The sequence below is a fragment of the Parabacteroides sp. 20_3 genome (assembly GCF_964238835.1).
In the GTDB taxonomy this organism is placed as follows: Bacteria; Bacteroidota; Bacteroidia; order Bacteroidales; family Tannerellaceae; genus Parabacteroides; species Parabacteroides distasonis.
In genome coordinates, this window is the sequence record NZ_CAXSNO010000006.1 from 86,032 (window position 1) to 201,374 (window position 115,343).

At 47.0% G+C, this 115,343-nt stretch carries 103 protein-coding genes, 1 tRNA gene and 1 pseudogene (1 of these 105 running past the window's edge); 53 read left to right on the forward strand and 52 right to left on the reverse strand.

What is annotated here, in order from left to right:
* Nucleotides 1-233: 233 nt before the first annotated feature.
* On the forward strand, nucleotides 234-674 hold the full coding sequence (locus tag ACESPU_RS13385; protein ID WP_373133423.1) for a hypothetical protein: 441 nt from the start codon (nucleotides 234-236) through the stop codon (nucleotides 672-674).
* On the forward strand, nucleotides 671-1,045 hold the full coding sequence (locus tag ACESPU_RS13390; protein WP_373133424.1) for a hypothetical protein: 375 nt from the start codon (nucleotides 671-673) through the stop codon (nucleotides 1,043-1,045). Before ACESPU_RS13385 ends, ACESPU_RS13390 begins: the two co-directional genes overlap by 4 nt.
* A gap of 30 nt (nucleotides 1,046-1,075) precedes the next feature.
* Here the strand turns inward: ACESPU_RS13390 and ACESPU_RS13395 are convergent, their stop codons facing one another.
* From ACESPU_RS13395 to ACESPU_RS13415, 5 genes are all read right to left on the reverse strand, one after another.
* Nucleotides 1,076-2,221: a tyrosine-type recombinase/integrase gene (locus ACESPU_RS13395; RefSeq protein WP_373133425.1), complete on the reverse strand. Its 1,146-nt coding sequence runs from the start codon at nucleotides 2,219-2,221 to the stop codon at nucleotides 1,076-1,078.
* A 228-nt stretch (nucleotides 2,222-2,449) separates the two neighbouring features.
* Nucleotides 2,450-2,524, reverse strand: a tRNA-Pro gene (locus ACESPU_RS13400).
* 59 nt (nucleotides 2,525-2,583) lie between these two features.
* The gene (locus ACESPU_RS13405; protein ID WP_005866080.1) at nucleotides 2,584-3,324 is read right to left on the reverse strand and encodes a murein L,D-transpeptidase catalytic domain family protein; all 741 of its coding nucleotides are present in this window, start codon (nucleotides 3,322-3,324) and stop codon (nucleotides 2,584-2,586) included.
* Nucleotides 3,325-3,358: 34 nt separating this feature from the next.
* The gene (locus ACESPU_RS13410) at nucleotides 3,359-4,378 is read right to left on the reverse strand and encodes a L,D-transpeptidase (RefSeq protein WP_005866078.1); all 1,020 of its coding nucleotides are present in this window, start codon (nucleotides 4,376-4,378) and stop codon (nucleotides 3,359-3,361) included.
* 113 nt (nucleotides 4,379-4,491) lie between these two features.
* A complete protein-coding gene (locus ACESPU_RS13415; protein WP_005861985.1) occupies nucleotides 4,492-5,580 on the reverse strand; it encodes an acyltransferase in 1,089 nt (362 codons plus the stop codon).
* A gap of 184 nt (nucleotides 5,581-5,764) precedes the next feature.
* Between ACESPU_RS13415 and ACESPU_RS13420 the strand changes: the two genes are divergently transcribed.
* Complete coding sequence (locus ACESPU_RS13420) at nucleotides 5,765-6,301, forward strand: HdeD family acid-resistance protein (RefSeq protein WP_005866076.1); 537 nt, start codon at nucleotides 5,765-5,767, stop codon at nucleotides 6,299-6,301.
* On the opposite strand, the gene ACESPU_RS13425 is transcribed toward ACESPU_RS13420, so the two are convergent.
* Nucleotides 6,296-7,201, reverse strand: coding sequence for an AraC family transcriptional regulator (locus ACESPU_RS13425; protein ID WP_036612287.1), 906 nt, complete (start codon nucleotides 7,199-7,201; stop codon nucleotides 6,296-6,298). The two genes, ACESPU_RS13420 and ACESPU_RS13425, sit on opposite strands and share 6 nt — an antisense overlap.
* Nucleotides 7,202-7,512: 311 nt before the next feature.
* Between ACESPU_RS13425 and ACESPU_RS13430 the strand changes: the two genes are divergently transcribed.
* The 10 genes from ACESPU_RS13430 to ACESPU_RS13475 all read left to right on the forward strand — a co-directional run bounded on the left by ACESPU_RS13430 (nucleotide 7,513) and on the right by ACESPU_RS13475 (nucleotide 18,082).
* Nucleotides 7,513-8,115, forward strand: coding sequence for a TetR/AcrR family transcriptional regulator (locus ACESPU_RS13430; protein WP_005866074.1), 603 nt, complete (start codon nucleotides 7,513-7,515; stop codon nucleotides 8,113-8,115).
* 42 nt (nucleotides 8,116-8,157) lie between these two features.
* Nucleotides 8,158-9,549 (forward strand): TolC family protein, encoded by a 1,392-nt coding sequence (locus tag ACESPU_RS13435; RefSeq protein WP_008778062.1) that lies wholly within the window; start codon nucleotides 8,158-8,160, stop codon nucleotides 9,547-9,549.
* A 46-nt stretch (nucleotides 9,550-9,595) separates the two neighbouring features.
* On the forward strand, nucleotides 9,596-10,621 hold the full coding sequence (locus tag ACESPU_RS13440) for an efflux RND transporter periplasmic adaptor subunit (RefSeq protein WP_008774010.1): 1,026 nt from the start codon (nucleotides 9,596-9,598) through the stop codon (nucleotides 10,619-10,621).
* 6 nt (nucleotides 10,622-10,627) lie between these two features.
* Nucleotides 10,628-13,747, forward strand: a complete 3,120-nt coding sequence (locus ACESPU_RS13445) for an efflux RND transporter permease subunit (protein WP_158532937.1) — start codon at nucleotides 10,628-10,630, stop codon at nucleotides 13,745-13,747.
* 170 nt (nucleotides 13,748-13,917) lie between these two features.
* Nucleotides 13,918-14,211 (forward strand): PG0541 family transporter-associated protein, encoded by a 294-nt coding sequence (locus ACESPU_RS13450; RefSeq protein ID WP_005866064.1) that lies wholly within the window; start codon nucleotides 13,918-13,920, stop codon nucleotides 14,209-14,211.
* Nucleotides 14,212-14,247: 36 nt separating this feature from the next.
* Nucleotides 14,248-15,471, forward strand: a complete 1,224-nt coding sequence (locus ACESPU_RS13455) for an NADH:flavin oxidoreductase (RefSeq protein WP_044545947.1) — start codon at nucleotides 14,248-14,250, stop codon at nucleotides 15,469-15,471.
* Nucleotides 15,471-16,262 (forward strand): SDR family oxidoreductase, encoded by a 792-nt coding sequence (locus tag ACESPU_RS13460; RefSeq protein WP_005861964.1) that lies wholly within the window; start codon nucleotides 15,471-15,473, stop codon nucleotides 16,260-16,262. The genes ACESPU_RS13455 and ACESPU_RS13460 overlap by 1 nt, the downstream gene beginning before the upstream one ends.
* 136 nt (nucleotides 16,263-16,398) lie before the next feature.
* A complete protein-coding gene (locus ACESPU_RS13465) occupies nucleotides 16,399-16,983 on the forward strand; it encodes a 50S ribosomal protein L25/general stress protein Ctc (RefSeq protein ID WP_005861962.1) in 585 nt (194 codons plus the stop codon).
* Nucleotides 16,984-17,068: 85 nt separating this feature from the next.
* A complete protein-coding gene (gene pth, locus ACESPU_RS13470; RefSeq protein WP_005861960.1) occupies nucleotides 17,069-17,632 on the forward strand; it encodes an aminoacyl-tRNA hydrolase in 564 nt (187 codons plus the stop codon).
* A 21-nt stretch (nucleotides 17,633-17,653) separates the two neighbouring features.
* Nucleotides 17,654-18,082 (forward strand): RNA-binding S4 domain-containing protein, encoded by a 429-nt coding sequence (locus ACESPU_RS13475; RefSeq protein ID WP_005866061.1) that lies wholly within the window; start codon nucleotides 17,654-17,656, stop codon nucleotides 18,080-18,082.
* Between the two features lie 178 nt (nucleotides 18,083-18,260).
* On the opposite strand, the gene ACESPU_RS13480 is transcribed toward ACESPU_RS13475, so the two are convergent.
* The 3 genes from ACESPU_RS13480 to ACESPU_RS13490 form a co-directional block, all read right to left on the reverse strand.
* Nucleotides 18,261-18,731 (reverse strand): toxin-antitoxin system YwqK family antitoxin, encoded by a 471-nt coding sequence (locus tag ACESPU_RS13480; protein WP_158532938.1) that lies wholly within the window; start codon nucleotides 18,729-18,731, stop codon nucleotides 18,261-18,263.
* Between the two features lie 102 nt (nucleotides 18,732-18,833).
* Complete coding sequence (locus ACESPU_RS13485; protein WP_005866058.1) at nucleotides 18,834-20,195, reverse strand: hypothetical protein; 1,362 nt, start codon at nucleotides 20,193-20,195, stop codon at nucleotides 18,834-18,836.
* Nucleotides 20,196-20,231: 36 nt separating this feature from the next.
* Nucleotides 20,232-23,027 carry a TonB-dependent receptor domain-containing protein gene (locus ACESPU_RS13490; protein WP_373133426.1) on the reverse strand — a complete coding sequence of 932 codons (2,796 nt, stop codon included), beginning with the start codon at nucleotides 23,025-23,027 and terminating at the stop codon, nucleotides 20,232-20,234.
* A gap of 196 nt (nucleotides 23,028-23,223) precedes the next feature.
* Between ACESPU_RS13490 and ACESPU_RS13495 the strand changes: the two genes are divergently transcribed.
* From ACESPU_RS13495 to ACESPU_RS13545, 11 genes are all read left to right on the forward strand, one after another.
* The gene (locus tag ACESPU_RS13495) at nucleotides 23,224-24,495 is read left to right on the forward strand and encodes a DUF3843 family protein (protein WP_122132259.1); all 1,272 of its coding nucleotides are present in this window, start codon (nucleotides 23,224-23,226) and stop codon (nucleotides 24,493-24,495) included.
* 303 nt (nucleotides 24,496-24,798) lie between these two features.
* Nucleotides 24,799-29,316, forward strand: coding sequence for a glutamate synthase large subunit (gltB, locus tag ACESPU_RS13500; protein WP_122144317.1), 4,518 nt, complete (start codon nucleotides 24,799-24,801; stop codon nucleotides 29,314-29,316).
* Nucleotides 29,317-29,341: 25 nt separating this feature from the next.
* Nucleotides 29,342-30,760 (forward strand): glutamate synthase subunit beta, encoded by a 1,419-nt coding sequence (locus tag ACESPU_RS13505; RefSeq protein ID WP_122144316.1) that lies wholly within the window; start codon nucleotides 29,342-29,344, stop codon nucleotides 30,758-30,760.
* Nucleotides 30,761-30,786: 26 nt separating this feature from the next.
* On the forward strand, nucleotides 30,787-32,451 hold the full coding sequence (gene asnB, locus ACESPU_RS13510) for an asparagine synthase B (protein ID WP_122144315.1): 1,665 nt from the start codon (nucleotides 30,787-30,789) through the stop codon (nucleotides 32,449-32,451).
* A 122-nt stretch (nucleotides 32,452-32,573) separates the two neighbouring features.
* The gene (locus ACESPU_RS13515; RefSeq protein WP_373133427.1) at nucleotides 32,574-34,259 is read left to right on the forward strand and encodes a DUF6383 domain-containing protein; all 1,686 of its coding nucleotides are present in this window, start codon (nucleotides 32,574-32,576) and stop codon (nucleotides 34,257-34,259) included.
* Nucleotides 34,260-35,013: 754 nt separating this feature from the next.
* The gene (gene dapF, locus ACESPU_RS13520; protein ID WP_217772495.1) at nucleotides 35,014-35,823 is read left to right on the forward strand and encodes a diaminopimelate epimerase; all 810 of its coding nucleotides are present in this window, start codon (nucleotides 35,014-35,016) and stop codon (nucleotides 35,821-35,823) included.
* 56 nt (nucleotides 35,824-35,879) lie between these two features.
* Entirely contained in the window at nucleotides 35,880-37,109 is a 1,230-nt protein-coding gene (locus ACESPU_RS13525; RefSeq protein ID WP_005861937.1) for an LL-diaminopimelate aminotransferase, read from the forward strand.
* 36 nt (nucleotides 37,110-37,145) lie between these two features.
* The gene (locus tag ACESPU_RS13530) at nucleotides 37,146-39,332 is read left to right on the forward strand and encodes a glutamine synthetase III (RefSeq protein ID WP_122144313.1); all 2,187 of its coding nucleotides are present in this window, start codon (nucleotides 37,146-37,148) and stop codon (nucleotides 39,330-39,332) included.
* A 206-nt stretch (nucleotides 39,333-39,538) separates the two neighbouring features.
* On the forward strand, nucleotides 39,539-39,736 hold the full coding sequence (locus ACESPU_RS13535; RefSeq protein WP_227154411.1) for a hypothetical protein: 198 nt from the start codon (nucleotides 39,539-39,541) through the stop codon (nucleotides 39,734-39,736).
* On the forward strand, nucleotides 39,715-40,038 hold the full coding sequence (locus ACESPU_RS13540; protein WP_122144312.1) for a type II toxin-antitoxin system RelE/ParE family toxin: 324 nt from the start codon (nucleotides 39,715-39,717) through the stop codon (nucleotides 40,036-40,038). Before ACESPU_RS13535 ends, ACESPU_RS13540 begins: the two co-directional genes overlap by 22 nt.
* 12 nt (nucleotides 40,039-40,050) lie before the next feature.
* Complete coding sequence (locus ACESPU_RS13545; protein ID WP_121961669.1) at nucleotides 40,051-41,973, forward strand: NAD(+) synthase; 1,923 nt, start codon at nucleotides 40,051-40,053, stop codon at nucleotides 41,971-41,973.
* Nucleotides 41,974-42,118: 145 nt separating this feature from the next.
* Here ACESPU_RS13545 and ACESPU_RS13550 read toward each other — a convergent pair whose 3' ends face one another.
* The 4 genes from ACESPU_RS13550 to ACESPU_RS13565 all read right to left on the reverse strand — a co-directional run bounded on the left by ACESPU_RS13550 (nucleotide 42,119) and on the right by ACESPU_RS13565 (nucleotide 48,742).
* Complete coding sequence (locus tag ACESPU_RS13550) at nucleotides 42,119-45,748, reverse strand: ATP-binding protein (RefSeq protein WP_121961668.1); 3,630 nt, start codon at nucleotides 45,746-45,748, stop codon at nucleotides 42,119-42,121.
* Nucleotides 45,732-46,301, reverse strand: a complete 570-nt coding sequence (locus ACESPU_RS13555) for a hypothetical protein (RefSeq protein WP_005866029.1) — start codon at nucleotides 46,299-46,301, stop codon at nucleotides 45,732-45,734. The genes ACESPU_RS13550 and ACESPU_RS13555 overlap by 17 nt, the downstream gene beginning before the upstream one ends.
* 85 nt (nucleotides 46,302-46,386) lie before the next feature.
* Nucleotides 46,387-47,574: a hypothetical protein gene (locus tag ACESPU_RS13560; protein WP_008780837.1), complete on the reverse strand. Its 1,188-nt coding sequence runs from the start codon at nucleotides 47,572-47,574 to the stop codon at nucleotides 46,387-46,389.
* A 154-nt stretch (nucleotides 47,575-47,728) separates the two neighbouring features.
* Entirely contained in the window at nucleotides 47,729-48,742 is a 1,014-nt protein-coding gene (locus tag ACESPU_RS13565) for a Gfo/Idh/MocA family protein (protein WP_005861919.1), read from the reverse strand.
* 166 nt (nucleotides 48,743-48,908) lie between these two features.
* Here ACESPU_RS13565 and ACESPU_RS13570 point away from each other — a divergent pair, with 166 nt between their 5' ends.
* A complete protein-coding gene (locus tag ACESPU_RS13570) occupies nucleotides 48,909-49,496 on the forward strand; it encodes a DUF4251 domain-containing protein (RefSeq protein ID WP_005861917.1) in 588 nt (195 codons plus the stop codon).
* Nucleotides 49,497-49,579: 83 nt separating this feature from the next.
* On the opposite strand, the gene gcvT is transcribed toward ACESPU_RS13570, so the two are convergent.
* From gcvT to ACESPU_RS13655, 17 genes and pseudogenes are all read right to left on the reverse strand, one after another.
* Complete coding sequence (gene gcvT / locus ACESPU_RS13575) at nucleotides 49,580-50,665, reverse strand: glycine cleavage system aminomethyltransferase GcvT (RefSeq protein WP_087345684.1); 1,086 nt, start codon at nucleotides 50,663-50,665, stop codon at nucleotides 49,580-49,582.
* 13 nt (nucleotides 50,666-50,678) lie between these two features.
* Nucleotides 50,679-51,899 (reverse strand): peptidase T, encoded by a 1,221-nt coding sequence (gene pepT, locus ACESPU_RS13580; protein ID WP_158532951.1) that lies wholly within the window; start codon nucleotides 51,897-51,899, stop codon nucleotides 50,679-50,681.
* Between the two features lie 56 nt (nucleotides 51,900-51,955).
* Nucleotides 51,956-53,362 carry an amidophosphoribosyltransferase gene (locus ACESPU_RS13585; RefSeq protein ID WP_158532952.1) on the reverse strand — a complete coding sequence of 469 codons (1,407 nt, stop codon included), beginning with the start codon at nucleotides 53,360-53,362 and terminating at the stop codon, nucleotides 51,956-51,958.
* 156 nt (nucleotides 53,363-53,518) lie between these two features.
* Nucleotides 53,519-53,785 (reverse strand): 50S ribosomal protein L27, encoded by a 267-nt coding sequence (gene rpmA / locus ACESPU_RS13590; RefSeq protein ID WP_005861909.1) that lies wholly within the window; start codon nucleotides 53,783-53,785, stop codon nucleotides 53,519-53,521.
* A gap of 22 nt (nucleotides 53,786-53,807) precedes the next feature.
* Nucleotides 53,808-54,125 (reverse strand): 50S ribosomal protein L21, encoded by a 318-nt coding sequence (rplU, locus tag ACESPU_RS13595; protein WP_005861907.1) that lies wholly within the window; start codon nucleotides 54,123-54,125, stop codon nucleotides 53,808-53,810.
* Nucleotides 54,126-54,266: 141 nt separating this feature from the next.
* On the reverse strand, nucleotides 54,267-54,740 hold the full coding sequence (locus ACESPU_RS13600) for a TM1812 family CRISPR-associated protein (RefSeq protein WP_122144307.1): 474 nt from the start codon (nucleotides 54,738-54,740) through the stop codon (nucleotides 54,267-54,269).
* Nucleotides 54,737-55,026, reverse strand: a pseudogene (locus ACESPU_RS13605) (nucleotidyltransferase domain-containing protein). The gene ACESPU_RS13600 and the pseudogene ACESPU_RS13605 overlap by 4 nt, the downstream one beginning before the upstream one ends.
* A gap of 90 nt (nucleotides 55,027-55,116) precedes the next feature.
* Nucleotides 55,117-56,427 carry a UDP-glucose/GDP-mannose dehydrogenase family protein gene (locus ACESPU_RS13610; RefSeq protein ID WP_158532953.1) on the reverse strand — a complete coding sequence of 437 codons (1,311 nt, stop codon included), beginning with the start codon at nucleotides 56,425-56,427 and terminating at the stop codon, nucleotides 55,117-55,119.
* Between the two features lie 16 nt (nucleotides 56,428-56,443).
* Nucleotides 56,444-57,496, reverse strand: a complete 1,053-nt coding sequence (locus ACESPU_RS13615; RefSeq protein ID WP_122144305.1) for an NAD-dependent epimerase — start codon at nucleotides 57,494-57,496, stop codon at nucleotides 56,444-56,446.
* Nucleotides 57,497-57,555: 59 nt separating this feature from the next.
* Entirely contained in the window at nucleotides 57,556-58,674 is a 1,119-nt protein-coding gene (locus ACESPU_RS13620; protein ID WP_122144304.1) for a glycosyltransferase family 4 protein, read from the reverse strand.
* The gene (locus ACESPU_RS13625; protein ID WP_227154413.1) at nucleotides 58,646-59,488 is read right to left on the reverse strand and encodes an ATP-grasp fold amidoligase family protein; all 843 of its coding nucleotides are present in this window, start codon (nucleotides 59,486-59,488) and stop codon (nucleotides 58,646-58,648) included. Before ACESPU_RS13625 ends, ACESPU_RS13620 begins: the two co-directional genes overlap by 29 nt.
* Nucleotides 59,489-59,601: 113 nt before the next feature.
* On the reverse strand, nucleotides 59,602-61,047 hold the full coding sequence (locus tag ACESPU_RS13630; RefSeq protein WP_373133429.1) for a DUF362 domain-containing protein: 1,446 nt from the start codon (nucleotides 61,045-61,047) through the stop codon (nucleotides 59,602-59,604).
* 26 nt (nucleotides 61,048-61,073) lie between these two features.
* On the reverse strand, nucleotides 61,074-62,264 hold the full coding sequence (locus tag ACESPU_RS13635; protein ID WP_122144302.1) for a glycosyltransferase: 1,191 nt from the start codon (nucleotides 62,262-62,264) through the stop codon (nucleotides 61,074-61,076).
* A gap of 78 nt (nucleotides 62,265-62,342) precedes the next feature.
* Entirely contained in the window at nucleotides 62,343-63,665 is a 1,323-nt protein-coding gene (locus tag ACESPU_RS13640; RefSeq protein ID WP_122144301.1) for an O-antigen polymerase, read from the reverse strand.
* Between the two features lie 37 nt (nucleotides 63,666-63,702).
* Complete coding sequence (locus ACESPU_RS13645; protein ID WP_122144300.1) at nucleotides 63,703-64,803, reverse strand: glycosyltransferase family 4 protein; 1,101 nt, start codon at nucleotides 64,801-64,803, stop codon at nucleotides 63,703-63,705.
* Nucleotides 64,804-64,812: 9 nt separating this feature from the next.
* Complete coding sequence (locus ACESPU_RS13650) at nucleotides 64,813-65,850, reverse strand: glycosyltransferase family 1 protein (protein WP_122144299.1); 1,038 nt, start codon at nucleotides 65,848-65,850, stop codon at nucleotides 64,813-64,815.
* Nucleotides 65,834-67,759: a hypothetical protein gene (locus ACESPU_RS13655; RefSeq protein ID WP_147342802.1), complete on the reverse strand. Its 1,926-nt coding sequence runs from the start codon at nucleotides 67,757-67,759 to the stop codon at nucleotides 65,834-65,836. The genes ACESPU_RS13650 and ACESPU_RS13655 overlap by 17 nt, the downstream gene beginning before the upstream one ends.
* Before the next feature lie 484 nt (nucleotides 67,760-68,243).
* Here ACESPU_RS13655 and ACESPU_RS13660 point away from each other — a divergent pair, with 484 nt between their 5' ends.
* The 3 genes from ACESPU_RS13660 to mobV all read left to right on the forward strand — a co-directional run bounded on the left by ACESPU_RS13660 (nucleotide 68,244) and on the right by mobV (nucleotide 71,829).
* Nucleotides 68,244-69,476, forward strand: coding sequence for a site-specific integrase (locus tag ACESPU_RS13660; protein WP_170272876.1), 1,233 nt, complete (start codon nucleotides 68,244-68,246; stop codon nucleotides 69,474-69,476).
* Between the two features lie 21 nt (nucleotides 69,477-69,497).
* On the forward strand, nucleotides 69,498-69,890 hold the full coding sequence (locus ACESPU_RS13665; protein ID WP_170272875.1) for a hypothetical protein: 393 nt from the start codon (nucleotides 69,498-69,500) through the stop codon (nucleotides 69,888-69,890).
* A gap of 571 nt (nucleotides 69,891-70,461) precedes the next feature.
* Nucleotides 70,462-71,829: a MobV family relaxase gene (gene mobV / locus ACESPU_RS13670; RefSeq protein WP_170272874.1), complete on the forward strand. Its 1,368-nt coding sequence runs from the start codon at nucleotides 70,462-70,464 to the stop codon at nucleotides 71,827-71,829.
* Nucleotides 71,830-71,872: 43 nt separating this feature from the next.
* Here the strand turns inward: mobV and ACESPU_RS13675 are convergent, their stop codons facing one another.
* From ACESPU_RS13675 to ACESPU_RS13725, 11 genes are all read right to left on the reverse strand, one after another.
* Entirely contained in the window at nucleotides 71,873-72,334 is a 462-nt protein-coding gene (locus tag ACESPU_RS13675) for a GNAT family N-acetyltransferase (RefSeq protein WP_149923297.1), read from the reverse strand.
* 216 nt (nucleotides 72,335-72,550) lie between these two features.
* On the reverse strand, nucleotides 72,551-73,753 hold the full coding sequence (locus tag ACESPU_RS13680; protein ID WP_373133430.1) for a lipopolysaccharide biosynthesis protein: 1,203 nt from the start codon (nucleotides 73,751-73,753) through the stop codon (nucleotides 72,551-72,553).
* 664 nt (nucleotides 73,754-74,417) lie between these two features.
* Nucleotides 74,418-74,588, reverse strand: a complete 171-nt coding sequence (locus ACESPU_RS13685) for a hypothetical protein (protein ID WP_158532955.1) — start codon at nucleotides 74,586-74,588, stop codon at nucleotides 74,418-74,420.
* Between the two features lie 430 nt (nucleotides 74,589-75,018).
* Nucleotides 75,019-75,225 carry a DUF3791 domain-containing protein gene (locus ACESPU_RS13690; protein WP_122144295.1) on the reverse strand — a complete coding sequence of 69 codons (207 nt, stop codon included), beginning with the start codon at nucleotides 75,223-75,225 and terminating at the stop codon, nucleotides 75,019-75,021.
* A 155-nt stretch (nucleotides 75,226-75,380) separates the two neighbouring features.
* Complete coding sequence (locus tag ACESPU_RS13695) at nucleotides 75,381-75,641, reverse strand: DUF3791 domain-containing protein (protein ID WP_158533048.1); 261 nt, start codon at nucleotides 75,639-75,641, stop codon at nucleotides 75,381-75,383.
* Nucleotides 75,642-75,724: 83 nt separating this feature from the next.
* Nucleotides 75,725-76,849, reverse strand: a complete 1,125-nt coding sequence (locus ACESPU_RS13700; protein WP_373133431.1) for an MraY family glycosyltransferase — start codon at nucleotides 76,847-76,849, stop codon at nucleotides 75,725-75,727.
* A gap of 17 nt (nucleotides 76,850-76,866) precedes the next feature.
* Nucleotides 76,867-77,010: a hypothetical protein gene (locus ACESPU_RS13705; protein WP_373133432.1), complete on the reverse strand. Its 144-nt coding sequence runs from the start codon at nucleotides 77,008-77,010 to the stop codon at nucleotides 76,867-76,869.
* Between the two features lie 2 nt (nucleotides 77,011-77,012).
* A complete protein-coding gene (locus tag ACESPU_RS13710) occupies nucleotides 77,013-77,150 on the reverse strand; it encodes a hypothetical protein (protein ID WP_005861865.1) in 138 nt (45 codons plus the stop codon).
* A gap of 14 nt (nucleotides 77,151-77,164) precedes the next feature.
* Entirely contained in the window at nucleotides 77,165-77,566 is a 402-nt protein-coding gene (locus ACESPU_RS13715; protein WP_036632613.1) for a hypothetical protein, read from the reverse strand.
* A gap of 53 nt (nucleotides 77,567-77,619) precedes the next feature.
* Nucleotides 77,620-78,741, reverse strand: coding sequence for a transcriptional regulator (locus ACESPU_RS13720; protein WP_008780829.1), 1,122 nt, complete (start codon nucleotides 78,739-78,741; stop codon nucleotides 77,620-77,622).
* 513 nt (nucleotides 78,742-79,254) lie between these two features.
* Nucleotides 79,255-80,187, reverse strand: coding sequence for a site-specific integrase (locus ACESPU_RS13725; protein WP_048928047.1), 933 nt, complete (start codon nucleotides 80,185-80,187; stop codon nucleotides 79,255-79,257).
* A 143-nt stretch (nucleotides 80,188-80,330) separates the two neighbouring features.
* On the opposite strand from ACESPU_RS13725, the gene ACESPU_RS13730 reads away from it, so the two are divergent.
* Both ACESPU_RS13730 and ACESPU_RS13735 read left to right on the forward strand, forming a co-directional pair.
* Nucleotides 80,331-80,963, forward strand: a complete 633-nt coding sequence (locus ACESPU_RS13730) for a BT4734/BF3469 family protein (protein WP_011965952.1) — start codon at nucleotides 80,331-80,333, stop codon at nucleotides 80,961-80,963.
* 27 nt (nucleotides 80,964-80,990) lie between these two features.
* Nucleotides 80,991-82,796 (forward strand): DUF3987 domain-containing protein, encoded by a 1,806-nt coding sequence (locus ACESPU_RS13735; RefSeq protein WP_373133433.1) that lies wholly within the window; start codon nucleotides 80,991-80,993, stop codon nucleotides 82,794-82,796.
* A gap of 224 nt (nucleotides 82,797-83,020) precedes the next feature.
* On the opposite strand, the gene ACESPU_RS13740 is transcribed toward ACESPU_RS13735, so the two are convergent.
* On the reverse strand, nucleotides 83,021-83,260 hold the full coding sequence (locus ACESPU_RS13740; RefSeq protein ID WP_122144291.1) for a DUF4248 domain-containing protein: 240 nt from the start codon (nucleotides 83,258-83,260) through the stop codon (nucleotides 83,021-83,023).
* A 228-nt stretch (nucleotides 83,261-83,488) separates the two neighbouring features.
* Between ACESPU_RS13740 and ACESPU_RS13745 the strand changes: the two genes are divergently transcribed.
* From ACESPU_RS13745 to kdsA, 11 genes are all read left to right on the forward strand, one after another.
* A complete protein-coding gene (locus ACESPU_RS13745) occupies nucleotides 83,489-83,986 on the forward strand; it encodes an HU family DNA-binding protein (RefSeq protein ID WP_122144290.1) in 498 nt (165 codons plus the stop codon).
* 10 nt (nucleotides 83,987-83,996) lie between these two features.
* Nucleotides 83,997-84,188 (forward strand): hypothetical protein, encoded by a 192-nt coding sequence (locus ACESPU_RS13750; RefSeq protein WP_373133434.1) that lies wholly within the window; start codon nucleotides 83,997-83,999, stop codon nucleotides 84,186-84,188.
* Nucleotides 84,189-84,253: 65 nt separating this feature from the next.
* Entirely contained in the window at nucleotides 84,254-84,352 is a 99-nt protein-coding gene (locus ACESPU_RS13755; RefSeq protein ID WP_005861849.1) for a smalltalk protein, read from the forward strand.
* Between the two features lie 318 nt (nucleotides 84,353-84,670).
* Nucleotides 84,671-85,117 carry an N-acetylmuramoyl-L-alanine amidase gene (locus ACESPU_RS13760; RefSeq protein WP_022192914.1) on the forward strand — a complete coding sequence of 149 codons (447 nt, stop codon included), beginning with the start codon at nucleotides 84,671-84,673 and terminating at the stop codon, nucleotides 85,115-85,117.
* 78 nt (nucleotides 85,118-85,195) lie between these two features.
* Entirely contained in the window at nucleotides 85,196-86,047 is an 852-nt protein-coding gene (prmA, locus tag ACESPU_RS13765; protein WP_373133435.1) for a 50S ribosomal protein L11 methyltransferase, read from the forward strand.
* Between the two features lie 89 nt (nucleotides 86,048-86,136).
* A complete protein-coding gene (locus ACESPU_RS13770; protein ID WP_005861840.1) occupies nucleotides 86,137-86,358 on the forward strand; it encodes a YtxH domain-containing protein in 222 nt (73 codons plus the stop codon).
* A gap of 7 nt (nucleotides 86,359-86,365) precedes the next feature.
* Nucleotides 86,366-86,773, forward strand: a complete 408-nt coding sequence (locus ACESPU_RS13775; protein ID WP_005861838.1) for a phage holin family protein — start codon at nucleotides 86,366-86,368, stop codon at nucleotides 86,771-86,773.
* Entirely contained in the window at nucleotides 86,733-87,107 is a 375-nt protein-coding gene (locus ACESPU_RS13780; RefSeq protein ID WP_005865964.1) for a hypothetical protein, read from the forward strand. The genes ACESPU_RS13775 and ACESPU_RS13780 overlap by 41 nt, the downstream gene beginning before the upstream one ends.
* Before the next feature lie 185 nt (nucleotides 87,108-87,292).
* The gene (gap, locus tag ACESPU_RS13785; protein ID WP_005861834.1) at nucleotides 87,293-88,294 is read left to right on the forward strand and encodes a type I glyceraldehyde-3-phosphate dehydrogenase; all 1,002 of its coding nucleotides are present in this window, start codon (nucleotides 87,293-87,295) and stop codon (nucleotides 88,292-88,294) included.
* A 69-nt stretch (nucleotides 88,295-88,363) separates the two neighbouring features.
* Entirely contained in the window at nucleotides 88,364-89,287 is a 924-nt protein-coding gene (gene miaA / locus ACESPU_RS13790) for a tRNA (adenosine(37)-N6)-dimethylallyltransferase MiaA (protein ID WP_005861832.1), read from the forward strand.
* Nucleotides 89,284-90,087 (forward strand): 3-deoxy-8-phosphooctulonate synthase, encoded by an 804-nt coding sequence (gene kdsA, locus ACESPU_RS13795; protein ID WP_373133437.1) that lies wholly within the window; start codon nucleotides 89,284-89,286, stop codon nucleotides 90,085-90,087. The genes miaA and kdsA overlap by 4 nt, the downstream gene beginning before the upstream one ends.
* A 62-nt stretch (nucleotides 90,088-90,149) precedes the next feature.
* Here kdsA and ACESPU_RS13800 read toward each other — a convergent pair whose 3' ends face one another.
* Nucleotides 90,150-90,800, reverse strand: a complete 651-nt coding sequence (locus ACESPU_RS13800; RefSeq protein ID WP_369799702.1) for a Crp/Fnr family transcriptional regulator — start codon at nucleotides 90,798-90,800, stop codon at nucleotides 90,150-90,152.
* A 213-nt stretch (nucleotides 90,801-91,013) separates the two neighbouring features.
* Between ACESPU_RS13800 and ACESPU_RS13805 the strand changes: the two genes are divergently transcribed.
* Entirely contained in the window at nucleotides 91,014-93,218 is a 2,205-nt protein-coding gene (locus ACESPU_RS13805; RefSeq protein WP_373133439.1) for a DUF5686 family protein, read from the forward strand.
* Here the strand turns inward: ACESPU_RS13805 and ACESPU_RS13810 are convergent.
* The 9 genes from ACESPU_RS13810 to ACESPU_RS13850 form a co-directional block, all read right to left on the reverse strand.
* Complete coding sequence (locus ACESPU_RS13810; RefSeq protein WP_373133441.1) at nucleotides 93,212-94,084, reverse strand: N-acetylmuramoyl-L-alanine amidase-like domain-containing protein; 873 nt, start codon at nucleotides 94,082-94,084, stop codon at nucleotides 93,212-93,214. The genes ACESPU_RS13805 and ACESPU_RS13810 overlap by 7 nt on opposite strands.
* 3 nt (nucleotides 94,085-94,087) lie before the next feature.
* Complete coding sequence (gene uvrB, locus ACESPU_RS13815) at nucleotides 94,088-96,109, reverse strand: excinuclease ABC subunit UvrB (RefSeq protein ID WP_008774064.1); 2,022 nt, start codon at nucleotides 96,107-96,109, stop codon at nucleotides 94,088-94,090.
* A gap of 3 nt (nucleotides 96,110-96,112) precedes the next feature.
* Entirely contained in the window at nucleotides 96,113-96,307 is a 195-nt protein-coding gene (locus ACESPU_RS13820; RefSeq protein WP_008774065.1) for a PspC domain-containing protein, read from the reverse strand.
* A 50-nt stretch (nucleotides 96,308-96,357) separates the two neighbouring features.
* A complete protein-coding gene (locus ACESPU_RS13825) occupies nucleotides 96,358-99,003 on the reverse strand; it encodes a DUF5916 domain-containing protein (RefSeq protein ID WP_373133443.1) in 2,646 nt (881 codons plus the stop codon).
* Between the two features lie 232 nt (nucleotides 99,004-99,235).
* Nucleotides 99,236-100,678, reverse strand: a complete 1,443-nt coding sequence (locus ACESPU_RS13830; RefSeq protein ID WP_373133445.1) for an efflux transporter outer membrane subunit — start codon at nucleotides 100,676-100,678, stop codon at nucleotides 99,236-99,238.
* On the reverse strand, nucleotides 100,668-103,826 hold the full coding sequence (locus ACESPU_RS13835; RefSeq protein WP_044544720.1) for an efflux RND transporter permease subunit: 3,159 nt from the start codon (nucleotides 103,824-103,826) through the stop codon (nucleotides 100,668-100,670). The genes ACESPU_RS13830 and ACESPU_RS13835 overlap by 11 nt, the downstream gene beginning before the upstream one ends.
* 5 nt (nucleotides 103,827-103,831) lie before the next feature.
* Nucleotides 103,832-104,995, reverse strand: coding sequence for an efflux RND transporter periplasmic adaptor subunit (locus ACESPU_RS13840; RefSeq protein ID WP_009018558.1), 1,164 nt, complete (start codon nucleotides 104,993-104,995; stop codon nucleotides 103,832-103,834).
* A 90-nt stretch (nucleotides 104,996-105,085) separates the two neighbouring features.
* Complete coding sequence (locus ACESPU_RS13845) at nucleotides 105,086-105,466, reverse strand: hypothetical protein (RefSeq protein WP_008774070.1); 381 nt, start codon at nucleotides 105,464-105,466, stop codon at nucleotides 105,086-105,088.
* Between the two features lie 167 nt (nucleotides 105,467-105,633).
* A complete protein-coding gene (locus tag ACESPU_RS13850; protein WP_005861801.1) occupies nucleotides 105,634-106,365 on the reverse strand; it encodes a copper homeostasis protein CutC in 732 nt (243 codons plus the stop codon).
* Between the two features lie 377 nt (nucleotides 106,366-106,742).
* On the opposite strand from ACESPU_RS13850, the gene atpD reads away from it, so the two are divergent.
* The 11 genes from atpD to thrA form a co-directional block, all read left to right on the forward strand.
* Nucleotides 106,743-108,260, forward strand: a complete 1,518-nt coding sequence (gene atpD, locus ACESPU_RS13855; protein WP_008774072.1) for a F0F1 ATP synthase subunit beta — start codon at nucleotides 106,743-106,745, stop codon at nucleotides 108,258-108,260.
* A gap of 5 nt (nucleotides 108,261-108,265) precedes the next feature.
* Nucleotides 108,266-108,499 carry an ATP synthase F1 subunit epsilon gene (gene atpC / locus ACESPU_RS13860; RefSeq protein WP_005861798.1) on the forward strand — a complete coding sequence of 78 codons (234 nt, stop codon included), beginning with the start codon at nucleotides 108,266-108,268 and terminating at the stop codon, nucleotides 108,497-108,499.
* 12 nt (nucleotides 108,500-108,511) lie between these two features.
* A complete protein-coding gene (locus tag ACESPU_RS13865) occupies nucleotides 108,512-108,943 on the forward strand; it encodes a hypothetical protein (RefSeq protein ID WP_008774073.1) in 432 nt (143 codons plus the stop codon).
* Entirely contained in the window at nucleotides 108,921-109,970 is a 1,050-nt protein-coding gene (gene atpB, locus ACESPU_RS13870) for a F0F1 ATP synthase subunit A (RefSeq protein WP_158533042.1), read from the forward strand. The genes ACESPU_RS13865 and atpB overlap by 23 nt, the downstream gene beginning before the upstream one ends.
* Nucleotides 109,971-110,032: 62 nt before the next feature.
* Nucleotides 110,033-110,287, forward strand: a complete 255-nt coding sequence (atpE, locus tag ACESPU_RS13875) for an ATP synthase F0 subunit C (protein WP_005861792.1) — start codon at nucleotides 110,033-110,035, stop codon at nucleotides 110,285-110,287.
* 14 nt (nucleotides 110,288-110,301) lie between these two features.
* The gene (gene atpF, locus ACESPU_RS13880; RefSeq protein WP_005861790.1) at nucleotides 110,302-110,802 is read left to right on the forward strand and encodes a F0F1 ATP synthase subunit B; all 501 of its coding nucleotides are present in this window, start codon (nucleotides 110,302-110,304) and stop codon (nucleotides 110,800-110,802) included.
* Between the two features lie 3 nt (nucleotides 110,803-110,805).
* Complete coding sequence (locus ACESPU_RS13885) at nucleotides 110,806-111,348, forward strand: F0F1 ATP synthase subunit delta (protein ID WP_005865923.1); 543 nt, start codon at nucleotides 110,806-110,808, stop codon at nucleotides 111,346-111,348.
* Between the two features lie 12 nt (nucleotides 111,349-111,360).
* Nucleotides 111,361-112,938, forward strand: coding sequence for a F0F1 ATP synthase subunit alpha (gene atpA, locus ACESPU_RS13890; RefSeq protein ID WP_005861786.1), 1,578 nt, complete (start codon nucleotides 111,361-111,363; stop codon nucleotides 112,936-112,938).
* Entirely contained in the window at nucleotides 112,926-113,789 is an 864-nt protein-coding gene (locus tag ACESPU_RS13895) for a F0F1 ATP synthase subunit gamma (RefSeq protein WP_005865919.1), read from the forward strand. The genes atpA and ACESPU_RS13895 overlap by 13 nt, the downstream gene beginning before the upstream one ends.
* A 155-nt stretch (nucleotides 113,790-113,944) precedes the next feature.
* Entirely contained in the window at nucleotides 113,945-114,910 is a 966-nt protein-coding gene (locus tag ACESPU_RS13900; protein WP_005861782.1) for a DMT family transporter, read from the forward strand.
* A 282-nt stretch (nucleotides 114,911-115,192) separates the two neighbouring features.
* On the forward strand, nucleotides 115,193-115,343 hold the 5' end (the start) of the coding sequence (gene thrA / locus ACESPU_RS13905) for a bifunctional aspartate kinase/homoserine dehydrogenase I (RefSeq protein WP_005861780.1). Its footprint extends 2,291 nt past the window's final position; the window shows 151 of its 2,442 coding nt (coding positions 1-151); the start codon lies at nucleotides 115,193-115,195; the stop codon falls past the right edge of the window.

Here is a 115,343-nt window from a genome sequence, read left to right on the forward strand (position 1 = left end):
GCACCAATATCACCTCGGTTGATCTGACTCCGCTGGCATCGTGGGTTAATGTCACGAATGCCTCAGAGTTGTTGAATGGCTGCTCTAAACTCGTCTCGGTTGATCTGACTCCGCTGGCATCGTGGGTGAACGTTACGAATGCCTCAAGGTTGCTGTTTGCTTGCTTCAAACTCACCTCAGTTGATCTGAGCCCGCTGGCATCGTGGGTTAATGTGTTTAACGCAAATTATTTTATGCATGGCTGTGTCAGCTTGGCCTCGGTTGATCTGACCCCGCTGGCATCATGGATGAAAGTTGATAACGTCAGAAATATGCTGTCTGGCTGCACCAATATCACCTCGGTTGATCTGACTCCGCTGGCATCGTGGGTTAATGTCACGAATGCCTCAGAGTTGTTGAATGACTGCTCTAAACTCGTCTCGGTTGATCTGACTCCGCTGGCATCGTGGGCGAAGGTAATCTACAATTCATCATTGATAGTTGGTTGCTCCAAGCTGATTTTTATCAGCGTTCTATCCACTACTCCCTTCACCCTCTCCTACGGAGCCTTGACGAACGGTAACTCCTGTCCGATCTACGTGCCGGACGAGGCGGTAGATACCTATAAGATGGCCACGAACTGGTCCGCTTACGCAAGTCGTATCAAACCCATATCAGAAAAAACGGAGTCATGAGAACAGACGAATCGAACAACAAGCATCTGATAGCGGAGGACGGCAAGGTCTTCCGCCGTATCAGTGACGGATGGATAGCCGGACCGGAAATCTATCTGGGCAAGACCTATCACCTAGGCGGCGACAGGCTGGATACCCCCTTGGAAGAACTCCCCGGGCACTATGAGGAGATCGACGATCCGGTAGCCGCCGAGACCGTATTGCTTGACGAGGATACCGACATGGAGGAAGCGGTGAGGCCAATGATAGCCGCCGATGCCTCCCCCGAACCTCCCGACGATCTTCCCCCGGAACCCCCAAGGGTGACACTGGCCGATTATCGTGCCTTGGAGAGGAAAGTGGAGATGATGATGAGATTATTAGGAATGTAATCTATTAACAACGACCAGATCATATTTTCATTAAAATCCCGTATCAAAATCCGTCAACAAAGGATTCGCCTCCTTCAAATCATGTGGCGTATATATATCCGTTATTGATATTGAGGAATGCCTAGCTTGATCACGTACAGACAGAGCATCCACATTTTGGCGAAGCATCATTGTAACTCCGGAATCTTTTAGGGAATAGAACTTATAATCCTTCGGGAACTTTAAATCTCTCATAACATGAGATAACCAATAATCCCTAAACTGTTTCTCGGTTCTTCCACTCTCTCCTGGTTTGAAAGAATCTGAGAAAAGATAATAATTCATCGGATATTGGTAGATTTTCAAATCTATCATCAATTGAATAACCTTTTTATTCAATGTAACCACCGCATCTTTTCGGTTCTTCGATATATCACCACTAACTAAAATCGTTTGATTCTTAAACGATATATCCCTTATTTTCAGCATTGACATCTCTTTAGGGCGAATAAGGCAATAATATTCAATGTAACAGGCTAGCAAGAAATGTTTATTATTCCCCATCAAGTAGTTCCGTAAGCGCTCAAGATCTTTTATAGACAAGACTGTCCTGTTTTTTTGATAATGCCGCTTTCCTAAAATTTGCAAACCTTCGGCCATATTCGTTTTGTGATATCCAGAGCGTACTAGGAATTTACAAAATACACTCAAAACCCTTATGTAGTTATCATGAGTTTTGGCCGTATTGCCGCGATCAATGTATATATGATCCAAAAACTCTTGCAAAAAGCGCTGATCAATTTGGTAAATATACGTAGCCGACTGTTTCAACGACTCATTGTATTTCTTGAGATTCCTAATCTTTGATTGATATTCCACATAAGTAGCTTCTCGGATAATGTCATCATCCAAATATTTTTTCTGTATCCGAAAGAAATGTTCTATGGCATCATCAATAAATACATAAGATAATGCTGATTCCCGCTCAATCCATGGGTTCCAACCTCTTCGAAGTTGTTCCGAAAGACGATTGATCAAATCTTTTGCATAGCTCCTCCTCTCTCCTATTTTCGAAATATGATTAAGCTTGATTTTTTTTCGGCGCATCTTTCCCTTTGCTGGATCGAAGGCCATAAATCCGATATACCATTCCACACCGACATATAATTGAGGCGGAGTATAAGCTACGATGCTCAAAACACTCGAACTTTGTTTCCTTTTAGGCATTTTTTTTTAACGTCAATTTTAAATTAAAATCAACGCTAAGACATTTACACTAAAAATATTACAGACATTTCCTGTCTCAAAATCGTCCCGTTATGTTAAAACGAGGCACTTTGATAACTTATGTCCCATTCCTGTCCCGGGGGTATTAAAACAGTTAAAGGGAAACAGCTGAATATCAACCATTTCCCTTTTTCTAAGTCGGGGTACCAAGATTCGAACTTGGGACCCCCTGCTCCCAAAGCAGGTGCGCTAACCGGACTGCGCTACACCCCGTTTTGCAATTCATAGTGTTTATCTCTGATTGCGGTGCAAAGGTACGCCTTTATTTTAAACTACAAAACTTTTTGGTAACTTTTTTCATGAAAAATATCATTTTCTTGTTGAGTGGATAGAATGGAACTTTGCGTCAGATAGTTCTTATCGTTGGCGTAAATAAATAAAAGGGTTCCATTCTTTATCGTATTAATAATTGGCTTACTGACAGATACAGGCAACGCAGGGCAACCAAAGCTACGTCCTAACCGACCCGAGGAAGCTGCCACAGAAGGATCGGAATAAGAGGCGCCATGAATTACAATCGCCCTTTGCTTAGCCAAATCATTTATTCCTTTTTCCAATCCATTTAGGATAAGCGAATAGCCATTCCGGCCTTGGTACGTATTTTCCGTCAGATAAAATCCTAAAGAGCTTTTATGGGAACCGTTCTCGTTCGAGAAAGAGGTCGCATAATTCCCTCCGCTATTCTTACCGTGAGAAACCAAAGAGGTGTAAAGTATTCTCTTTTGCCGTATATCCAATACAACCATACGCTCCGCCGTAGAAGGTTTAGAGAAATCGATCAATGTAAGGATATCCTTATTTTTCCGATCAATCTTCTCGGAACCTCTAAGCCCCTGCATAAACGCATCGAAACAAACCCATTGATCCAATCGCATCTCCTCATATAATTGGCGCCCCATAACCGCCACAGACGTTGATCCCGTTTCCGGAGATAGGGCACGCAAAACGCCACCGGTTGAAATTGAACCTACAGACAAGACAATAAAAAACAAATACAAGAAAATCCTTCGCATACTAAAAAACAATAACGCCGCAAAGTTATGATTTTTATTCTAATACAAAAACAATCGTCTTATTAACAGGCGCCCAATCGTAAACAAATTGCGCATGCGAAGTCGCGTTTCTCACACACATATGAGACCGTGGTGTCGTTCCCAACGAAGGACTATATTCGATCAACGATTTACGAGGAGCGTTGACCGGTACGCCATGGATATACGCCCCATTCGTAAAACGGTTGGCATAAGGAGCGAATCCGCCAGTCTCCTTGGAACCGTCTACCAAATAGATCATGCGAGACTTTTTTTCTTGGAGAACATACATTCCCAACGGGGTTTCCTGCGCATAAGGAGGACGATGCTGTCCGGTAGTCGCAGGGTTCATGCTACGAACCAACCATTTTGAGCCGACGTGCTCCAAGGTCGCGATATTCTGGTTATGACGATCCACGAAGATCGCCTTATCGAAGACTACCGTATCCCCTATTTGCTTGATATATTTCTTCGGAGCATACCACTCCTCCTCCCCATCATACACGGTTTGTATACGAGCGAATTTAGAATCCTCATCCATCGCCTTGATACGAACCAAGCTACCGTCACGTCCATAGATCTCGGGAATCACGGTATCAGTCAGCAAATAAAGCGGGACGGATTGATAGCGTTCTACACCAAGCGTATCGGAAACCCTCTTATAGGCATCTCTCTTGAAGACTTTTACAAGAGGAGCCTCTCCATTCCTGTTTTTATAGTTCTGCAAGATCGCCCATTGAGACGGCTCCTTTTGGATCGACTCCAATAAGGATAATCTTTCTTTCATTTTCTCCCACTGGAACTCCCGTGTCGTATCTTTATAGGGGTAAGTATCTTCTAAAGTATGCTTATCGTAAAGCAGCTCTTTCTCTATTTCGATATGGGGAGGCAAAGTCTCCATGATCACAGCGGAATCCTTCGATATAGAATCCACAGGAGTTAAGACCTCGGTTTGAGCAGGCTCGGTCCTCGGCGTACAATAACTTAGCGTACAAAGGCTCGATATCAAAAGTATAAAAACTGTTCTCGTCATCATTATTACCCGGGATTTATTTGAATATCGTAAATATACGATTTTTTCCAAATAACAGGTAATCTTATCATCTTGTTTACAAAGTAACCGCGCCAAATGACAGAGCTATCCTATATTCATCCTATAATCCATTTACTGCCCGGTATTAATGAGATAATCTTTGTCGTCACATAACAGCAGATAAATGTACTTACCGCAATACATGGTATGGCGGCGACAGTAGGCAAGGCTAAGTCGTGCTTAAACACCGTTACCCACAATCCGAGCCAAAATATATGCATAAGGTACATACCGTAGCTGAGTTTAGACATCTCTGTTATGAGTCGTGGAGATTTCGAATTGCCTATGCAAGTAAAAGCGAGGAACGTACCCGCCGTAAGAAGCACACAGTTGATCGTACAGAAAGCCCATCCGATCTCTATCTCAGGTGTGACAAGAGTTACTCCGGGTATCGCTTGGACATAGAAGGAATAAATCGTCAGCAAGGCACCGACGACCATCGAGGCGATTCCGATAACCAGACGTTTAGAACGGTTCCATGTAAGATGGACATGTATATAATGTGCCAGTACGAGGTATCCTAAATAACCGGAGAAGTACCACAGTATATGGTATTCGTTCCAAAAACATTGTCCCCACACCTCGCCGAAGCAACGATTGAGATAGGGCATACAGGTCGACAACAGAAACAAGCCGATGAAAAAACGCTCTTCTTTCGCCGTGGCTTTATTCAACCATGGCGATATTACGGGTATAAATAAATAGAGGCTGATCAAAGGGTACATGAACCACAAATGTCCAGCCTGTGAAGGAAAGTTCAAGAATATTCTCGATATATCTTTCAATGATGTCTCGGCATCTATCTGCCCCCACAGCAAGGGTAAAGTGCTGTATAATATCATAAATATGAAAAACGGCGGTAAGATGCGGATACAACGCTGACGGTAGAATTGCCAAGAGGTCAGCCCTGCCTTCATCGGCGCAAGAAGAAAGGCAGAGACAATTATAAACAATGGCACCGCCATGCGTGAGAAACCATCGTATACGGCTACCCACAACCGATCAGCCTCATTGGCCAGATAAGATTGCGGTCCCACCATATCCGTGGAGCCCTCAGCTCCATAAAAGTTTTCACTGGCGTGGACAACCATGACAAGGAAGCACGCAAACACACGCACGTAATCCAAAAAAACTATACGCTTCATTTTTTGTTTTAGTATTATTATTCGTTAGATGATTTCAAGTTTGTCTTTTTACGCGAAGCATGCATTCAAGAGGGATATATTTCGATGTTTTTCCTGATACTGCTTTATGGCGCACAAAGGTAAAAAAAGTCGGAAAGAATATATACCTTTGTCATATTATAAATGAAATCTAAAATAAAAACATATGAGATCTATTAATGGCGCAGTTTTACGTAGCGCATTTGCGATGGTATTAGGGTTTGTTTTGGTATTATGGCCGGAAGCAGCCATAACCTATCTGGTTATCACGATCGGTATACTATTCATTTTACCGGGATTATTCGCTATCCTCAGCTATTTCACCCGACCGAAAAACGAGAACGGGGAAAAACCGATGTTTCCTATCGAGGCAGCGGGAAGCGTACTGTTCGGAGCGTGGTTGGTGATCATGCCCGAGTTCTTCGTGAATATATTAATGTACGTACTCGGAGCCTTATTGGTAATTGCCGGTGTACAGCAATTGGTTTCATTGATATCCGCAAGGAAATGGAGCAATGTACCGTTGGGCTTCTACCTGATGCCGGCTTTGATCTTGATAACCGGAGTAATGATTCTTGCCTACCCGTTCGGGGCGGCGGCAAATACATTCGTAATCTTCGGTGTAGCCAGCATTTTCTACGGGGCTTGTGAGTTGATCAACTGGTATAAGTTCCGCAAGCGTATAGAAAATACCGGATTATGATTTCCGGTATTCCATGGGTGATATACCCATATGCTTCTTGAAAAACTTACCGAAAGTGGATTGATCGGAGAAGTGGAGTATATCCGCTACTTGCTGAACCGTGGCTTGCGGGGCCTTCAACAGCATCTTAGCCTCGACGATCAAGGCGTCGTCAATCCATTTATTCGCTGATTTCCCCGTTAGCTCCTTCAAGATAAGCGAAAGATACTGTGGGGTAATAAATAATTTCTCGGCATAGAAAGTAACGACGTGCTGCTCCTTGCAATGCTCGAAAAGCAATTGCAGGAACTGCTCGAAAAGCTCCTCCTTCCGGGAGAGTGTAGGTGCCGTCATCAGCTCCTTCTTACCCATAAAGATATTAGCCAACTCGATAAAGAAACCGATTAAGGCGTTCTGGAGAGCCTCCTTCTGGAAAAAATGGGTACGCAACTTCATCTTTTCCCGTAAGATGGAGAATTGGCCGGATATATGCTCAGTCTCCTCGGCGCTAATCGTAGCACATGGATTCTTACGGATCTGCATATAATGCACCATGGAGTTCTTTTTCCCTGCCGGGGCAGTATATCCATCCAGAAAAGATCTGGACACGATCAACAAACGCCCTCTTAGGTCTTTGCTCACCTTCGATACCTGTATGATATGAGTCGGCATCAAGGTTATAAACGTATTCTTCTCTATCTTATATGGAATATAGTCTACCGAGATATCGGCGGTACCTTCCTGTACCAAGATCATCAACAAGGCATTTAAACGCATCGGGGTGGAATGCTCCAGCCTTTTTTCCTCGTAATTAATCAAATCTCCATTCAGATCCGCTATCGATAAATCATCTTGAAAGTTGTCGCTGGACTCAATTCCCTTGATTAACTCAGTGACTTCAATTAAAGGTAAATTTTTCATATCTATCTGTAGATTTTTATTATCACCTCGGACAAAGATAGAAATAAAAAGCCAAAGACCACCCACTATTTCGTTTTTAACCAATTTTCATCCAAAATTGAACGAATAACAAGAATTTTTGACAATATCCTGTTTCATTCCATACCAATACCGTAACAGTATAAACCTTTCTGGTTTTCTAAATATATCAGACCTTTGCGAATAGATTCGACGGGAATATCCGGTCATTGGTCGATTCCAACGGACGAGTCAGCGCTTTTTACTTGTATACGGAGATTGCCCCGGCTACTTTTGACGTAACAAAAACGAATATGATAAAAGAACAGATTATTAATACGGCGTTCGATCTTTTTTCTCAATATGGCATCAAGAGTGTGAGTATGGATGATGTAGCGAAAGCGGCTGGTATCTCCAAGCGCACACTTTACGAGTCGTTCGAGGACAAGGAAACCTTGCTGATCGAGGGGATCGATCACAATTCCGAATCGCTCGGACAATATCTGACGGGACTGGAAAAAGAACCTTTCAATGCCTTGGAAGTAATCCTGCTTTTCTATGAGGAGATGATGAAAAACCCGAGATGGTTCAACGAGAAGTTTTACGAGGACTTGAAGAAATATCCGAAAGCCCAACAAAAAATAGAGATGAATAAAGCGAGAATGGGTAAGAGGTGTATGGACTTGTTCACACGGGGCGTTAAAGAGGGCGTGTTCCAAGAGGGGATCAACTTCGAGATCATGGCCTTATTGGTGAAAGAGCAGACGAAGATGTTGCGGCCTTCCAATGTCTTCTGCAAGCATTCCATCACCGAGGTATACAACACGATCCTCCTCACATTCCTGAAAGGGATCAGTACCGAGAAGGGAAGAGCGATCCTAGACCGATTCGATCTCAAACAATCCTATGATTTATAGCGAACACTTAATGAGTTTAATCACAGACAAAATCTATCCTAAATGAAACGATTATTGATGAGTAGAAAAATGATGTTGGTCACATTTATGGTATTGCCTTTTCTGGCGGCGAGACCGGTTCTGGCTCAAGACACCCTGAAACTGGATCTTGGGAAAGCGCTAGAGATCGCCCTTAGCGAGAACCCGACCGTAAAAGTTGCCGATAAAGAAATACAGAAGAAAAAGTACGCACGTAAAGGCTCGTACGCTTCTCTATTTCCGCAGATCAGTTTTGCGGGGGACTACAACCGTACCTTGAAGAAACAGGTGATGTATATGGATTTCGACATGGGTGACATGGGAGGCGGCAGCTTGCCCGAAGGCACGGACATGTCGAGTATGGACGAGGGTTTCGAGGTAGGACGTAGCAACAACTGGAGCTTGGGCTTCAACGCTTCCATGCCACTGGTGAACGCCTCCTTATGGAAAAGCTTGAGTATCTCGGCCTTAGACGTGGAATTGGCGGTGGAGCAAGCTCGCTCTTCTAAGATAGCGATGGTGAACCAAGTGAAAAAGAGCTTTTACGCCGTCCTTCTGGCAAGCGACTCTTACCGGGTATTCAAGCAAAGTTACGACAATGCCATGGAGAATTATCTGGATATCAAACGGAAGTATGAACAGGGAACCGTAGCTGAATACGACTTGATACGTGCCGATGTGACGGTAAAGAATACAGAGCCTAATCTGTTGCAGGCAGAGAACTCCCTTACCTTGGCTAAATGGCAGTTAAAAGCGTTATTGGGTATGGATCTGGATTTAAATATCGATTGCGACGGGCAACTGACGGATTTCAAGTCCAGCCTCTTCGCCGACTATCTATCCACGGATACAACCTTATCCGAGAATACCGACTTGAAACAATTAGACCTTCAGGCGGAACAGCTAAAAAAGACGCTGGTCATGCAGAAATTCGATTATCTGCCGACCTTGTCGCTGACCGGTCTATATCAATGGAGTGCCATGAACAATGACTTCAAGTTCAAGAATTACAGATGGAACCCCTATTCGATGATCGGTATCACGTTATCGGTTCCTATCTTCTCCGGAGGTAGTAAATTTTATAAGGTAAAGCAGACGAAAGTCTCCATCGACCAATTAAACCTGCAACGGGACGATACCAAGCGTAATTTGCAGTTGGCCGTTAAACAGTACATAGATAATATGAATACCTGTATCAAGAAGTTCGACGCCGCCCAAAAGGGAGTCGAGCAAGCGGAACGGGGATATATGATCTCGCAAAAACGGTACGACACCGGAGCCGGTACATGGCTGGAGATGAACGATGCCGAACTTGCCTTGACGCAGGCCCGGTTGAACTTCAACCAATCTATCTACGACTATATGGTAGCGAAGGCGGATCTGGAGAAAGTATTAGGTAACGGACAGATGAATTGAAAATTAAAAATTGAAAGTTTAATAGATAATAATTAGGAACAATTATATGAAGACAAGTCAAATGCTGAAAGTAATACCGATAGCTACGTTGGCCCTGCTGATGTCTTGCTCGGGTAATAAGAGTGAGGAAGCCACGGAAACACAGAATGAGAAAGTAAAGGTGAAAGTGGAGACGGTCTCTGTTCAAGACGTGGAGCAACTCAGTGAATTTACCGCTACGGTGGAAGCGAATATCAAAAATAATATCGCTCCCCAAACCCCATTCCGTATCGAGAAAATCTTCGCCGAGGTAGGCGACCATGTAAAAGCCGGGCAGTTATTGGCCAAGATGGACGCTACAAGCCTAAAGCAAGCGAAGATACAATTGGATAACCAAGAGATCGAGTTCAAACGTATCGACGAGTTGTATAAGGTAGGCGGTGCTTCCAAATCCGCTTGGGATGCCCAAAAGACTTCCTTGGAAGTGGCTCGCGAGACGTATAAAAACTTGGTGGAGAACACCCAATTGCTAAGCCCGATCAGCGGAGTCGTAACCGCCCGCAACTACGATAGCGGCGATATGTACAGCGGCGGAAACCCCATCTATACGGTAGAGGAAATCCGTCCGGTCAAATTAATGGTGAATGTCTCCGAGAGTCTTTTTACGAAAGTGAAGAAAGGCCATGAGGTAGACATCCGGCTGGATGTGTACGGAGACGAGGTTTTCAAGGGTAAAGTCAACTTAGTTTACCCGACGATCGATCCCGCTACCCGCACGTTCCCCGTGGAGATCAAGATCGCCAACTCGGATGAGCGAGTGCGACCGGGTATGTTCGCCCGGGTGACAATGAGTTTCGGCCATATGGATCACGTGGTGGCTCCGGATCGCTCTATCGTAAAACAATCAGGCGCCGGCGACCGGTATATCTATGTATGCAAAGACGGCAAGGTATCCTACCAGAAGGTGGAGCTAGGACGCCGTATGGGTGATAAATATGAGATCATATCCGGAGTGGAGGATGGCGACCAAGTGGTTATCACCGGGCAAAGCCGCCTGACGAACGGTATGGAAGTTGAAATCGAAAACGAATAACAGACTATGAGTTTATATGGAACAGCGGTAAGAAAGCCCGTATCGACCGCCCTTGTATTTGTGGCGATCGTGATCTTCGGACTTTTTTCCTTAAGCAGGTTATCAGTGGACTTGCTTCCGGAGATAGAGACGAACACCATCATGGTGATGACGGCCTATCCCGGCGCCAGCGCTTCGGATATCGAGATGAATGTTTCGAAGCCCTTGGAAAACGTGTTGAATAGCGTAAGCGACTTGAAGCATATCACGTCGCAATCCCGTGAGAATATATCGATCGTAACGTTGGAATTTAATTATGGCATCGATATCGATGTCGCCACGAACGATGTCCGCGACAAACTGGACATGGTGGAGTCTTCCCTACCCGATGACGTAGAGAATCCGATCATTTTCAAGTTCGGTACGGACGATATTCCCATCTTGATCCTCTCCGTAACCGCGGAGGAGAGCACGAACGCTCTTTACAAGATCTTGGACGATAAGGTATCCAACCCATTGGCCCGTATCAGTGGCGTGGGTGCCGTGTCTATCTCCGGTACGCCGATCCGAGAGTTGCAAGTGTATTGCGACCCGTACAAGTTGGAGGCTTACGGCCAGACCATCGAAGGTATCTCTACCATCATCGCGCAAGAGAACCGGAATACACCGGGAGGTAGCGTAGATATCGGCTCTAATACCTACTCCTTGCGTGTTCAAGGAGAATTCACGGACGCTAAGCAGATGCTAGACCTAGTGATCGGTAGCCAGAACGGAAAGAACGTATATCTGCGTGACGTGGCCCGTGTAGAGGACAGTATCGAGGAACGTGCGCAAGAAACGTTTAACAACGGCACGAAAGGTGGTATGATCGTCATACAGAAACAGTCCGGAGCGAACTCGGTGAACATCGCCAAGAAGGTACACCAGAAACTTCCGGAGATACAGGCTAGTTTACCCTCAGACGTGAAGCTGGACGTAATCATGGATACTTCCACGAATATCTTGAATACGATCGATAGCTTGAAAGAGACGATCATGATTACCTTTATCATCGTTATGTTGGTGGTATTCGTGTTCTTGGGACGTTGGAGGGCCACGTTTATCATTATCTTAACCATCCCGATCTCCTTGATCGCTTCTTTCGCTTATTTGCTGGCCTCGGGTAATACGTTAAACATTATCTCGTTGAGCTCACTTTCTATCTCTATCGGCATGGTGGTGGACGACGCTATCGTGGTATTGGAGAACGTAACGACCCATATCGAGCGGGGTAGCCAGCCGAAACAGGCCGCCGTACACGCCACGAACGAGGTGGCTATCTCGGTTATCGCCTCCACCCTTACGATGTTGGCGGTGTTCTTGCCGTTGACGATGGTTACGGGTATGGCGGGTATCTTATTTAAGCAGTTGGGATGGATCGTTAGTATCATCATGATCGTTTCTACGGTAGGCGCCTTGACATTGACCCCGATGCTTTGCTCACAGTTATTACGCCAGCAACCGGAGAAGGGTAAATTGTACCGGATGTTCTTCACGCCTATCGAAAAGGGATTGAACGCCTTGGATCGCGGTTACGGACGCTTCTTGAACTGGGCCGTACGCCACCGGAAAACGGTGATCGTAGGCGCTACGCTGATCTTCATCGGCAGTATGATGCTGATACCGGTCATCAAGACGGAATTTTTCCCGACGCAAGATAACGCACGCATCGGTATAACGATTGAGTTGCCGATCGGTACACGGCAGGATATTACCCGTGAGTTAGCTCTCGACATCGACAAGAAGTTCCGTGAGAAATATCCGGAGATACTGATCAGTAACTTCACGGAAGGTACGGCGGATACGGATAATACCTTCGCACAGCTAAGCAATAACGGTACGCATATTATCGAGTTCAATATAAACCTGACTAGCGTGGGCGACCGTGAGAGAGGTCTTACCGAGATTTGCGAGTTGATGCGGCAGGACTTAGCCCAATACAGCGAGATCAAGAAATTCGAGGTACTCGCCGGAGGGCAGGAAGGTTCTATGGGTGGAGAGACCTCGGTTAACATCGATATCTATGGTTTTGATTTCGCCCAGACGGATGCCGTGGCGAATGAGATCGCCCGTCGTATGAGAAATGTAAAAGGATGCTCGCAAGTAAATATCAGCCGTGAGGATTATATCCCGGAATACCAGATCGACTTCGACCGAGAGAAACTGGCCATCAACGGGCTGAACGTAACAACCGCCTCCATGTATCTCCGAAACCGTGTAAATGGTTCCACCACTTCAAAATATCGTGAGGATGGAGATGAGTATGATATCAAGGTACGTTACGCCCCAGAGTTCCGTGAGTCCGTAGAGGATCTTGAGAATATTTTGATCTATAACAATGAAGGCAAAGGCATCCGCATCCGTGATTTAGGCAAGGTAGTGGAACGTATGACTCCCCCGACCATCGAGCGTAAAGACCGTGAGCGTGTGATCACCGTATCTGCCGTAGCGGGTAAGGGAGCGGCATTGAGCGACTTGGTTGCCGCCGCCCGGAACGAGTTGAAACAAATGGATATCCCATCCGACGTAAGTTGGCAGTTGGGTGGAACATTCGAAGATCAGCAGGATACATTTACCGATTTGGGTATCTTGATGGTATTGATCATCATCTTGGTATTCATCGTGATGGCTGCCCAGTTCGAGTCGTTGGTAGACCCGTTCGTGATCATGTTCTCTATCCCGTTCGCCTTTACAGGTATCGTATTGGGATTGGCGGTCACGCAGACACCATTGGGCGTTATGGCTTTGATCGGCGTGATCATGTTGATGGGTATCGTGGTTAAGAACGGTATCGTGCTGATCGACTATACGATCTTATGCCGGGAGCGTGGCATGGGTATTATCACGTCGGTAGTGACTGCCGGTAAATCCCGTCTCCGTCCGGTATTGATGACAACGTTGACGACCGTTTTGGGTATGATCCCGATGGCGGTGGGAACCGGCGAGGGTTCCGAGATGTGGCGCTCGATGGGTATGACTGTGGCTTGGGGTCTTTCCGTATCCACCTTGATTACCTTGATTATTGTTCCGACGGTCTATGCCGTATTCGCTGCCAACGGCGTAAAACGAAGACGCCGCAAAATAAGGAAGGCATTACGAAATAATTAATTATCTTTGCGTACCATAGGGAAGCCGAGGCCAAGCAAACCTCGATGGGCATTGTTAGGTCATAACAATGCCCATTGTAAGGTGCTTACGATGCCCATTATAAGCAGGCTTGAATGCCCATCGTAAGAAAAGCTTCCCTACGGATATGCGATCTCATAAAAAACAACTATATGAAAGCGATATTTATATCTTTCAATCAAGCGTATTACGAAGCTATCGTCAGTATCATGGACCGTAATAACCTTAAAGGTTTTACCTATTGGGATGTCGTGCAAGGACGGGGAAGTAAAACAGGCGAGCCACATTACGGCAATCACGCTTGGCCTACCTTGAATTCAGCTATCCTTACGATGGTAGAAGACGAGAAGGTCGATCATTTTCTGGAAATCCTACACAACTTAGACAAGGAAACGGAAGCGCAAGGGCTTCGGGCCTTCGTCTGGAATATAGAGAAAACCATCTAACTTAATTTTTCGAAACAACTACATTAATCTATTGATATGGACAAATCAATCCTGTTTACACCCGGTAAGATCGGTCCGCTAACACTTAGGAACCGCACGATCCGGGCCGCCGCATTCGAGAGTATGTGCCCGGGAAACGCTCCCTCGGAGCAGTTATTCAACTATCACACATCCGTAGCCGCCGGAGGGATCGGCATGACGAACATAGCTTATGCCGCCGTGACGCAAAGCGGCTTGTCGTTCGAGCGTCAGCTGTGGATGCGTCCGGATATTATTCCCGGCCTCCGCAAGCTCACCGACGCTATCCATAAAGAGGGAGCCGCCGCTTCCATCCAGTTAGGCCATTGTGGTAATATGTCGCATAAGCGGATTTGCGGATGCACGCCTATTTCAGCGTCCAGCGGTTTCAACCTCTACTCTCCCACGATCGTACGAGGTATGAAACAATCCGAGATCGCTTCCATGGCTCGTGCCTACGGTGAGGCCGTACGATTGGCACGTGAGGCAGGTATGGACGCTGTCGAGATCCATGCCGGGCATGGTTATCTGATCAGCCAATTCCTTTCCCCGTATACCAACCACCGGAAAGACGAATATGGAGGAAGCCTTGAGAACCGTATGCGCTTCATGAGAATGTGTATGGAAGAGGTGATGAAAGCAGCAGGTTCCGACATGGCCGTAACCGTAAAGACCAATATGCGGGACGGGTTCAAGGGAGGACTTGAAATAGACGAATGCCTAGAAGTAGCCCGTACACTCCAAGACCAATGCGGAGCGCATGCCTTAGTACTAAGCGGCGGATTCGTGAGCCGTGCCCCCATGTATGTAATGCGGGGAGAAATGCCGATCCGTACGATGGCGTATTATATGCCTCGCGGCTATCTACCGATTGGAATCCGCATGGTAGGTAAATATATGATTCCCTCGGAACCGTTTAAGGAGGCTTACTTCCTTGAAGATGCGTTGAAATTCCGCAAAGCCTTACATTTACCTCTTATTTACGTAGGAGGATTGGTCTCCAGAGACAAGATCGAGGAGGTACTGAACGACGGGTTCGAGTTTGTGGCCATGGCACGTGCCTTGGTGAACGAGCCGGGCTTCGTCAACCGTATGAAAGAAGACGAGCACGCTCGTTGCGATTGTGGGCATAGCAACTATTGTATCGCCCGTATGTATAGTGAGGATATGGTCTGTCATAAGAACGTGAAAGGTCTTCCGGAATGTATCGTACGTGAAATCAAAAGGCTTGAATATAAATAATGGAAAAGAAATGGGCTTTAGTCACGGGGGCCAGCTCCGGAATAGGTCTCGCCTATGCCGAGGAACTAGCCTCACGAGGCTATCAGTTAGTGATCGTCAGCAATGAGGAGCAGGCGATCCGGGAGAAAGGTGAGTTTCTCTCCGAGAAATATGGTATAGAAGTTTTGCCGCTTTATCGTGATTTGGCGATCCCCGGGGCGGCCAAGGAGCTATATGATACTTGCCAAGAGAAAAACATCCCAATAGAGGTATTGGTCAATAACGCCGGTATGTTTTTTTTCTGCGAGACCTTACAAGCTAAGGCCAACATCGTCGAGAAAATGCTCTACCTCCACGTGACCACTCCTACCCAGCTTTGTTATTATTTCGGGCAAGAGATGAAGAAACGGCGTCATGGATATATCCTCAATATGTCATCCCTATCTTGTTGGCTACCTTATCCGGGAATTACGCTGTACGCTTCCACCAAGCGATACTTGAAAAGCTTCTCCCGAGGCTTGCGTTCAGAGTTACTGGATTATGGAGTAAGCGTAACCGTACTTTGTCCCGGCGCCGTCGCCACGAATTTATATAACCTAAGCGACAACTTAAAGACCTTAGCGATCCGCCTAGGTATCATGATGCGTCCGGAAAAACTGGCTAAAAAAGGGATTAATGCCTTGTTTCACCACCGGGCTTCCCTATTACCGGGCCTCTTCAACAAAATATGCACACCCCTCGTAATGCTCCTCCCCCACGGCCTTGTCCGTTGGATCATGCGAACCACGAAATTAGTGAAGCTAGATCGATAATCCGACAAATAACATGCGAAATATTTGTCACATCAAACAAAAATCGTATCTTTGCACCGCTTTTTAGCCCCGTACCGTGTGATGGGAAATTAGGAAGCAAAATAACTAATTTTGAGTAACACAAAAATTAAAGAAAATGAAGACATTTGAGTTAGAAGGAAAAGGAAGAGAGATCGTCGCTCGTTCCGCTGATCAGAAAAGAGCCTTGAAGGCAATGCGTAAGAACAATGAAATTCCCGCTGTATTATACGGTGGCGAAAAAGTAACTCACTTCACGGTTACAAAAGAAGCCGTTCGTAAGTTGGTTTACACTCCGGAGATTTTCGTTGTTGAGTTAAGCATTGACGGTAACAAGACGATGGCAATCGTTAAGGACATGCAGTTTCAACCTGTAACTGACGAAATCCTTCACATGGACTTCTTGGAAGTATCTAAGGACAAAGCCGTAGTAATGGAAGTTCCGGTTGTTTTGGAAGGTCACGCAGAAGGTGTTAAAGCCGGTGGTAAGTTGTCTCTTCAAATGAGAAAACTGAAAGTGAAAGCTATATACGATCAAATCCCTGAAAAGTTGACGATTAATGTGGATCACCTTGGCTTAGGTAAGACTATGCAGGTAGGTGCTTTGCACTTCGAAGGTCTTGAATTGATGAACGCTAAAAACGCTGTTGTTTGCGCCGTTCAATTGACTCGTGCCGCTCGTGGTGCTCAGGCTAAAGGATAATCTGAGGTAAAAACATTATTACAATACATGAAGGGGAGGATATTCATAGAATGTTCTTCCCCTTTCTTTTATAGATTCGAGGATAATGAAATATTTGATAACAGGACTTGGTAATATCGGTTCCGAATATTGGGGAACCCGCCATAATATAGGTTTCCGGGTTGTCAACCATCTGGTAGAGAGCGTAGGAGGCAATTTCACTGAGGAGCGATACGGGGCAATCGCACGCATACGGGTGAAAAACTGTGACTTGATCGTGCTAAAGCCGAATACCTTTATGAACCTCAGCGGCAACGCCGTTCGGTACTGGTTGCAAAAAGAGAACATTCCCGTGGAAAATCTATTGATCGTCGTAGATGATCTGGCATTGCCATTCGGAACCTTACGTCTGAAACCAAAGGGTAGCGACGCCGGGCATAACGGGTTGAAGAATATCGCCCAGTTATTGAATACGCAGGAATATTCCCGCCTTCGTTTCGGCATAGGCAGCGATTTCCCACGGGGCGGACAGATCGATTACGTGCTAGGGAAATTTCCCCCGGAGGAATTGCAATTGATGCCAGAGATATTGGATCGTGCGACAGAGATCATCAAGAGCTTCTGCCTCGCCGGCATCCAGATTACGATGAATCAATTTAATAATAAATAAAAAGAGACTGAGAATACAGATATGAACGAGGTACGTATCGATAAATGGATGTGGGCGACCCGTATCTTTAAGACCCGCACGATAGCCGCGGAAGCTTGCAAGAAAGGGCGTATCATGATAGGTGGAGTAACGATCAAACCTTCCCGCATGATCAAGGTTGGCGATGTGATCCAAGTGCGTAAACCGCCGATCACCTTCTCTTTTAAGGTAATCGGATTGATCGAGAATCGTGTGGGCGCGAAGCTCGTCCCGAATTACTTGGAGAACGTGACAACCCCGGATCAGTATGAGATTCTGGAGATGAACCGTATCTCCGGTTTCGTGAACCGTGCGAAAGGTCTCGGACGTCCTACCAAGAAAGACCGTCGTGAACTGGAGCAATTCACTGAGCCGGAATTCATGGATGACGGATTCGATTTCGAGTTCGACTTTGGAGAAGAGGAAGAGTAGTAAGCATGCTGATTTCCATTTAATTACATTTACCAATATTTTCATCAAGAAGTAAAAGTATTTTCACCTAGAGGTAAAACTGTTTACATACTGATGTAACGACATTTACCTCTAGAGGAAAAAACATTTACCATTAGAGGTAAATGGCGTTACAACGGTATGTAAACGGCAATTATCCCTATTGATTCTCCTCGGAAAGCAGATTCCCCTCCTCATCCCAGCTACGCCAGACACCAGATTTCTTCCCTGCCGTATAGAACATCTCATACAACAAATTTCCCTTATCACTCCAGATACGCCAAGGGCCGTCCTTTTGCCCTTCCTTATAAGAAGCCAGGCCGATCAGCTGGCCGTTCTCATTATATGTACGCCATTCTCCGTGAAAGATCCCATGATAATAGGAACGCACCTCGGCGATCTTGCCACTCGGATAATAAATCACGTAAGTTCCCTCCGGACGGCCATCTTTCAAATATAACTCCATCTTAAGCATACCATCGTCATAAAATTCCGTATAACGACCCGTATATGGAGTGGTTTGCGTGGCATCGGAATAATACTGTCCTTCGCTTAAAACCAAGTCTTGCGCTTGTACGGTCCATGAGGCCCCCGCCATAAAAGCAGAAAATAACAATAGCTTTTTATTCATGATACATTCTTATCTAAATTATATGCGAAAAGACACCGAGGGATCTTTCCGGATACCTCAGTGCCCCAAACAAATTCACAGTCTATTCAAAGTCAAGCTAAATTAATATTCAGTGTTATTCGGATCGAAGTTGGTCCAGTTAGCGGCCCAGTCATTCTTGCCATCAAAAGCTCCCTTATAAGATACCTTCTCGAAGAAAGCGTCGTTCAAAGCCGTATCAGAGAAATCCGCTCCGTCAATCTTATCCGCTACGATCGATGTATAGTCACCATCTTTAGCGATGATATCATTGCTGGAAGCGTAAGTAAGGTTGCTCAAGTCTGCTGTCTGAAAGTAATTTTGGCTAGTTTCATCCTTGAAATTCTCCCACATACCGGCGAAGATCACATTCTTAACAACCGCACCCACATTTGCGTTTTGCAGATACAAACCGTATGGCCAACCCACGAAAATCGAGTTATACACATTCAAGGAAGAGTTACGGCGGATGTGCATAGCGGCTTGGAATGATCCACCCTTAGCGCCATTAGCCGCGTCTTCCGTAACATAAAAGATATCATTTTCCGTTTTACCAGCTGATTCACCATAGAACGGACCGATCAAGGTCACGTTAGAAAAGACCGGAGTGGTAAGTGGAGTATTATTGGAACCATCAGCGTCGTTATCAGACTCGAAGCCATTGGACTTGGACGTATCAGCGTGCTTCGGGTCGCGAACGCCTAACAAGAACTGCAATTTACCTTGGAATCCATAGTCCGTATCAAACTCATCATCCCAACCTTTGTAAGCAATCAGGTGTTTTGCGTTTACCGTACCGCCAAACCACTCGAATGAGTCGTCGCCACAGAAAGAGACCTGCACGTATTCGATCGTAGTGCCACGGCCAACACCACCGCAAGTCAAACCATTGATCTCCTTATTTGGCTCCAATGGATAACCGGCGAACTCGATACGGACATATTTCACGATACCGGAGTTATCTTCCGGATCCTTTCCACCGTAGTAAGAACGAGGACCGCCCTCTATCTGAGCCTCGCCAGCCGTATTATTCACGATAGACTTGCCACAAAGAATCAAGCCACCCCAATCACCATAGGTACGAGAAGCTTTCGGTTGGTCGGAAGTGAACACGATCGGTTTCTCCGCCGTACCCTCGGCGATGAGCTTTCCGCCACGCTCGACGATCAAGGAGCCTTTAGACGATTTCTCCCCCTTGATTACCGTTCCCGGCTCGATCGTCAAGGTCACGCCATCCGTCACATATACGAAACCTCTCAACAGGTTGTTATCAGCAGCCTTCAAGGTCATATCCGAGGTAATCTCACCTTCCAATATAACATCTTGAGTTTCCTCTACAGGCGGCTCTACATTTACGAGATCATCATCGTCGCCACAAGCGGTTGTTCCAAACATCGTGGCCATACAGAAAGCGGCGGCCACACCTTTTAATAATAACTTGTTCATAAGTAAACGAATTTAGTTTATATGAGTGAATTCAAATTAAAACTTCACGGCTACACCTAGATTCACGGTCACACCCGGACGATAGCTACGGATTAATTGCTCAACCTCCCGTTTCTCTCCGGAAGCCTCTGTTAACTCTAGGAATTGTTTATATTCTACTTTTGAGTTCAATAGATCTTTTACGCCTCCCTTGACCTCCACGTATTTACCGATCTTCTTCGAGAAACTCAAGTCCAAGGAGTTACGGGGTATCTCATAGATATCGGGAATATCATCGTTCGGGTTCTGCTTCGGTACGCCTACCGTCTCAATACGCTTGCCAATCCGGTTATACAAGGCGGAGGCTGAGATTCCTGCGTTGTCATTCTGATAGAATAAGCCCGTATTGATCAAGTAAGGGGATTGCCCCTGCATCGCACGATCCCGCTCGAAAGAGCCCTCGGCGAAATACACCCTACTATGGATATAAGCCCCGTTGAATACGAAGCTCAAGCCTTTCAGACCGATAAAGTCCAGATTCTTCTTGATATCCAGCTCCACGCCGAAAGCATTCGCATGATCGGCGTTGTGGTATGTGTACTGCAATCCGGAACCCGCTTCCATATAGGTTTGCTCGATCGGATTATCGAACCGTTTGTAGAAACCGCCGATCGTCACCGTCTCACCCGGAGCCGGGTAAAATTCATAACGCAGATCCATATTATTCGCATAAGCGTTCTTCAAGTTTACGTTACCCGTGATATTCGCATCTAAGGCGAAATCATAATATACGTAAGGTACGATCTCCCGGAACTCCGCCCTATTCACGGAACGTCCATAAGCCAAGCGTACTTGGTGCTTCTCATTCAAATTATAAGCGATGTTGACGGAAGGAAAGAAATCCGTAGCGTTCTGATCCAGATGCACCGGTTTTATACCGTCCGACTCATAACCATCTAATTTCAATTGATAGTACTCCATACGTACACCTACGTTCGCATTCAGCCTCTCTCCCCAGTTCAGTTTAGCGGCTACGTAAGCGGCACCCAGCAGATTATCGGAAGTATAAGAGTCGCTCTTGTTCGTACTCTCTTTCATATAGATACGATCGGTCGATATATTTGCGTCCGAGAAGACCGAGCTGTAGTCCCATTCGGCAAAACGGTCATAACCACTTCCCAGCATATTATAGACAAAACGACGGGCATCAAAGTTACGTTTCTTAAACTCTCCATATACCCCCGTGTTCAAGACAGGGGTAAACATCTCCGAGACGGCGAACTTATGCTCGTAATTCAAGGCGGCGGAAGCGCTGTTATCTTTCAAGTCTTGATAATAACGAGTCGGGTCGGACACGTAATAACGAGAGTCACCATCCGTCGTACTCTCCAAAGATTTTACCACCTTGCGATCCGGTTCCTTGTAAGCGGCGAAAGCATAACCTAACGTCCAATCCAGTTTATTCATATCTTCTCTCAATTTATGCTCCCCGCTTAGCTGGCCGGAATAGGTAGTGCGTCCGGTATAAAGGGATTCCCATTTCCGGATATTTTGGTCGGAGTAGAAATCCGTTCCCTCTCGTTGCGATAAGGAAGAGGTTCCACGCTGGTTGAAGAAATTCCTGAACTCATATTTGCTCGTTCCCTTCATCAACGACCAGTTGAACAAGGCTCCTAATTTTGTCGTATTCTTATATTGTACATCATCGTAGCGGTAACGGTATGAGGATTGATCCTTGGCCATGTCGTACGAGAGGTAGTTGTTGTTTTTCATCTCGTAATAATCATAGCCTGTGCTATAGTTCACACTGGTGATATTACCGATCTTCATGTCACCGATATCAAAGGTACGATTCATCGTGAACGTCAGTTTCTGTTCCGGCATCGCCGTGAAATGACACACGTTCCATCCCGTATTCACCCGCTTCGTAAACGCCGCCGCATCCGCTGCCGATATGTCGTTCAAATGAGATGGGGCGTTCGAGGGTAACATTCGGGAGCCAGCGCCAAAGCCCAGATAATCCAAGGCGGAACCTTTCGTCAGTTGGAAATCTCGGAAAGCGGAGTTTGTATTAAACCCGACTTGATAGGAGACGTTGAGCGTATTACCCTCGGGAATATTCTTGGTCAGCACCCGCACGAAACCTCCGGAGAAATCCGCCGGCAATTCCGCCGAGGGGCTTTTATAGATCATCATATTATCGATCAAGGAAGAGGGCAGCACATCGAACGAGAAGGCACGGCTGTCCGTCTCGCAGGAAGGGGTCGTGGCATTGTTCAGCCATACATTATTATAACGTTGCGCAAGCCCTCGAACTACGATAAAACGATCGTCCACGATGGTGATTCCCGGGATACGGCGTAGTACCTCGGCGGCATCGCTATCCTGTGTTTTACTGATTTGTTGGGCGGAAATGCCGTTCACGACCGGAAGGCTCTTGCGTACGGTATTTAATACGGCCATCTCGGTTCCCAATTTCCGTTGGGCCACTACGACCACATTCTGTAATTGGAGGTTAGCGTCGGAAAGCTCGATATTCAACACCGCCTCTTGGCGTGCGACTACCGGAACATCCTTTACCGTTTGCGTTTGGTACGACACGTAAGAGGCGGCTACCGTATAAGTACCTGGTCTCACGTTCTCGATACGGAAATTACCGTCTATATCCGTGATAGCGCCAACCGTAGTCCCCTCGATCACGACCGAGGCGCCGATCAACGGTTCTTTCATCTTAGCGTCCGTAACCGTCCCGCAGATAACCCCTGTTTGTGCCCATAGAGAGAATGACAGGAAAACTCCCATCCAGAAAAGCCCTAACCTTTTCAATCTTTTGCCCCTTAAACTCTTTCCCATTATCTTACTACTTATTATTTCATCTTTGATTTCGACGCGAAAGTACGGGGGCGATATTTCAAAGATGTTTAGATCCGATAACAATAAAGACTACAAATGTTACATTTTTAAGACCGCAACTTTTCCTTATCGTTTGACATAGCTAACGTATTTTTACTACATTTGCACTCCTGAATGCATAAAGACATTTAATAACATGAAGAACATTAAAATTTTCCCGAAAGACTGGTTGCAGTTGCATCCCTATAAACAAAGCACTCCCGTGGATTCCTATTATACCGGAATAGCGAACCGTATCTACGATATCATGGAGAAGACCGAGTTGGTAAACTCCTTCGAGGGCGAGGAAACAAAGCAGATCTGTATCCGCATGGCCGCCTACTTCGAGGACGTGATCTCCGGCACGGGGATTTGGCGTGCCTTCATCCTTACCCATAAGGAGCTATACGGCAAATACCTCCCCTTCTACACTCCGGACGATCATTATTACGACGATGAGGTGAACCTTGAGGACGTGCGCTTCCTCCTTTGGCATTATACCCAGCAGTATCACGGCTATCGTAAAGGCACTTTCGTCAGTCCGGACAACCCTGCCAACGAATCCACCGGCATGCTTATCTACGACCTGTTCTGCAAAGAGTGGACCACGGCGCCGGAGAATACCCGCATGGCCAAGCTTTTCGCCCTTGATACCCGCTACGAGCGGCAAGAGGATTACGACCGTCTATTGCAATGGTTCCATTACGAATCCTATATCCTGCCTGAGTCGGCCCGGGAACTGAGCGACTTCGCCCACGACCGCTGGAAGGAGCAGCCCGACCTCAACCAAGAGCAGCTTAACAACCTGCTCGTCAACAGCCACGGCATGATGGCCTACACCAGCAAGACCTCCTTGCTAGGTCTGACCTCCCCGCAATGGCTGGCAAAGATATTGCCCGCCGAGCATCCCGACCATGCGGTATTTCAGAACACCGCCGACGAGTCTGTTGCCACCCTGCCCGACGATATGCTGGAGGAAAACCGCCAACAATACGAGACTTTCCGCAAAGCCGCAGGTGACAAACTGCTTCTCTATTTCGACAAGACCGAAGACGCACAAACATTTATCACGGAGACTTCCGGCCTTATCCCCGCCGAGAACTTCCATCTTCCCGAGGACTGGCAAGGCAAGAAACTGGCGATCTACGCCACGCCCGAGGAAGGCGCCCAAGTCATCACCCGTGACGTGGAGCTGATCAAGGATGAGAACAATCCCTTCTACGACGCCAACCGTGCCGCCAAGCAAGCGCTCTCTTTCTTCATCGTGAAACATTGCAGCGTTTACTTCCTGAAAGAGCTGGTAGACCGAGGTATGTTGGCCGACGCACAAACAAAAAGCCTTACCAGCCCGGAACGTGGCAAGGCGATCATACAAGATAATTGGAAATTCCTATCCCGCTATTTCATCCGAGAATATCCCGATAGATAAAACAGATAGGAAGCGACATCACAATCCGTGACAGCGCTTCCGGAGAAAAAGAAGCACTGTCGCAAAACGTGACGGTGCTTCTTTTTTTAGTTCATCTTTCATTTAGCAAACTAACCAACCAAATATCTTTCAAATAAAAAGAATAAACCCAGTGAATACTTACAAATAGAAACATTAGATAAGATATTCTTATCTTTTCTCCGTTCTTTCGCTCCTACAAGCAATTACATTATGCCATTAATACCTATATTTGCGAAATAAATTGACGCAATAATCATTTATACGCAAACATAAGGTCAACAAATGAAAACAAACAGAAATCATTTTAATAGCAGACAAGGATTATACGACCCGTCTTATGAACATGACGCTTGTGGAGTAGGAATGTTAGTAAATATCCACGGCGAGAAATCGCACGACATCATCGAATCAGCCCTTAAGGTACTAGAGAACATGAGGCACCGAGGCGCCGAGGGAGCCGATAACAAAACGGGTGACGGAGCGGGAATCTTATTACAGATCCCGCATGAGTTCATCCTCCTGCAAGGAATTCCGGTTCCCGAAAAAGGCAAATATGGCACCGGACTAATCTTCCTCCCCAAAGACGAGGAACAGCAAGCAAGCATCCTCAGTATCCTCATCGAGGAGATCGAGAAAGAGGGATTAACCTTGATGCACTTACGCAAAGTTCCCGTTCATACGGAAATCTTGGGAAAGGACGCACAAGCGACCGAACCAGATATCAAGCAGATATTCATCATCGGCTGCAACGATCAGCAAGAGCTGGAACTAAAGCTATACCTCATACGTAAGCGGGTCGAGAAAAAGGTATCGGCTACCGACCTTCCGGCCAAGGATGATTTCTATATAGCGTCTCTTTCCACCAAAAACATCGTTTACAAAGGCATGCTGGAATCCATGCAGCTACGCCATTACTTTCCGGACCTGACGCAACCTTATTTCACTAGCGGACTGGCCTTGGTACACTCACGTTTCAGCACCAACACCTTCCCCACTTGGAGTCTGGCGCAACCTTTCCGCCTACTGGCACATAACGGGGAAATCAACACGATACGAGGCAACCGGGGATGGATGGAGGCCCGGGAGAGCGTACTCTCCTCCCCCAGAATCCCGGATATCAACGATATACGCCCGATCATCCAGCCGGGCATGAGTGACAGTGCCTCACTGGATAACGTATTGGAATTCTTCGTGGCCTCCGGGATGAGCCTGCCGCATGCCATGGCGATGCTGGTACCGGAGAGTTTCAACGAGAAGAACCCGATCTCCGAAGATCTAAAGGCTTTCTACGAATATCACTCCATCTTGATGGAACCGTGGGACGGGCCTGCCGCCCTGCTCTTTAGCGACGGACGCTACGCCGGAGGCATGCTAGACCGTAACGGTCTCCGCCCCGCCCGTTACCTGATCACGAAACATGACATGATGGTCGTGGCCTCCGAAGTCGGCGTCATGGATTTCGAGCCTAACGAGATCAAGGAAAAAGGCCGTCTGCAACCCGGAAAGATCTTACTCATCGATACCGAGAAAGGCGAGATTTATTACGATAGCGAGCTGAAGGAACAACTGGCGAACGCCCAGCCCTACCGTACTTGGCTGGAGAAAAACCGGGTGGAATTAGACGAATTGAAATCCGGCCGTAAGATTCCTCATAAGGTAGAGAAATACGACAAGCTACTGCGTACGTTCGGATACAGCCGTGAGGATATCGAACGTATCATCATACCGATGTGCACGGGAGGGGCGGAACCGGTCGGCTCCATGGGCAACGATACGCCACTGGCCGTATTATCCGCCCGTCCGCAAATCCTCTATAATTATTTCCGCCAACAATTCGCCCAAGTAACCAACCCGCCGATCGACCCGATCCGCGAGGAACTCGTCATGAGCCTGACCGAGTATATCGGGGCCGTGGGAAGCAATATCTTAGTTCCAACCGAGAGCCACTGTAAAATGGTTCGGCTGAACCATCCGATCTTGACCAATACACAACTGGATCTCCTGTGTAACATCCGGTATAAGGGCTTTAAAAGTGTTAAGCTCCCCACTTTGTTTGACGCAGAGAAAGGATGCGCAGGACTGAAAGCTGCCTTGGACGAATTATGTAAGCAAGCGGAGCAATCCGTCACCGATGGCGTTAACTACATCATTTTAAGCGACAGAAACGTAGATGAGAAAAAAGCGGTGATCCCCTCCCTGTTAGCGGTAAGCGCCGTGCATCACCATCTGATCTCCGTGCAGAAAAGGGTGCAAACAGCGCTGGTAGTGGAAACCGGCGAGATGCGTGAGGTAATGCACGCCGCCCTCTTACTAGGCTACGGAGCCAGTGCCATCAACCCCTATATGGCTTTCGCTATCTTGGATGATCTAGTAGACATGCAAGAGATACAATTGAATTACGAGACTGCCGAGAAGAATTACGTAAAAGCCATTTGCAAGGGTTTATTCAAGGTTATGAGCAAGATGGGGATCAGCACGATCCGCAGTTACCGGGGAGCGAAGCTTTTCGAGGCGATCGGCCTAAGCCGGGATCTGGCAGATACTTACTTCGGGGGAACCACCAGCAACATCGGTGGTATCCGCTTGGAAGAGATAGCGGCAGACGCGATCGCCATGCACAATGACGCATTCTCCCACCCCACGGATTCTTTATTGGAACATAAAGGCATTTATTCCTTCCGCAAGGATGGCGAGAAACACGCTTGGAACCCGGATACCATTTCCATGCTTCAACTGGCTACCCGCTTGGGGAGCTACAAGAAATTCAAGGAATATTCCCATGTGGTTGATGAGAAGGAAAGCCCCATATTCTTGCGTGACTTCCTGACCTTCAAACAACGCACCCCGATCCCCTTGGAGCAGGTAGAGCCGGAAGAAGCGATCATGCGTCGCTTTGTCACGGGAGCGATGAGCTTCGGTTCTATCAGCCGGGAAGCGCACGAGACGATAGCTATAGCCATGAACAAGATACACGGACGCAGTAACACGGGCGAGGGTGGTGAGGACTCGGCCCGTTTCATCTCCCGTAAGGACGGGTTATCGCTCCGCTCCGCCATCAAGCAAGTAGCCTCCGGACGCTTCGGCGTGACCACGGAATATCTGGTAAACGCCGACGAGATCCAGATCAAGGTCGCCCAAGGAGCGAAACCGGGCGAAGGAGGACAGCTTCCCGGCTATAAGGTGAACGATATCATAGCGAGAACCCGTCACTCGATCCCGGGTATCTCTCTGATCTCTCCCCCACCTCACCACGATATTTACTCGATCGAGGACTTGGCGCAATTGATCTTCGATCTGAAGAACGTAAACCCTCAAGCCGAGATCAGTGTGAAACTCGTATCCGAGAGTGGCGTGGGAACCATCGCCGCCGGCGTAGCCAAGGCAAAAGCGGACCGGATCGTGATCTCTGGGGCAGAAGGAGGAACGGGAGCTTCCCCGATAAGCTCTATCAGTTACGCCGGAATCCCACCCGAGCTAGGACTATCCGAGACTCAACAGACGCTCGTGATGAACGGCCTCCGGGGACAAGTCCGCTTGCAAACAGACGGACAATTGAAAACCGGACGGGATATCGTATTGATGGCGATGCTGGGTGCCGAGGAGTTTGGATTCGCCACCTCCGCCTTGATCGTCTTAGGCTGTGTGATGATGCGTAAATGCCATATGAACACGTGTCCGGTAGGTGTCGCTACCCAAGATGAGGAATTACGTAAACGCTTTCATGGCCGACACGAATATTTGGTGAATTTCTTCACCTTCCTCGCCCGTGAAGTTCGGGAATATCTGGCAGAGCTAGGCTATACGAAACTAGACGATATCATTGGCCGTACGGACTTACTCATGCGTAAACCTTCCGATCATATCGAGAAACATGATCTATTGGATCTCAGCCGCTTGATCCATCTACCGGAACAAGCCGCCACGCAGGCCATCCATCATGTCACCCGTCAACTCCACGCGATCGACAACGTGAAAGATGTGGATATAATCCGTCACGCGAAGGCCGCCATCGAATCCGGACAGGAAGTATCGTTGGATTATGCGATAGCCAACACCGATCGTTCCGTAGGAGCCATGCTTTCCGGCGAGATCGCCAAGCGGTACGGGAACATCGGGTTACCGGAGAACACCCTGCATATCAAGTTCAAGGGGGCGGCAGGCCAGAGCTTCGGAGCCTTTCTGGCTCACGGCGTACATTTCCGGTTGGAAGGCGAGGCGAACGACTATCTCGGAAAAGGATTGAGTGGCGGACACATCAGTTTAATGCCTCCGGTACGCTCCACCTTTATAGCGGAAGACAATACGATAGCCGGTAATACCTTATTATATGGAGCTACCAGCGGTGAGGTTTATATCAACGGCCGGGTCGGAGAGCGTTTCTGCGTGCGAAACTCCGGGGCGATCGCTGTCGTGGAAGGTGTAGGCGACCATTGTTGCGAGTACATGACCGGAGGCCGGGTTGTCGTCTTAGGCAATACAGGCCGGAACTTCGCCGCCGGAATGAGTGGTGGTGTCGCTTACGTGTGGAACAAGAATGGTGATTTCGATTACTATTGTAACATGGAAATGGTAGAGCTTTCCTTGATCGAGGATAGCACCTCACGGAAGGAACTTCATGAATTGATCCGCAAGCATTATCATCATACCGGCAGCCATCTGGCCGGATTGATGCTCGATAACTGGAACAAGTACGTGGATGAGTTCATCCAGATCGTCCCGATCGAATACAAGAAAGTACTCCAAGAGGAACAGATGCGCAAACTCCAACGCAAGATCGCGGAGATGCAGAAAGACTACTAAATATTTACACAAAAACAAGAGAACTATGGGAAACCCAAGAGCATTTCTAACGATACATAGACAAGAGGCGGGCTATCGTCCCGTCCACGAACGTATAGATGATTTCAGCGAGGTAGAACAGACCTTGAACAGCGGCGACCGCCGTACGCAGGCCTCCCGCTGCATGGATTGTGGCGTACCCTTCTGCCACTGGGCCTGCCCGCTGGGTAACAAGCAACCCGAATGGCAAGATTTGTTATACAAAGGCCGTTACAAAGAGGCCTATCACGTATTAGAGCAGACCGACGATTTCCCGGAGTTCACGGGACGTGTCTGCCCCGCCCTCTGCGAGAAAAGCTGCGTACTGAAACTTAGCTGCGACGAACCTGTCACGATCCGTGAGAACGAGGCGGCTATCGTGGAAGCCGCTTTCCGGGAAGGATACGTACAGCCTATCCAACCGGTACGCAACGGGAAAAAGGTAGCCGTGATCGGTAGCGGTCCCGCCGGATTGACCGTAGCGAACCAATTGAATCGGAAAGGATATAAAGTCACCGTATTCGAGAAAGATGAGTTACCGGGCGGCTTGCTACGCTTCGGCATCCCCAATTTCAAGCTAGGCAAGCACATTATCGATCGCCGTATCCGTATCATGGAGCAAGAAGGGATTCTTTTCCGTGTAAACACGATGGTCGGCAAAGATATATTAGCGAAAGATGTAGTGAAAGATTTCGACGCTGTTTGCGTAGCGATCGGCGCCGAGGTTCCCCGGGATCTATCTATCGAGGGACGTCATTTAAGAGGCGTACATTTCGCCTTGGAGTTATTAAGCCAGCAGAACCGGATCTTAGAAGGCATCCCGCCCAAAAGCCAGATCAATTGCAAAGGCAAGAAAGTCTTAGTGATTGGCGGAGGTGATACGGGTAGCGATTGCGTAGGGACAGCGAACCGTCATGGGGCGGCCTGTGTCACCCAGATCGAGATCATGCCCCAGCCACCCGTCGGACAGAATCCGGCGACACCTTGGCCCATGTATCCCCAAGTACTGAAAACCAGCAGCAGCCATGAGGAAGGTTGTATCCGCCGGTGGAACCTAGCCTCTAACCGTTTTATCGGAGAGAAAAACAACCTGATAGGGGTTGAGGTAGAAGAAGTCGAATGGGTTCCCTCCCCAGACGGAGGCCGTCCGCAGATGAGGCTGACCGGCAAGAAAGAGATCATCGAGGCCGATCTGGTTTTCCTCGCCATGGGCTTCCTGCATCCGGAGCAAGAAGGATTGATCAAAGAACTACGATTGGCTACCGACAACCGCGATAACATCGCCGTAGACAACGCCGGATATACCGCCAACAGCAACCTATTTGCCTGCGGAGACGCTGTCAGCGGAGCGAGCCTAGTCGTAAAAGCGATGGCCTCCGGCCGTAATGTCGCCCGATCCATCGACCGTTTCTTACAAACCAACTAATTTTCAACTTTCAATTTTTAATGATCATGTGTGGTATAACAGCGATATTCAATATACACGACGGAGCGCAAGCCCTGCGTAAACAAGCGTTATTAATGAGTAAACGAATCCGTCACCGCGGACCGGATTGGAGTGGTATCTACCAAGGCAAAACCGCTATCTTAGCCCATGAACGCCTTTCCATCGTAGACCCTGCCTCCGGAGGGCAGCCTTTGGTCAGCCCCGACGGGAAACTCATCCTCTGCGTCAACGGAGAGATCTACAACCATCAGGAATTACGAGAACGGTTAAAAGGCGATTACGAGTTCCAAACCGGCTCCGATTGCGAGGTGATCCTCGCCTTATACAAGAAGAAAGGGATTGATTTCATCGAGGATCTCAACGGTATTTTCGCCTTCGCTCTCTATGACGAGGAGAAAGAGGTTTACTTGATCGCCCGTGACCCGATCGGCGTGATCCCGCTCTACATCGGATACGATGACGAGGGACACTTGATGGTATCTTCTGAGTTAAAAGGGCTTGAAGGCTTCGCCACTCATTACGAACCATTCCTCCCCGGTCATTATTTCTATAGCGAAGACCGGAAACTCACGAGATGGTACACCCGTGACTGGATGGATTACGCCAACGTGAAAGATAATCCTACCGACGTACAACAACTTCACGATGCGCTGGAAGCCGCCGTCAAACGCCAACTGATGAGCGATGTCCCTTATGGCGTCCTTCTATCCGGAGGTCTGGATTCCTCCATCACCTCCGCTATCGCCAAGAAATACGCAGCGAAACGCATCGAGACCAATGGGAAAGCGGACGCATGGTGGCCTCAACTCCATTCGTTCGCCATCGGATTGAAAGATGCCCCGGATTTGATCGCCGCCCGTAAAGTAGCGGATGCGATCGGTACGGTTCATCATGAGATCCATTATACGATACAAGAAGGATTGGACGCTTTACGAGATGTCATTTATCATATCGAGACCTATGATGTCACTACCGTCCGAGCCTCTACCCCCATGTATTTATTGGCCCGTGTGATCCGGAGCATGGGTATCAAGATGGTACTAAGCGGCGAGGGTGCGGACGAGGTATTCGGGGGATATTTATATTTCCATAAGGCCCCGGACGCACAGGCTTTCCATGAAGAGACCCTGCGTAAATTAAGCAAACTGTATTTATATGATTGCTTACGTGCGAACAAAAGCCTTTGCGCATGGGGCGTAGAAGGACGAGTGCCGTTCTTGGATAAAGAGTTTCTTGATGTGGCCATGCGTCTGAATCCGGCGGCAAAGATGTGCCCGGGTACGACCATCGAGAAGAAGATACTTCGAGAAGCATTTTCCGACAGCTTGCCCAAGGAGATCGCTTGGCGTCAAAAAGAGCAATTCTCGGATGGGGTAGGCTATGGCTGGATCGATACATTAAAGAAAATAACCTCCGAGTCGGTCACTGATGAAGAGATGGCGAATGCCGCCAAACGATTCCCGATCAATCCGCCCCAAAACAAGGAAGAGTATTATTACCGCTCCATCTTTGAAGAGCATTTCCCCAGCGAAAGCGCGGCGAGAAGCGTACCTTCCATTCCTAGCGTAGCGTGTTCTACCGCAGAGGCTTTAGCTTGGGACTCGGCTTTCAAAAACATGAACGAGCCAAGCGGCAGGGCCATAAAAGGCGTACATGAATCCGCTTATTGACGAATATTTCTTTTCTTTAGTAGCAAAATGCACCAACTTTTATGAATAATAAACGCTGGTGCATTTAATTTTTATAATAACTTTGCCAGCTAGAGTCATAAAACACTTTAAAACAAATTTATATGAAGAAAATCTTTACATGCATTAGTTTGGCAGCCGCTACATTCATGGCTACCACCCCAGTGATGGCACAACAACAAAAACTTACGGATAAGGAAAAAGCTGCAGTTATAGAAGCTATTGTGCCCGCTATGTTTGAACAGGTAAAACAAGTAAGCGGAATCGATATCATAGAATTGGCAAAGCCCAACATTGAGAATGTATTAAGTTCTCCTGTTTTTGGGACAGCCAGCACATTACGAGCAGAGACGCTTATCGCAAATCCTATTACAGTTCAACCAGATAGTATGAAAGTAAATCTGAGTGAAATAAGTAAAGATATTCCCGCTATGTTCAGTCAGATCACATTAAAAATGTCTAATTATTACACAGCAAATCTTTCATCAACTAATGGATTACCAATAGAACTCAACTTACCTAAAACTATTTCAACAACAATTCTCGGCTCCACTGTTTCTTTAAACTTTGAACTAGGAAAGCAAACAGGACTTTTACCATTTGATTCATTCACAGCTAAGTTAGATTTAGGCGGATTGTCCGAGTTAGCCGGAGTAATGGGAATTAAAGGTGGAGAGTTATTCTCTTTAAAAGAAAAAGCGACTAATGCTGGTATGTTCGATTACAACGTAACGATAGGCGAATCCTTACGTAGTGTGATCGCTCTTTTGGAAAAAGACGAAGAGGAAAAAACTACCATACCAAACTTCCTTATCAAAACCAATATGACCCAACAGGCCAAAGGTTTAGTTGAGGCATCATTATATGCTGTACCTACAACTAGCTCTACTGTACAAGTACCGATGGGTGATGCCCAAGTTTATCTGAATCTTAAAGCGGCCGCTACTGGTAAAATGTCTCCCGATTCAATTCTCTTGACATCCTACAAGAATGGACAAAAAGAAGGTTATCGTAAGCTAGCTACTAAGATGGAGCAAAAAGGCCAGAATTTTGTGATTACCTCACAAGATTCCACAAAAACTTTAAATGCGACAGAATGGAAATGGTCTGCAACTGAAACGATAACAATGACTAATCGTACGAATGCAACCGAAGCAAAAGCAATCGTAGCCGAAACTATTACTCGTGCTATCGCAGAGTTAGCTGCAACAGGAACGACTAATCCATACAGCATGGTTGTAACAAAGACTTCCGACATGAATGGGGATGGTCAAGTAGCAGCCGCAGAAACGATCACTCTATTAAAAGCTGACGTAACTACAGCCATGGGAGGATCAGTGACAGCTCCCGCTATGAATGTTGCGGTTAAGATACAAACTCCTAATGATACAGACGGACAATTGACCGAAGGCATGGATATCGCTATCAATCTTCCGTTAAAGGGTGACAAGGTAGTAGCTGATTTCACACCAGTTGGATACGATAAAGCTGTCGCTACAATGTACGTAAAATCTGACGCTATGGGTATCATCACCGATAACGAGACTATCAGTGACGAGGTTCAAGAGGTTACGGTATCTACAAACGCTAGCGGTCTTTATGTAAAGAATGGTAAGGGTAATTATGTAATCGTTAATATGGTAGGTAAAGTTGTTTCTACGGGTATCATCACTAGCGATGAGCAATACATCAGCACTCCGAATATGCCGAACGGCATTTATATGATCTCAATCGATCAGTCTAAGCTCTTGAGATCTGCTCATAAGACAACTGTTAAGTTCGTAAAATAAATTATCTAGATAATTAGTTAATCTGATAAAAGGAGCTATCCGGAAACAAAACCGAGTAGCTCCTTTCTTTTTGTCAATTTGTAAACCAAACTCCCGGAGAGTTGATTTTTCTGGCCTGATGTACTTATCGTCCCTAAATATGAGAAAAAATATTAGCAAATGATTGTTTAGTAATATATTAACCAAATACGACCTTTTGTTCTAGAGAAATAATTCATGCTAGTTCACATTTATACGGGTCAAAACATGTTTTTTATACGGATAAAAGAGGCATTCCATACGGTTGTATCGCCCGACGCGACTATATGTATCGCCTTACGCGACCTATTGCGTTGGCTAACGCCACTACTTGCGTCGCCCAACGCGACCTTTCGTGTGACAAAACATGACCTTTTACGTAGAAATCAGTGGTTAAATACGTATTTTCACCCATTATCTATCCCTAGTTGAGGCTTCTTGAAAAAGAGGCTCGTCAGACAAACAGACTTATTTTAAGCAAATAGATAGATATATAGTTTTTTTACTTACAGTTACAGCAACCCATATTCACAAAGCATATATTACGATATAAAACCAAAACACACACTTCTAATTATCATTTATAACTAAATGCATATATTATAACTTCAATCTATTACAAACCTCATATTTATAAAACATTCGAGCCTCTCACCTGTTATATACTTATCAAAACGTTATATATTTGCATTACAATAAAACAAAAAGAAATAATATAAAGAATAATATCATCAAAATGACAAAATCAATCAGATTCACAAAGATGCACGGTGCCGGAAATGATTACATCTATGTAAACACGATGGTCTATCCGATAGACAACCCCGAGGAATTATCTATCGCATGGAGCAAGCCGCACACAGGCATAGGATCTGATGGTTTGGTCTTGATAGGTTCTTCAGACATCGCCGATTTCAGCATGCATATCTATAATGCGGACGGCTCCGAGGCGATGATGTGCGGAAACGCATCCAGATGTATTGGCAAATATGTCTATGAGGCCGGCCTAACGCAAAAGAACAAGGTCACCTTAGAGACCTTATCAGGTATCAAAGAGCTACAATTGAAAATAGAGCGTGAAGAGGTCACCGAAGTCACGGTAGATATGGGAATGCCTGCCGTAGGCGAGATCGCCTTGGAGGTTGAGGCTGGAGGAGAAATTTACACCGGCACCGTCATCTCCATGGGAAATCCTCATTTGGTTATCTTCGTGGACGAGATGGACAAGGTCGATCTGGCAAGCGTAGGCCCGTTACTGGAATGCCTCCCGCTTTTTCCGGACCGGACAAACGTGGAGTTCGTGCAGGTGCTAAAGCCGGACGAGGTACGGATGAGGGTGTGGGAACGAGGTTCCGGCATCACCCAAGCCTGCGGAACCGGAGCTTGCGCCACCGCCGTGGCCGGGGTCGTACGTGGGAAGACAAAGCGAAAGACGAAGGTCATCATGGATGGGGGCCCTTTAACCATCGAGTGGGACGAGCGAAGCGGTAAGGTCTTTATGACCGGCGGAGCGGTCAACGTATTCGAGGGATTCATCAAAGTCTGACACGGGGAACGAGACAAAACAACGAAAACAACAACATAAAAACAAAAGAACTGAGTATGGCACTAATTAATGAACATTTCCTGAAACTACAGAACAATTACCTTTTCTCCGACATCGCGAAAAAGGTAAACAGCTTCAAGGTTACCCATCCCAAGGATAAGATCATTCGAATGGGTATTGGTGACGTTACGCAACCACTTGCCCCCGCCGTTATCGAGGCGATGCATAAAGCCGTGGAAGAAATGGCGAGCAAGGATACATTCCACGGATATGGCCCCGAGCAGGGATATCCTTTCCTAATCGACGCTATCATCAAGAACGATTATGCCAGCCGGGGAGTCTTTATCGAACCGAGCGAGGTATTCATCAGCGACGGAGCGAAAAGCGATTGTGGAAATATAGGTGACATGCTCCGCCACGACAATAGTATCGGGGTGACAGACCCCGTATATCCGGCCTACATCGACTCGAACGTAATGAGCGGACGCACCGGGGTATTGGAAAACGGGAAATGGAGCGATGTAGTATACATCCCTTGCACGGAGGAAAACAACTTCGTACCGGATCTGCCCAGTCGCAGGGTGGACATCCTTTACCTCTGCTATCCCAATAACCCGACCGGAACGACCTTGACTAAGGACGAATTGAAGAAATGGGTAAACTATGCCCTCGCCAACGACGTGCTTATCATGTACGACTCCGCTTACGAGGCTTATATACAGGACCCGAATATCCCCCACTCTATCTACGAGATCAAAGGAGCGAAGAAGGTAGCCATCGAATTTCGGAGCTTCTCTAAAACCGCCGGATTCACGGGGATACGTTGCGGATACACGGTCGTTCCGAAGGAGCTGAACGCCTTCACGCTGGACGGGCAACGGGTACAGTTGAATAAATTATGGAACCGTCGCCAATGCACGAAATTCAACGGAACCAGCTACATAACCCAACGGGGTGCGGAGGCGGTTTATTCCACCGCCGGGAAACAGCAAGTGACAGCTACTATCAATTATTATATGACCAATGCGAAGATCATGAAAGAGGGCCTGCAAAACTGCGGTCTCACGGTGTACGGAGGCGATAACGCCCCATACCTCTGGCTAAAGACCCCGGACGGCCTCTCCTCATGGAAATTCTTTGACAAACTGCTTTATGAAGTCAAGATAGTCGGAACCCCCGGAGTGGGATTCGGGCCGAGCGGGGAAGGTTATCTACGCCTCACCGCTTTCGGCGACAGGGATGACACCCTAGAGGCCATGGCTAGGCTGAGGAAGTGGCTAAGATAAGTCATTTACTATAAACAACAATAATCATCAGGTATTATGTCAAAGTTAAGATTTAGAGTCGTAGAATCGGCGTTCGAGAAAAAAGCGACCGAGCTAACCACTCCCGCCGAGAGACCTTCCAAGTATTACGGCGAGCTGGTATTCAACCGTGAGAAGATGTTCAAATATCTTCCAGAGAAAGCGTACGAGAGACTGGTGGACTCCATCGACAACGGTAGCCCATTAGACCGTGAGACAGCGAACGCCGTGGCCTCCGGCATGAAGAAATGGGCGATGGAAAAAGGCGCTACCCACTACACCCACTGGTTCCATCCCTTGACGGAAGGTACAGCCGAGAAGCACGATGCTTTCATCGAGCATGATGGCAAAGGCGGCGTACTTGAGGAATTCGAGGGCAAACTACTGATCCAGCAAGAGCCGGATGCCTCCAGTTTCCCGAACGGCGGTATCCGCAATACGTTCGAGGCTCGTGGCTACTCGGCTTGGGATCCTTCCTCCCCTGCTTTTATCGTAGGCGACACCCTCTGCATCCCGACGATCTTCATCGCTTACACGGGCGAATCCCTCGACTACAAAGCCCCCCTACTGAAAGCCTTGGAAGCCGTAAACAAAGCGGCAGTCGATGTCTGTCACTATTTCAACCCGGACGTGAAGAAAGTATACGCCTACCTCGGCTGGGAACAGGAATACTTCCTAGTAGACGAGGGCCTGTACGCCGCACGTCCCGATCTGTTGATGACCGGCCGAACCTTGATGGGACATGAAAGCTCCAAGAACCAGCAGTTGGAGGATCATTACTTCGGCGCCATCCCCACCCGTGTCATGGAATTCATGAAAGACCTCGAGGTAGAGGCATTGAGGCTCGGCATTCCCGTAAAGACCCGCCATAACGAGGTCGCCCCGAACCAATTCGAGCTGGCTCCCATCTTCGAGGAATGCAACCTCGCCAATGACCATAACTTACTGATCATGGCCCTAATGCGCAAGATCTCCCGCAAACATGGGTTCCGTGTCCTGTTGCACGAGAAACCGTTCAAAGGCGTGAACGGTTCCGGCAAGCACAATAACTGGTCGCTGGGAACCGATACCGGAATCCTTTTGATGGGACCGGGTAAGACGCCAGAAGACAACCTGCGCTTCGTGACCTTCGTGGTCAACGTACTGAAAGCCGTGTACACCCATAACGCATTGCTGAAGGCCAGCATCTCCAGTGCGACCAACGCCCATCGTCTGGGAGCGAACGAGGCTCCCCCAGCGATCATCTCCAGCTTCTTAGGGACACAGTTATCCAAGGTATTGGAACATCTGGAGAACAGCGACACGGAAGATTTCAACCTAGCGGGAAAGCAAGGCATGAAACTCGATATCGCCCGTATCCCCGAGTTATTGATCGATAACACGGATCGTAACCGTACCTCCCCTTTCGCCTTCACCGGTAATCGTTTCGAGTTCCGTGCCGTAGGTTCCTCCGCGAACTGCGCCGCCGCCATGCTGGTATTGAACGCCGCCGTAGCGGATCAGTTGAGGCAGTTCAAGGCCGAGGTAGACGCTAAGATAGCCACCGGAAAGGATAAGTTCGCCGCTATCATCGAGGTAATCCGCAAGGATATCAAGGAATGCAAGGCGATCCATTTCGACGGCAATGGCTACAGCGAGGAATGGAAGGCCGAGGCCGCACGCCGGGGCTTGGATTGCGAGACCAGCGTGCCTTTGATCTTCGACGCTTATTTGAAAGATAGCAGCGTCCGCATGTTCGAGTCCACGGGAGTCATGACCCGTAAGGAGCTGGAGGCTCGCAACGAGGTCAAATGGGAGATGTACACGAAGAAGATCCAGATCGAGGCCCGTGTATTAGGCGACCTGACAATGAACCATATCATCCCGATGGCCACCAAATACCAGTCTTCCTTGATAGACAACGTATATAAGATGCGTGAATTATTCCCCGCCGATAAAGCCGCCCATCTATCCTCCAAGAACATGGAGATCATCGAGGATATAGCGAACCGCACGATCTTCATCAAGGAAAAAGTGGACGAGATGGTCAACGCCCGCAAGATAGCCAACAAGATAGAGAGTGAGCGGGAGAAGGCGATCGCTTACCACGATCGGATCGTCCCGATGATGGAAGCCATCCGTTACCATATCGACAAGTTGGAACTGGTTGTCGACGACCAGATATGGACCTTGCCGAAATACCGTGAGCTTTTATTCATCAGATAGTCTTATTCAGACAGTAGTTTTTTGTTGATTGTTTTGTGTTAATAAGGAGAGGATGCTGCGAAGTATACCTCTCCTTCTTTTTTATCCCATACAAAATACATACCTTTGGGGCATAAATATATAGGAGGGAAATTGATATGACGACAATAGAGTTACAACAATGGAGAGAAAGCTTTATCGAGAGGTATCTCAATAAAATAGACGATATGGAAACGGTCCTAAAGATCGAGAAATATATGAAACGAATTATGTCCAAGGCGAATGCAGCATCTCCCATTTCATTCAGTTTGAAAGAAGCCAATAGGGAAATAGATATAGCCGAACAGGAGCTAGAAGAAGGTAAAGGCATCAATGAGGATGATATGCACCAATTCTTTGAGACATGGAGAAACAAGCTAAAGTAATTTGGGCACCCCGTGCGAAAAGACAAGCTGATTTAGCCATAGCCTACTGTTTAAAGCATTTTGGAAAACAAGCTGCTCTCAACTTTATCGATAAGTTGGAGAAGAATTGTATCCGGATAAAGAACAATCCTCTTATTGGTACTATAGAAGAGACTTTCGCCGATAGAGACAAGGAATATCGCTCCTTGATCGAGGGACATCATAAACTTATATATACCCAAGAAGGAAAACGTTCCATACGTATCGTATTGTTGTGGGACTGTCGTCAAAACTCCGATAAATTAAGAACATCTATCAGATAAACAATAACAAATATGAATTACGGATTCGTCAAAGTAGCGGCAGCCGTACCACAGGTTAAAGTGGCTGACTGCTTTTATAATATTCAACAGATTGAGGGATTGATGCGCCAAGCGTCCCAAAAAGAGGTCCAGATCATCGCCTTCCCCGAATTATCGGTTACGTCTTATACTTGCATGGATTTGTTCTCGCAAGAGACCTTACTCAGAAACGCCGAGAAAGCCTTGCTGGATTTAGTGAACAACACCGCCGATCTGGATTTACTAACGATCGTAGGTTGCCCGCTTGTCAGCGGGAGCCAACTGATAAACGCCGCCGTCGCTTTCCAACGGGGCGAGATATTGGGGGTAGTGCCCAAAAGTTACCTGCCCAGCTACAAGGAGTTCCAAGAAGAGCGTTGGTTCACGGCCTCTTCACACCTACAGCAATCCATGATCACGATCGGTAACCGGGAAGTGCCGCTGGATTGCTACCTGATCTTCGAGTATGATGAGGTACGTGTGGGTATCGAGATCTGCGAGGATCTTTGGGTTCCCATCCCTCCCAGCTCCGAGCTAGCCATGCAGGGGGCGAACTTGATATTCAATCTATCCGCCAGCAACGAGTTGATCGGTAAGCATGCTTACTTACGATCCTTGATCTGCCAGCAATCCGCACGTTGTATCGCCGGATACGTCTACGCTTCCGCCGGTTTCGGGGAATCCAGTACCGACCTCGTATTCGCGGGAAACGGTATCATAGCGGAGAACGGCACGTTGTTAAGGGAATCCGAGCGTTTCTCCATGGAGGAGCAACTCGTTATCAGCGAGATCGATATCCAGAACTTACAGAACGACCGACGGATCAACACCAGTTTCATGCAGGGTTATCTCAACCATAACATGGATAACGGCACCGTAGTCTCATTCAGCCTTCCCAACCGGACACTGGATTTGACCCGGGCAATCGACCCGCATCCCTTTACCCCTTCCGGCGATGCCTTGAAAGAACGTTGCGAGGAAATATTCCATATACAGGTAGCGGGACTCGCCAAGCGTGTCCTCCATGCCCACGCCCAAACCGCCGTCGTAGGCATCTCTGGGGGACTGGATTCCACCTTGGCCCTACTGGTCACCGTCATGACCTTCGATGCCTTGAAGATCCCACGGGATAAGATCATCGGCATCACCATGCCCGGCTTCGGAACGACGGATCGTACCTATACCAATGCCTGCGACTTGATACGCTCCCTTGGCGTGACCCTCCGGGAGATCTCCATCAAGGAGGCTTGCATCCAACACTTCAAGGATATCAATCACGACATCCATGTACATGACGTGACGTACGAGAACAGCCAAGCCCGCGAGCGTACCCAACTTCTTATGGACGTAGCAAACCAAGAGAACGGCCTTGTGATCGGTACGGGAGACCTCTCGGAGCTTGCCTTGGGCTGGGCTACTTACAATGGCGACCATATGTCTATGTACGGCGTCAACGGTAGCATTCCCAAGACATTGGTTAAATATCTGGTGGAATGGGTGGCCAATAACAAGGTAGACGAGGCTTCCCGCGCCACGTTATTAGATATAGTAGACACTCCGATCAGCCCGGAATTGATTCCCGCCGACGAGCATGGGAATATCAAGCAGAAGACAGAGGATTTGGTAGGCCCGTACGAGCTGCACGATTTCTTCCTCTATCACTTCTTACGCTTCGGAGCCTCACCCGCGAAGATTTATTTCTTGGCGAAGCGGGCATTCGGGGAAAACTACGACGATGCCACCCTCAAGAAATGGCTCCATACCTTCTTCCGCCGCTTCTTCCAGCAACAGTTCAAGCGCAGTTGCCTGCCGGACGGCCCGAAAGTGGGCTCCATCAGCCTCTCCCCCCGCGGAGACTGGCGAATGCCGAGCGACGCGATGGCTACGCTTTGGCTGGATGAGATCGCAGGGCTTTAACATTTTTTCAATGGTATAGTCATAGACGAGGCTCTCTTATGGGCCATAGACGAGACACCTACCCCCATAAGAGAGCCTAATCTATGACCTATGAGAGAGCCTCGTCTCTCACCCGTATTAACCGAGGCCCTAACATAGATCGTAACTAATCGAACTGCGTAATCACCCTGCGAATCCGGGTGAAGCTATCCGTATCCTTCTCCAGTTTATAGATGTGCTTATAGGACAGGGCATCCTGCTCGGTCGGCGAACCATTGATCAAGAGAATATCCCGGTCGTTGGCAAATTTCAAGATCCCCGCCACGTTATTCGGGTGCAGCTTCCCGATCTCATCCATCATGCAATGGAGCCTGAAATCGGAGAATACCGTGGAGGCGTTCCGCTTGAACACGTTCAGCAACATGATATTCACCATGGATTTGACCAAGATATCCGTACCCTCGGAGCCTACGTTCGTAAGACGTTCTACGAAGCCCGTATCATTCCGGTTCTCGATCACCCGGAATTTAAGGTCGAAGAAGTCCGCCAAGCGGATCAAGTTGCCGGAATAAGCGTCCATCGACTTGATCAACTCACGTAGCAACGTCGTCGCCTTCTCCCGGGTAGCCGTATCGTCGGCTGAGGAAGCGAAGAGGTTCTGCCCCAAATCCCAGCTATATTCCTCGTTGAATCGCTTGATCTCCTTCAACAGATTGACGATCTTGTTCTGGCTCGGATCAATACGCATCTCGATACACTGGATAATCCCCACGAAGTTCTTCTCCTTGAAATCGGCGTTGATCTGATCCACCACGCCACGGATATTGCCTTCCTGAGAGACCATGCTTTTCGTGTCCGCCGTAATCTGCCGGAAGATATCGGAGTTGCGGGTATTGATACGCGATTGGTATTCCGAGACCTTATCCTCGTCGATAAACTCCTTCAAGTCGCAAGCGAAATCCATATACTCTTTATCATCCGAGAAGCTCGTCTTGAAGGCGAACACATTATCCTCGGAGAAATTGCCGGTGTAGGCGGTTATCTCCTTGCGCAGCTCGGAAAGCTTCTGGGATTGCTCGCTGACGCGGATCGTGATCTCCCGTACCAAGGAACGGCAATCGCCATCCGTATCGGTACGGTTCATGGAAGAGAAGATGGATTCCCTAGAGGTAAACCAGTCCAACAGGGTAGAGCGGTGATATTCCTCCCGGTTCTCCAACGCTTTCCGGTTGGACTCCTTCAGCTCCTTCAACTCGGCATCTACCTTGAAGATACTCCGGTTCACGTCCGCCAGACGCTTTTTCAATTCCTCCCGTTCCCCGTGGATGATCTGCTGCAAACGTAGGCTCTCCGTCGTCCAGTCGGGTACCTTATCCAGCATCTCTCGTTTATCTTTCAGATACTCGATAATCAATGCCTTGGTCTCGTTGATATATTTAATCTCCCCACCGATATACGCCAAGCGGGAATGGATCTCCTCCAAACGTTTCGGATCGCCACCGCTAGCGGTCAGGCTATCCAATTGCTCCCTGTCATATCCGGATTTGCGCTCTTCCAGCTCCGCTTTCTTGCGTGCGATCTCCTCCGAGATAGCTTCCCTTGCGACGGAGAGTTCCTTATCCAAAGCAGCCAGCTCGTCTTTCTCTTGCTCATCCAAGGAAGCGAGTTCCCGGTCCATCTTGCCTTGAAGCGTGGCGATCTCCTGCTGGATCGAGGAAAGGACGGCCTCGGCAGCGTTCAACTCCTCCTCCAAGCGCCGGATCTCCTCCTGCCTCAGACGGGTCGCCTGATCCCGCAAGGCCGACAGACGAGACTCGTCTTCCTTCTTGCGGACCGCCAGTTGCTCCAACTCATATTCCGCATGATAGATATCCTCCTTGATGGGCTTCACCGAGGATTGATATTGCTTGCGAAGATTCTCCTTAGCCGCCTCCAAATCCTGCCGCGCCGTAGCGATAAACCGCTGGATTCCGGCACGTTTTTCCTCGGCCACCTTCTTCTCCGTCAAGTAATCCTCCTTAGTCTTGACATTCCGGTGAATCCCGGAGGTGAAGCGGATTCCATAAAAGGTATCTCCCTCGCCTACCTCCGCCGTAAACTCTTTCCCGTAAAGCAGGCGCTCGTCACACACTTGCCCGATCGTCTGCTCCCAGCCGGGTTTATTCTCGGACAGCCAATTGAAGAAGCTATCTTTCTGGTTGTCCAAGAACTCCGCCAGTTCCGCTAGCTTAGCGCTTAGGGCCTCGATCTTAACCTCGTTGGATTCCGCTAGCTTTTGATAATCCTCATCCAAATGCTTCTCGGCGGTCTCGAACTCTTTCGTCTGGTAGTTCAACTCGTACTTCAGCTCACGGATCTTCAACTCCAAGTCCTTCCGGTTCGCGTCGTAATTGCCGAGACGTCCCTTGACCTCCTCCAATTCCTCCGAGGTTCCCGACTGCCCCCGGGCGGTCTTGATACGCATCTTCAAGGCGGCGACCTCCGTCGTACGTTTCTCCCGATCCACCAACAAACGCTCTTTCTCCTCCGAGGCGGCATGGCGCAATTCCTCCCGTAGCCGTCGATAATACTCCCGGCGAGCCTCCCGACGAGCATTGATCTCGGTCTCTACCGCCAGTAATTGTTTCTGTTTCTCGTTCTCGAAGCCGGCCAACTCGTTCTTCAGATTAGCGATCAAATTGGCGTGCAAGACCGAGGCTTCCTTATTCTTGGAAGAAAGTAAGTCTTTCTCCACGACTAAGGATTCCTGTTCCTGCTGTAAGATCTCCAGTTTGTTACAACGATCCATCGCCGTCTGGATATCTTTCCCGGCATAGAGAACCCGTTTCGCTTCCGCCTCCGACAAGGCGTTTTTCAGCACGGCCAACTCGCCTTCCATCGTGGCTGTCCGATTCTTCGATTCAGCGTCTAGTTTATCCCTTTGCTTATAGAAATCCGATTTGACCGCTTCCTGCTCATGTATCTTCCGGGACAACTCCGGCAAGATACGCTCCGTTTGCAGATAAGCCCCACGCAATTGGCGGCACAGATCGTTGATCCGTAAATCCCGCTTACGGATATCGTCCGACAAGGTGGAGATCCCGGCGGCCTTCCGCATCATGCCCGGCTCACGAAAAACACCGATATCATTCAGTTGCGCCTCAAAACCGGATAGATGGCTCCGGTAACGGCTCAAGTCGATCACGCTATCCGCCTCGTTCAAGGAGGTGATGATCGTCTGCTTGATATAATCCGCCTCCAAGCGTGAATTCAGCAAGACGTTCTGGATCGTACGGATGATATTCTGATACGAGCCGCTCTCCATCAAGGAATAACAGGAGTAATCCCGTTTATTATCCGAGTTTCCGTAGAGGATATTCCGGTATTCCTCATACGTGGAGATCGCCCCGCTATACTTGATACCGTTCTTATCGAGCACCGAGCGGATACGGTCCGACGGATAAGGCGCTCCCTCCTCATCGATAAAAAGATCCGGCCGGTACGGAGAGGCGATAAAGCGGTAGCAGATACGGTTCATCGTCTTATAGCTAAGTACCGTAAACCAACCATCCTCCCTCGCTACCTCGTAGATGATCGAGGAATCGGCATAAGGGAAATAATAATCCTGATACGACTTCTTCTCGACCGGGATTCCGAGCCGCTGCGTATCGGCGTTGTAAAAGAAAAGGATCGCACGGAGGATCGTACTCTTCCCCACTCCCTGCGTTCCGATTAAATGTATATTTCCGTCCAGCTGCACTTCCGAGTAACGGATAGCGGCGCTGTTTATAAATACTATTTTATTGAGATATCTCATCTTCGTTCTTTATGTTAATACTATGGATCATCTTCGTGAGGTAGTCCCACGAGGAGAGCACTTTCCACGTCCCGTTCATATCGCTTACGCACTCGATAAAGCCCTCTTTCGTCATCCTGTCCAAGATGGTATCGAGGATATCCTTGCGTTTCTCCTTGCCTCCGGTATGTTTTTTCAACCCGTCCAGCTTCATCTCTAGATCCATGTCGATACGGGAACGTACCAATATCTCCGCCGGCGAGAAGGTGAAACCGGGCCCGAAGGCCGTATCATACGTACAGAAGAAGTCCATGATATCGATCCAAGCGAAGAAACGCTGAAGCTTTTGTTCCAAGGTAGCCCGGGGCTCCTTGCGGGAGAAGTAGAAGTAATTATTCCCCTGCTCCAACACGAAATTGATATGCGAGAAATAATCACGTAAACGCTCAAAATTATCTTCTACGACCGAGAAGAGTGTCCTCAACTCCTTTACACTTGTATTCGAGCACAGAAAATTACCTTTCGACAGGTAATCATAGATCTGTGCGGTCTGTACCGGTAAATTATCTATCATCCTTATTATTGTTGTTTTATTTTATCCAGTTGTAGAGACGGGGCGTGCCCCGTCTCATCACAGGGGACACGCCCCGTCTCTACAACTAGGTTCTTTGAATAATGGCATATTCTATATGCTCCGTATGCCCAAAACGGTCTGTTATCTCCAACTCATTTTCATAGAGGGAGAGTAAACGGCAAAATAACGTAACCTTCGCCTCGAAATCCATCTCCCGGTTATACTCGTAGCCCATCACGAAAGAGAACAAATCCCCTCCGGTCCGGCTAAAAACATCCATCATCTTCCGGGTATTGATAGCGGCCTCCCCCACTTCTTGATTCTCCATCTGCTCGGCGGAGATCACGCCTAGCTCCTGCCGATGGATCACCTTGTCCGGCCGTATGCCGTCGGCCACCTTCAAGATAACATCCAGCGCCTCGTCCGTTTGCAAATAAGGAATGGAAATCTTGAATAAGGTAGGCTGCACGCCCTCCAATACCACGGAACGCTCCGCATCTACCACCTCCCGTACATTCGTGTTCTCCTGTAACTCAAACTGCTCCCGCAGATATTTGATACGACGCAGCTTACGGGTAAAACCCACCTGCGTACGGATCTGGTTCAAGTAATCAATGATATCCTGTTGGGAATGGATCAAGCTATGGCCAGCGCTCAATAACTCCGTCTTCAACTCACGGGCGATCGTCAACAGCTCCTCGTCCGGGACTTGGGCGAAAAAGGGAGTCCGTTCCCGATCCAGCAGCTTCTCCACTTCCACGATCAGGCGGTTGATCTCGATTCGTTTAGCGTCCAGATTCTCCAGTTTGGCGATCTTCACCTTATAGCTCGGCTCGTTCTTGAACGTATTATCGATCACCCGTTGCAAGGACACCACGTTACGTACCAAGATCTTCCCGATCTTCCGCAAATGCGCCTTGACCGATCGCAGATAACCCAGCTTACGCAAATCGTTATCCTCCTTGCCATAATAATCGATCAATTGATACACCAACTGGATATTCTCATCGATCACCGAGGTAGAAATCTCCTCATTCGCCTCCAGAAGCAGCTCATAGAAAGAGAGATAATGCTCATCCATCTCGATATAAGGGCCGTTCCTGCGGATCACCTCACGCTCGATCAGGATATTCAATTTATTCTCATCGATAATATCCAACGCATAATCATAGCGAAACGGTAATGATTTTCTTTTCTCAAATAAGACCTCCAATAGGTCCTTTCCCAGATTTAGCGTGTTCGTTATATGGGGTATTGAATTATATATGTACATCCTAAACAATTAAGGACACAAAGGTAATAAAAATACAAGTAACCCTTTTTTCTCCGTGATGAAAAAGGATTTCCATCGTAGTGAAAAAGCTTTTTCATCACGGTGGAAAAAGTTTTTCACCCCGATGGAAAAAGAGGAAAATCACGAAGAGTTATCAATCCGCCGGATACACAATTCCCAACTGCCGGCGTACTTCATCGATAATCTCCAATGTAATCAAAGAATTATCAAGGCTATTGATTTCTGACTCCCGCTTGCCAGACAAGACGAGGTTGATAAATTCCGCTACCTCATAATAGTACTCATCCTTATCGGCGACCACGCTTAGGTCTTCCGGAACCGGTTCCGGGCCTTTTCCCATCGCCGGAGCTAAACGGGGAGAATACGTCACTTTACGGATGATATTGATCCGGTCCAAGGTCAAGTTCCCCTCCTCCCCTTGTATCTCGGTAGGCAAGGCGGAGTTGGCGATCTTAGAATAAAGCACCGTGGCGTTCATCCCCTCATACAAGAAATTCACGGCCCCTTGCCCGTCCGCTCCTGAGGACAGGACTATGCCCGAGGCGTCTATCTTCTTTGGGCGACCAAACAAGACAACCATCGGATAGACCGTATAAATACCGATATCCATCATGGCCCCATTAGACAACTCCGGCTTGAAAGCGTTCAACACGATTCCTTCCTTGAACTTATCATAACGGGAGGAATACTGGCAATAGCAGGCGAAATAACGACGAACCGTACCTACACGCCCAAGATTCTCTCGCACGGCAAGAAAGTTCGGCGTAAGCGTAGGCTTCATCGCCTCCATCAACGTGACATTATATGTACGGGAAGCCTCGATCATCGCACGTACTTCTTTCGCGTTGGAAGCGAAGGGTTTCTCGCAAAGAACATGCTTGCCATAGCTCATGCAAAGAATACTCTGGGAGGCATGAAGGAAGTTCGGGGAGGCAATATACACAGCGTCGATCAACGGGCTTTTCGCCATCTCCTCCAAGGAGGTAAACGTATACGGTATATTATGTTTCGAGGCGAAAGCATCCGCCGTCTCCTGAGTTCTCGAATATACAGCTACCAGTTCAAAACGCTCATCCTGCCGGGCTCCGGCAATTACCCAATCACTTATGAAATTGGTTCCGACTACACCAAAACGTACTTTATCCATATTCTATCGTATTATGTTCTTTATTTACAAATGTACGATTTCTGTTTAACATAAATACTCCGTGGAAATGTTATTGTATCTATAAAAAGGATAAGTCACAGGAACTTTTTCGCGACGACGCTGTTTAATCTATACAATTTAAAACCGTTTTAAAACTAAATCAAGTATGAAAAGAATTGTATCTTTTATCGTCGTTCTCGCTGTCGCTATGTGCGGAATGACACAAGTAATGGCTCAAAAATCGATAACAAAGGAAGCCAAAAAAGTAGAGAGAGAAATCAAGAAACAAGAGCGTCTGGCACAAGATGCCGTAGAAGGCCAAGAAGAGTTTAACGCCGCTGTACAAGCTATCAACAACCAATCATTCGTATTGGAGGCTAACAACATACAACCGATGAACGGACAGGTATTCTACGTAAATTCAAATACGAACTTCGTATCTTTGAATGACGGACAGGCTATGGTCCAGATCGCGTCCAACTCTCCGTATCCCGGTCCTAACGGATTAGGTGGTATCACCGTACAAGGTAGCGCCTCCAATATCCAGACCAAGCAGGATGACAAGGGCAATGTTTATCTGAACATGAACGTACAGGGTGTGTTTATCTCCGCTACCGTTAGCTTGATGCTTACCAACGGAACAAACAACGCAACCGTTACCGTAGACCCGAACTTCTCCGGTAGAAACTTGAGAATGACCGGTACCCTACTTCCGTACTCACAATCGAACATTTTCCAGGGAACAACATATTAATCATGTCCAACTTTTCTATAATAAGGAAGGCGGTGCTCCGTGAGGAACATCGCCTTCGAACTATTTATAGATAGCCTTATCTCTTATTTACGGAAAGGAGCCTTTACCACTTGAGCCTTCAAGTTCTTATTACGCACCTTGATAAAGATATCCGTACCAGCTTTCGCAAACTCAGGTTTCACGTATCCCATACCGATCCCCTTCTTCAATACCGGAGACATCGTACCGGAAGTAACCACGCCAATTACATTCCCTTCCGCATCGGCGATCTCATAGCCATGACGGGGAATTCCCTTTTCCTGCAACTCGAAAGCACACAACTTACGGGTTACGCCCTCTTTCTTCTGACGCTCCAATTCCGCACGATTCGTAAAGTTCTTACCCTCGGCGAACTTCGTGATCCAGCCTAAACCAGCCTCGATCGGAGAAGTCGTATCATCCAAATCATTTCCATACAGACAGAAGCCCATCTCAAGACGAAGTGTATCACGTGCTCCCAAACCGATCGGCTTGATCCCTTCCGGCTTTCCAGCCTCGAAGATAGCGTTCCAAATCGTCATCCCATCACTCGGATAGAAATACAACTCGAAGCCACCCGCACCGGTATACCCCGTGTTGGAGATAATCACGTTCTTGCAACCGGCGAACTCACCCGTCACAAATGAATAGTAAGGAATAGAAGATAAATCAACCGGAGTAAGACGTTGAAGAACCTCCTGTGCTTTCGGTCCTTGGATAGCCAATTGAGCCGTACGGTCGGAAGAATTCTCCAATTCGGCACCTACCGTATTATGGCTTACGCACCAATCCCAATCCTTGTCGATATTACCGGCGTTTACGACCAGCAAATATTTCTCCGGCTCGTAATGATATACCAAAAGGTCATCCACGATACCTCCCTTGTCGTTCGGGAAGCAAGTATATTGAGCCTTGCCAAGCGGCAAGACAGAAGCGTCATTAGAAGTTACGCTTTGAATGAAAGCCAAGGCGTTCGGGCCTTTTACCCAAAACTCGCCCATGTGGGAAACATCGAACACACCTACACCATTCACTACAGTCATGTGTTCGTCGATAATTCCGGAATATTCGATAGGCATATTGAAACCTGCGAATTCGTGCATCTTCGCGCCCAAGGCGACATGCACGTCGGTAAACGGAGTTGTTTTCATGTAATTATTGCATTTAAGATTTACGAGCCGATAGCTCTATGATTTTTATAACTGTTTCCATACTCTTCTCCAACGAACGAACGGGCAAGAACTCATAACGTCCGTGGAAATTCAGGCCTCCCGCAAAAATATTCGGGCAAGGCAATCCCATAAACGACAGGCGGGCACCATCCGTACCTCCCCGGATCGGTTTCACGATCGGTTCTACCCCAACGGAGGTCATCGCCTCAAACGCCAAATCAACGATATATTTCTGGGGCTCCACAACCTCGCGCATATTGTAATATTGATCCCGAAGCTCTAAATGCACACATCCCGGATGCGCTTCATTCATCTTATCAACCAACGTACGAAGCAATTCTTTCTTCTCCTCGAACAACTTCCGGTCATGGTCACGGATGATGTAAGATAGAGTAGCTTCCTCGACCGAACCGGTCATACCGGTCAAATGGAAGAATCCCTCATAACCAGTCGTATGCTCCGGACGTTGCTCGGCCGGCAACCAAGAAGCAAACTCGATCGCACGCAAGGAAGCGTTTTGCATCTTATCCTTGGCATATCCCGGATGTACGTTCAAGCCCTTGAAGATAATCTTAGCGCTGGCGGCATTGAAATTCTCATATTCCAACTCACCGATTTGTCCACCGTCAATCGTATATCCCCAATCACAACCGAACTTCTCCACGTCGAAATGATCGGCACCTTGTCCGATTTCCTCATCCGGGGTAAAAGCGATACGGATCTTACCGTGCTTGATCTCCGGATGATCCTTCAAATATTGCATAGAGGCGACGATAGCGGCTACACCTCCCTTATCATCGGCACCTAATAAAGTCTTACCATTCGTTACGATAATATCCTGTCCTTTATAATCCGAAAGCTCTGGGAACATCGATTGAGATAGTACAACATTTTCTTCCGCATCCAAGACAATATCACCACCCAGATAAGTCACGATACGAGGTTGAACATTCTTACCCGACATATCCGGACTCGTATCCAAATGAGCGATAAAACCGATAGTCGGGATTTTCTCGTCCGTATTAGCCGGCAGAGTAGCCATTACATAACTATTCTCATCCAAGGAGATCTCCTCCATACCAATCGCTTCCAATTCCTTCACCAAAGCCTCGGCAAAGACACGTTGTCCCGGCGTACTAGGAGTCGTACCCGTCTCCTCGTTCGACTGGGTATCGAACGTAACGTACTTTAAAAATCTATCTAAAACTGTCATAACTCACTCTTTTTAGCCATTAAAACATTGCAGGCATAAAAGTAGGTAAAATTTTTCTAAAAACAGCTTGAACCATCAAAGCAATGCGTACAAACCTTACACTTAGGAAGGTCGATCGCCTCCACCAAGGTTTCCAGCGTATTAAACTTCAAGGAACTCAACCCGAAACGCTCGGCGATAATTCCGACCATCTTCTTATATTCCGGAGAGTCTGTCGTAGCATATTTATCCAGATTCTTATTCTCATCCCCTTCCAATTCCCTGATAATCTGACGAGTTATCAACTCCAAAGGACTCTTGGAAGAAGTAAAACCGATAAACGGGCAACTATAAATCAATGGAGGGCAAGCGATACGCATATGTACCTCTTTCGCCCCATAATCATATAAGATCTTCACGTTATCACGAAGCTGTGTACCACGCACGATCGAGTCGTCGCAGAAAAGGATGCGTCTGCCTTCCAGCATCGCACGGTTCGGTATCAATTTCATCTTAGCCACCAAGGAACGCATCTCTTGGTTAGCCGGGGTAAAACTACGAGGCCACGTCGGTGTATACTTAGCGATAGCCCGATGATAAGGCACCCCCTTACCTTCCGCATACCCCAAAGCCATACCCACACCGGAGTCCGGTATACCACAAGCGCAATCCACCTCCGAGTCATCCTTCTGCCCCATCTTATAGCCACTCATAAACCGGACATCCTCCACGTTCTTTCCCTCATAGCAAGAAACAGGGAATCCATAATATACCCAAAGGAAAGAGCAGATCTGCATCCCTTCATTCGGTTTACGCATCTGCTCCATACCATCGGCACGCAAACGGACGATCTCGCCCGGGCCTATAAATTTCTCGATCTCATAATCCAAGTTCGGAAGACTGCTGGACTCGCTGGTCGCCGCATAAGCCCCGTCTTTCCTTCCGATTACGATCGGCGTACGCCCCCATTTGTCACGGGCAGCGATAATACCATCCTCCGTCAGGAGCAACATGGAGCAAGAGCCCTTTATCTTATTGTAAACATTCTCAATGCCCTCCACGAAGTCCTTACCTTGTGTAATCAGCAAAGCGACTAACTCCGTCTGATTCGTTTTTCCTGAACTCAATTCCGAAAAATGCATATTCGCCTTCAATAACTCATCCTCCAATTCGTCCAAGTTATTGATCTTCGCCACCGTCACGATCGCAAATTTTCCTAAGTGAGAGTTGATAACGATTGGCTGCGCATCCGTATCGCTGATAATACCGACCCCGGCATTTCCTTTGAATTTAGGAAGCCCCGGTTCAAACTTGGTGCGGAAATAAGAATTCTCCAGATTGTGGATCGAACGCGTAAATCCTTCTTCCTTATCGTACGTAGCCATACCGCCTCTGCGGGTTCCTAGATGAGAATTGTAGTCCGTACCATAGAATAAATCCGTAATACAGTCTCCATTAGAAATAGTTCCGAAAAAACCACCCATTGTTTTTTATGTTTGTATTTATGTTTGAGACCACAAAGTTACAAGTTTATTTATATATGTTCCAAAATTTACTTCATAACGTTTATTATCATCGGCAATAAAAAAAGGATACCCCTTTTCGGGATATCCTTTTCCTTATTCTTTGGTCGCAGAAACTTAAGCCTCAGCAACAACTTCTTTTACAGAAACGAATGATCTGTTTTCTTTTCCTCTACGGAAAGTAACAACGCCATCTACCAACGCATACAACGTATGATCCTTACCGATACCTACGTTCTCACCCGGATGATGAACCGTACCTCTTTGACGAACGATGATGTTACCAGCTTTAGCAACCTCACCACCAAAAAGCTTAACACCTAATCTTTTACTTTGTGATTCACGGCCGTTCTTAGAACTACCCACACCTTTCTTATGTGCCATTTCTTTTCTTCTCCTTTAAACGTTAAGCAATAACTTCTTTAATACTCACCTCAGTGAACTGCTGACGGTGACCGTTCAATTTACGGTAACCTTTTCTTCTCTTCTTGTGGAATACCAGCACCTTGTCACCTTTTACCAGCGGAGATAATACCTCACATACTACCTTTGCGCCCTCTACAGTAGGAACACCCACTGTTACCTCACCGTTGTTATCTACTAACAACACCTTGTCAAACTCCACAACAGCACCGCTTTCTGCGTTCTGAATGTGATGAACGAACAATTTCTTGCCTTGCTCAGCCTTGAACTGTTGTCCGTTAATTTCTACGATTACGTACATCTGTCTTAAAATCTTTTAAACAGGTTAGGTCCCGGGGGTGGGCTCCGTCTCCGGCTCCACTTATTTACCCTCTGCGGAAAATCGAGTGCAAAGATAGAGGTTTTTATTTAAAGGACAAGGGATGAAGGAAGAAAAAAAACATCATAAAATAACAATCGCCTTCAATCTATTATAGATCGCAAATAACACAGGGACCTTTGAGATAAGCTCGTTCAATATAGAAACAACATCATTTTCTAATAGGGGATAATCATGGGCGATCTCGTTTCGAAGCTCACGGATATAATTCCACTCCTCCGCCTTATCTATCAATCGATAGCGTTCTAAAAGATTTAACAGGTCACGCATAGGAAGAGAGCTAACATCCTCATCCAGATATTCCAATAGATTCCGGAATATTTTGGCCCCCATAGCATCTTGAAGCTTGGAAAAACGAAAGATAAATTGATCCAGACAACGGATTTGCTCACTATTCAAGCCTACATAATCCTCCACCGACATAGGTAAAAGATCTGCCAACTCACCCAACGCCTCTTCAATACGCTGTATATGTCGATCGCAAATCTCAAACTCCCGATTCAGACGCTGTTCTAATTCTTGCTTTTTACTCGTCATACCAAACGTATTCCAGTCATTAATGCTTCCCTTGCTACCGGTGAGTCCTCGTGATCACCTATTATATCGATCTTCTGATCTCCCAAAAAGTATTTCAAACGAGCCAACATCCGGATACGAGCTAATAGCCCTTTCGCTCCGAAAAACAACGAACCAGCAAATTTATATCTCCTCCTTTCTTCTCGTCATTCAGACGAGACCCAAAGAGATAGACCTCTACTCCCTCACCATATATTTCCTTGGCGACACGAAGTATTATCTGTATTTCTTTCTTACTTAAACGCATATTTCCAATGAAATACATTTTCTTATAGACAAAGATAACCTATTTCATGAAATAGCACAAATTATCGTCTGAATTTCAGAGAAAAGTATTTTACCGACCTATACACTCATAGGTAAGGCCGGCCTCATGAAGCTCATGAGCGTCGTAAATATTACGACCATCGATCAATAAGGAATTACGCATAAGTCTTTTAAGTACAGCCCAGCTAGGGATACGGAACTCTTTCCATTCCGTAACCAGCAACAAGGCATCCGCATCCACCGTAGCGTCATACATATCACTCGCGTAGACGACCTTGTCACCCAGCCTACGTCTGCACTCCGCCATAGCGATCGGATCATACACCTTGACCGTAGCACCCGCTTTCGTCAGCAAATCAACCAAGATCAAAGAGGTAGCCTCACGCATATCATCCGTCTCCGGCTTAAAAGCCAAGCCCCATAGGGCTATCGTCTTCCCGGATAAGTCCGGGATATGTTTTTGAAGTTTATGGAACAATACGCTCTTTTGCCGCTCATTTACCTCCTCGACCGCTCTCAAGACATTCATCGTATAGCCATTCTTTTCAGCCGTCTTGATCAACGCCTTTACGTCTTTCGGGAAACAAGAACCACCATAGCCGCATCCCGGGTACAAGAACTTACTCCCGATACGACTGTCCGAGCCTATCCCCTTACGCACCATGTTCACGTCAGCACCCACCAGCTCACAAAGATTAGCGATGTCATTCATAAAACTAATACGGGTAGCCAACATGGAATTAGCAGCGTATTTGATCATCTCAGCGGAAGGAACATCCGTAAAGATCAAGCGATAGTTATTCATCATGAAGGGCTTATACAACTTCTCCATCAGTTTTCGTGCTCGCTCCGATTCCACGCCGACCACCACACGATCCGGCTTCATGAAATCATCCACCGCATTTCCCTCTTTCAAGAACTCAGGATTACTGGCCACGTCAAACTCAACAGACACACCCCGTTTATCCAATTCCTCTTGAATAGCGGCCTTGACCTTCCGGGCCGTACCCACCGGCACCGTACTTTTAGTCACCACTAACGTATATTTATTGATATGCTGCCCTACCGTACGGGCAACCTCCAGCACATAACGCAGATCCGCACTGCCATCCTCATCCGGAGGCGTACCTACCGCACTGAACACCACCTCCACGTCACCCAGAACGGAGGAGAGATCCGTCGTGAACTTCAAACGTCCGGCATTATAATTCTTATGGACCATATCCTCCAAGCCCGGCTCGTAAATCGGGATGACACCCTTCTTCAAGTTCTCGATCTTCTCGGCCATCACATCCACACACGTAACGTCCACACCCATCTCCGAAAAACAGGTACCCGTTACCAAACCGACATATCCTGTCCCGACAATCGCTATCTTCATACCGTAGAATTTATTTTTATAGATTATAATATGATTTGAACCACGCCACGGTTCGATTAACACCCTCTTGAATATCCATTGAAGGCTTAAAACCCACTGCCTGTTGAAGTAATGTAGTATCGGCGTTCGTCTGATACACGTCCCCCGGTTGCATCGGAAGAAAATCCTTCACCGCCTCTTTCCCGCAAGCGCTCTCTATAGCTTGTATAAAATCCATCAACCTGACAGGCCGTGAATTGCCTATATTATAAATACGATAGGGTGCGGAGGAGGAACTAGGATCCGGATGCTCCGGGTCCCAATCCGGATTCGGTGTAGCCGGCCGGTCCAAGACCCGTATCACTCCCTCCACGATATCATCAATATACGTAAAGTCACGTAACATATCCCCGTTATTGAACACCTGAATCGGACGATCGTGCAGAATAGCGTCAGTAAACAAGAAAGGAGACATATCCGGCCTCCCCCAGGGGCCATACACCGTAAAGAAGCGCAAACCCGTGGCAGGAACCCCATACAATTGGCTATACGCATGCGCCATCAACTCGTTAGACTTCTTGGATGCGGCATACAAGCTCACGGGATGAGCGATACTCGTTTTCTCCGAGAAAGGCACATCCGCATTCAGCCCATACACGCTGCTAGAGCTGGCATACACCAAATGACTCACCTGATGATACCTACATCCCTCCAGCACATTGATAAAACCATCCAAGTTCGATTCCACGTACGCATATGGATTCGTGATCGAATAACGTACGCCCGCTTGGGCGGCCAGATTCACCACCGCATCGAACCCCTCGTTGGCGAAAAGCATCCGCATCGCCTGCCGATCCTCCAGATTCATCCGGATAAAACGGTATCTCTCATACGTATGGCTAGGAGTCAATTTATACCAATCCACTTCCTCTTCCCGTATGCCCGCCTCCTTCAAGCGACCATACTTCAAGGCCGTATCATAATATCCATTGACATTATCCAAACCCACGACCTCGTCCCCCCGCTCCAGCAAACGCCGTGCGATGAACGAGGCGATAAAGCCGGCGGAGCCGGTCAGTAAAACCTTCATAAATATGTAAATTGAATAACAATAGAACTAAAAAGTCTCAGGAACATTTCTAAGAATTATCAATACATCAACTCATAAATCGCCAAATGCTTTGCAATGACATCATCCAAGGAAAAATCCCGTTCCGCAATCTGGCGGGAATTAAGTCCCATTCGTTTCCTTAAATCTGCGTCATCAATCAAAATCCTCAATTTTTCCGCTAGTGCCTTGCTATCTTTAATAGGAATCAGAAATCCATTCACCCCATCCTCTACCGTATCCTTACACCCAATAGAGTTTGTCGTGACGATAGGCCGCCCAATGGCTGTAGCCTCAATCAACGATTTCGGCACCCCCTCTCGGTAATAACTAGGGAAAGCTATGATATGGGATGATCTCAACAAATCCGGAACATCCGATCTATATCCCAGCCATTGTATATAATTCCCATCGCAACGATCATTCAACTCTTCCTCCTTGATCGCTTTTGGGTTCGACGACAAACCGCCACACAGGAGAAAACATACACGTCCCTCATATTCTTTTCGGAGTAACTCCGCAGCATTCACCAATACCCAAACACCTTTCTCCTCTACCATTCTCGCCGAGAACAGTATCCGAATCTTATCAGAGACAAGCTCAGGAGTATATGTATACGTCTTTAGATCCACTCCCGATCCTTTGATGAATCGGATTTGATCTTTAGTTACCACTCTTTTCTCGACAAACAACCGTTCATCCTCATGATTTTGAAATATCTCGATCAAATTCTTTCGATGGTGCGAGAAACGGAGAACACTCAATATCAAGCTTGTCAACCGAGATTCTTTCTCTAATGAAAACATCACACCCAATCCGCTGACAGCGTTCACAACACCCTTCACACCGGCTAATTTAGCGGCCAGTCCACCCCAAAGGATGACCTTCAAACCTACATGGTGCACGATATCCGGTTTCTCCCGCTTATAAAGTCGATAGAGAAACCAAAAAGTCTTTAGCTCCTTTATCGGATTCTTCCCCGTAGGATGAATGGGTAGTTCCAGCATCTTCAAACCCAACGCTTCCACCTGTTCCCTACGCCCGGTATTCTTAGCCACAATCGCCATGTCATAACCTGCCTCTTGCGCACGAACAGCCAGTTCCTTGCGATGCGTAAGGAGGAAATAATCCTCATTGAGGACGATAAATATTTTTTCCATTCTTATCTATTTCGTTATAAGGAACTGGCAATACGAACTCTTCTCCTAACTCAAAATCAAAAGAGTCTGGACTAAACCTCATATAGCCGCTCGCATCATAAAATGTAAATTCCCCAAAGATTATCTTACCTTCGACATTATAAAGATCCACTCTAACATGTGGGAAATCTGATGAGAGATTTTTCGCAATCTTAACCATTTCCTCAAAGTTATAAGGCTTTTCTATATTCCTAGATAGAGGTTTCTCATCGGCTCTAATAGCATCTATTCTTTCAAAATCAATAGTATAAATACCCAAACCACATTTATCCCCCATATCTCTATCCGCTATGATATATAAATATTTTACATTTCCATTAAAACAATGAAATTTATAATCCACTAATCCTCCTTTTTCTAAAGCAGATTCTATATATTTTTCTACAATAAATCTAGAACCCTTGATTCCTGTATACGCCCACTCCCTACCAGGATGAACACGTATTTTATTTTTCCATCCATCCAATTTTTCAATTAGTTTCTCGATATCCAGATTAGATTTATCTTTACAGATAAAAACATTTTGACCACCACCACCATCTGTCGTTTTTATCACAAATCTATTTGGAAGTTCTTTGAAAGGAATATCTCTTGCAGAATCATAAACACCATAACATTCATTAAGCAAATCAGAATATCCTTTTGAAGATATATATCCACGAACATCGTATTTATCTACACAGGTGAACATTAATGGATTTCTATAATAAAGCTTATACCATTGAAGTTTTTCCGAGAATCGACGTGGATGTTTCAGAGATAGTCTGCGTCCCATCTTTATGTAATATTGTACACGTAACATGATACTGTCTGGAACCCATGAGCAACAATTTAAGATCAAAAACCTAAGTTTTCGAGATTTGACTATTTTCTTATAATCCATAACCATTAATTTTTCCAACACGAATGAGCCTCAAACCTCCATTTCTTAGGGAATCTTACATCAGAAACCTTTTTATCAGAAATCTCTTTATTATTCGAATGAATAAACGCATTCAACACATATCCATATTGATCCAAAATAAAGCGAATATGAGGAATCTCATGGCACTCCATTTGCATAATCTTTGATAAAGTATAATCGAAAATAAACATATCATCAGACATCATAATGATCCCCAAAGGCTTAGGAGAAGGTCCGACAGGTCCTTCCTTCTCCCCACAAATGATCATATCCCCAATATTAAGGATCTCCCTCTGAGGAAGATCACATATATTCCCTTCTTTATTCGCATACCTCACTATATGATTTAAATCTACAACAGTCCTCCAAATCGTATCATTACCATACCAACTGCCTATACGGTATTTGTCACCGCTAAACAATACACCAAGGATATATAATGACTTTTTCAAGAAATCAAGAAGTTTGGCCATTACTATTCGACCTTTAACCGAACAAATAGTTTGTCTGTTATCAATATATTCCATATACATTTTTAGGATACTTTTCTTATCATAAGCATCCCCTGTTCCAGATTCTTTATCACCTATCGCTCGATGAGGAAGGGAAGCTTTCTCGTAAGTGATACCGACAAAATTTTTCATCGCTCCGGTTATACCCGCAAGTCTATGGGTTTTAGGTTTTGGGATATTGATCACCACATCAGCTAACAATACCGCCTCATTTATTTCATATCGATGGATTCCTTTGTCATGATAGTTTTTTGTTAGATTATAATCATAGTCACTAACTTTATATACATATTCTTTTTTGTCATTTTCTGCATGTAATGAATTTGATCCCAAGTCTACAACCTTTGACTTATAAGGAGAATCAATCAATGTCAGTTCATTACTTACCCCTTTATGAAATACACATTTATATTTTCTAAAATCACATATATCGACAGTTATTCCATTTCTATTTATAAAAGAAAACAATTGGTTATACCCAGCCAGCTCAAACATTTCATCCAAATCTGTTCCCTGCATTGGCGCATCCCCCAAAATTATCATACCCTCTCCCTTCAAAGCGATCACAACATAGTCTAAAATCGCACGAACTAAGGAGGGGTGTGTAACCAAACATGTCAAGCTAGGATCCCCCCTATAAACTTTATTTTTATGAGATACCCAATTAGGCTTCAACAATACGGTCTGACCAGGCTTAATAACATTACCTAATGGGTTCCAATTACATTTTCCAAAATTCGCCTTATCATACCCCATACCATATAGCGTATTCCTCAGCATATCATATACATCATTAGGTATAAACGAAATCTCATCTTTTCCCCATGGATATTCTGGATACAATCGACTTGGATTATAAAAATCAGTTCCTTTTGGATAGTTATAAACACCACCGTTCTCTATATAAACGCAATTCATACTTGACACTTTATATTAAATTATTATCAAATCCTCTTGTCCTCCACATCCTTACGTACCTCCGAGAAAAAGTCACGAATCCGTTTTTCTAATTTGGAATGCTCATAATCACCAGCCATTTGAAAATTGCGCTCGGCAGTCTGACGATATTTAGCGTTATCACGTAAATGTATTAAGCACCGTACGATACCTTTAACATCTTTCTGGTCCACAACAAACTCAGGTTCCAATAGCTCAGGTATTCCTCCCGTATTAAAGCCAATGCAAGGCAGAGCCACACTCATCGCTTCCACAACCGAGCGAGGTAAACCTTCTTGTAAACTAGGTTGCAAATAAATGTCAGCATCCTTAAGTATTTTCATCACCTCTTTTGAAGTCTTAAGTCCCAAGAATATCACTTGATCCTCTACACCCAAACGTTTACAAAGAGTGCGGAGATAATCACCCTTGCCTCCTCCTATCAACCAATACCGATAATGAAGATCCCCTAAACTCTTCAGCCGGGCAATAGCACGAATCACAAACTCATGTCCCTTGTAGCGCACATCCACATGTGCCGTGGTAATCAACCGAACCTCATCCGTCTCCTTACGGCTTGATAACTTCCGCAGACGGCTCTCCAATGCCATAGGGTCAAACACACCAAAATTAGTGTCCGAACAACCCAAAGCTCTACCTTCTGTCGGATACCTACGCTGCAAAAACTCCTTTGTTACATAATGTACATAATCAGAATGCCGTACACTGTAACGAGTAGTAAGAAAACTGATTGGTGCCATCAAACGAGCTAACAGCCGATGATGATTATGGAGCGAATCCCATGGACAAGCCACTAAAAATGAAAGAAAAGGTATTTCATGTCGCCGTGCGATCCTCATCGCAGTATCTGCGTCGCCAGATGGCATATAGCCTACCACCAGATCCATGAAAGGAACTAAACGCTCCAGCAATTTTTGGTTGTAAACACTATTCTTCAACCATCCTCCAACACTTTTATTTATAGGCCGCAAGTATTCCACATGTCCCGGATCTACGAAGTCAATCTTTTGATTCAGATATATAGTACTAGCCATCTCATCCGAATATGAAAAAGATGCCGCAAGACGTAATTCTCCCAACACACTCATATTTTCAAGCGTCCCATACAAGGGGAAATCACAGTAACACCCGTCCTTCCGGATATCTATATATTGATTGGTTACAAGTAAAACTTTCATTGATATTTGATATTATAAAAAATAATTAAATAATTCGTAAGATACAATATCCACCAAATTAACATTCAGACAAAAAATTCATCTTCCTTGGCACAAGTATCTTAAAACATATAAAAAAAACACTCTCAAAATAAGACCTGTAGATATCATTATATTCCCAGGCAACGAATACATTAATGGCATCATTACTAATGCATGAAAAAACACAGATAGAAACCAATAATTAAGTGGATTATACACATTCAAATATCCATATTTCATACACATCCAAAATAATGTATAAACTATTCCTAGTAAAAACATGACAAAGAACATCCCATACAAAGAAAAGTCCTCTATCATATATTTGAAACCACTGTAAATATTCGATGTACCAACTGGATATCTAAAAAACTCATCATGATATGAATCTAAAGAGATATTAAAGCCAAATCTATTCAAAAAATCATATAAAGTACGAAACGTATATTCGCACCAACTATTCTCTGTCATCATACCCAATGGCCTGGATAGATACTCTGTCAAAAAAAGATCTAGCCCAATGATACTCGAACCTGTATAAGAACAAACAACCGAGACCAAATCCATCTCTTCTTCTCCAGATCTAACATAGCCCAACCCAAGAAACAAAAAGATTACTAAAAGAATATATTTCACTACTCTATATAAGTAAGGAACCAAACCTTTTATTTTTTCACATCTTACTACCTCCGTTTGCTTTATCATCATAAACACAATAGAAGCAACGCAAGTAGCTATTTGTAAATAAGCCGATCTTCCTCCAGACTGAAATAGATAAATCGGACATCCTATCAAAAAAGGCAAAAGCAATTTACCTTTTACAACTCCTTTAAAAAAACGATTATAACAATACACATAAAGAGAATAAAAAATAAGAGTATATGAAATATTTTCCAATAAGATCAAGCCAACATTTTTAGCAACAATATTATCCATTTTTTGATTAGAAACATCTACATAATAACTTCTCACCGCACCATAGGCTAGAACCGGATCATCTACACCAAACAAAGATGATATACTCATGAAGTGTTTATAGCTGAAATATAGAGTGACTACAATAAATACACACATCAGGAAAATATACTTATCTCGTATAAGAATACGTTGTCTATCTCTAAAAGCCACTCTTTTTCGACCACGAAAATATTGACGCACCAGTATTTCTCCAATATTGAAAGCCAAAATACCCACTAAAATCACGGCAACCGTATGTCCATGAATATCTCCACCCAACTCTTTTTCGAACATATATGCGATAAAAACGACCACAAAGAACGAAAAGGACAAAAGAAACGTAGGAGATATTATATCTCGCCTTGAAAAAAAGTAAGATATAATTATCAATAAAAACAGTAAAGCAGATAATAGCAACAACATATAAAAGCTTGTTTATTTCTGACCCAACTAAAAAACATCACTTTTCTATCAACTTAATATATTGATTTTTAAAATATTTTAAATCAAATAAAGACTCTGCAATCTCTCGACTTCGCTCCCCCATTCTCTTCTTTTTTGACTTCGGTAAATCTAAGAATCTCACGATACTTCGTGTTATATCATCTACATCATATGGATTAAATAATATACCGTTTTCTCCATCCTTAACCATTATAGAGTTATCGCTTACATCGCTTACAAGCATCGGCTTACCACAACAAATAGCCTCAGATATCGAATTAGAGAATCCCTCAAAAAGGGAAGGCTGACATATTACATCCTGCTCTCTCAGTATAGGTACAATCTCCCTAACTTGATCATTCAAGTAAACAACATCGCTTAAGCCCTCCTTTAGGATTATATCTTCGCACATAAGATAATACGGTTCAAATTCACCTGATCCATTCTTTTTCCTACCATACCAATTCACCACAAATCGCTTGTCCGTTAGCTCACGCACACATTTGATGGCTTTAGCAAATCGTTCGAAATTTTTCTGCTTATGATACCGGGCAAAAACTCCTATATTTATCATACTATCATCATACGTTTCATCCTTTGTTGGTGTAAAAACTTTCAGATCCGTATAATTGGTTATAGTTATAATTTTATTTTTTAAATCCGGCCTTTTAGCTATTATATACCTAGCTTGAGAATAACTATTCGGTACAATAAAAGAAGCACGCACATATAACCTACTAAAAAGCATATTCTCATATCTTCCGGGCTTATCCGTTGTCAAATTTCTCTCACTGGCTATCACCCTTATGCTTTTCCGAAACCAAAGAGAAAGCAATCCCAAAAAACTTGAACGTTGTCCGTATGTAATTACAACATCTGTATTAACCTTATTAAAATATATAATAGTTCGCAGGAACCTACAAATCATGCATCTACTCCTTCTATATCCTAAGCGTATCCTTTTTATAGAAGGATTTAAATAATAGTGATCATTTATATCACAAAAAGTCACAATGGTAATTTCATAATCGTTCACTAGCTCATTGGCTAGAGTCGCTAACTGACGCTCAGCCCCACCACCACTCATTGAGTCTATCAAAAAAGTTATTCTCTTCATTACAAATAGTTATATGTCTAATATTCGTCGGCAATAATTCAATGGCGAATGTGTTTCTATGTCAACTGACATTTTTTGAACAAGCCTGTCTCTCAACGACTCATCTTCTAACTTTTTAATCGCTTTTACCGCATCTGAGACTCCCCACATTGGCACAAGTATGCCATTTTGATTATTAACGATATAATTTCTTGTACAAGAGGTATCTGTTACGATAATAGGTCTTCTCAGTAAGGCTGCTTTAGTCAGCACGATCAAGCCATTAGCCTCGTCACGCTCCAACGGAAGATATAAAATAGCTGACTTGAACAGACTCGTGTAAAAAAAATCTTTTGAGGTATCAAAAAAAACTTTCACGTTATCAGGTATCTCCCATTCTTCCCTCCATATCTTTTTTGCCGCAATTACAGTAAAACTATAATCAGGTAACTGCTTAGCCACAAGAAGCAGCGTTTTGAAATCACGCGAGCATCCTCCGCAAAAAACGGATCGCTGCTCTACTCGTATTCGCACCAACTCTTCCTGAGTAGGCAAACCATTCCATTCATAAGAATCAGGCAACACAACAATCTTCCGAAGTGGCATATGATATTTCGCTCCATACCTTGTACGCTCCATCTCCGAATTGACCGCTATACAGTAGCCAAAGTGAAAGCGAGCGAAAAGGAACATTACTTGCCAAAAATATCTTTTCACCAACAAAGTATCTATAAGAATCAGATGCAATGCGATGATTTTCGCCTGACAACGCCGGAATGTCAGAAAATCTCTCAACAGAAAAAAGAATGAAGATTCCCAATTCCAGAAAATCACACGAGACTCTCCTGCATATCGCTTATGCGCTTTCCAGCCCAGCATAAAACGGGCAAAAGAATTTATAGCCTGTCCCCATACACCTCGTTTCTTGAACAAATCTGAGGAGGTTGCATGCTCATTGACCAAAATTTCCACCTCATACCCCAACCTGCGATATTCCTCTATCATCCAAAAATCAGGTTTCGACGTAAAAGACAATATCAATAGAATTTTTTTATTTGTAAACATCATAATTTTTTAATTTATTCTTAATTCTATACATAAAATCCACGATCCGCCTGCTAAAGGGAAAACGAAACGTGTAGAAAAATGCCCCCCGCCACCAGTCAATTCGATACTGCCCAAAATCTCTCCAAGTGATTTTCTTAATGATATACCGGTTGTTGTTATTCATACACCCGACTCGTCTCCCAACCAATGCTTTCAGATAATGAGCCGATGGCGAACCAGCAAATTTCCCTAATACATCCAAGGATCTAAGTAATACAGATTCTATTTGCTTATACAAGTAATTATTCATGAATAAATCCGCATATATCATCATCACCAACTCGTGTTTACGAACGAGCTCCAACGTCTCTGCAGGCACAACCTCTCGAGTAAACATTGGCCGTACCTTTCCTTCCTTCCACATATAGCAGATAGTACGAGCGGTGGGAGCTGCCGAAAAATATTGCTCAAATACATTTCTCAACTCTACTATATACTTCAATCTTTGACTTTTTAGCATCCGCTCTTTATAAAGTAAAGCTTGGTAACTCCCTGCCTCTGTGATATTTTTCCGGTCATCTGCCACCTCTAGATAATATCCAAAAGTCGGTGGATAACCTGCATCTTGTAAAATCGTATTGATCACTTGATGGCAATGGCGGGTACCCCGCACATCAACAATAGCTGTTGAAGCATTCTCGTCGGCCAGCCCTTTCTCTCCAAAATAGGCCAAGATCAATGCTCGTTGCTCATCATGATATGTTTGAAGAATCTTTATTGCCTCCTCGGAATGGAGTAAAACTTCAAAAGCTTCCCTAGCCCGGCCACACTGTCCAACCATAGGCAACGTATCGACCAACCGGTCACACACATCATCGCAAATAAACTCAGATAACACATCACGCAGACTACTTGTCACCGCAATCATCTGATAATATGTTTGAAAAAAACATTCAAGATTATCCGTTGTTACCTCCCGAATTCCCGGGAAATAAAGGGAAGCTCGAGAAACATATAAATAGTCTAGTTCCAATTTAGGAAATTGTTTCGACAACCTCTTTGCTATTACATGGAGGATATAGCCATCCCGCGCCAAAAAAAATATTCTGTTAATCCCTCTTTTACTGGCGTCTGATAAAATACTGAAAACAAAAGGGACATAAAGTGGAGCTATCAAATCTGACGCAAAATCATTCACGACATCGTCTTGTAATGATAGCCGAACAGCCTTAGAAATCGCAGCCATGTGCTGACTGACAAACAAACCGGGAAAAATATCAGGTCGCAATAAACAGCACTCATATACAGAGAATTTATGCTTTATCAATTCCACCCTAATTCCCCACTGCTGAGGCATTTTATAATCACTATGCCTATTATCACCACAATGATACCATCGAGAGAAAGTAAGCTGATTCTCGTCCGCTATCAATTTATAAAGATTTCCCGATCGTTTAGTAACCCCATAGGTAGAAGACACATAGAGCCGATCGCCTTCTTTCCAAAAACCATGTGTCACCAACAAATCTTTCAAGAAAGAAGCAGGAAGGTACATGTCTGAGATATAATAAATATTCTCTCCTCTATCATGTAAATAATTTATCCGTTCCCATATCGAACGAACAGAGCACAATTGTTCTCGCTCTACTTCCATTTCAATCTCCGCTATTGCCTCATTCGATAAAGATGTTAAGCCTTTAAACGAACAATATTGATAGATATCCATCAAAGAGACCTCCTCTTTATCAGACAAGTTCCGAGCAGTTTGTTCTCCCTTCACTCGTATCAAAGCAAAATCGGCAAGCATACTTTCGTCGCAATTCTCTCCTAAAGTACGATAAGCCAACAAGTCGAACACATTTTTTGGAAAACCACATGCTCTAACAAAACATGTATCAAATAAATCAAATGAATAAGTTACTGAATTCATCTTTCAAAAATATAATCGGTCGAGCAAAAAATCCAAATATCACTTTCAAGCTGTAATTATCAAAAGATTTAAATGCAATCTGTATCAAATTATCACCTATCCCTACTAATTCCTAATTAAGACAAAGCAAATAGATTTTACATCATAAAATTGAATTTCAAACAGATATATTCTCAACCGTTACAAATTTTTTGTAATAAAACGCCATACATATAAAATAAACACATAGCGGATTTGCAAATTTGAGCAAAGCGTAGCGAATTAGCTGAAATAGCGTTCGTTACGCTTTGTTTTTCTATTGGGTAGAGCCAACGGAATGCCACCTCGAAGCCAAACGGTGCAGAAGTTCAGTTACCACCTCATTACCCCCGTAACGGGTGAAGATTTCTTGCTAAAAGGTTCTTTTACTGCGTTTTGCGGCGATTTGCATAGCTGTCGGTAACTCACTATAAACTAATTTTGTAACCAAAAAAAGGAGTGAGTTATGCGAAGTACATTCAAGCTCTTATTTTACGTGAAGAAAGGCAGCGAGAAGCCTAACGGCAACCTGCCTCTGATGTGCCGCCTTACGGTGGACGGAGAGATTAAACAGTTCAGTTGCAAGATGGACGTTCCCCTGCGGTTGTGGGACGTGAAGAACAACCGTGCTTCGGGCAAGAGCGTCGAAGCGCAGAGAATCAACCTCGCGGTGGATAAAATCCGTGTAGAGGTAAACCGCCGCTACCAAGAACTGATGCAGACGGACGGGTATGTTACCGCCGCCAAGTTGAAAGACGCCTATCTTGGTATCGGCATCAAGCAGGAAACCTTGCTGAAACTGTTCGAGCAGCACAACGCCGAGTTCGCCAAGAAAGTCGGGCACAGCAGGGCGCAAGGGACATTCCGACGCTATCAGACGGTTTGCAGCCACATTCGGGAATTTCTGCCCCATACCTACAAGCGTGAGGATATTCCGCTAAAGGAACTCAACCTCACGTTCATCAACGACTTCGAGTATTTCCTGCGCACGGAGAAGAAATGCCGCACCAATACCGTGTGGGGCTACATGATTGTGTTGAAACACATCGTTTCCATAGCGAGGAACGACGGGCGTCTGCCGTTCAACCCCTTTGCAGGGTACATCAACTCTCCCGAAAGCGTGGATAGGGGCTACCTTACCCAAAAGGAGATACAGACGCTCATGGACGCACCGATGAAGAATACCTACCATGAACTTATACGGGACTTGTTCGTCTTTTCCGTGTTCACGGGTTTGGCGTACTCGGACGTGAAGAACCTCACCGCCGACCGCCTGCAAACATTCTTCGACGGCAACCTATGGATAATCACCCGACGGAAGAAAACCAATACAGAATCGAATATTCGCCTTTTGGACGTTCCCAAACGTATCATCGAGAAATACAAGGGACTTGCAAGGGACGGTCATGTTTTTCCCGTTCCGAGCAACGGCAGTTGCAACAAGATACTCAAAGATATAGGCAGACAATGCGGCTTCAAGGTGCGGCTAACCTATCATGTAGCCCGCCACACGAACGCCACGACCGTACTTCTGTCGCACGGCGTACCCATCGAAACGGTGAGCCGCCTATTGGGGCACACGAACATCAAGACCACGCAGATATACGCCAAAATCACCGCCCAGAAGATAAGCCAAGACATGGAAACCTTGTCGCACAAGTTAGAGGAGATGGAGAAGAACATCTGCCGAGCCATTTAGTCACCTTAAAACAGCATACCGATGAAAGAAGAAAGGAACATCATCACGATAGATGAATACGGCAATATCTCCCTGCCGACCGACATAGGCGCAACCGCCATGACCGAGTGGGAAATCTGCGAATTGTTCGGGGTTATCGCCCCGACGGTTCGGGCAGGGATAAAGGCACTCTGCAAGAGCGGGGTATTGAAAGAGTACGGCATCAAACGCCTTGTCTGTCTATCGGACAGAAGCAGCATAGAGGTTTACGACCTCGAAACGATAACCGCCCTCGCTTTCCGTGTCGAATCGTTCGGGGCGGCGAAAGTCCGCAAAGTGTTGTTGGAGCAGATAACGCACCGGCGAAAAGAGAAAACAACGGTTATCGTGTCTGTCGTTGCCGACACCGAGCCGAGCCGCCGATGGATGGCGTAACGGTCTGTCGGTCGGGGTATCAGTTCGTAATACGGTCATACATTCATACGGTCATACCGTCGCACGGACGGAAAGGGGCTGTTTCCCGACCGCAGGAAAGCGGAGCAGTCATTCCCGTTTACAAAGGCGAAGCAAGCACGGGGCTTTCCGTCGGATGCAAGGTCGGGCGGCTACGCCGTTAGGGGAACAATCTCCACCCTCATGCTTCGGGTAGTATTCTTCCCCTAAACCTTGCATCCGACCGCCCCGTGCAAAGAAGCCTTTGAAAACGGAAACGACCGCCCCGCCGCCCACCACCGACCGAAAGGGGAAATAATAAGGTGGGGTTATACGGGTAAGCAGGCGGCAGGGAGAGCCACCACAGAAAGACCGCCGGCACGCCGCAGGGTATTTACGGAGAAAATACCGTAGCTTATTAGGGAATTTTCCGAGCCGCAATACTCCGTATCGCTGAAAATTCCCCAATAAGGCAAGGGGCAAGCCCCTCTGCACACCCCGTCGGGGACGGCTATTTGCCGCCCCCGAAGATACGAAGAATCATTGTTTCACAAGCTAAAAAAGAAAGGAATATATGGGTTTCGTAGTATTGCACATGGAAAAGGCGCACGGTTCCGACAGCGGAACGACCGCCCACATCGAGCGCTTCATCATCCCGAAGAACGCAGACCCCACACGCACGCACCTCAACCGAAAACTCGTTGCCTACCCCGACGGGATAAAAGACCGTTCGGCGGCTATTCAGAAAAGATTGGAAGAAGCAGGACTGACACGCAAAATCGGAAACAACCAAGTACGGGCAATCCGCATCAACGTGTCGGGAACACACGAGGACATGGAACGCATCGAAAGGGAGGGGCGTTTGGACGAGTGGTGCGCCGACAATATGAAATACTTCGCTGACACGTTCGGAAAGGAGAACATCGTGGCGGCGCACCTGCATCGGGACGAGGAAACGCCGCACATACACGTCACGCTCGTCCCCATCGTCAAGGGAGAGCGCAAGCGCAGGAAAAGGGAGGAGCAGGCGAAGAAGCGATACCGCAAGAAGCCGACCGACACCGTAAGGCTGTGCGCCGACGATATTATGACACGTCTAAGGCTGAAATCCTATCAAGACACCTACGCCGTGGCGATGGCGAAATACGGACTGCAAAGAGGCATAGACGGCTCGAAGGCACGGCACAAGTCCACGCAGCAGTATTACAATGAAACGAAGAAACTCGCCGACAGCCTCAAAGCGGAGGTAGTGGATTTGCAGCGTCAGAAAGAAACGGCGCGGGAGGAACTCAAACGGGCGAAAAAAGAGATACAGACCGAGAAGCTGAAAGGGGCGGCGACCACCGCAGCCGCCAACATCGCCGAGAGTGTCGGTTCTCTTTTCGGCAGCAACAAGGTCAAGACGTTGGAGAGGGAGAATACCGCCCTGCATAGGGAGGTAGCCACCCACGGGGAAGCTATCGAAGCCCTGCAAGATAGAATACAGACCATGCAGACCGACCACAGCCGACAAATGGCGGAGATACAGCAGAAACACCGCAAGGAGATAGCGGACAAGGAAGCAAGGCACAAGCAGGAAATATCGTTTCTGAAAACGGTAATCGCAAGGGCGGCGGCATGGTTTCCCTATTTCCGTGAAATGCTCCGTATCGAAAACCTCTGCCGCCTTGTCGGGTTCAGCGACGGGCAGACGGCAACGCTCGTCAAGGGGAAGCCGTTGGAATACGCAGGGGAACTCTACTCGGAGGAACACAGACGGAAATTCAAGACCGAAAAGGCAGGGGTTCAAGTGATGAAAGACCCCACGGACGGGACGAAATTAGTTCTTGCCATCGACCGAAAGCCCATTGCCGAGTGGTTCAAGGAGCAATTCGACAAGCTAAGGCAGAATATACACCGACCCATGCAGCCGCAAAGGAAAGGCAGGGGAATGAAGTTGTAGAAATATTAGGGATGGGGTTGCCCTTATCCCTAATATCTTACAGTTATAATTCGTTATATTGCATACTATACATATCAAAACCGTCAGCCCAATAATTTCGTTTGATTTCATTCAGTGTAAATCCTTGCTTCTCATAAAACTTATATGCTAATTGCGAGGTTCGGACTGTTATTTTTTTGATACCGGGAATAGCTTTTAAAACTTCAATTCTATACATTAAAAGCTTTCTACCCAATGATTTGCCTTGATAGTCTGGATGTATAATATCCCAACTTATTTTTCCAATGGTTCTTTTTTCTGCAAAATTTATCCCACCGCATCCGACCACTTTCCCATCAACGAGCAAGACATAATAAAGCTCTATTTCTTTATCCAAATAATTGCTCAAATCATTGGTTTCCTCCTCTGCAAAAAAATCGGGTGTATTTAATTTGATTAAATTCATGACAGCTTCTTTATCTGTCGTCAAATATTCTCTAACTACAATTGAATTATCTTGTATCATAGGACTTTCATTTGATTTCGGAAAGCAAAGATAGCCAATTTAGAGGCTAATAAGAAATCAAAATATTGCTTATTGAAAAAAATAGTATTACCTTTGCATTTAGAAAGAGTTATTTGACAGCATAGCAACGCAAAACGCTGAAATTTGCACGGTTGCTAAATCGTTACCTCTATTTCTCAAATAATTCGCTAAAAGTTTATTCTTCAATCGGTTAAGTCAAACCGATAAAAATCTAAAATAAATAATTGAGCTTACTACGCAAGTCAGTAATGCTCCATTCATATCCCATAAATACACCAAGAGACTAAATCCAAAAATCTTAAACGTACCACAAACAAAACTAGCATTTTTTATAAATTTACCTTCTCCATGAGATCCTAGATATCTGTTCAACATATCACCAACCCCATGTACACAATATCCTATCGCAAGCCACGAAGCATAAACACCAACTTGAGAATAGCTATCAGAGTATAAGAATTTGACAATAGGATGAATCAAAAGGATAAACGCTATACAACTCAGAATGGTCATTAATAAAGTCATCTTCAATACTTTATCTGGAATCCTAGATTGATGAGCAAACTCTTTAAAATACGTCGTTCCTATAATTGCAGGAAGCATAGACAAAGGACCTGTTACTGTTAATGCTAACGTGTAAAAACCAACATTGGTGTTGTCTTCGTTGAACATTCCCAAAGTAATGCCAGCGATATAGTTTGTTGCCACCATCACCAGCGAGCCATAATATAGCTGGATTCCATAATTTTTATTCTCTTCGTGCAGTTGTACAAATGTTGACCTTAAACCTTTAAAAGAGGGTTTAGTACTAATGATGACAATTACAGCGACAAGCGAATTAATTCCCCATTGTAATAATATCATTTTTGTGGACGTAGCTCCATAGGATGAGTAAATGATAAAACCTAAAGGAACATATAAGAGTACAGGAAGCAATGTGTTTATTGATATGCGCACTATATGATTATCCCCTTGTGCCGTAGTGTTTATATAATCATTAAAAAGAGGATATAGACAAACCGGCAATGAAACAAGAAACAAATATGCTAGCCGTGGATGAGTAATATGAAAGAAATAATTACAACCTGTTGCTATCAAAAGTATAATACTTGCAAAAATAAGGATTATTACCATACATCCTCTTATCTTCTTACTATTTTTCTCCTCACATGACAAAGCCAGTAGCCTACTACCTGACCTAGAATATCCAAATAACAACAATGATGCTATCAAGTTGATAATGTTCTGTACGTATCTCACATCCCCATAATCTATTGGGTCAAGGAATCTTGTATTAATAACAGAAGACAAGACTCCTAGCAATGTGCCTAATAATGTGGATGCATACAAGATAACGACTTGCTTGTTTTGCTTCGAAAGAGTATGATAGCTAAACATTATATCAGCTTTTTAAATCGGTACTTAAAGTATGCGACTTGCCCTACGAAATGTGCCTCTCTCAATCCTTTCCATCATTTTTGTGGGAACACTCGCTACTATACTATCGCCTAGAATATCATGAGTAGTAACTGCATTAGAAGCTACAAGAACAGATCACCGACAATTGGTGCCTGTTGATAGGATAGCATGATGCATCACCGATATTTACATTTTCACTTTCCGTTCCCTATTTCGCTTAATCAACCAATTCAAGCCAAAAGGCAGTAAACACTCAACAAGTTTATCACTAATTGAAAATCAATCACATAACAATTGAGCGGGTTTATTTTTCATGTTTAATTTGATCGTTTGAAGGGCTTTTACCCAGAAATAGACTTTCATAGTCCTTATTCCCTTCCAGTAACTGATGAAAAGCATGCGAGAGATAATCCATTGGAGACAAATTATTCAGTTTAGCCATTTCTATCAGAGTGTAATAAGTCGTAGCGACCATCATGTCGATAGTTGAGTAATTTCCCCCCATCCATTGATCATATAGTTCAACGCAGTGTTCATCATTTCACCTAAATGGATTCTTTTGTCTTTTAGCATCCGGCATGCCCTACCTAGTATCTTGTTTATCTCGGTGACATCTGCATGATTGCGTCTTTCTCTTATTTGTTCATTTGAATTTGGCTCTTACGTGACACCAACATAGACAATCTCTCCACCAAGGAGCGGTCCCCCGGTAGTCTATCACGGATAGGCTGTCCCGATCAACAATCTCTACCGGTACTTGCACCCGGTCTTGTTTATACCAACGTTCAATATGAGAATAAACGATGCCATTCATCTTATTTTTGACAATGACTAATAGCTATTGAGTGCTTACGAATGGCTCTACCTACGGTCTAAGCGGACAGATGTGAAAAACGCTTCCAATCACGATCTCAAAGCAGTGATAAGATAATCAAAATCTGGAAATGTAACTTTTAGCGTTTGCGTATCAAGCTTGGGAAACACCTTGACAAAATCTCTTACTTTGTGGTATTCTTTTCCATTTTCATTATAAATCCGAGACAATAGATCGCTCGGAAATCAAAGCTCCTCGTTTAAGGTTGCAAAAAACGGCCAACAAACAGAGATAGCGCAACGTTCCATCACTTATGTTGGAGACATGAAGGAACGCTCAAGCCCAGTCCCATCAAGCAGCAATTCTAAGTTATTGCCTATTACATTAAAGTCGAATCCTTTCACCATCGGATTGATCGGCACAAACGAACTCATTGCCTATCCCTCAGCTCGTTTAATAAATCATTTAAAATATAATCGTCACTCATCAAATGAAGTCCATACTTGCTATCATGCAACATAGAACAAGTACGCGTATCATAGAAGATGGCAAGCGCACGCTCCGGGGATATTTGCAAACGCTCCGCTAGTCGCATAATAATCCGGGCGACCTTTCTCCAAAGCACTTGCTCTCTCATACCGGCCTCCCTTCTCGTATATCATTAAGCCGCTCGCTATCAACAAAACGTAAATACTTATCGAGCAACGACTGACTCAATATACATATTTGATTATTAGGTGAGGTATATCGCAATTTACCCAATGCTTGATCAACCGTGATGATACAGAACAATCATAACTCACCTCCTCTCTCACCTCCGGATGCGGCGGCTTCCCAGTTTCGCAAGGCCTCCACGACATCCTCCGCTACATGCCTCAGACTTTGGGTGTGCATGACATCATAACAATCCAACAGCAAGCGACGCACCAATCCTACCTTCTCCAAACGCCTACGCATTTCCATTGGAGAGATACGCATCTCCTTGGCGGAGGCTTCTATGGCCATCACCGCAAAATGGATCTTATCTACTATTTCCGCTTGTCGAGTATCCATGAGTCTTATATTTATCCTTCTTTATCTACAAAGATAATCACATTTACGATTTCCCCACACCTATCCCGATAATAATTCTTCACCTATCGCAGTTGTTCGCTCTCTTTCCGTTCCCGATTACGCTTAATCAGCCCATTCAAGCCTACATGCAATATACTCCAGCAAAAGAGGTTCAAGAAAAACAAATAGGTTATATCCACACGCCATGCCAACGAGCTATTAAGCAGGATAAAGAAAGCGGAAATCGCGATGATACAAACCATCACCACCCGCACCCGCATCCCCGTGCGCAACAACTTATGATGAAAGTGATTCTTATCCGGCAAGAACGGGTTCTTGTGCTCACGCAGGCGATGCAAGACCACACGGATCACGTCCAGCAGCGGGACCAGCACCGTAGAGAAAGCGATTACCATGTACGGATTGGACAATGTCGGAGAGACCTCGTTCGTCACGCTCATGTGGATGATCAAGAAACTGATCACGTAGCCCAGCGTAAGGCTGCCGGCATCCCCCATGAAAAGCTTATGTCCACGGTTGGCGTTACCGAACACGTTGTAGCACCAAAAGGGCATAAGGATACCCAGCGTACAGATCGCCAACAAGGCGTAAACATACTGCCCACGAAGAAAGAATATCACGCTCAAGACCGACAAGGCGATACAACACAGGCCCGAGGCCAAGCCGTCGATACCATCAATCAAGTTAATGGCATTTGTTATATATACCACGATAAACACCGTGAACGGCACCCCTACCCAAACCGGCACCGAGTAAATACCGAACAAGCCACCAAACGAGTCGAACCAGTTGCCTGACAGTACCAACAGAAACGCAGCGGCGATTTGCACGGCGAACTTATAGCGGTAGCCTACACCGACCAGATCGTCGCAAACACCCACCAGATAAAGCAGCGTCATGCCCACGAACAGGAACAGGTACTCATAAAGCATATTGAATGACAAGCTCAAGGTGTCCATATCCCAAAAGTACAGACGAAAACCGATCACCAAGAACATCGACATCAGGATCACCGGAAAAAAGGACAGCCCACCCAGACGGGGAACCGGCATCGTATGCACCTTACGGGCGTCCGGGACATCATAGAGCCGTTTCTTATGGGAAATCACCAAGATCCTCGGGATGATCACCATGCCGAGCGATACGGCAAACAGGAAACCGAATAATAGAAACAAAGATGTTTGCATGATCCTAACGTATAAGATTAATTCTTACTTCCACCCATCTTCCCCCGCATGTAAGCGATATACCGCTCCACGGCTTCATGGGCCAGCTGGCGGAACCGATCCTCGTCATCCAGATGTTCCCAAAGGAGATCCAACAGACGGACATAGATGCTGAAATGCATGTCTATACCTTTTTTAAAGCGTTATAGGTACTGCCGCCCATACCTCCGGTTACGCAGACGATGGATTTGGTCAGCTTGGTGACTTTCAGCAGCGTGTCGATGTAATCACCCAGACGGGGAAAGAATTGTTGTCGGTACATATGTGATAATCGTATTAATTTCTCTGAAATCCGTACGTGTGGGGATACGGCAGTCCCGATACCTCCCGGTCGTGCCACGACCGGTAATCTTCCGCAGGGAAAACGGGGACGGTCAATCGCTTATAATCCGGCTCGTCGATCCGCAAGATATGCTTGCGGGCGTACGAACGCAGCGAGCGATCCGTTACGGACACCATCACGACCGGAAACGGATACCCGAACAGGCGCATCGGCGTGGTCTCGCTGTCCGGGAACGCACGACGCAACTGATAGGCCGAACGCTCGAAGGCGACCCAGTAAGGCCCCGTACAATACAAGTGCATGGAGGTATGGTTCGCACGCTCGCGCCCCATGATCTCGCGCAAATGGTCGTTCAGCAACGCCACCAAACGAACGCCGGAAGGAAGGGTAGACATCAAATTTGAATTATGAATTTTGGATTATGATTTAAACTGTCAACTGCCACTTCTCAACTGTCAACTGATTCGTGGCCCAGCCATCTATCATAGTCGCCCAGCCGGCGGATCAAGGATAATTTGCTTTTCTTAGGCGAGGGATCGACTTGCCAAGGATCCACTAGCTCGTGTGCCATGCGACGGTAGAGAGCGTTATCCGTACAGCCGTACAAGGTGACCAGCAACAGGGCACGGGATTGCGGTGCTTTCACGACAGGCAATAAGCCGCGCATCGTGTCGTGCAAGCGAACGAAAGCCTCCTCATCGCCCGACAGCTTATAGGTCGGGAGGAGCAACGCGCACAGCTTGCAGCGCATCACGTCTGTCTCCGCACGCAAAGAGGCATATCCCCGCAGTACCTCGCCGGCCAATCGTCGATCCTCCTCGCAGACACTGCCGGAAGCATGGTAACGTCCCAAGGCCTCGTGCAGGCCCTCCGACAGGCGGTCGTTGTCCAGATGGGTATAAACGTGCTTGCTCTTCGCATTCAACTCGATCAACTCGTACTCACCCGCCTTCACCTCGAACAAGGGTACCCACATGCAATCCAGTATGCGCGCCATCACCTCCTTATGACCGCCGCCCGGCTGGATCACCACCTCGGCCTCCATCCCGGTAAAATAACCGGACGTGATGCGTACCCGATCCCCCTTCAACAAGCGGGTGCTCTCCGGCACGTACACCGGGAGCTCGTTGGAGTAAGCCTCCGCCACCCAGCGCAAATTCGCCATCTCCTGATCCAAGAGGTGCGGGAAATAGGTCGTACTCCCGGAAGAGACACGGGGAAGGAAATTATACAAGGGGAGTGCCTGCTTCATGCGGAAGATTTCCTCTACCGAAGAACGGATAAACACGTAGTTGAACAGCAAAGGTCGCCTCGTGTTGACCAGCTTGCCACCCACCTTTCGCACCTCCACGTACGAGGGGGCGAAATACTCGAAAAGAGTCTCTCCCCGACGTTCCCGCCGGGAAAGCTCCACGTCCAAACCTTTGGAGGGACTGATCCGGTCACGTCGTCCACCCGCGGCGGTAGGAAGCGTGAGCACGTACCAGCGCACGGCTTTCAAGTCATGACGCTTGCCGGCCTGCGTCAGGCCCCCCTTCGGGCGATCGTTTCTCAAAATACGCGTCGGCATGATTCTCTTTTCCCTAAGATATACGAGGAGTTCCCCTCTGATTAAACGACAATTCAAAGCCCTGCCAAGCGTACCCTATTTACGCCTAACACACAGCACTTTAAGTTTTCAAATATGGCATTTCTGAAAATTACCATACCTAGTGAATATTTAGCTACTCGGGAAGTAGCGTATTCTTTCATGCCGCGAATATAGTAAAAAATAACTAAAAACAAGCGAATAGATCCGCTTGTTTACTCATTGTAGGCGTTTGATCCTCTCTATTCTTTGATTTTCCCGTTTTATCCTAAACGTATAGACATGGTGATGCGGGTGAAATGACCTCTTGTTCCCGGTATCATTCCACCATGCCTCATAACCTGTGTGTATTCCTGTAGAGACGGGGCGTGCCCCGTCTCATCTCCTCAAAATGGTATTTAAATACCGTCAGACGATGGGAGACGGAGCACGCTCCGTCTCTACAGCTGGGTAATTTTCCCCTCCTTTTACGCTACTTCCCGAGTAGCCAATCTCTTACCCCACCTCGGATACCGGTTTATACACGCTCTCGAAGCAAGCCCGGTTCACCGCCGACAGACGTTCCAAGGAAAAGCTCTTCAAGTAAATTTGCGTGGTCTTGATAGACGTATGCCCCAACAGCTCGCTGATCATCTCGATCGGTACGTCCCGTTCCTTCAAGGTCGTGGCGAAAGAGTGACGGATCGTGTACGAGGTGACCGGCTCACCCACACCACAAGTCTCCGCCAGCGACCTCAAGTCGCGGTTAAAGCGCAGCAAGGCGCCGTTGTATTCCGCATAGGCCGCCTCACCCGTTTTCTTTCCGCTCAGAAACGGGAACAGGTAAGGCGAGTCCTTGTCCGTGCAAACCGCCAACTCATCCAACAAGAGCCGTACATCGGCCGGGATCTCCACCCGGATGAAAGACCCGCTCTTCTGACGGTGGTACGACAAGACCCCGTCCTTGACATTCTCTTTCCGCAAATGGGCGAAATCCACGAACGCCATCCCGCTGAACGAGAACATCAGGCAAAAACACAGCTGGGTTCTCCGCATCTCCGGCTCAACTCTCGGAGTCCCCATCAACGAGCGCAAGCTATCCAGAGGCAACGCCTTCTTCCGCTTGCTCTCCACGCCAGTAAACACCCCCTTGAACAGATTCGGGATATACGAAACCTCGCCAGCCTCCACCGCCAAGTTATAGATATGCCGGATTCGCCGCATATAGGTGGACACCGTATTGCGCATACAGCCCCGCTTCGACAGCCATGCCTGATAAAGCAAGAGCCTCTCTTTGTCTATATAGGCATAAGGGATTTCCTCCATCCCGCAAAAACACTTGAACGAGCGTAAAGCGTCCAGATAACTCTTCGCCGTGGAATAACGCCCCACCTCACGAAGGTGGGCTATATAAGCCAACATACCCCCCACCACGTCTTCTTTTTTCATATAAATCCTCCTTAAATCCTTGTTTATTCTGTTATCTTTTATTTAATCATGTCAACACCATTAACATTGGGACGAACAGTTCGTCCCGCACTTTATTTTATTAATCCGACCTTCACCGCCGTTAATCTTAAGAAAAAGAATACATGAAAAATGAATTTAAAATGTCCCTTTTCGCAGCCCCGATCTCACCGGTCAAAGATAGCCTAACGGGACGAGTATCACGACCGGCTACCGTATATCCCAGTCGAGAAGTCACCTTACAGGAGGTGGCCCGACTCATCACCGGCGATCCGGCCCTCGAACGCCTCACCCGGCAGCTCCGCCTCCCGCTTGAGACGGGTGACAAGGAACGATTCAGCGAGCTGAAACGGCAAACGCTACCGTATGTCACGCCTTGCGGGACTTTCTCCTACCGGAAAAGCGATCGGCTCCTAGCCCCGAGCGGATTGGTAGTAGTGGATGTAGACGGATTGGACTCTACCGCGGAGGCGGAAGCTCTCCGAAGACAGCTGTTCGACGATGCCTACCTATGCCCCGCTCTCTGCTTCATCAGCCCGAGCGAACGAGGCGTAAAGGCTTTCGTCCCCTATCCGGAACATCCCGGAAACGAGACACCCGCCTATATCTCCGAGCATATCCTAGGCGTGATGAACTACGTGGAATATGTGTATGGTGACGGAGAGACGCGAGGCTCCCAGAAAGTAGACCCGAGCGGCAAAGACATCGTCCGCTCCTGTTTCCTATGTCATGATCCCAACGCGCTCTTCAGGATTTGAAATCATAACTCATAAATCATAAATTACATGTCAGACAGTTTATCCCGCTTAGTAGAAGCGGTTCGTTCGGCGGGTGTAGATATCGCCCCCGGATATTGTGAATACGTACGCTTGGCGTTTGCCATCGCCAACGATTGCGGCGAGGCAGGACGAGAAGGTTTCATCGCCCTGTGTTCCCTATCGGTGAAGTTTAACCGGGAGAAGGCCGAACGACTTTTCTCCAACTCCTTGAAAAAGGGAGACCACAGGATACACCTCGGTACGGCCTTCCACTTGGCCGAACTGGCGGGCGTACGCTTGGAGCCTCCAAGCCGCCCCCGCGATACGCACGCAAGTAATGCAAGTAATGCAAATAATGCAGCACCTGTTTCCCACACACGTGCGTGCGATAATAATGTAGAGACCGAGATCGAGGAGCAGGTCGATCCGTTCACCCACCTGCCCTTCTTCCCCGAGGGGCATGAGTGGCCCCGGATGTTGCGGCAGATCATGGCGTTCGGACAGAGCCGGGAGCAACGGGATGTACTCCTTCTGGGCGGGCTCACCACCTTGGGTGCCTCGCTCGCCCAGACGCTGCGGTTCCTATATGGAGGCAAATGGTTCTTCTCCAGTTTGCAAACCTTCATCGTCGCTCCCCCCGCCTCCGGAAAAGGCGTGCTCGCGTGGACACGAATGCTCGTGCAACCGATCCACGACGAGATCCGGGCGACCGTGGCGGAGGAGATGAAAAGGTATAAGAAAGAGATGACCTCCTTCAATTCCTTGGGACGGGAAAAGGCGAAAGCCGAGGAGCCGGAAATGCCCCTCAACCGTATGTTTATATTCTCCGGCAACAACACCGGTACCGGTATCTTGCAGAATATCATCGACTCGGGCGGCGTGGGGATCATCTGCGAGACCGAGGCGGACATGGTCAGCAACTCCATCGCCTCGGATTATGGCCATTGGAGCGAGGTGATCCGCTGCTCGTTCGATCACGACCCGCTCAGTTACAACCGGCGGACAGACCGGGAGTATCGGGAGTTGTCGCACTCCCACCTGTCGGTATTGATAAGCGGGACGCCCGGGCAGGTAAAGCCGCTGATCCCTTCCAGCGAGAACGGATTGTTCTCCCGGCAAATGTTCTATTATATGCCCCGTGTACTTCACTGGATCAACCAGTTCAGCCTACAGCGGACCGACACGTCGCTGGAGTTCCAGAAATTGGGCAAGGACTGGATCGCTCACTTGAGAGAGATCCAGAAACTGGGGGTGATCTCGCTTCGCTTGACCGACGCGCAAATCGTCTCCTTCAACGAGGTGTTCCAAACCTTGTTCGAGCGCTCCCGGAAGGGCACCGGCAACGAGATGAACAGCTCCGTCGTACGGATGGCCATCAATATCGGACGTATCCTATCGATCGTCGCCCTATTGCGAATAACAGGGGAATGCGAGGAGGCGGGAGACTTCGCCGCCAGCCTGCGCAAGTCGCCCCGGCTCACGCCAGACCCGCAGACCTGCTCCGACAACATCAAGGACGGGATCATCACCCGCTGGGATCTCTCCATCCAAGAGGATGATTTCCAAGCGGTCCTTTCCTTGGTCGAGCCTATGTACCTACACGCCGTACACATACTCTCGTTCCTTCCCGCCAACGAGGTGAAGAACCGGGGCATGGCCGACCAAGAACGTCTCTTCATCACCTTAGATACGGATTTCACCTATCAATCCCTCTTGGAAGAAGCCGAGAAGCTGAAGATACCCAAAAACACCGCATGCAGTTGCTTGCAACGTTGGCAGAAACAGGGAATCGTCCGAAAGGGAGAAAAACGAGGGGATTATAAGAAAACATAATCCCTCTTCCTCCTCTTCTTTTAAGTATGTACGCACGTGTGTGGGAAAACAGGTACTGCATTACTTGCATTATTTGCATTACTCGCACGCCCCACACGTACACCGGCATCGCCTCACGCCTACGCCCGTACAGGGCCACGGCGATATACGTGTGGGCTAACGTCAATATACGCATGAAGCGATGCCGATATACGCATGCGAAAGCGAACGTGGAAGACCCTCGTTCAAGGACGGCCCAAATAGCGAAAGATCAGTTCCACTTGCAGGGAGGTGAAAATCCGCTGCCGGTTTTGGTAACCTGTCTCGTCCAGCTCATCGCTGAGCTTCTGATGATGTCGGACCCATCCCGCCAAGCGGTTGAGAGCGGAACTCGGACTGATATCGGGAGCATAGGCCATGGCCAACTCCCGTTTGCTATAAGGGCGCACCGGCCACTCATCCAGATATTCGTTGTTTGTTTGCATAAAATAGGTGTTTTTTCAATTCATTTACAGGAATAAAGATACTGAAAAAGTACGAATCCGGCAACGATCCGATCCACTAATATTCATCTTTTATCACCTTATTCCCCTCGATTTCACACCGCCTCTACGAGACTCATTCCGGAGGAAACCGGAAGTCGTACATTCGTAATCGAAAACAGATCGATCCCATTTTCAATTATCAATTATCAATTTTTAATTATTAAAACTATGGCATTAAATTACAGTGTGGCCCTTCGGCCCAACCCCTTGAAGAAAGACGAGCCGGCGAAAGCGTACGCCACGGCACAGGTCAATGGAGAGCTGTCGCTCAAGCAACTGAGTCGCCGGGTATCCATGCAAACCACCGTCAGCCGTGCGGACGTGGTAGCGGTATTGATCTCCACCGTCGAGAACCTGCTCGATGCCCTCCAAGAGGGAAAGCAGGTGGATTTCGGCGAGTTAGGCAAATTCCGTCTACAGATACTCAACGAGGGGGCGGAGAGTCTTGAGAAATTCACATCTACAAACATCACCGGTGTCAACATCCAGTATATACCGGGTGAGGACCTGAAGAACATCTTCGCCGGACTGGAGTTCCAGCCGGTGGCCAGTCGCAAGGCTCAGCAAGCCGTGCTTCGTGCGGAGAAGGCCGGGGAGACCTCTGTCGATATCAGCAAGAAGCCCGCTTCCGGAGGGGACGACTCGGAATCGCCTGACGAGATCTAGCGTGTCACTTTTGGCTTGCACCCAATCGGTATGTCACTTTTGGCTTGACCCAAAAGTAACCAAAAGGTCAAGGCTGACGCTGACGGGCTACTTCGAGACCTGCGCTCGCTGTCGCATCCCAACTCGCTACGCTCAAACAGGGATGCTCCGGGCGCTCGCTACGGTCTCTCCGCTTCACGCCCGTCCGCTGAGGCCGTCCTAAGGAAAGCGTCGCTTTCCTCTTATATCGTCCGTGATATCATTATTCACTATTAATTATTAATTATCATGAAGAAGTCTGTTTGGAGTACCATTCTCAAAGTGATCATCGCTGTTGCTACCGCCATCGCAGGGGCCTTCGGCCTGCAAGCTTGCCAATTGTTTTAGCAAGCCTCCCCCACCCGTTCCCACTCCCTAAAGAAGACAACCTCCCCAAAAGAGGACACCCTCTACCCAGAAGGACAGTCTTTCTCAAGGGGCCGGCCTCTCCTCAAAGAGCCGGGAACGGCTCTCCATCTGGCCTTAGCGGGCGGGCGTAAAGCGAGGCGGCCGAAGTGAGCGACAGGAGCGTCCCTGTTTGAGCGAAGCGAGTTGGGACGCGACAGCGAGCGAAGGCCGACGAGTAGCCCGTCCGCTAAGGCCTTGAACTTTTGGTTACTTTTCTTTCAAGAGAAAAGTAACACACAAACTAAAAAAAGAATAAAAATGAAACAATATTGCTTTTACCAGAATTACAGGGAGGTTCGCCTCCTTGTAATTCATTGCAGCGCAACACGCTACGACCGGGATTTTCCCGTGGAAGCGCTTCGAGGCGCACATAAGGATCGTGGGTTCGCCGACATCGGCTATCATTACTATATCACCCGGGATGGCGAGCTGCACCGCTGCCGGCCGGAGAACCAGATCGGGGCACACGCCTCGGGCTGGAACGATCACAGTCTGGGTATTTGCTACGAGGGCGGATTGGATGAGCGAGGACTTCCCGCGGATACCCGGACGTATGCCCAGCGTTGTACCCTGCTCGATCTCTTGCGGCAGCTACGCCGTGATTACCCGTCGGCACGTATCTTAGGACATTATCAACTCAGCACCAACATTCGCAAGGCTTGCCCCTGCTTCGACGCGGAGAAAGAATATGCGGAATTGTATTAGGCTTCGTGATATTTGAATAGGCAACAGATTTTTTCGTATGTTTGCGGACAATATAGAAAATAAACAAAAAGATACGACATGAACTATTACGAACTTAGTTTCACATACACCTCCCCTATCGAGAAAGAGATTATCAATGACGTGCTGGCCGCCGAGTTGGGGGAAATCGGTTTTGAGAGCTTTACGGAAAGCGAGAAGGGTTTGCTGGGATATATATCCGAGGCTTTATACGACAAAAAGACATTGGATGATAAACTGGCCGACTTTCCGCTAGAGAATACCCGGATCGATTACACCTCCAAATGGGTAGAAAGCAAGGATTGGAATGAGGAGTGGGAGAAGAATTATTTCAAACCCATCCGGATCGGAAACGAGTGCATTATCCGTGCCTCCTTCCACGAGGCGGAGCCCGGCTATACATATAATATAATAATAGACCCGAAAATGGCTTTCGGCACCGGCAATCACGAAACGACTTATTTGATGATAAGCGAGATGCTGAAACTAGACCTAGAAGGCAAGGAGCTACTGGATATGGGATGCGGCACAGCCGTGCTGGCCATCTTGGCCCGGCTGAAAGGGGCGAAACGGGTAGCGGCCATCGACATCGACGAATGGGCTTATAACAACGCCCTAGAGAATATCCGCCTGAATCATACCGAAGACATACAAGTTGCCTTGGGCGGCGCCGAGAAAATCAAGGAATTCGGGCAATTCGACATCGTCTTTGCCAATATCAACCGGAACATCCTCCTGAATGACATTTGTCAATATACAAACAGTATGAAACAGGGAAGCATCCTATTTATGAGCGGCTTTTATGTAGAAGATATCCCGGCGATAGAAGCAGAATGTCAGAAGAACGGGCTGAAATTGGATTCTTATAACGAAAGAAATAACTGGGTTGCCGTGAAGGTCTTAAAAGGATAACTTTTTTTAACAGCAAAAGTTAAGACAAGGATAAACCTTAATCCAAATAAATACGTTATCTTAGTGGAAACTTCTAAAAAGAAAAAGTTATGAAAAGCGTAGATTCAAAATTATTACTTGGCCTTGTAGTAGGCGCGGCTGTTGGTGCAGCTGTAGGTTATTTGGCAGCGACAGATAAGAGAGAACAATTACTGGAAGAATTGAACGGTGTTGTCGGAAAAGTAAAAGAAGGTTTTAACTCCGCTCTTGCCAAATATAAAGAAGGAAAGCAAGAAGTAGTACAGGCAACAGAAGAAATCGTAGCTGAATAAGCTTTGTATGGAGAAAGATTCAGGAACAGTCTTCCGTGAGCTGAAAGAAGATGTATCGGCTTATGTGGAGTTAAAACTTGAGCTCCTAAAGTTGAGTACATATGAGAGAACGGGTAAAGTCATAGCCGTTCTCTCATATGGCTTGATATTATTGTTTTTGGCATTCTTCGCCATCTTGTTCATATTCTTGGCCTTGGGCTTCTTCCTAGGGGATTGGCTCGGCTCCTCCGGGTTCGGATTCGGTATCGTGGCGGTCTTGTACCTGCTACTTATCGGCATTATAATAATGAATAGGGACAGGATCAGCACAAAAGTATTAAATGAGGTAATAGCCGCCATGACGGCGAATGACGATAAAAATAATGCGACAAACGATGAACAACCAGCAAACCCCACTGGAGAAACTGATTTCTGACAAAGAACGCATACAGAGACAATGTAAGCGGCAGGAACAGAAATTGAATGAGGATTTCTCTTATATACAGGAGAACGCCGGAAGTTTGTTGTTATCCGGACTATCGTCTCTCCTTTTCCCTAGCAATAAGTCAACGACAAAAACAAACGACAAGAACACAGCTCCCGTAACGGCCGGACAACCCTCCATCGCTTTAGGGATCTCAGACTATTTATCCATAGCGAAAGGCATGATTCCCATCGCTTGGGATCTCGCTCAACCATTTATTATGACGTGGGGAATCAAAAAAGCGAAAAAATGGTTCTCAAATCTCTTATTCAAGAAAAAGAAATAACCTCCAACAATTAATTTATGTTAGAGGGCAGTTTTTTTCTCGCTATATTATAAGGCTCAATACAAAAAACATGACTACATTTGCAGTCGTTAAAGCAAGGATAAAATGAATATCTACTCCTTGCGATGGATAAGAGATAAAAATAAAGACTTATTATTAATAAACCCATAAAAAGTTTTATTACAATGATCAAACTAGGTATTAACGGTTTTGGCCGTATCGGACGTATGGTGTTCCGTGCTGCAGTTGCTAACTTTGGCAACGATATTCAAGTTGTAGGTATCAACGACCTTTTGGATGCTGATTACTTGGCATACATGTTGAAATATGACTCAGTACACGGTCGTTTCGACGGCGAAGTAGCTGTAGAAGACGGCGCTTTGGTTGTAAACGGTAACAAGATCCGTTTAACTGCTGAGATGGATCCTGCTAACTTGAAATGGAACGAGGTTGACGCTGACGTTGTTGTTGAGTCTACTGGTTTCTTCTTGACAGACGAGACAGCTCGCAAGCACATCCAAGCTGGCGCTAAGAAAGTTATCATGTCTGCTCCTTCTAAGGACGCTACTCCTATGTTCGTTTACGGTGTTAACCATACAACTTACGCAGGTCAAGACATTATCTCTAACGCTTCTTGTACTACTAACTGCTTGGCTCCTATCGCTAAGGTTTTGAACGACAAGTTCGGTATCGTTAAAGGTTTGATGACGACAGTTCACGCTGCTACAGCTACTCAGAAAACTGTAGACGGTCCTTCTAAGAAAGACTGGAGAGGTGGTCGTGGTATCCTTGAGAACATCATCCCTTCTTCAACGGGTGCCGCTAAGGCTGTAGGTAAAGTATTACCTGTATTGAACGGCAAATTGACAGGTATGGCTTTCCGTGTACCGACTTCTGATGTTTCTGTTGTTGACTTGACAGTAGTTCTTGAGAAAGAGGCTTCTATGGCTGACATCTGCGCTGCAATGAAGGAAGCTTCTGAAGGCGAATTGAAAGGTGTTCTTGGTTATACTGAAGACGCAGTTGTTTCAACTGACTTCCGTGGCTGTGCTAACACTTCTATCTTCGACGCTAAAGCTGGTATCTCTTTGGATTCTAACTTCGCTAAGATCGTATCTTGGTACGACAATGAGTGGGGTTATTCAAACAAAGTTTGTGAGATGGCTCGCGTTATCGCTGGTAAGTAATTTATTACCACTCTACATAGAAAAGGCTATCCTCTTTGAGGATGGCCTTTTTTTTCGTACGTTTGTATCATGAAATCATATGAACTTATCACGATTCTAGGGCCTACGGCTTCCGGAAAGACGACCTTCGCCGCCGCTCTCGCCGCCCAGTTGGATACGGAGATCATCAGCGCTGATTCCCGGCAGATCTATCGTTCTATGGATATCGGGACGGGTAAGGATTTGGCCGATTACAACGTGAATGGAAAACAAATCCCCTATCACTTGATCGATATCTGCGAGCCCGGCTATAAATATAACGTATTTGAGTATCAGCATGACTTTTTCCGGGTCTATGAGGATATGAAGCGGAGGGGTAAACTCCCGATCTTATGCGGAGGAACCGGGATGTACATAGAGGCCGTACTAAAAGGATATAAGCTATTAGACGTGCCTCAAAATCCTGAGCTAAGGGAATCCTTGAGGAATAAAACCTTGGAGGAGCTGGAAACCATCCTCGCCTCTTATAAGATATTACATAATAAAACGGACGTGGACACCGCCCAGCGGGCTATCCGTGCGATCGAGATCGAGGAGTATTATAAGACTCAGGCACCAGACGTAAATGAATATAATCCGATCAACAGCCTGATCATCGGTATCCATATCGACCGGGAATTACGTAGGGAAAAAATATCCAGACGCTTGCGGACCCGGTTGGACGAAGGAATGGTGGATGAGGTTCGTACGATCTTGGCTACGGGTGTTAAACCGGAGGACTTGATCTATTACGGATTGGAATATAAGTTTCTTACTTTATATATTATCGGGGAGCTTTCTTTTGAGGAGATGGTCTCGCAACTCGAGATAGCGATCCATCAATTCGCCAAGAGGCAAATGACTTGGTTCCGGGGCATGGAACGCCGGGGTTGCGAGATTCATTGGATAGACGCCACTCTACCGACCGAAGAAAAAATAGCGACAACAATGCGAATTCTAAATAATCAGCTATGATAACAATAAACGATCTAAATAAAAGCGAGAACTTCTTCTTGATGGCAGGTCCTTGCGTAATCGAGGGGGAAGATATGGCGTTACGTATCGCCGAGAAAATAGTGGGTATCACGGAAAGACTGCATATACCCTATGTATTCAAAGGCTCCTATCGGAAAGCGAATCGCTCCCGTCTGGATTCTTTTACGGGCATCGGGGATGAGAAGGCGTTAAAGATCTTACGGAAGGTGGGCGAAACGTTCAATATTCCCACCGTTACCGACATCCATGAGACAACGGAAGCTGCCATGGCCGCCGAATATGTCGATGTCCTTCAAATCCCGGCTTTCCTATGCCGTCAAACTGACTTATTGGTAGCGGCGGCCGAGACCGGGAAAATCGTCAATATAAAGAAAGGACAGTTCCTTTCGCCGGGTGCCATGCAATTCGCCGTACAAAAGGTAGTGGACGCGGGAAATGATAATGTCATGATCACCGAGCGGGGAACGACATTCGGCTATACCGACCTTGTTGTCGATTTCCGGGGTATCCCGCAAATGCAAACATTCGGTTTCCCAGTCATTATGGATGTAACCCATTCCTTGCAGCAACCGAACCAAACCTCCGGCGTGACCGGTGGATTACCCGCCCTTATCGAGACGATAGCGAAAGCCGCGATAGCCGTGGGCACGGATGGCCTATTTATAGAGACCCACCCGGAACCAAGCCAATCCAAATCCGACGGGGCCAATATGCTAAAACTGGATTTATTGGAAGATCTTTTGACACGTTTGGTACGTCTACGCCAAGCGATCCTATAAAAAATAAGGGGCCCTTACTAAAAAGGCCCCTTTATTTCTTATTTTTACGATCAATAATCTAATTATCCCATCTTGCTGATCTTCTTCAACCGATCTTCATCTATCAACTTAATCTTTCTACCGTCTAAAGCAATGATACGTTCCGCCACAAAGGTGGACAACGTGCGAATAGCATTCGATGTAGTCATATTAGATAGATTTGCCAGATCTTCACGAGCCAAATAGATGCTTAACGTAGCACCGTCTTCTTCCAGCCCGTAACTATCTTTCAGGAATAACAAAGATTCAGCCAATCGCCCACGAATATGTTTTTGCGTAAGGTTAACCGTACGTTCATCCGAGATACCGAGATCAATGGATAATTGTCGGATGAAAAACATAGCCAAATTCGGATTGCTCATTAAAAGGCCCGTAACCACTGTCATAGGAATCATGCAAACCGTAGAAGCCTCGAATGCGGAAGCGTTCGTCAAGTAATCTTCTTGAGCGAAACTAGCCCGGTAACCAAAATACTGCACAGGCTTAATCATTCGGATAATCTGGCTTCTGCCACCTACTCCATCCTTGTAAATCTTCACTTTACCCTTTAACAAGCACATCATGTCCTTTGGTTCGTCGCCCTCGCAATAAATCAACTCGTTACGTTTGAAATGCTGGATCGTCGAATTACTACGGAGGATCTCACGTTCCTTATCAGTCAGAACCCTCCACACCTCTGATAAACTGGCCGATAAATCGACCTCTTCTTTTTGCTGTTTAACCACGACTGCTATATAACATACTTATGAAGCACAAATATACGATTTTTCTTTTGAAAAAATAAAAACTTTTGTACGATTAATTACACCATATTGTAACATTTTACTTTCTTTCACGTCTAAACTGAAATTTATTCATTATGTTTGTCTGGAAAGAATGTAAAATCGTTGAAAAAGTTATATTCGATACTTACCTTGATTTTAATCTCTATAAGTATTTTCGCAAAGAGCACTGATACTTATAGTGATAAGATCCTGTCTTTTGGCAAGGGGAATCGAGAAACGAGAGAACGGGCGGACTCGATCATGCACCTTGTCATCGAAAAAGCGGCCCAATACCAAAATACGGTATCGAAATACGAGGCTGAGATTTATATCAAAGGACGTACAGAAATTTTAAAACAAAATATGTTAATACGTCTCGCCCATCATATCTTTCCTATCGACCGGAAAAATAAGGATATGCTTTTTGAAATGGTCAGCCAATCTAAATTTAACGCCCCGCAGAACTATCTTCATGATCTAAAGGCGGTCAACGGAAACAGCATACCCAACGGGAAAAAGCAACAGGAGGCCTTGGCTTTCTTGAATTTGAACGTATATTCCCCCACCGCTTACGATGATGCCATCTTCATGCCGATAGCCAGCAACGCTTTTAAGTTTTATACGTTCAACTTGGAAGGGCTGGAGACTATCAACGGCTTGACGATTTACAAAATCCGTTTCCTGCCGAAGCAATGGAGCCAGAAATTGGTATGCGGGGATTTATATGTCATCGACCAGTCATGGACGATCGACAAGATCGATATGAACGGTCGTTACTCTTTCGCCGAATTCAACCTAGTCATGAGCTACGGACGGGATTTCAGACGGTTCATCCTACCCGAGAAGGCGGATCTATTCCTCCGATATAGGGTATTGGGAAACGCGGTGGCAACCACCTACCATTCTTCCTTTAAGTATCAGGAAGTGGAATGGGTGGAGGAGGACAACGAAAGCCATAAGTGGAAATCCTTGGACCTGACCAATTATTACAAACTCTCGTCCGATACGGTTCCTATTATCAGGGATTCCACGTATTGGAATATCCATCGTGACAATCCCTTGAGTCCGGATGAAGCCCACTTATACAGTAAAGCCCAAGAGCAGAATATAAGTAAAATCGATACGGCCGATGATCTCCAGAAGTACGTTAAGCTAACGGAGCAGTTGACGAATACGGTCAATATGGATTATAAAACGACCCGTATTAAATATTCCGGCTTTCTAAATCCGTTCCAATTGGGTTATTCCGCCCGTAACGGCATCACTTACAAACAGCGATTCCGTATCAGCAAGACATTCGCCCGTGACAAACAAATTCGTTTCCGTCCGGAGATTGGTTACGTATTCAAGCGCAAGCAGATATTTTTCAAGGTCGGAGGCGATTGGGAATACTCGCCGCAGAAACGGGGAATCTTATCGGTAGAGGTAGGAAACAGTAATGAGAGTTATTCTTCCGAGATCACCCAAAAGATCAATGAGGAATTGAAGGATTCCACCTTCAATTTCGATGATTTAAACCTTGAGTATTTCAAGCATTACTATGCGGAAATAAAAAACTCCATCGAGTTATTCAATGGGTTTCAATTAACGACGGGTATCACTTACCACCGGCGTATCCCCTCTAAAAAGAGAGTGGAGATCGATCCCGGGGATGATGTAGAGGAAATACTCAGCCAAAATTATAATGACTTTACGCCCACGCTCGGTTTCTCCTATACCCCCCGCCAATATTATCGCATGGACGGATACCGGAAGGAGTATGTCTATTCATATTACCCCACGATATCAATCGAAATAGCGAGAGGTATCCCCGGAGTCGGGAAAAGCTCAGGAGATTACGGACGTATAGAGGCGGACGTGCATCAAAGCCTTATGCTTGGCCTGTGCAGACGATTGAACTATCATATCAGCGCCGGTCTTTATACACAACAGAAGTCTACCTATTTCGCAGACTTTAGGTATTTCACCCGCAGGAATTTCCCCGATACGTGGGATGATCAGATTGGCGGAGTCTTCAATCTACTGAAAGGCGAGTGGTTCAATGCCTCCGATAAGTATATACAAGCACATTTCATGTATGAAAGCCCTTTTATCTTATTTAAGGTTCTCCGCATCAACTCCACGAAAAAGTTCATGCAAACGGCCTCACGCTATATCCTCTCCGAACGCTTTTATTGGAGCCAGCTATGGACACCGGTCTTGCCTAGCTATACGGAAGTCGGATACGGGATCGGGAACCATATCTTTAATATCGGGATATTCGCCGGATTCGATCGCTGGCATTACCAAAGCATGGGATTCAAGTTTGCCTTCGAGTTATTTCAATGAATAGATAGCGGGCGGGCTACCAATATCCCTTTACAGCTCTTTATCCCCTCGGCGTAATCTCGTAAGGAGGATGCTTGGATGATTACCTTTTTAGCGGAAGAAGAGGCATGGATAAATGTCAGTTGTCCATCCTTCCAATAGGCGATCCCGACATGCGTCACGTCCAGCCCCTTGATAGAAGTAACAAAACAGAGGATATCGCCATTCTTGATTCCGAACGAACATTTGTCGATCTCTTGTTTAGGCACATAATAATAAGGACGTAGGTTTATCTCCTTTTCCTTATCGGCCATCCTTCGAACTCTTTCCGGATGGTTCTTCAGTTGCTTATAGCTATCCGGATGCGTAGAGATAAAAGATAAATCCAAAGGCAGGGAGACACCACCGATTTCCCTCCCCATATCTTTCACGATTCCTTTTCGCTCATTCTCATAGAACCAGTCCGTCATATAATGCAAACGATCCGTGTAATCCCCTATCGTACCCTCTCTGTACCGGAGCCGTTGTAGATTCTCACAGAAGTTCTCAAAGGTAGGGTTTTCCTCTCGCAGGGTACGGGATAAAGCCAATACGGTCTCCGCGAATGTGGTGCAATCCAATTCCCGCAGATTGACCACCAAGCCCTCCGGCTCCTTTTCCAAGGTAGAGGCGACATAAGGAGTCCCCCGGAAGAAAAGGGCGGTATGGATCATTAGCTCGTCTAGGGGTAACGACTTCTTAGGCTCCATCTGAGTACAATACCGATCGAAAATAGCACGATCCTCATCCGTACAATACAATTTACGGGATGTATGCTCTTGGGCGTTCACTAAAAACACCATACATACACACACCCAAAAACCGAGCAGTAGCATTCCCCTTCTCATAAGCTAATCCTTTTTCGTTTTCAGTAAATCCTCCAATTTCACCAGCTCGTCACGGAATTGGGCAGCCTCGATGAAATCCAGTTTCTTCGCCGCCTCTGTCATCTGTTTGCGAGTCCGCTCGATCGCCTTCTCAAGCTGCGTACGATTCATGTATTGCACGACCGGGTCCGCTACCAAGCTTGGTTCCGGCTCTATATAAGCGTAAGGCTCCGCCGTTTGTTGTTTCTCGGCAAGCATGGATACACTGTTTTTCATGACTTGCTTCGGAGTAATGCCATGCGCCTCGTTATAAGCCATCTGTTTCTCCCGCCGGCGATTGGTCTCGTCCATGGTCTGTCGCATACTCGCCGTGATCTTATCGGCATAGAAGATAACCTTTCCGTTCACGTTTCGGGCGGCACGTCCGGCTGTCTGCGTCAAGGATCGGTGGGAACGCAAAAAGCCTTCCTTATCCGCATCCAAGATAGCGACCAACGAGACTTCCGGTAAGTCCAGCCCCTCGCGTAGCAGGTTGACACCGATCAGCACGTCAAACAGGCCATTCCGCAGGTCGTCCATAATCTGTACCCGCTCCAAGGTATCTACATCGCTATGTATATAGTTACATCGTACCCCCATGCGGGTCATATAAGTAGTCAGTTCCTCCGCCATACGCTTGGTCAAGGTAGTCACCAAGACCCGCTCGTTTTTCGCCGAGCGTTGCGTGATCTCCTCCATCAAGTCATCGATTTGGTTTAATGAAGGGCGAACATCGATAATCGGGTCCAGCAGGCCTGTCGGACGTATCACCTGCTCCACCACCACTCCCTCGCTCTTTATCAACTCGTAATCGGCGGGAGTAGCGCTCACATAAATGCCTAGAGGCGTCAACGACTCGAACTCATCGAAGGTAAGCGGACGGTTATCCATCGCCGAGGGCAAACGGAAACCATACTCCACCAAGTTTTTCTTCCGGGCATAATCCCCGCCATACATCGCACGAATCTGCGGGATCGTCACATGGCTCTCGTCTACGACAAGCATGAAGTCTTTCGGGAAATAATCCAACAAGCAGAAAGGACGATCTCCCGCCGCACGTCCGTCGAAATAACGGGAATAGTTCTCGATACCCGAGCAATGCCCTAGCTCCCGGATCATTTCCAGATCAAAAGTGACACGTTCATACAGGCGTTTCGCCTCAAAGGGCTTACCGATCTCCTTCAAGAGATTCACCTGCGTACCCAAATCCACATCGATCTGGCCAATCGCCATATTAATACGATCTTGGGTGGTCACGAATAAATTAGTAGGATAAATATTCAACTCATCCTGCTCATCATACTCCTCGCCTGTCAACGGATTGAAAGAGGAGATACGGTCTATCTCATCATCCCAGAACTCGATACGATACGCCATACCGTCGAAAGTCTCGATCGCTGGGAAGATATCCACCGTATCGCCATTCACACGGAAACAGCCGCTTTTGAACTCCAGCTTATTATTCACGTACAGGGCGTCTACAAACCGGCGCAACAACTTATCCCGGTCGATACGCATACCCCGTTCCAGATGTGTCACTTTCTCGGCGAAAGCCGTAGGATCCGCCATACCATACAAGCAGGATACGGATGAGACCACGATCACATCCTTACGACCCGACAATAAGGAAGCCGTAGCCCTCAAACGCAGCTTATCGATCTCCTCATTGATCGCCAAGTCTTTCTCTATATAGGTATCGGTAGAAGGTAGATAGGCCTCCGGTTGGTAATAATCATAATAAGAGACAAAGTACTCTACCGCGTTATTGGGGAAAAACGCTTTAAACTCACTGTACAACTGAGCGGCAAGCGTCTTATTATGACTGAGTATCAAGGTTGGTCTCTGAACTTCCTTTATCACGTTAGCGATCGTAAACGTCTTACCGGAACCGGTAACACCCAAAAGAGTTTGGAAAGGGACACCACTCTTGATCCCTTCCGACAACGCCGCAATCGCCTCGGGTTGGTCACCCGTGGGACTGAACGAAGACGATATTTCAAAATTCATCCTTTACCCGATCTGTTGTTTAGGCATTACCAACCACAAGATAACGTATAACAGTCCGCCGAATCCAGCGAAGAAAACCATCAATACCCACACGATCCGTACGATCGTCGGATCGATATCCAAGTATTCCGCAAGACCGGCACAAACGCCACCTATCATCTTATTATTCGAACGAGTCAATCTTTTCTTCTCTTCCATATCTTATTATATCTTTATCAATATACAAAACTAATGAATCTCACTCATATTTACAAGTTGAACCAATAATTCATTTTGATCATGAACGTATTTGTAGCGGGGAGTCCCCACATACGATCCAGATTACTTCCCCAGCCGGAGGAATACCAATTGTCCCGGTTGGACATCCGGTGTTCCCATACGAAATAAAGCGTGGAGCCGGGCAAGTATTCCCAGCGGGCTACCAAGTTGGAACGAAACTCGTTAAACCTAAAATCCGGGTTCCTGAAAGGCATCTGCCCAGCTCCCTCCCCGATGGTATAGACTCCATCCGCATAAGTCAAATGATCCGGATCAATACGTTGGAAACGGTTCTCAAAGGTATGCGACTTCGTATCCGCCGCTAATTTAAAATCATCGTATTTAGCAATGGAGGTGAACGGGGCGCCATAGAATTGAATGGAAATATCGGGGGTCACGTTCACTTGTAATTTCAGCGTGAGGCCATAGGTCTTCTGATCCATGTGGCCCATGACATAATAATAAGGGGTCAAGCTACTCGAGCTAAGCGGACTCGTCGTAGCCACATATTGCATCTCATCCGTATTCCACGCATAATCCAGTTGCCCGGACAAATAGACATGGTTTCCCAAGCGGAATGTCAAGCTCGGCGAGATCGTATTGAAGCGATTTCCCTCGAAATTATGATCGCCCTCGTATTTGAGCATGAACATCATTCGTTTCGCCTTATCGGTATTGAACTTAGCGGAAGTTAAGAAATAAGAACCGAAGCGAACATCCGGTCCCCCTCGCAGCAAGCGGCTATCCAGCCAATTCCAAGCAAAGGTTTCCTTGACATCCCATTCATACCGGTTCATCGTCATACTTTGCCAACGCAAGGAAGCGTTGTTGCTAAAAGGAGTACCGCCGTAATTCCACATATTCTTTTGGGACAGGGTAAAGGCGTTGTACCGGAATATCTTCCAGATATCGGTCTGCCGATACATGATCTCCGTCTCATTCATCAGATAATCTGTCTCCTTCATATATCCCATATCATTCAAGTCGAAACCGGGTGACGACCAAGTGAAGGTCTCCGAGAAGTTCCATTTGGCGTTTCCTTTCCGTCCCACTTTCACATAACCGCCCGTTCCGGTCAGGGAGCGACGGGTAGGATCCACCCCCAGATAATCGGCGGAGGAAGCCCTTTGATAATAATGCGCCACGCTATTCTGCAAGGCCGTGATCGCCCCGGCGCTACCATGCAAAGAACTCAACATTCCCTTTACATCTATATAATAAAGGCGATTCTTGAAATACTGGGTAAAATCAATACCCGCCGTGAAAGCGTTACGCACCATAAAATCTTCCAGATAAGGCTGATCCAAGGCACGGTTTACCGAAGTCACCATACCGCCCAGCAAGGTATTCCCCTTCCAGTTCTTTTGCACACGGGCCACGGTATAGTTTGTCAAAGGCTCCACGACTTCCACATCCTCCACCCCGTTACGGGTAACCTTGGAGGAGGAACGTGCCGTTACACTCTCGATCACTCCGATCGTCAAGCCCCGTTTATTCGTACCCGTCAGTTTCAAAGCACCAATAATCGGCACATTCTCTTTCGTCTCGGCATAACTACCTACGTTGTCTATACCCCGTGGCGTATAAGAGGGAGAGGCGCCGATCCTACGGGTATAAAACATCATATCGCTACCGTTCGCGAAATCCAAGATATGTTTTCCTTCCAAGAAGAAGGGGCGTTTCTCATCGTAAAACGTCTCGTAAGCCGTAAGGTTCATTACGGAGGGGTCCAACTCCACTTGTCCGTAATCCGGATTGATCGTCATATCCAACGTATAATCCGAGAGGGCGAACTTAGCGTCCAAGCCCACGTTTCCTCCCCAGCTATGCCCTTTTTGATAAGGGCTGCCATCTATCCGGGGTTCCTGCCTGTATTTACCCATTACATACGGCAAGAACTCGATGCCGCGAGGCTTGGGAACAGAGTCCATGCCGCTCATGTTTCCGAACGAAAAGACATGTCCATTATTCTTCAAGGGAATCATGCTCCAATTTTGCACCTCGTTATTCCTACGTATGATACGGCGTACGTGCAAGCCCCAAACGCCATCCTCCGATTGCTGGTTATAGCGCAACTGGCTGAACGGGATACGCAGCTCGGCGGTCCAACTGGAATCCGCCCGATCAATATGCGTCCGGCCCTCCCAAACGGCGTTCCAGCTCTTATTGACATCCAACTTGTCGGTAACGATTAAATCGGTCTTATTCCCTCCCAGATTGATATTAAATTCCGGCGCCGCCCGATAATCATGGTAGGTGTCGAAAGCGACGCTGATCAAATCGCCCAGACTATTATCATCCCGGTTCCCGATAAAACGATTCATCTTATCCGGTACGGCGTCCTTACAATACACGCCTATATAGATATATTTATCATCATAGAAAAGTTTCACCCGGGTCGGAGATTGGGTGATCGCCCGCTCATAGGGGATAATCTGTACGAAACGATCCGACCATTCGCCTTGCTTTGTCCAAAAGTCCTCATCCAGCTTACCGTCGATCGTAGGTTTCACTCCCGATACTTTCCGAATATTATAGGTACGCTTATAAGCTTTCTCAAAAGGGACGATCGAATCTTGCTGAGCTTTGCACAACAACGAGATTCCTAAAAACACGAGTAGAGTCAGATATTTCATAATGGTCTAGACTATAAGATAACAATAAGCCTCAAAGATACACACTTCTTTTCAGAAAAGAACACATCTTCCTTAGATTTATCGCAACGAAGCCGAAGGCATACGATATCAAGTACTCACTGCAACCCGTATTGCAGTAGTACCGCGACGCACGTGCAGCGCTACTGCAACCGGCGTGCAGTAACACTGCAATGCGGGTTGCAGTAAAATAACAATAGCGTCACGATAAAAATCAACAACCGCCTCCCAACGCCCGATACAGCAATATCTTCTTCCGGCATAAATCGGTGACGATATCGATATGCTCCAGCTCGCTATCCAGATAACGCTCCTCGGCGGAAAGAACCTCCAAGAAACCGGTATAGCTTAATTGGAACATCTCGCCGGCATTCACCACGGAACGTTGGTGGGCAAGGGATTCTTTCTCTTTCAAGCGGATACGCTCCGTTTGGGTCTGGCTGGCGCAATAGAGATCGAGCACCTCGGTGTAAGCGTTCAAAGCGGTCTCGTGGTATTGGGATAAAGCGATACGCTGGGAAGCCTTCGCCTCGTTCCACATCGAACGGATCTCATTGCGACGGAAGATAGGAGCCGTGATACCCGCCGCCAAGTCGTACACCAAAGAGGCCGGCGAATGAAACCACTTACCCACATCAAACGCATTGAAACCGCCACTGGCGCCAAGCACCAACGAGGGATAGAAAGCTGCCTTCGCCGCTATCACATCCGCCTTGGAGGCGATCAACCCCATCTCGGCGGAACGTACATCCGGACGCAATGTCAAGAGGTTCGCTGGAATCCCTTCCGACAAGGGAATCGGCAACTTACGCAACTCATCGAATCCCATCCGGCGAATCTCGAAGGGGAAAACACCCAACAGGCAGGCGATCGCCCGCTCCTTCTCACCGATCAACTGATCGTTTTCCAGCAACTTACTCTCGATCGACAGCACACGGGCATAAAACTGATCGACCGCCAACTGCGTCTCCGCCCCTTCCTTCTTCAACTGGCGGGTCAGCTCATGGGAACGACGGGCACTGGCCAGCGCGTTCCGCAACACCTCCTTACGCCGGTCCAAGCCGATCAACTCATAATATTGAATCGCCAAATCGGAGATCAACATCGACTGGGCAAAACGGGTAGCCTCCACGGAAGCCATCCAGCGAGCGGCGGCGGCCTGCTTCTTCCGGGTCAGTTTGCCCCAGATATCCGCTTCCCATTGAAAGCTCAAGCTCAAGCCGAAATCCCGGTAAGGGTCCGGTATATGCTTATCTTTTGGCAAAGAAGGCACGTTCGTCTCGCTATTCCCCACACCATCCATCGTATATTCACCGAAACGGTTCACGGAGGCTCCGATGTTCAAATTCACGTCCGGCAGCAAAAGCCCTTTCGCCCGCTGCAAGGCCGCGCGGCTCATGGCGATGCGCTCCATGCTCTGCCGGAAGGAATGGTTATTGCGTAAAGCCACATCCACATAGCCTCGCAATAAGGTATCTTGGAAAAAGACATCCCACGACAGCGGTTTCACGAACGTAGTGTCGTTCATTCCCATCTCGCCGGATTCCGGAAGCGAGATCCGCTCGTCCATCGATAGCTCGGGAGTCTTACAACCGGCCAAAGCAATCAGAGCCAAGGCGCAGCCTATCATTATATATCTCATCTTATCAATACACATACTCGTCTTCTTTAATTTGCTCTTTCTCTTTTCTCTTTTTAAAATAAGTAGCCAGTGACTCGAAGATCACGTAAAGCCCCGGGATCAAGAAGATACCGACAAACGTACCGATCAACATACCTCCGGCCGCCGCCGTACCGATCGAACGGTTCCCCAAGGCACCGGCTCCCGAGGCGATCGTCAACGGAATCAAGCCACTAATAAAAGCGAAGGAGGTCATCAAGATCGGGCGCAAACGACTGGTAGCCCCTTGAATAGCGGCCCCCATCACGCTGATACCTTCCTTACGGCACTGGTTCGCCACCTCGATAATCAAGATCGCGTTCTTTCCCAGCAAACCAATCAACATCACCAACGCCACCTGCGCATAGATGTTATTCTCCAGACCTACCACGTACAGCAAGAAGAACGAGCCGAACACACCCGCCGGAAGCGACAGGATGACCGGAAGCGGAAGCAATAAGCTCTCGTATTGGGCGGCAAGCAACAGATAGACGAATGCCAAACAAATAGCGAAAATTACCAACGTTTGCCCACCGGACTCTTTCTCCTCCTTCGCCACACCGGACCATTCGGTATCATAACCACGGGGCAATACCTCGGAAGCGATCTCCTCAACAGCCGCCAAAGCCTCACCCGAGCTGACACCCGGGGCGGCCTCGCCGGTAATCATGGCCGAGGTAAACAGGTTGTAACGGGTAATCTGGCTCGGGCCATACACACGCTCCATCGTCATGAAGTTGGAGTAAGGCACCATATTCCCCTCCTTATTCTTAGCATACAGGCTGAACAAATCCTCCGGATTCATACGATACTCCGGCGCCGCTTGCAACATGACCTTATACATCTGGCCGAAACGGACGAAGTTGGAGGAGTAGAAGCTACCTACATAGGATTGCAAGGTTTCCATGGACTCGTTCACGTTGATGCCTAGCTTAGCCGCCTTCGCCAAATCCACCCGGAGCAGATATTGCGGGAAATTCGGGTTGAAGCCGGAAGTGACACCGGTCAGGCGAGGATCAGCGTTCAGCTTCGCCACGAAGTTCTTGGCGACCTCATCCAGCTCGGCGAACGTACCGGCGGTCTTATCTTGCAGACGAAGCTCGAAGCCACTCGCATTACCGAATCCCGGAACCGTAGGCGGCAGGAAGAACTGGATGTCCGCATCCTTGATATGGGCGACACGATCGGCGTACACGCTCATCAACTCCGCCGCCGTCTGCTCCCGTTGATCCCAAGGGGTCAGGTTAATCATACCCATACCGAAGCTGGCACCCTCCGTCTCGGTCATCAAGCTATAGCCGGCCAAGGTAGAGATCGTCTCCACCTCTTCCAACGGCAACAAAGCCGCTTGCACCTTGTTCAAGGCAGCTTCCGAACGCTCCAAGGTAGCTCCGGGAGGCGCATCTACGTTCACATAGATCATACCTTGGTCCTCGTTCGGGATAAAGCCGGAAGGCAACACGAACGTCATGCCCCACGTGGCCAGACAGAAAAGGATCAAGGTTGCGTACGTCAGCATCCGACGGTTCAAGAACCATCTTAAATTCAAGCGGTAACGACGCTCCAAGAAATCATAACGGCTATTGAACCCATCAAAGAAACGAGCCAGCAGATTTTTCTTTTTCTTCTTCGAGTGGGATACCGGTTTCAGCAACAAGGCGCAAAGAGCCGGAGACAACGTCAAGGCGTTCACGCCGGAGATCACGATCGCCACGGCAAGCGTCAACGAGAACTGGCGATAGAAGATACCCACCGTACCATCCATGAAACCGACCGGGATAAACACGGCGGACATCACCAGCGTAATAGCGATAATCGCCCCTCCGATCTCACCGATCGCTTTTTTCGTCGCCTTCAACGGGGGCAGCTTCTCGTTGTGCATCTTCACGTGGACCGCCTCTACCACCACAATCGCGTTATCCACCACGATACCGATAGCGAGCACCAAGGCAAACAAAGTCAGCATATTGATCGAGAAACCCAGCATCTGCATAAAGAAGAACGTACCGATCAACGATACCGGAACGGCGATAGCGGGTATCAGCGTAGACCGGAAATCCTGCAAGAAAAGATACACCACGACAAATACCAAGATAAACGCCTCCAGCAAGGTCTTGAGCACGACCGATATGGAAGCGTCCAAGAAACGGGATACGTCGTACGAGATATTATATTCCATACCCGGGGCAAACGTCGTTTCCTTCAATTCCTCCATCTTCGCCTTGATCTGCTGGATCACCTCACGGGCATTCGAGCCCGGACGCTGCTTGATCATGATAGAGGCCGAGGGCTTTCCGTCCGTCATGGAGATCATATTATAATCCTCGGAATCAAACTCGATCGTAGCCACGTCTTTCAAGCGAAGCACGGAACCGTCCGGCAGGGCTTTCAAGACGATCTCGCCATATTCCTCCGGCGTGCTGAACTTACCGCTATATTGCAAGACGTATTGCAATTGCTGCGGGATCTTGTCGGAGCTGATACCCGTCTTACCCGGCGCCGCCTCGATATTCTGCGAGCGGATCGCCTCCGTAACCTCTTGCGGCGACATATTATAAGCTGCCAATCGGTTTGGGTTCAGCCATACACGCATCGCATAGTCGCGGCTACCCATGATCTCCACGAATCCCACGCCGTCGATACGCTTCAACTCACGCAAGATATTGATATCGGCAAAGTTATATACGAATTTCTCCGTATGGGTACTATCCGAGCTCATGATGTTCAAGTACATCAACATACTGTTCACCTCCTTCTCCGTGATCACGCCGGCACGGATCACCTCTTCCGGAAGCTCATCCAGCACGGTGGTCACACGGTTCTGCACATTCACGGAAGCTACGTCCGGGTCGGTACCGACCTTGAAATAGATCGTAGTCAAGGACATACCGTCGTTCGTACAAACAGAGGTCATATAGGTCATTCCGGGCACGCCGTTGATGGCACGCTCCAGCGGGGTCGCCACCGTTTTCGCCATCACATCGGCGTTCGCTCCGGTATAACGGGCGGTAACGGTAACGGATGGGGGCACGATATCAGGGAATTGGGTGATCGGCAAAGAGTTGATCGCCAGCAATCCCAAGAAGACAATTACCACCGAGATCACGCCCGATAAGATAGGGCGTCTGATAAATATTTCAAACATAGGGCTTACTTATTATTCTCGATTTCGTTAGACGATTCCAATTGGCGATGGATCGTGGCTCCATCTACCATATCGGGATTGATAGTCATGCCGTCCGTGATCATCTGAACACCCTCGTAGACGATAACGGTCTGGTCCGGCAAATCCTGTGTCACGTAATAAGAACCGTGGCGGGCCAACGGCTCGAAGCTGCGTACGCTCACCTTTCCATCTTCCGCTACCGTATATACATAGGTGAAATCCTGAATCTCGAAAGTGGATTGCTGGGGAACCAAGACCACGTTCTCCATCTTGGTCAGCATCCGGATCTTGCCGGATACGCCATGTCGCAGCAAACGTTCCGGGTTCGCAAAACGGGCACGGAAAGCGATCGATCCGGTACCCCGCTCAAAGTCGCCCTCCACGGTCTCTACCTTCCCTTTATACCGATAGGTGGATTGGTCGGAAAGGATCAGTTCCAGATTATTATACTCCGGCTGGTCGATACCGCTCAACTGCGTCCGTTTATATTCCAGATACTCCTTCTCGTTGATCTTGAAATAAGCGAACATATCCGATACGTCCGTCAAGGAGGTCAATAAGCTGCTCGGCGTAACCAAACTTCCCACCTTAAAGGGGATGCGGTCCACGTATCCCTCGAAAGGAGCCGTGATCGTCGTGTACGAGAAATTAGTCTCCGCACGTTGCAAACGGGATTTGGCCTGTTGCACCTGCAAGCGTGCCACATCCGCCTCGGCCATCGCCTGCTCCAGACGGATCGGCGAGATGATATCTTTCTCCACCAAACGCTTGATGCGGTCTACCTCTACCTCCGCCATCTTCAACTCGGCTTGGGCCTGTTTGTGATTGGCTTGCGCCTCTTTCACCTCCTCGTACAATTCCGCCGAGGAAAGCTTGAAAAGCACCTGCCCTTTCTTCACGTGCTCGCCCTCGTCCACAAGGACGGCCTCCACGAATCCTTCCACTTTAGGTTTCACCTCTACGAACTGTACGGCTTGTACATCCGCTACATACGACTGCGGCACCTCGATCGTGGTCGTGGTTAACCGCATCACCGGTGTATGATCTTTCTTCCCGGACTTTTTCTCCCGGTTTTGGCTACAAGATACCCATACACAAGCCGTTAAGCATAGTAAGGGTAAATAGTTAGAAAACAATTTTATCCTCATAAAACTTATAGATTTATAATTATTTGAATACGACGAAAAGCACATAGGCGAATCACCCCATGCGCGACAATAAGAAACAGGTAAGTTCTGCTAAATCAGATAGGAACAGAACCAAACGAAATTCTGTGCTTTGTGTAGGTTATAAAATAAAGGAAGCTTGGCGCATTGCCGTAGTTCCAAGGAATGAATTAATTCATGTAAATCCAGAATCGTAAACAAGTCCCATATCAAATCGATCTCCAAGGCTCGGATTTGCACTTGCTCCTGACGTACCGTTCGCAAGGAGGCGTTATCGTCAAAATCCAACAACACATCGGGTGCCTCTTTATCGACTATTTCCATCGAGGTAGTGGTAATATTCTCCGGAAAGAAATCGCTTCCAATGGAATAAAACTGTAACAGCACCAACATGATCATAAGCATGATACGCTGGTGAAGCCCAAAACGATTATTCACTGTTACATTTAGCATCTTTTATCTAATGGAGGCGCAAAGATAAACAATCTTTTTGGGAAGAAAAAACATTTCACCCGCATACGAGTATTGGTATCGCCCCACGCCGGTATAGGCATGAGGCGATGCCGGTATAGGCGTAGGGCTACACCAATACCGACACAGGCTCACGCCTATACCGGCACTTAAATATATGCCTTTACCTTCTCCCGATCCGTTTGCACCGTCTCGAATTCGGAGGACACGATACTGCTTCCCATCGGGACATTCTCATTGCGGTATTCCATTTTACTATATACGATACTTCGGGCGGACGTATGAAACTCTTTCGCTCCTGTCTCCGCCTCTATTTTCCCGATATTATTCTCACGTACGCCACATCCCGGCATGATGATGATCCGTCCGTCCGCACGTTTCACCAGCTCGGCGATCAAGGGGATTCCTTTCACGGCATCCGATTGCTGGCCGGAGGTCAAGATACGGTCGCATCCCAACTCGATTAGCTGCTCCAACGCAGTGAATGGGTCCCGGCAAACATCGAAAGCACGATGACAAGTTACGGACAGAGGTTTTGCCGCCTCGATCAAGCGCCGCATCAAGGGTACATCGATATCCCCGTCTTTCGTAAGACAGCCGAAAACGACGCCATGCACTTTTAGCTCCTTGCACAGTTCTATATCCAATAGCATGGATTGCACCTCGGCTTCCGTATACAAGAAATCACCGCCTCTCGGACGGATAATCACATTGATATCGATCTTGGAAGTCAGAGCCTTCGCCGTCTTGATCTCTCCATAACTAGGTGTAGTTCCCCCTTCGGGTATCCCGGCGCAAAGCTCTACACGGGTAGCGCCTCCCGCCTCCGCCTCCACACAGCTCTGGGCGGAGTTTGCGCATATCTCAATAATTCGTTTCATGTTTATTTAGTATTGTTGACGTACAAAATTACATAAATATCACCACTTGCTCAACAGAACCACAAATAACTATCCGATACCATTAAAAACACCCCTATTATGGATTAACAAAATAAAACAGAACTGTCACCTTTACTATCAAAAAGGTAGCAAATTCGTATCTCCTTATCTATCTATGCCTTAGAAATTTGACTATAGCTTTCTGATTCGTCCAAATAAGAAACAAATTGGTCTATTTCGGAACTATAGCTAAATAGTTTAAAGTTTAACTAATCTCAAAAAGACACAAAAAGTTCTATTTTCAAGGATCGAAACGCCATAAAACGTAATATTGCAACGACATTTTAATAGGTTAAGATAAATAACAAATAGGCTTTATGGGAGAAATAAAAGGCTATATCTCACAGGTTATCGGCCCGGTAGTGGATATCCACTTTGATTATGGGACAGAAGAAACAGTAACCCTCCCCCGTATCCACGACGCCATGGAGATTTCCCGCCCGAACGGAAAGATCTTGATCGTCGAAGTTCAGCAACACATCGGGGAAAACACCGTCCGTACCGTAGCGATGGATACGACCGACGGATTGAGACGAGGCATGGAGGCCATGTCATACGGAATGCCCATCACCATGCCGACCGGCGACCAAGTCAAAGGACGTTTAATGAATGTCACAGGCGACCCTATCGACGGCATGGCCCAGCTTACTAAAGACGGGGCTCTTCCCATCCATCGTGAGCCTCCTAAATTCGAGGATCTGACAACGACCCAAGAGGTCCTGTACACGGGTATTAAAGTAATCGATTTATTGGAACCTTACGCCAAAGGAGGTAAGATCGGACTTTTCGGAGGAGCCGGAGTGGGCAAAACGGTATTGATCATGGAATTGATCAACAACATCGCAAAGAAAAACAACGGATTCTCCGTCTTCGCCGGTGTGGGTGAACGTACACGTGAAGGAAATGACCTATTGCGTGAAATGATCCAATCCGGTGTCATCCGATACGGCGAGGAGTTTAAGAAGAGTATGGAGGCAGGCAACTGGGACTTGTCGAAGATCGATTACGATGAATTGGCTAAGTCTCAAGCTACCTTGGTATTCGGGCAGATGAACGAACCGCCGGGCGCCCGCTCGTCCGTAGCCTTATCCGGTTTGACGATCGCCGAATCCTTCCGTGACAAAGCCTCTGAGGGAGAAAGAAAAGATATATTATTCTTCATCGATAATATCTTCCGTTTCACCCAAGCCGGTTCCGAGGTTTCCGCCTTGCTGGGGCGTATGCCTTCCGCCGTAGGTTACCAACCGACATTGGCCACGGAAATGGGAGCTATGCAAGAGCGTATCACTTCAACCAAGAAGGGCTCCATCACCTCCGTACAGGCGGTGTATGTTCCTGCCGATGACTTGACGGACCCGGCTCCGGCGACTACCTTTACGCACTTGGACGCAACAACCGTCCTCAGCCGCAAGATCACGGAACTCGGTATCTATCCGGCCGTAGACCCGCTGGAATCCACCTCCCGCATCCTTGATCCGCTGATCGTAGGCAAGGAGCATTACGACACAGCGCAACGGGTAAAACAAATCCTGCAACGGAACAAGGAACTTCAAGATATCATATCCATCCTCGGTATGGAAGAACTTTCCGACGAGGACAGGCTAACGGTCAACCGGGCCCGCCGTGTACAACGTTTTCTGTCCCAGCCCTTCTCCGTGGCGGAACAATTCACTGGCGTACCCGGTGTCATGGTCTCTATAGAGGATACGATCCGGGGATTCAAGATGATCATGGACGGGGAAACGGATGACATACCCGAACAGGCATTCTTAAACGTAGGAACCATCGAGGATGTCTTGGAGAAGGCCAAGCAGCTGAAAGAACAAGCAAATTAATCGATATGAAACTGGAAATTGTATCACCGGACGGCATTCTTTTCGAAGGCGAGACCGAATCTGTCTCATTCCCGGGAGTTGCCGGTTCATTCGATATCTTGCCTCATCACGCCCCATTGATAGCAGCGTTGAAGGCGGGTACGATCCGGTTCGAGGCAAACGGCAAAAGACAAGAACAAACGATACAAAGCGGATTCGTAGAGGTAAAAGACGACATCCTATCCGTTTGCGTCGAATAAAAACATACGACAATGAATGGCAGATTAAAAATGAGGTTAATGGGTTTGATCACGTTTATCAACGTGGCAATAGGCGTTTCATTGGGTGGTTTATTATATACCATCTGGCCGGAACACTATTTCTCGTGGTATCCGTCCATTCCCTTCTTTTACTGGGTCATGGCCATGGCGATGACTTTCTTCCTAGACCGGGTAAAAAGGAAAAACGGAGATGTGACCGTAACCATGTACATGCTAGTCCGGTTGTGTAAGTTCACGCTCGCTTTCGTCTTCTTATGGATGTACGCGGCGTTTGTCGGGCAACAATTAAAGACATTTGGTTTCACGTTGATGTTATTCTATTTCATTTACCTCGGACTGGAGACTTACATTTTATATCTGTTTGAAAAGAAAAGAATGAAAAGAGAGAAAAGGGAAAAGGATGATGAGTACAATCAAAGATAACAAATACATATGGATCGCTTTCTGGATGTGGCTCAGCTTTCTCGCCCCGGCAAAAGCGGCGTCCGGCGAGATAGACGTGCAGGATATCGTCTTCTCCCACATTCAAGACGCCTATACATGGCATATCACGGAATGGAACGGACAAGAGATCGCAATTCCCCTGCCTATCTTGGTAAAAAGCGAGGAAAGAGGATGGGATTTATTCCTGTCATCCCATCTACATCAAGGCCGGACGCATCACAATTATTATATCGCCGGGGAAGGTGAGCATGCGGGAAAGGTTGTTGAGAAGAACAGTGCCGGAGAAGAGGTTCGCCCGATGGATTTCTCATTGACCAAGAATGTTTGCGGACTGTTCCTCAGTTGCGGTCTCTTGCTTTTCATCGTTCTCCGAACCGCCCATTGGTATAAAAAGCACCCGAACGAGGCGCCGGGCGGATTTATCGGATTGATGGAAATGGCCATCTCCTACATACAAGACGGGGTGATCAAAGAGGCGATCGGAAAAGAATATAAGCCGTTCTCGTCCTATTTGCTGACGGTATTTTTCTTTATCTTGATCAACAACCTGATCGGAATCATACCTATTTTCCCGGGAGGCGCTAATATTACGGGAAATATAGCGGTAACAGGCGTATTGGCACTTTGTACGTTTATAGCGGTCAACCTGTTCGCCACGAAAGCGTACTGGAAAGAGATCTTTTGGCCCAAAGCGCCGATCTACTTGAAACTGCCCTTGCCGATCATGCCGTTCGTGGAGTTCTTCGGGGTATTCACCAAGCCGTTCGCGTTGATGATCCGTCTGTTCGCCAACATCATGGCGGGCCATACGATTATCTTGGCGCTAACCTGTTTGATATTCATAACGGCAACCATGGGAGTAGCCGTGAATTTCGGTATGACGATCGTATCCGTCTTGTTCTGTGCGTTCATGAACTGTCTGGAATTGTTAGTGGCTTGCTTGCAAGCTTATATTTTCACCCTGCTGTCGGCCAACTATATCGGATTGGCCAAGGTAAGGGAATAAATCCAAAGAAATTAAGGTATTAGAATTATATTATTAAGGTTACTAATTTAAAATTAAACACTATGTTATCGACTATTTTATTACAAGCGGCAGCCGGGATGGGCGTAGCGAAGATGGGAGCCACTATAGGAGCGGGATTCGCCGCCATAGGTGCAGGTATCGGAATCGGATTGATCGGTAAAGGTGCCGTTGAAGCTATTGGACGCCAGCCGTCGGCCGCAGGAGAGATCCGTACCTCGATGTTGATTATGGGAGCGTTGGTAGAAGGTGTGGCATTGTTCGCTATTGTCGTATGTTTCTTAGCGTTGTTCCAATAAAAAAGTAACAAACTATGTCTTTATTAACACCGGATTCAGGGCTTCTATTCTGGATGATCGTTTCATTCGGGATTGTCTTCGTGATCCTTTCCAAATACGGTTTTCCCGTGATCGTCAAGGCAATCGAACAACGGAAAGCTTACATTGACAATTCCTTAGAGACGGCACGTCAGGCGAATGAGCGACTTGCCCATATCCAAGCCGAGGGCGAGAAGATGCTAGCCGAGGCCAAGGAAAAGCAAAACGCCGTCCTGAAGGAAGCCTTTGCCGAAAAGGAGCGGATCATCGAGGAGGCACGTAAAAAGGCCGTCTCCGAGGCACATCTGCAGATAGAGGAGGCTACCCGGCGTATCCGCGAAGAAAAAGAGAAAGCTATTCGCGAAGTCCGCTCGGAGATAGCGGATCTGTCTATCGCTATCGCAGAGAAAGTAATGAAAGAGAAAATCGGCCGGGATAAGGAACAACAACAGATGATCGACCGGCTGCTGGATGAGGTATCGTTTAGTAAATCGTAAGGTATGGATATAGGAACTATTTCTTCCCGGTATGCCAAGGCGCTTTTCTCCCTAGCGAAAGACAAGGGACAGGAAAGCCGGGTATATGATGATATGAAGATGTTGGCGGACAGCTTCTCGATGGAGCCGGAGCTTAGGGGTGCCTTGAGCAACCCGATCGTTTCCGTACCGGAGAAAGTGAAATTGCTTACGGCGGCGGGGGGTATCGAGGTATGCGAGCTATATACACGTTTTATCAATCTGGTATTAGCCCATAAACGGGAGACACTACTGCCCTTCATCGCATACATTTATATCCATTTGTACCGGAAAGAGAAGAAGATTACCCGGGTACGATTCGACACAGCCGTAACGGTAGACGATGCGGTCAAGTCTCACCTGCAAGACAAGCTGCGGAAAGAGACGGGATGCACGATCGAGTTCTCCGGCCACGTGGAACCGGAACTAATCGGGGGCTTCCGCCTACGCATCGGCAATTACCGGATAGACGCCAGCTATGCGACGCAACTACGGGATATCCGTACCGGGCTACTCGAAAACAGATAAAAAAGAAGAAGTATGACAGAACAGATAAAAGTGAGTGAAGTCTCCTCCATCCTGCGCCAGCAATTGGAAGGAATCCATACCAGCATCAAGCTGGAGGAGGTCGGGACCGTATTGCAGGTGAGTGACGGCGTGGCCCGCATCTACGGGCTGGATAATGCGGAGGCGAACGAGTTGCTTCAATTCGATAACGGGATGGAAGCGATCGTGATGAACTTGGAGGAAGATAATGTAGGCGCCGTCCTTTTAGGTCCGACCGACCAAATCAAGGAGGGCGACACCGTAAAACGCACGGGCCGTATCGCCTCTATCGATGTCAGCGAGGGGATGATCGGACGTGTGATCGATCCGTTGGGAAACCCGATCGACGGGAAAGGCGAGATCCTTGGCGAGACTTGCGAGATGCCGCTTGAGCGCAAGGCTCCGGGCGTGATCTTCCGTCAGCCGGTAAACGAGCCTTTGCAAACCGGTATCAAGGCCGTAGACGCTATGATCCCTATCGGAAGGGGACAACGTGAGTTGATCATCGGCGACCGGCAGACGGGAAAGACCTCGATCGCTATCGATACCATCATCAACCAACGTAGCAACTACGAGGCAGGGAACCCGGTTTACTGTATTTACGTGGCGATCGGGCAAAAGGGTTCCACGGTAGCGGCCTTGGTGAACACCTTGCAAGAGAAAGGCGCCATGGACTATACGATTGTCGTAAGTGCGACCGCCTCCGACCCGGCAGCCATGCAATATTTCGCCCCGTTCGCCGGAGCGGCCATCGGAGAGTACTTCCGGGATAGCGGACGACACGCCTTGGTGGTCTACGACGATCTGTCCAAGCAAGCGGTCGCCTACCGTGAGGTTTCCTTAATCCTTCGCCGCCCTTCCGGGCGTGAGGCGTACCCGGGTGATATCTTTTACCTGCACTCCCGCCTATTGGAACGTGCCGCCAAGATCATCAACCAGCCGGAGGTAGCCCGTGAGATGAACGATCTCCCCGAAAGCATGAGAGACAAGGTGAAAGGCGGTGGCTCCTTGACCGCTTTACCGATCATCGAGACTCAGGCGGGAGACGTATCGGCTTATATCCCGACCAACGTGATCTCTATCACCGACGGACAGATATTCCTTGAGACCGATTTATTCAACCAAGGGAACCGCCCGGCTATCAATGTCGGAATCTCCGTTTCCCGTGTAGGCGGTAACGCACAATTAAAGGCGATGAAAAAGGTAGCGGGTACCTTGAAAATCGATCAGGCTCAGTTCCGTGAATTGGAATCATTTTCCAAGTTCGGGGGCGAGATGGATGCCGTCACCGCTTTCACGATCGATAAGGGGCAGAAGAATACCCAGTTACTGATACAGCCTCAATATAGCCCGATGCCGGTGGAAGAGCAAATCTCGATCCTTTATTGCGGAACGCAAGGTCTGCTGAAAGAGGTTCCATTGGACAAGGTGCATGAGTTCGAGGCAAGGTTCTTGCAAGAATTACGGACTTCTCATCAACGGGACGTACTGGATGTCTTAAAGACCGGCGTTATCAATGATGAGATACGAGGCATATTGGAAAAAACAGCGAAGGAGCTATGGGTTCATTGAAAGAAATAAAAGTCCGGATCGCCTCTATACGGAGTACGCAGAAGATCACCGCCGCCATGAAAATGGTATCGTCGGCCAAGTTTCATCATGCCCAGACGCAAACCGAGCACACACTTACATATGCTAATAAACTATCCGCTATCTTAAACGGTCTTCTTTCGGCGGAATGCGACCTAGACTCACCTTACACCGAACAGCGTAAGGTGAGCAAGGTGGCTATCGCCGTATTCGCCTCGAGCACGGGTTTATGCGGGACATTCAATGCCAATATATGGAAAGAGTTATCCGCCACGATCCAGACTTATAAGAACCAGCAAATAGAGGTAGGCCTCTACCCTATCGGCAAGAAAATAGCGGATGAGCTTCATAAAGCGGGGTATAGCTTCGACACTGATTTCGTCACGATCGGCGAAAAGCCGTCTTATGAAAGCGCCGTATCCTTGGCGAACCGTCTCATGGAGCTGTTCGTCACGGGTAAAGCGGACCGGGTGGAATTACTGTATCACCATTTCAAGAACATGGCGACACAAGTCGTAACCCACAAGACGTATCTTCCCCTTTCCCTCTCGGATACGGAAGCGGCGGAAACGGCCACCGACTACATCCTTGAGCCCTCGGCGGAAGAGTTGCGTAACCGGCTTTTCCCGAAATTGCTGAACCTAACCATCTATACGATCCTACTCGACACCTCGACCGCCGAGCACGCCGCCCGTATGATGGCTATGCAGACCGCCAACGACAATGCGAACGATTTAATCCAACAATTAACTTTGCAATATAATAAAACCCGCCAGCAAGCCATCACCAACGAATTGCTGGATATCATGGGAGGAGCGGCCGTTTCATCGTAATAAAAACGGGATGCATCCTTGACTAAACAGACAATGATCCGTATGTAAAACACTTTACTAACGGATCATTTCTTATTTACAAAAAAAAGTAAGACCTTTGCTCACCAAAACATAAGCCTATATACATTATATTATACCAATCTAGGATCGTACTCATGATGAATCAAGAAAAGCTAAAAGGGCATCTCCTTATTTTAGCGGCCAACATCCTGTTCGCCATTAATATGCCCGTATCCAAATATCTACTCCCCGAGCATGTGCAACCCGAGGCGTTAACCAGTATGCGGATGAGCTTCGCTTGCGTGATGTTCTGGATCACCTCCCTATTCGTTCCCTATGAGAAAGTGCCGTTGAAGGACTTGGGACTTCTATGCCTTTGCGCCCTTTGCGGAGTAGGCTTGAACCAAGGGCTGTTTATCTGGGGATTGAATACCACGTCGCCGGTAGACGCTTCCATCATAGCGACCGCCGTCCCCATCTTTGTCATGATCTTGGCGGCCCTGATCCTAAAGGAACCTATCACACGGATGAAAACGTTCGGGGTACTGCTTGGTATATGCGGGGCGATCTCCTTAATACTACAATCCACGCAAGGTTCCAATCAAGCGAGCAGTCTAGGGGGAAACCTCTTGATTACGGTTAGCGGATTCATGTACTCGATCTATTTGGTAGTATCCAAGCCACTAACACTCAAGTACTCATCCGTCACGATGATGAAATGGATGTTCCTGTTCTCCACGCTGATTACCCTGCCTTTCGCTATCGAGTCCATCTGGAATACCCCGGCTTTCCATAAAGAGGTCTTCGACGGCCAAGAGCTGGGAGCCATTTTCTTCGTGCTATTCGGGGCCACGTTCGTACCCTATTTATTAATACCGCTGGCCTTAAAGCGAATCCGCCCGACTACCGTCAGCATGTACAATTATATCCAACCGATCGTAGCTTCCTTTATCGCCGTATTCATCGGTCAGGATAGTTTTAGCGTAACGAAACTAGTATCGGCCGCACTTGTTTTCTCCGGCGTCTATTTAGTGACCCAAAGCAAGAGCCGGGCGGACCTTGAACAACAAAATAGTCAATCTTTTAGCAAAAACGCTTGCAATATGAAAAATAATGCGTAATATTGCCCCCATAATATAAAAGAATAAGTAGCATACAAAATCAATGATGAGTGTAGAGTCCTCATATTATACATGGGCATTGATGACCCCTTGGGGGGTTAGAATCTATTAATAAGCATTCGCGTAGACCACGTCACGCTATGTCGCAATCTCGTATTGCATCCTTTTTTATTTCTCCTTTTACATAAATAAGTTTAATCAATCGGTTATTGTCGGTTGCTAATCATGAAAAAGCCTTTTTTTGATTGTCAATCCTCGATGAACCATTAAAAATACATATCGATGAAAGTATTAAAATTCGGCGGAACATCCGTAGGTTCCGTGAATAGTATCTTAAGTGTAAAGAAAATAGTAGAGGCTATCGAAGAGCCCGTAATCGTGGTTGTCTCCGCCTTAGGGGGCATCACCGATAAATTACTGGCCACTTCTACCA

What these genes read in the sequence shown, in the direction of transcription:
- ACESPU_RS13385 (WP_373133423.1), top strand. Translation starts at nt 234, where the DNA reads ATGCATGGCTGTGTCAGCTTGGCCTCGGTTGATCTGACCCCGCTGGCA.
- ACESPU_RS13390 (WP_373133424.1), top strand. Translation starts at nt 671, where the DNA reads ATGAGAACAGACGAATCGAACAACAAGCATCTGATAGCGGAGGACGGC.
- ACESPU_RS13405 (WP_005866080.1), bottom strand. Translation starts at nt 3,324, where the DNA reads ATGCGAAGGATTTTCTTGTATTTGTTTTTTATTGTCTTGTCTGTAGGT.
- ACESPU_RS13410 (WP_005866078.1), bottom strand. Translation starts at nt 4,378, where the DNA reads ATGATGACGAGAACAGTTTTTATACTTTTGATATCGAGCCTTTGTACG.
- ACESPU_RS13415 (WP_005861985.1), bottom strand. Translation starts at nt 5,580, where the DNA reads ATGAAGCGTATAGTTTTTTTGGATTACGTGCGTGTGTTTGCGTGCTTC.
- ACESPU_RS13420 (WP_005866076.1), top strand. Translation starts at nt 5,765, where the DNA reads ATGAGATCTATTAATGGCGCAGTTTTACGTAGCGCATTTGCGATGGTA.
- ACESPU_RS13425 (WP_036612287.1), bottom strand. Translation starts at nt 7,201, where the DNA reads ATGAAAAATTTACCTTTAATTGAAGTCACTGAGTTAATCAAGGGAATT.
- ACESPU_RS13430 (WP_005866074.1), top strand. Translation starts at nt 7,513, where the DNA reads ATGATAAAAGAACAGATTATTAATACGGCGTTCGATCTTTTTTCTCAA.
- ACESPU_RS13435 (WP_008778062.1), top strand. Translation starts at nt 8,158, where the DNA reads ATGAAACGATTATTGATGAGTAGAAAAATGATGTTGGTCACATTTATG.
- ACESPU_RS13440 (WP_008774010.1), top strand. Translation starts at nt 9,596, where the DNA reads ATGAAGACAAGTCAAATGCTGAAAGTAATACCGATAGCTACGTTGGCC.
- ACESPU_RS13445 (WP_158532937.1), top strand. Translation starts at nt 10,628, where the DNA reads ATGAGTTTATATGGAACAGCGGTAAGAAAGCCCGTATCGACCGCCCTT.
- ACESPU_RS13450 (WP_005866064.1), top strand. Translation starts at nt 13,918, where the DNA reads ATGAAAGCGATATTTATATCTTTCAATCAAGCGTATTACGAAGCTATC.
- ACESPU_RS13455 (WP_044545947.1), top strand. Translation starts at nt 14,248, where the DNA reads ATGGACAAATCAATCCTGTTTACACCCGGTAAGATCGGTCCGCTAACA.
- ACESPU_RS13460 (WP_005861964.1), top strand. Translation starts at nt 15,471, where the DNA reads ATGGAAAAGAAATGGGCTTTAGTCACGGGGGCCAGCTCCGGAATAGGT.
- ACESPU_RS13465 (WP_005861962.1), top strand. Translation starts at nt 16,399, where the DNA reads ATGAAGACATTTGAGTTAGAAGGAAAAGGAAGAGAGATCGTCGCTCGT.
- pth (WP_005861960.1), top strand. Translation starts at nt 17,069, where the DNA reads ATGAAATATTTGATAACAGGACTTGGTAATATCGGTTCCGAATATTGG.
- ACESPU_RS13475 (WP_005866061.1), top strand. Translation starts at nt 17,654, where the DNA reads ATGAACGAGGTACGTATCGATAAATGGATGTGGGCGACCCGTATCTTT.
- ACESPU_RS13480 (WP_158532938.1), bottom strand. Translation starts at nt 18,731, where the DNA reads ATGAATAAAAAGCTATTGTTATTTTCTGCTTTTATGGCGGGGGCCTCA.
- ACESPU_RS13485 (WP_005866058.1), bottom strand. Translation starts at nt 20,195, where the DNA reads ATGAACAAGTTATTATTAAAAGGTGTGGCCGCCGCTTTCTGTATGGCC.
- ACESPU_RS13490 (WP_373133426.1), bottom strand. Translation starts at nt 23,027, where the DNA reads ATGGGAAAGAGTTTAAGGGGCAAAAGATTGAAAAGGTTAGGGCTTTTC.
- ACESPU_RS13495 (WP_122132259.1), top strand. Translation starts at nt 23,224, where the DNA reads ATGAAGAACATTAAAATTTTCCCGAAAGACTGGTTGCAGTTGCATCCC.
- gltB (WP_122144317.1), top strand. Translation starts at nt 24,799, where the DNA reads ATGAAAACAAACAGAAATCATTTTAATAGCAGACAAGGATTATACGAC.
- ACESPU_RS13505 (WP_122144316.1), top strand. Translation starts at nt 29,342, where the DNA reads ATGGGAAACCCAAGAGCATTTCTAACGATACATAGACAAGAGGCGGGC.
- asnB (WP_122144315.1), top strand. Translation starts at nt 30,787, where the DNA reads ATGTGTGGTATAACAGCGATATTCAATATACACGACGGAGCGCAAGCC.
- ACESPU_RS13515 (WP_373133427.1), top strand. Translation starts at nt 32,574, where the DNA reads ATGAAGAAAATCTTTACATGCATTAGTTTGGCAGCCGCTACATTCATG.
- dapF (WP_217772495.1), top strand. Translation starts at nt 35,014, where the DNA reads ATGACAAAATCAATCAGATTCACAAAGATGCACGGTGCCGGAAATGAT.
- ACESPU_RS13525 (WP_005861937.1), top strand. Translation starts at nt 35,880, where the DNA reads ATGGCACTAATTAATGAACATTTCCTGAAACTACAGAACAATTACCTT.
- ACESPU_RS13530 (WP_122144313.1), top strand. Translation starts at nt 37,146, where the DNA reads ATGTCAAAGTTAAGATTTAGAGTCGTAGAATCGGCGTTCGAGAAAAAA.
- ACESPU_RS13535 (WP_227154411.1), top strand. Translation starts at nt 39,539, where the DNA reads ATGGAAACGGTCCTAAAGATCGAGAAATATATGAAACGAATTATGTCC.
- ACESPU_RS13540 (WP_122144312.1), top strand. Translation starts at nt 39,715, where the DNA reads ATGGAGAAACAAGCTAAAGTAATTTGGGCACCCCGTGCGAAAAGACAA.
- ACESPU_RS13545 (WP_121961669.1), top strand. Translation starts at nt 40,051, where the DNA reads ATGAATTACGGATTCGTCAAAGTAGCGGCAGCCGTACCACAGGTTAAA.
- ACESPU_RS13550 (WP_121961668.1), bottom strand. Translation starts at nt 45,748, where the DNA reads ATGAGATATCTCAATAAAATAGTATTTATAAACAGCGCCGCTATCCGT.
- ACESPU_RS13555 (WP_005866029.1), bottom strand. Translation starts at nt 46,301, where the DNA reads ATGATAGATAATTTACCGGTACAGACCGCACAGATCTATGATTACCTG.
- ACESPU_RS13560 (WP_008780837.1), bottom strand. Translation starts at nt 47,574, where the DNA reads ATGTACATATATAATTCAATACCCCATATAACGAACACGCTAAATCTG.
- ACESPU_RS13565 (WP_005861919.1), bottom strand. Translation starts at nt 48,742, where the DNA reads ATGGATAAAGTACGTTTTGGTGTAGTCGGAACCAATTTCATAAGTGAT.
- ACESPU_RS13570 (WP_005861917.1), top strand. Translation starts at nt 48,909, where the DNA reads ATGAAAAGAATTGTATCTTTTATCGTCGTTCTCGCTGTCGCTATGTGC.
- gcvT (WP_087345684.1), bottom strand. Translation starts at nt 50,665, where the DNA reads ATGAAAACAACTCCGTTTACCGACGTGCATGTCGCCTTGGGCGCGAAG.
- pepT (WP_158532951.1), bottom strand. Translation starts at nt 51,899, where the DNA reads ATGACAGTTTTAGATAGATTTTTAAAGTACGTTACGTTCGATACCCAG.
- ACESPU_RS13585 (WP_158532952.1), bottom strand. Translation starts at nt 53,362, where the DNA reads ATGGGTGGTTTTTTCGGAACTATTTCTAATGGAGACTGTATTACGGAT.
- rpmA (WP_005861909.1), bottom strand. Translation starts at nt 53,785, where the DNA reads ATGGCACATAAGAAAGGTGTGGGTAGTTCTAAGAACGGCCGTGAATCA.
- rplU (WP_005861907.1), bottom strand. Translation starts at nt 54,125, where the DNA reads ATGTACGTAATCGTAGAAATTAACGGACAACAGTTCAAGGCTGAGCAA.
- ACESPU_RS13600 (WP_122144307.1), bottom strand. Translation starts at nt 54,740, where the DNA reads ATGACGAGTAAAAAGCAAGAATTAGAACAGCGTCTGAATCGGGAGTTT.
- ACESPU_RS13610 (WP_158532953.1), bottom strand. Translation starts at nt 56,427, where the DNA reads ATGAAGATAGCGATTGTCGGGACAGGATATGTCGGTTTGGTAACGGGT.
- ACESPU_RS13615 (WP_122144305.1), bottom strand. Translation starts at nt 57,496, where the DNA reads ATGAAGGTTTTACTGACCGGCTCCGCCGGCTTTATCGCCTCGTTCATC.
- ACESPU_RS13620 (WP_122144304.1), bottom strand. Translation starts at nt 58,674, where the DNA reads ATGGAAAAAATATTTATCGTCCTCAATGAGGATTATTTCCTCCTTACG.
- ACESPU_RS13625 (WP_227154413.1), bottom strand. Translation starts at nt 59,488, where the DNA reads ATGGGACGCAGACTATCTCTGAAACATCCACGTCGATTCTCGGAAAAA.
- ACESPU_RS13630 (WP_373133429.1), bottom strand. Translation starts at nt 61,047, where the DNA reads ATGAATTGCGTTTATATAGAGAACGGTGGTGTTTATAACTATCCAAAA.
- ACESPU_RS13635 (WP_122144302.1), bottom strand. Translation starts at nt 62,264, where the DNA reads ATGAAAGTTTTACTTGTAACCAATCAATATATAGATATCCGGAAGGAC.
- ACESPU_RS13640 (WP_122144301.1), bottom strand. Translation starts at nt 63,665, where the DNA reads ATGTTGTTGCTATTATCTGCTTTACTGTTTTTATTGATAATTATATCT.
- ACESPU_RS13645 (WP_122144300.1), bottom strand. Translation starts at nt 64,803, where the DNA reads ATGAAGAGAATAACTTTTTTGATAGACTCAATGAGTGGTGGTGGGGCT.
- ACESPU_RS13650 (WP_122144299.1), bottom strand. Translation starts at nt 65,850, where the DNA reads ATGATGTTTACAAATAAAAAAATTCTATTGATATTGTCTTTTACGTCG.
- ACESPU_RS13655 (WP_147342802.1), bottom strand. Translation starts at nt 67,759, where the DNA reads ATGAATTCAGTAACTTATTCATTTGATTTATTTGATACATGTTTTGTT.
- ACESPU_RS13660 (WP_170272876.1), top strand. Translation starts at nt 68,244, where the DNA reads ATGCGAAGTACATTCAAGCTCTTATTTTACGTGAAGAAAGGCAGCGAG.
- ACESPU_RS13665 (WP_170272875.1), top strand. Translation starts at nt 69,498, where the DNA reads ATGAAAGAAGAAAGGAACATCATCACGATAGATGAATACGGCAATATC.
- mobV (WP_170272874.1), top strand. Translation starts at nt 70,462, where the DNA reads ATGGGTTTCGTAGTATTGCACATGGAAAAGGCGCACGGTTCCGACAGC.
- ACESPU_RS13675 (WP_149923297.1), bottom strand. Translation starts at nt 72,334, where the DNA reads ATGATACAAGATAATTCAATTGTAGTTAGAGAATATTTGACGACAGAT.
- ACESPU_RS13680 (WP_373133430.1), bottom strand. Translation starts at nt 73,753, where the DNA reads ATGTTTAGCTATCATACTCTTTCGAAGCAAAACAAGCAAGTCGTTATC.
- ACESPU_RS13685 (WP_158532955.1), bottom strand. Translation starts at nt 74,588, where the DNA reads ATGAATGGCATCGTTTATTCTCATATTGAACGTTGGTATAAACAAGAC.
- ACESPU_RS13690 (WP_122144295.1), bottom strand. Translation starts at nt 75,225, where the DNA reads ATGAGAGAGCAAGTGCTTTGGAGAAAGGTCGCCCGGATTATTATGCGA.
- ACESPU_RS13695 (WP_158533048.1), bottom strand. Translation starts at nt 75,641, where the DNA reads ATGGATACTCGACAAGCGGAAATAGTAGATAAGATCCATTTTGCGGTG.
- ACESPU_RS13700 (WP_373133431.1), bottom strand. Translation starts at nt 76,849, where the DNA reads ATGCAAACATCTTTGTTTCTATTATTCGGTTTCCTGTTTGCCGTATCG.
- ACESPU_RS13705 (WP_373133432.1), bottom strand. Translation starts at nt 77,010, where the DNA reads ATGCATTTCAGCATCTATGTCCGTCTGTTGGATCTCCTTTGGGAACAT.
- ACESPU_RS13710 (WP_005861865.1), bottom strand. Translation starts at nt 77,150, where the DNA reads ATGTACCGACAACAATTCTTTCCCCGTCTGGGTGATTACATCGACACG.
- ACESPU_RS13715 (WP_036632613.1), bottom strand. Translation starts at nt 77,566, where the DNA reads ATGTCTACCCTTCCTTCCGGCGTTCGTTTGGTGGCGTTGCTGAACGAC.
- ACESPU_RS13720 (WP_008780829.1), bottom strand. Translation starts at nt 78,741, where the DNA reads ATGCCGACGCGTATTTTGAGAAACGATCGCCCGAAGGGGGGCCTGACG.
- ACESPU_RS13725 (WP_048928047.1), bottom strand. Translation starts at nt 80,187, where the DNA reads ATGAAAAAAGAAGACGTGGTGGGGGGTATGTTGGCTTATATAGCCCAC.
- ACESPU_RS13730 (WP_011965952.1), top strand. Translation starts at nt 80,331, where the DNA reads ATGAAAAATGAATTTAAAATGTCCCTTTTCGCAGCCCCGATCTCACCG.
- ACESPU_RS13735 (WP_373133433.1), top strand. Translation starts at nt 80,991, where the DNA reads ATGTCAGACAGTTTATCCCGCTTAGTAGAAGCGGTTCGTTCGGCGGGT.
- ACESPU_RS13740 (WP_122144291.1), bottom strand. Translation starts at nt 83,260, where the DNA reads ATGCAAACAAACAACGAATATCTGGATGAGTGGCCGGTGCGCCCTTAT.
- ACESPU_RS13745 (WP_122144290.1), top strand. Translation starts at nt 83,489, where the DNA reads ATGGCATTAAATTACAGTGTGGCCCTTCGGCCCAACCCCTTGAAGAAA.
- ACESPU_RS13755 (WP_005861849.1), top strand. Translation starts at nt 84,254, where the DNA reads ATGAAGAAGTCTGTTTGGAGTACCATTCTCAAAGTGATCATCGCTGTT.
- ACESPU_RS13760 (WP_022192914.1), top strand. Translation starts at nt 84,671, where the DNA reads ATGAAACAATATTGCTTTTACCAGAATTACAGGGAGGTTCGCCTCCTT.
- prmA (WP_373133435.1), top strand. Translation starts at nt 85,196, where the DNA reads ATGAACTATTACGAACTTAGTTTCACATACACCTCCCCTATCGAGAAA.
- ACESPU_RS13770 (WP_005861840.1), top strand. Translation starts at nt 86,137, where the DNA reads ATGAAAAGCGTAGATTCAAAATTATTACTTGGCCTTGTAGTAGGCGCG.
- ACESPU_RS13775 (WP_005861838.1), top strand. Translation starts at nt 86,366, where the DNA reads ATGGAGAAAGATTCAGGAACAGTCTTCCGTGAGCTGAAAGAAGATGTA.
- ACESPU_RS13780 (WP_005865964.1), top strand. Translation starts at nt 86,733, where the DNA reads ATGAACAACCAGCAAACCCCACTGGAGAAACTGATTTCTGACAAAGAA.
- gap (WP_005861834.1), top strand. Translation starts at nt 87,293, where the DNA reads ATGATCAAACTAGGTATTAACGGTTTTGGCCGTATCGGACGTATGGTG.
- miaA (WP_005861832.1), top strand. Translation starts at nt 88,364, where the DNA reads ATGAAATCATATGAACTTATCACGATTCTAGGGCCTACGGCTTCCGGA.
- kdsA (WP_373133437.1), top strand. Translation starts at nt 89,284, where the DNA reads ATGATAACAATAAACGATCTAAATAAAAGCGAGAACTTCTTCTTGATG.
- ACESPU_RS13810 (WP_373133441.1), bottom strand. Translation starts at nt 94,084, where the DNA reads ATGAGAAGGGGAATGCTACTGCTCGGTTTTTGGGTGTGTGTATGTATG.
- uvrB (WP_008774064.1), bottom strand. Translation starts at nt 96,109, where the DNA reads ATGAATTTTGAAATATCGTCTTCGTTCAGTCCCACGGGTGACCAACCC.
- ACESPU_RS13820 (WP_008774065.1), bottom strand. Translation starts at nt 96,307, where the DNA reads ATGGAAGAGAAGAAAAGATTGACTCGTTCGAATAATAAGATGATAGGT.
- ACESPU_RS13825 (WP_373133443.1), bottom strand. Translation starts at nt 99,003, where the DNA reads ATGAAATATCTGACTCTACTCGTGTTTTTAGGAATCTCGTTGTTGTGC.
- ACESPU_RS13830 (WP_373133445.1), bottom strand. Translation starts at nt 100,678, where the DNA reads ATGTGTATTGATAAGATGAGATATATAATGATAGGCTGCGCCTTGGCT.
- ACESPU_RS13835 (WP_044544720.1), bottom strand. Translation starts at nt 103,826, where the DNA reads ATGTTTGAAATATTTATCAGACGCCCTATCTTATCGGGCGTGATCTCG.
- ACESPU_RS13840 (WP_009018558.1), bottom strand. Translation starts at nt 104,995, where the DNA reads ATGAGGATAAAATTGTTTTCTAACTATTTACCCTTACTATGCTTAACG.
- ACESPU_RS13845 (WP_008774070.1), bottom strand. Translation starts at nt 105,466, where the DNA reads ATGCTAAATGTAACAGTGAATAATCGTTTTGGGCTTCACCAGCGTATC.
- ACESPU_RS13850 (WP_005861801.1), bottom strand. Translation starts at nt 106,365, where the DNA reads ATGAAACGAATTATTGAGATATGCGCAAACTCCGCCCAGAGCTGTGTG.
- atpD (WP_008774072.1), top strand. Translation starts at nt 106,743, where the DNA reads ATGGGAGAAATAAAAGGCTATATCTCACAGGTTATCGGCCCGGTAGTG.
- atpC (WP_005861798.1), top strand. Translation starts at nt 108,266, where the DNA reads ATGAAACTGGAAATTGTATCACCGGACGGCATTCTTTTCGAAGGCGAG.
- ACESPU_RS13865 (WP_008774073.1), top strand. Translation starts at nt 108,512, where the DNA reads ATGAATGGCAGATTAAAAATGAGGTTAATGGGTTTGATCACGTTTATC.
- atpB (WP_158533042.1), top strand. Translation starts at nt 108,921, where the DNA reads ATGATGAGTACAATCAAAGATAACAAATACATATGGATCGCTTTCTGG.
- atpE (WP_005861792.1), top strand. Translation starts at nt 110,033, where the DNA reads ATGTTATCGACTATTTTATTACAAGCGGCAGCCGGGATGGGCGTAGCG.
- atpF (WP_005861790.1), top strand. Translation starts at nt 110,302, where the DNA reads ATGTCTTTATTAACACCGGATTCAGGGCTTCTATTCTGGATGATCGTT.
- ACESPU_RS13885 (WP_005865923.1), top strand. Translation starts at nt 110,806, where the DNA reads ATGGATATAGGAACTATTTCTTCCCGGTATGCCAAGGCGCTTTTCTCC.
- atpA (WP_005861786.1), top strand. Translation starts at nt 111,361, where the DNA reads ATGACAGAACAGATAAAAGTGAGTGAAGTCTCCTCCATCCTGCGCCAG.
- ACESPU_RS13895 (WP_005865919.1), top strand. Translation starts at nt 112,926, where the DNA reads ATGGGTTCATTGAAAGAAATAAAAGTCCGGATCGCCTCTATACGGAGT.
- ACESPU_RS13900 (WP_005861782.1), top strand. Translation starts at nt 113,945, where the DNA reads ATGATGAATCAAGAAAAGCTAAAAGGGCATCTCCTTATTTTAGCGGCC.